Annotated in this window: 94 protein-coding genes, 1 riboswitch and 1 other annotated feature (1 of these 96 only partly in view); of the genes, 39 read left to right on the forward strand and 55 right to left on the reverse strand. The window is 57.9% G+C overall.

From position 1 onward, the window contains the following. The 19 genes from lpxC to ilvI all read right to left on the reverse strand — a co-directional run. Positions 1–289 carry the beginning of a UDP-3-O-acyl-N-acetylglucosamine deacetylase gene (gene lpxC / locus HFD92_RS14220; RefSeq protein ID WP_009092125.1) on the reverse strand. It extends 629 nt beyond the left edge of the window, so 289 of the gene's 918 nt are visible here — the first part of the coding sequence; it begins with the start codon at positions 287–289; its stop codon lies off the left edge, out of view. Between the two features lie 101 nt (positions 290–390). Then, entirely contained in the window at positions 391–1545 is a 1155-nt protein-coding gene (gene ftsZ, locus HFD92_RS14225) for a cell division protein FtsZ (protein WP_009092127.1), read from the reverse strand. A gap of 71 nt (positions 1546–1616) precedes the next feature. Further along, positions 1617–2873, reverse strand: a complete 1257-nt coding sequence (gene ftsA, locus HFD92_RS14230) for a cell division protein FtsA (RefSeq protein WP_009092129.1) — start codon at positions 2871–2873, stop codon at positions 1617–1619. After that, complete coding sequence (gene ftsQ / locus HFD92_RS14235) at positions 2870–3709, reverse strand: cell division protein FtsQ (protein ID WP_167429143.1); 840 nt, start codon at positions 3707–3709, stop codon at positions 2870–2872. Before ftsQ ends, ftsA begins: the two co-directional genes overlap by 4 nt. A gap of 1 nt (position 3710) precedes the next feature. Continuing rightward, positions 3711–4631 (reverse strand): D-alanine--D-alanine ligase, encoded by a 921-nt coding sequence (locus HFD92_RS14240; protein WP_167429144.1) that lies wholly within the window; start codon positions 4629–4631, stop codon positions 3711–3713. Next, positions 4621–6099, reverse strand: a complete 1479-nt coding sequence (gene murC, locus HFD92_RS14245) for a UDP-N-acetylmuramate--L-alanine ligase (protein WP_009092134.1) — start codon at positions 6097–6099, stop codon at positions 4621–4623. The genes HFD92_RS14240 and murC overlap by 11 nt, the downstream gene beginning before the upstream one ends. A 70-nt stretch (positions 6100–6169) precedes the next feature. Next, entirely contained in the window at positions 6170–7228 is a 1059-nt protein-coding gene (gene murG, locus HFD92_RS14250; RefSeq protein WP_009092136.1) for an undecaprenyldiphospho-muramoylpentapeptide beta-N-acetylglucosaminyltransferase, read from the reverse strand. Then, positions 7225–8439 carry a cell division protein FtsW gene (gene ftsW / locus HFD92_RS14255; protein WP_009092138.1) on the reverse strand — a complete coding sequence of 405 codons (1215 nt, stop codon included), beginning with the start codon at positions 8437–8439 and terminating at the stop codon, positions 7225–7227. The genes murG and ftsW overlap by 4 nt, the downstream gene beginning before the upstream one ends. Further along, entirely contained in the window at positions 8439–9755 is a 1317-nt protein-coding gene (gene murD, locus HFD92_RS14260) for a UDP-N-acetylmuramoyl-L-alanine--D-glutamate ligase (protein ID WP_140924237.1), read from the reverse strand. The genes ftsW and murD overlap by 1 nt, the downstream gene beginning before the upstream one ends. A 2-nt stretch (positions 9756–9757) precedes the next feature. Next, on the reverse strand, positions 9758–10840 hold the full coding sequence (gene mraY, locus HFD92_RS14265) for a phospho-N-acetylmuramoyl-pentapeptide-transferase (RefSeq protein WP_150028636.1): 1083 nt from the start codon (positions 10838–10840) through the stop codon (positions 9758–9760). Continuing rightward, positions 10834–12192, reverse strand: a complete 1359-nt coding sequence (murF, locus tag HFD92_RS14270) for a UDP-N-acetylmuramoyl-tripeptide--D-alanyl-D-alanine ligase (RefSeq protein WP_167429145.1) — start codon at positions 12190–12192, stop codon at positions 10834–10836. The genes mraY and murF overlap by 7 nt, the downstream gene beginning before the upstream one ends. Then, entirely contained in the window at positions 12189–13676 is a 1488-nt protein-coding gene (murE, locus tag HFD92_RS14275; RefSeq protein WP_046101208.1) for a UDP-N-acetylmuramoyl-L-alanyl-D-glutamate--2,6-diaminopimelate ligase, read from the reverse strand. Before murE ends, murF begins: the two co-directional genes overlap by 4 nt. Beyond that, a complete protein-coding gene (locus tag HFD92_RS14280) occupies positions 13663–15429 on the reverse strand; it encodes a peptidoglycan glycosyltransferase FtsI (RefSeq protein WP_009092146.1) in 1767 nt (588 codons plus the stop codon). The genes murE and HFD92_RS14280 overlap by 14 nt, the downstream gene beginning before the upstream one ends. A 16-nt stretch (positions 15430–15445) precedes the next feature. Continuing rightward, positions 15446–15766, reverse strand: a complete 321-nt coding sequence (gene ftsL / locus HFD92_RS14285; protein WP_003854764.1) for a cell division protein FtsL — start codon at positions 15764–15766, stop codon at positions 15446–15448. Beyond that, positions 15763–16704 (reverse strand): 16S rRNA (cytosine(1402)-N(4))-methyltransferase RsmH, encoded by a 942-nt coding sequence (rsmH, locus tag HFD92_RS14290; RefSeq protein WP_009092147.1) that lies wholly within the window; start codon positions 16702–16704, stop codon positions 15763–15765. Before rsmH ends, ftsL begins: the two co-directional genes overlap by 4 nt. Positions 16705–16706: 2 nt before the next feature. Further along, positions 16707–17165 (reverse strand): division/cell wall cluster transcriptional repressor MraZ, encoded by a 459-nt coding sequence (gene mraZ / locus HFD92_RS14295; protein WP_009092149.1) that lies wholly within the window; start codon positions 17163–17165, stop codon positions 16707–16709. Positions 17166–17660: 495 nt separating this feature from the next. Further along, positions 17661–18671: a catabolite repressor/activator gene (gene cra, locus HFD92_RS14300; protein ID WP_009092150.1), complete on the reverse strand. Its 1011-nt coding sequence runs from the start codon at positions 18669–18671 to the stop codon at positions 17661–17663. A 195-nt stretch (positions 18672–18866) separates the two neighbouring features. Next, positions 18867–19358 (reverse strand): acetolactate synthase small subunit, encoded by a 492-nt coding sequence (gene ilvN / locus HFD92_RS14305; RefSeq protein WP_009092152.1) that lies wholly within the window; start codon positions 19356–19358, stop codon positions 18867–18869. A gap of 2 nt (positions 19359–19360) precedes the next feature. Then, a complete protein-coding gene (gene ilvI, locus HFD92_RS14310) occupies positions 19361–21085 on the reverse strand; it encodes an acetolactate synthase 3 large subunit (protein WP_009092154.1) in 1725 nt (574 codons plus the stop codon). A 730-nt stretch (positions 21086–21815) separates the two neighbouring features. Here ilvI and leuL point away from each other — a divergent pair. The 5 genes from leuL (at position 21816) to leuD (ending at position 26665) form a co-directional block, all read left to right on the forward strand. Further along, positions 21816–21899, forward strand: a complete 84-nt coding sequence (gene leuL, locus HFD92_RS21910; protein ID WP_111208305.1) for a leu operon leader peptide — start codon at positions 21816–21818, stop codon at positions 21897–21899. Between the two features lie 89 nt (positions 21900–21988). Continuing rightward, a complete protein-coding gene (leuA, locus tag HFD92_RS14320) occupies positions 21989–23551 on the forward strand; it encodes a 2-isopropylmalate synthase (RefSeq protein ID WP_167429146.1) in 1563 nt (520 codons plus the stop codon). Positions 23552–23553: 2 nt separating this feature from the next. After that, positions 23554–24645, forward strand: a complete 1092-nt coding sequence (leuB, locus tag HFD92_RS14325; protein WP_167429147.1) for a 3-isopropylmalate dehydrogenase — start codon at positions 23554–23556, stop codon at positions 24643–24645. 4 nt (positions 24646–24649) lie between these two features. After that, a complete protein-coding gene (gene leuC / locus HFD92_RS14330) occupies positions 24650–26056 on the forward strand; it encodes a 3-isopropylmalate dehydratase large subunit (RefSeq protein ID WP_009092161.1) in 1407 nt (468 codons plus the stop codon). A 3-nt stretch (positions 26057–26059) separates the two neighbouring features. After that, positions 26060–26665 carry a 3-isopropylmalate dehydratase small subunit gene (gene leuD, locus HFD92_RS14335; RefSeq protein ID WP_009092163.1) on the forward strand — a complete coding sequence of 202 codons (606 nt, stop codon included), beginning with the start codon at positions 26060–26062 and terminating at the stop codon, positions 26663–26665. Between the two features lie 269 nt (positions 26666–26934). Here leuD and HFD92_RS14340 read toward each other — a convergent pair whose 3' ends face one another. Further along, positions 26935–28113 carry an MFS transporter gene (locus HFD92_RS14340; RefSeq protein ID WP_058958457.1) on the reverse strand — a complete coding sequence of 393 codons (1179 nt, stop codon included), beginning with the start codon at positions 28111–28113 and terminating at the stop codon, positions 26935–26937. Positions 28114–28368: 255 nt separating this feature from the next. Between HFD92_RS14340 and sgrR the strand changes: the two genes are divergently transcribed. From sgrR to thiQ, 4 genes are all read left to right on the forward strand, one after another. Continuing rightward, entirely contained in the window at positions 28369–30030 is a 1662-nt protein-coding gene (gene sgrR, locus HFD92_RS14345) for an HTH-type transcriptional regulator SgrR (RefSeq protein ID WP_167429148.1), read from the forward strand. A gap of 35 nt (positions 30031–30065) precedes the next feature. Beyond that, positions 30066–30168: riboswitch (TPP riboswitch) on the forward strand. A 46-nt stretch (positions 30169–30214) separates the two neighbouring features. Beyond that, the gene (thiB, locus tag HFD92_RS14350; RefSeq protein ID WP_167429149.1) at positions 30215–31201 is read left to right on the forward strand and encodes a thiamine ABC transporter substrate binding subunit; all 987 of its coding nucleotides are present in this window, start codon (positions 30215–30217) and stop codon (positions 31199–31201) included. Continuing rightward, the gene (thiP, locus tag HFD92_RS14355; RefSeq protein ID WP_167429150.1) at positions 31177–32784 is read left to right on the forward strand and encodes a thiamine/thiamine pyrophosphate ABC transporter permease ThiP; all 1608 of its coding nucleotides are present in this window, start codon (positions 31177–31179) and stop codon (positions 32782–32784) included. Before thiB ends, thiP begins: the two co-directional genes overlap by 25 nt. Beyond that, positions 32771–33472, forward strand: coding sequence for a thiamine ABC transporter ATP-binding protein ThiQ (gene thiQ, locus HFD92_RS14360; protein ID WP_009092175.1), 702 nt, complete (start codon positions 32771–32773; stop codon positions 33470–33472). The genes thiP and thiQ overlap by 14 nt, the downstream gene beginning before the upstream one ends. A gap of 5 nt (positions 33473–33477) precedes the next feature. On the opposite strand, the gene HFD92_RS14365 is transcribed toward thiQ, so the two are convergent. Then, positions 33478–34242 carry a DedA family protein gene (locus HFD92_RS14365; RefSeq protein WP_167429151.1) on the reverse strand — a complete coding sequence of 255 codons (765 nt, stop codon included), beginning with the start codon at positions 34240–34242 and terminating at the stop codon, positions 33478–33480. Between the two features lie 169 nt (positions 34243–34411). Here HFD92_RS14365 and polB point away from each other — a divergent pair, with 169 nt between their 5' ends. The 3 genes from polB (at position 34412) to rluA (ending at position 40524) form a co-directional block, all read left to right on the forward strand. Further along, on the forward strand, positions 34412–36772 hold the full coding sequence (polB, locus tag HFD92_RS14370; protein WP_167429170.1) for a DNA polymerase II: 2361 nt from the start codon (positions 34412–34414) through the stop codon (positions 36770–36772). Positions 36773–36924: 152 nt separating this feature from the next. Next, positions 36925–39831 carry an RNA polymerase-associated protein RapA gene (gene rapA / locus HFD92_RS14375; RefSeq protein ID WP_009092181.1) on the forward strand — a complete coding sequence of 969 codons (2907 nt, stop codon included), beginning with the start codon at positions 36925–36927 and terminating at the stop codon, positions 39829–39831. A 39-nt stretch (positions 39832–39870) separates the two neighbouring features. Next, on the forward strand, positions 39871–40524 hold the full coding sequence (gene rluA / locus HFD92_RS14380) for a bifunctional tRNA pseudouridine(32) synthase/23S rRNA pseudouridine(746) synthase RluA (protein WP_167429152.1): 654 nt from the start codon (positions 39871–39873) through the stop codon (positions 40522–40524). A 51-nt stretch (positions 40525–40575) separates the two neighbouring features. Here rluA and djlA read toward each other — a convergent pair whose 3' ends face one another. Continuing rightward, positions 40576–41388, reverse strand: coding sequence for a co-chaperone DjlA (djlA, locus tag HFD92_RS14385; protein WP_111208316.1), 813 nt, complete (start codon positions 41386–41388; stop codon positions 40576–40578). A gap of 182 nt (positions 41389–41570) precedes the next feature. On the opposite strand from djlA, the gene lptD reads away from it, so the two are divergent. The 6 genes from lptD to apaH are packed head-to-tail and all read left to right on the forward strand — an operon-like array spanning position 41571 to position 48381. After that, a complete protein-coding gene (gene lptD / locus HFD92_RS14390) occupies positions 41571–43943 on the forward strand; it encodes an LPS assembly protein LptD (protein ID WP_009092188.1) in 2373 nt (790 codons plus the stop codon). Between the two features lie 54 nt (positions 43944–43997). After that, positions 43998–45293 carry a peptidylprolyl isomerase SurA gene (gene surA / locus HFD92_RS14395; RefSeq protein ID WP_009092189.1) on the forward strand — a complete coding sequence of 432 codons (1296 nt, stop codon included), beginning with the start codon at positions 43998–44000 and terminating at the stop codon, positions 45291–45293. Beyond that, positions 45283–46275 carry a 4-hydroxythreonine-4-phosphate dehydrogenase PdxA gene (gene pdxA / locus HFD92_RS14400; RefSeq protein WP_009092191.1) on the forward strand — a complete coding sequence of 331 codons (993 nt, stop codon included), beginning with the start codon at positions 45283–45285 and terminating at the stop codon, positions 46273–46275. Before surA ends, pdxA begins: the two co-directional genes overlap by 11 nt. After that, the gene (gene rsmA / locus HFD92_RS14405) at positions 46268–47089 is read left to right on the forward strand and encodes a 16S rRNA (adenine(1518)-N(6)/adenine(1519)-N(6))-dimethyltransferase RsmA (protein WP_167429153.1); all 822 of its coding nucleotides are present in this window, start codon (positions 46268–46270) and stop codon (positions 47087–47089) included. The genes pdxA and rsmA overlap by 8 nt, the downstream gene beginning before the upstream one ends. Before the next feature lie 3 nt (positions 47090–47092). Beyond that, the gene (gene apaG / locus HFD92_RS14410; RefSeq protein WP_009092195.1) at positions 47093–47470 is read left to right on the forward strand and encodes a Co2+/Mg2+ efflux protein ApaG; all 378 of its coding nucleotides are present in this window, start codon (positions 47093–47095) and stop codon (positions 47468–47470) included. A 53-nt stretch (positions 47471–47523) separates the two neighbouring features. Beyond that, entirely contained in the window at positions 47524–48381 is an 858-nt protein-coding gene (gene apaH / locus HFD92_RS14415) for a bis(5'-nucleosyl)-tetraphosphatase (symmetrical) ApaH (RefSeq protein WP_009092197.1), read from the forward strand. A gap of 33 nt (positions 48382–48414) precedes the next feature. On the opposite strand, the gene HFD92_RS14420 is transcribed toward apaH, so the two are convergent. The 11 genes from HFD92_RS14420 to ribF all read right to left on the reverse strand — a co-directional run bounded on the left by HFD92_RS14420 (position 48415) and on the right by ribF (position 64313). Then, positions 48415–50298, reverse strand: a complete 1884-nt coding sequence (locus HFD92_RS14420; RefSeq protein ID WP_167429154.1) for a PhoX family phosphatase — start codon at positions 50296–50298, stop codon at positions 48415–48417. A gap of 90 nt (positions 50299–50388) precedes the next feature. Further along, positions 50389–50871: a type 3 dihydrofolate reductase gene (gene folA, locus HFD92_RS14425; protein WP_046101196.1), complete on the reverse strand. Its 483-nt coding sequence runs from the start codon at positions 50869–50871 to the stop codon at positions 50389–50391. Between the two features lie 234 nt (positions 50872–51105). Further along, positions 51106–52239, reverse strand: a complete 1134-nt coding sequence (locus HFD92_RS14430) for a porin (protein ID WP_369974601.1) — start codon at positions 52237–52239, stop codon at positions 51106–51108. Positions 52240–52724: 485 nt separating this feature from the next. Next, on the reverse strand, positions 52725–55952 hold the full coding sequence (gene carB, locus HFD92_RS14435) for a carbamoyl-phosphate synthase large subunit (protein ID WP_140924212.1): 3228 nt from the start codon (positions 55950–55952) through the stop codon (positions 52725–52727). Between the two features lie 14 nt (positions 55953–55966). Beyond that, positions 55967–57115: a glutamine-hydrolyzing carbamoyl-phosphate synthase small subunit gene (gene carA, locus HFD92_RS14440; protein WP_058957748.1), complete on the reverse strand. Its 1149-nt coding sequence runs from the start codon at positions 57113–57115 to the stop codon at positions 55967–55969. Positions 57116–57591: 476 nt separating this feature from the next. Beyond that, positions 57592–58398 carry a 4-hydroxy-tetrahydrodipicolinate reductase gene (dapB, locus tag HFD92_RS14445; protein ID WP_046101194.1) on the reverse strand — a complete coding sequence of 269 codons (807 nt, stop codon included), beginning with the start codon at positions 58396–58398 and terminating at the stop codon, positions 57592–57594. 222 nt (positions 58399–58620) lie between these two features. Continuing rightward, positions 58621–59574, reverse strand: a complete 954-nt coding sequence (ispH, locus tag HFD92_RS14450) for a 4-hydroxy-3-methylbut-2-enyl diphosphate reductase (RefSeq protein WP_046101193.1) — start codon at positions 59572–59574, stop codon at positions 58621–58623. Further along, entirely contained in the window at positions 59555–60025 is a 471-nt protein-coding gene (fkpB, locus tag HFD92_RS14455) for an FKBP-type peptidyl-prolyl cis-trans isomerase (protein ID WP_009092210.1), read from the reverse strand. The genes ispH and fkpB overlap by 20 nt, the downstream gene beginning before the upstream one ends. 3 nt (positions 60026–60028) lie before the next feature. Then, entirely contained in the window at positions 60029–60535 is a 507-nt protein-coding gene (lspA, locus tag HFD92_RS14460) for a signal peptidase II (RefSeq protein WP_009092212.1), read from the reverse strand. Beyond that, complete coding sequence (gene ileS, locus HFD92_RS14465; RefSeq protein WP_167429155.1) at positions 60535–63354, reverse strand: isoleucine--tRNA ligase; 2820 nt, start codon at positions 63352–63354, stop codon at positions 60535–60537. Before ileS ends, lspA begins: the two co-directional genes overlap by 1 nt. 29 nt (positions 63355–63383) lie before the next feature. Then, positions 63384–64313 carry a bifunctional riboflavin kinase/FAD synthetase gene (gene ribF, locus HFD92_RS14470; RefSeq protein WP_009092217.1) on the reverse strand — a complete coding sequence of 310 codons (930 nt, stop codon included), beginning with the start codon at positions 64311–64313 and terminating at the stop codon, positions 63384–63386. A 306-nt stretch (positions 64314–64619) separates the two neighbouring features. Here ribF and rpsT point away from each other — a divergent pair, with 306 nt between their 5' ends. Continuing rightward, the gene (gene rpsT, locus HFD92_RS14475) at positions 64620–64883 is read left to right on the forward strand and encodes a 30S ribosomal protein S20 (RefSeq protein WP_006117633.1); all 264 of its coding nucleotides are present in this window, start codon (positions 64620–64622) and stop codon (positions 64881–64883) included. 132 nt (positions 64884–65015) lie between these two features. Here rpsT and nhaA read toward each other — a convergent pair whose 3' ends face one another. The 3 genes from nhaA to dnaK form a co-directional block, all read right to left on the reverse strand. Next, complete coding sequence (gene nhaA / locus HFD92_RS14480; RefSeq protein ID WP_046101191.1) at positions 65016–66194, reverse strand: Na+/H+ antiporter NhaA; 1179 nt, start codon at positions 66192–66194, stop codon at positions 65016–65018. A gap of 204 nt (positions 66195–66398) precedes the next feature. Then, positions 66399–67544 carry a molecular chaperone DnaJ gene (dnaJ, locus tag HFD92_RS14485; protein ID WP_009092225.1) on the reverse strand — a complete coding sequence of 382 codons (1146 nt, stop codon included), beginning with the start codon at positions 67542–67544 and terminating at the stop codon, positions 66399–66401. Between the two features lie 104 nt (positions 67545–67648). Then, the gene (dnaK, locus tag HFD92_RS14490; RefSeq protein WP_167429156.1) at positions 67649–69559 is read right to left on the reverse strand and encodes a molecular chaperone DnaK; all 1911 of its coding nucleotides are present in this window, start codon (positions 69557–69559) and stop codon (positions 67649–67651) included. A gap of 296 nt (positions 69560–69855) precedes the next feature. Here dnaK and satP point away from each other — a divergent pair, with 296 nt between their 5' ends. Further along, complete coding sequence (satP, locus tag HFD92_RS14495; protein WP_167429157.1) at positions 69856–70431, forward strand: acetate uptake transporter; 576 nt, start codon at positions 69856–69858, stop codon at positions 70429–70431. A 32-nt stretch (positions 70432–70463) separates the two neighbouring features. Here the strand turns inward: satP and HFD92_RS14500 are convergent, their stop codons facing one another. From HFD92_RS14500 to tal, 3 genes are all read right to left on the reverse strand, one after another. After that, positions 70464–71771, reverse strand: a complete 1308-nt coding sequence (locus HFD92_RS14500; RefSeq protein ID WP_167429158.1) for an MFS transporter — start codon at positions 71769–71771, stop codon at positions 70464–70466. 104 nt (positions 71772–71875) lie between these two features. Further along, the gene (gene mog / locus HFD92_RS14505) at positions 71876–72463 is read right to left on the reverse strand and encodes a molybdopterin adenylyltransferase (RefSeq protein WP_009092232.1); all 588 of its coding nucleotides are present in this window, start codon (positions 72461–72463) and stop codon (positions 71876–71878) included. A gap of 125 nt (positions 72464–72588) precedes the next feature. Then, positions 72589–73542, reverse strand: a complete 954-nt coding sequence (gene tal / locus HFD92_RS14510) for a transaldolase (RefSeq protein WP_009092233.1) — start codon at positions 73540–73542, stop codon at positions 72589–72591. Positions 73543–73751: 209 nt separating this feature from the next. Here tal and yaaA point away from each other — a divergent pair, with 209 nt between their 5' ends. Next, positions 73752–74525, forward strand: coding sequence for a peroxide stress protein YaaA (gene yaaA / locus HFD92_RS14515; protein ID WP_046101187.1), 774 nt, complete (start codon positions 73752–73754; stop codon positions 74523–74525). Between the two features lie 36 nt (positions 74526–74561). Here yaaA and thrC read toward each other — a convergent pair whose 3' ends face one another. The 5 genes from thrC to HFD92_RS14540 form a co-directional block, all read right to left on the reverse strand. After that, positions 74562–75845: a threonine synthase gene (gene thrC / locus HFD92_RS14520; RefSeq protein WP_009092235.1), complete on the reverse strand. Its 1284-nt coding sequence runs from the start codon at positions 75843–75845 to the stop codon at positions 74562–74564. A gap of 3 nt (positions 75846–75848) precedes the next feature. Continuing rightward, complete coding sequence (thrB, locus tag HFD92_RS14525; protein WP_046101185.1) at positions 75849–76778, reverse strand: homoserine kinase; 930 nt, start codon at positions 76776–76778, stop codon at positions 75849–75851. A 2-nt stretch (positions 76779–76780) separates the two neighbouring features. Then, the gene (thrA, locus tag HFD92_RS14530) at positions 76781–79243 is read right to left on the reverse strand and encodes a bifunctional aspartate kinase/homoserine dehydrogenase I (RefSeq protein ID WP_167429159.1); all 2463 of its coding nucleotides are present in this window, start codon (positions 79241–79243) and stop codon (positions 76781–76783) included. A gap of 26 nt (positions 79244–79269) precedes the next feature. Further along, positions 79270–79388: a sequence feature (Thr leader region), on the reverse strand. Beyond that, on the reverse strand, positions 79327–79395 hold the full coding sequence (gene thrL / locus HFD92_RS14535; protein ID WP_111209051.1) for a thr operon leader peptide: 69 nt from the start codon (positions 79393–79395) through the stop codon (positions 79327–79329). Its footprint overlaps the feature before it by 62 nt. 205 nt (positions 79396–79600) lie before the next feature. Continuing rightward, positions 79601–80287, reverse strand: a complete 687-nt coding sequence (locus HFD92_RS14540; protein WP_167429160.1) for a tRNA/rRNA methyltransferase — start codon at positions 80285–80287, stop codon at positions 79601–79603. Between the two features lie 609 nt (positions 80288–80896). Between HFD92_RS14540 and arcA the strand changes: the two genes are divergently transcribed. Then, on the forward strand, positions 80897–81613 hold the full coding sequence (arcA, locus tag HFD92_RS14545; protein WP_009092239.1) for a two-component system response regulator ArcA: 717 nt from the start codon (positions 80897–80899) through the stop codon (positions 81611–81613). Between the two features lie 49 nt (positions 81614–81662). Here arcA and creA read toward each other — a convergent pair whose 3' ends face one another. After that, positions 81663–82136 (reverse strand): protein CreA, encoded by a 474-nt coding sequence (gene creA, locus HFD92_RS14550; protein ID WP_009092240.1) that lies wholly within the window; start codon positions 82134–82136, stop codon positions 81663–81665. 192 nt (positions 82137–82328) lie between these two features. On the opposite strand from creA, the gene robA reads away from it, so the two are divergent. Further along, positions 82329–83210, forward strand: a complete 882-nt coding sequence (robA, locus tag HFD92_RS14555; protein WP_150028649.1) for an MDR efflux pump AcrAB transcriptional activator RobA — start codon at positions 82329–82331, stop codon at positions 83208–83210. Between the two features lie 40 nt (positions 83211–83250). On the opposite strand, the gene gpmB is transcribed toward robA, so the two are convergent. Then, the gene (gpmB, locus tag HFD92_RS14560; RefSeq protein ID WP_111209049.1) at positions 83251–83898 is read right to left on the reverse strand and encodes a 2,3-diphosphoglycerate-dependent phosphoglycerate mutase GpmB; all 648 of its coding nucleotides are present in this window, start codon (positions 83896–83898) and stop codon (positions 83251–83253) included. Positions 83899–83991: 93 nt separating this feature from the next. Between gpmB and yjjX the strand changes: the two genes are divergently transcribed. Beyond that, entirely contained in the window at positions 83992–84510 is a 519-nt protein-coding gene (gene yjjX, locus HFD92_RS14565; protein ID WP_009092243.1) for an inosine/xanthosine triphosphatase, read from the forward strand. Here yjjX and trpR read toward each other — a convergent pair whose 3' ends face one another. Then, entirely contained in the window at positions 84511–84831 is a 321-nt protein-coding gene (trpR, locus tag HFD92_RS14570) for a trp operon repressor (RefSeq protein ID WP_058957753.1), read from the reverse strand. It abuts the gene before it with no gap. Positions 84832–84876: 45 nt separating this feature from the next. Continuing rightward, entirely contained in the window at positions 84877–86796 is a 1920-nt protein-coding gene (gene sltY, locus HFD92_RS14575; protein ID WP_167429161.1) for a murein transglycosylase, read from the reverse strand. Between the two features lie 270 nt (positions 86797–87066). Here sltY and atzF point away from each other — a divergent pair, with 270 nt between their 5' ends. The 12 genes from atzF (at position 87067) to HFD92_RS14635 (ending at position 102281) form a co-directional block, all read left to right on the forward strand. Continuing rightward, complete coding sequence (gene atzF, locus HFD92_RS14580) at positions 87067–88860, forward strand: allophanate hydrolase (RefSeq protein ID WP_167429162.1); 1794 nt, start codon at positions 87067–87069, stop codon at positions 88858–88860. A gap of 2 nt (positions 88861–88862) precedes the next feature. Further along, entirely contained in the window at positions 88863–92480 is a 3618-nt protein-coding gene (gene uca, locus HFD92_RS14585; RefSeq protein WP_167429163.1) for an urea carboxylase, read from the forward strand. 9 nt (positions 92481–92489) lie between these two features. After that, positions 92490–93191: a GntR family transcriptional regulator gene (locus HFD92_RS14590; protein ID WP_154928474.1), complete on the forward strand. Its 702-nt coding sequence runs from the start codon at positions 92490–92492 to the stop codon at positions 93189–93191. Positions 93192–93218: 27 nt separating this feature from the next. Beyond that, positions 93219–94487, forward strand: a complete 1269-nt coding sequence (urtA, locus tag HFD92_RS14595; RefSeq protein WP_046101286.1) for an urea ABC transporter substrate-binding protein — start codon at positions 93219–93221, stop codon at positions 94485–94487. Positions 94488–94578: 91 nt separating this feature from the next. Further along, positions 94579–96144 (forward strand): urea ABC transporter permease subunit UrtB, encoded by a 1566-nt coding sequence (gene urtB, locus HFD92_RS14600; protein ID WP_167429164.1) that lies wholly within the window; start codon positions 94579–94581, stop codon positions 96142–96144. Continuing rightward, positions 96144–97217 carry an urea ABC transporter permease subunit UrtC gene (gene urtC, locus HFD92_RS14605; protein WP_167429165.1) on the forward strand — a complete coding sequence of 358 codons (1074 nt, stop codon included), beginning with the start codon at positions 96144–96146 and terminating at the stop codon, positions 97215–97217. Before urtB ends, urtC begins: the two co-directional genes overlap by 1 nt. After that, positions 97214–98005 (forward strand): urea ABC transporter ATP-binding protein UrtD, encoded by a 792-nt coding sequence (urtD, locus tag HFD92_RS14610; protein ID WP_009092253.1) that lies wholly within the window; start codon positions 97214–97216, stop codon positions 98003–98005. The genes urtC and urtD overlap by 4 nt, the downstream gene beginning before the upstream one ends. 1 nt (position 98006) lies before the next feature. Then, positions 98007–98705: an urea ABC transporter ATP-binding subunit UrtE gene (gene urtE, locus HFD92_RS14615; RefSeq protein ID WP_167429166.1), complete on the forward strand. Its 699-nt coding sequence runs from the start codon at positions 98007–98009 to the stop codon at positions 98703–98705. Between the two features lie 210 nt (positions 98706–98915). Further along, positions 98916–99680 carry a DNA-binding transcriptional repressor DeoR gene (gene deoR, locus HFD92_RS14620; RefSeq protein ID WP_009092255.1) on the forward strand — a complete coding sequence of 255 codons (765 nt, stop codon included), beginning with the start codon at positions 98916–98918 and terminating at the stop codon, positions 99678–99680. Between the two features lie 189 nt (positions 99681–99869). Then, positions 99870–101537 carry an energy-dependent translational throttle protein EttA gene (gene ettA, locus HFD92_RS14625; protein WP_072215507.1) on the forward strand — a complete coding sequence of 556 codons (1668 nt, stop codon included), beginning with the start codon at positions 99870–99872 and terminating at the stop codon, positions 101535–101537. Positions 101538–101597: 60 nt separating this feature from the next. Beyond that, the gene (locus HFD92_RS14630) at positions 101598–101762 is read left to right on the forward strand and encodes a YhfG family protein (protein ID WP_140028835.1); all 165 of its coding nucleotides are present in this window, start codon (positions 101598–101600) and stop codon (positions 101760–101762) included. 12 nt (positions 101763–101774) lie between these two features. After that, the gene (locus HFD92_RS14635; protein WP_167429167.1) at positions 101775–102281 is read left to right on the forward strand and encodes a Fic family protein; all 507 of its coding nucleotides are present in this window, start codon (positions 101775–101777) and stop codon (positions 102279–102281) included. A 76-nt stretch (positions 102282–102357) separates the two neighbouring features. Here the strand turns inward: HFD92_RS14635 and HFD92_RS14640 are convergent, their stop codons facing one another. Continuing rightward, positions 102358–103254 (reverse strand): LysR family transcriptional regulator, encoded by an 897-nt coding sequence (locus tag HFD92_RS14640; RefSeq protein ID WP_058957759.1) that lies wholly within the window; start codon positions 103252–103254, stop codon positions 102358–102360. Between the two features lie 218 nt (positions 103255–103472). On the opposite strand from HFD92_RS14640, the gene HFD92_RS14645 reads away from it, so the two are divergent. Beyond that, entirely contained in the window at positions 103473–104474 is a 1002-nt protein-coding gene (locus tag HFD92_RS14645; protein ID WP_009092259.1) for a zinc-binding alcohol dehydrogenase family protein, read from the forward strand. A gap of 94 nt (positions 104475–104568) precedes the next feature. Here the strand turns inward: HFD92_RS14645 and nadR are convergent, their stop codons facing one another. From nadR to serB, 3 genes are all read right to left on the reverse strand, one after another. Next, a complete protein-coding gene (nadR, locus tag HFD92_RS14650; protein ID WP_009092260.1) occupies positions 104569–105810 on the reverse strand; it encodes a multifunctional transcriptional regulator/nicotinamide-nucleotide adenylyltransferase/ribosylnicotinamide kinase NadR in 1242 nt (413 codons plus the stop codon). A 75-nt stretch (positions 105811–105885) separates the two neighbouring features. Next, positions 105886–107268: a DNA repair protein RadA gene (gene radA / locus HFD92_RS14655; RefSeq protein ID WP_009092261.1), complete on the reverse strand. Its 1383-nt coding sequence runs from the start codon at positions 107266–107268 to the stop codon at positions 105886–105888. Between the two features lie 13 nt (positions 107269–107281). Then, positions 107282–108259, reverse strand: a complete 978-nt coding sequence (gene serB, locus HFD92_RS14660) for a phosphoserine phosphatase (protein WP_046101170.1) — start codon at positions 108257–108259, stop codon at positions 107282–107284. Positions 108260–108366: 107 nt separating this feature from the next. Between serB and HFD92_RS14665 the strand changes: the two genes are divergently transcribed. Further along, positions 108367–109017, forward strand: a complete 651-nt coding sequence (locus HFD92_RS14665; protein WP_009092263.1) for a YtjB family periplasmic protein — start codon at positions 108367–108369, stop codon at positions 109015–109017. Between the two features lie 90 nt (positions 109018–109107). Here the strand turns inward: HFD92_RS14665 and yjjG are convergent, their stop codons facing one another. From yjjG to HFD92_RS14680, 3 genes are read right to left on the reverse strand one after another with little or no spacing between them, the layout of a single operon-like run. Beyond that, positions 109108–109788, reverse strand: a complete 681-nt coding sequence (gene yjjG, locus HFD92_RS14670; RefSeq protein WP_009092264.1) for a pyrimidine 5'-nucleotidase — start codon at positions 109786–109788, stop codon at positions 109108–109110. 18 nt (positions 109789–109806) lie between these two features. Next, a complete protein-coding gene (rimI, locus tag HFD92_RS14675) occupies positions 109807–110247 on the reverse strand; it encodes a ribosomal protein S18-alanine N-acetyltransferase (protein WP_009092266.1) in 441 nt (146 codons plus the stop codon). Then, positions 110219–110629: a DNA polymerase III subunit psi gene (locus tag HFD92_RS14680; RefSeq protein ID WP_033736409.1), complete on the reverse strand. Its 411-nt coding sequence runs from the start codon at positions 110627–110629 to the stop codon at positions 110219–110221. Before HFD92_RS14680 ends, rimI begins: the two co-directional genes overlap by 29 nt. 105 nt (positions 110630–110734) lie before the next feature. Here HFD92_RS14680 and rsmC point away from each other — a divergent pair, with 105 nt between their 5' ends. Further along, positions 110735–111766 carry a 16S rRNA (guanine(1207)-N(2))-methyltransferase RsmC gene (rsmC, locus tag HFD92_RS14685; RefSeq protein ID WP_058957763.1) on the forward strand — a complete coding sequence of 344 codons (1032 nt, stop codon included), beginning with the start codon at positions 110735–110737 and terminating at the stop codon, positions 111764–111766. Positions 111767–111993: the final 227 nt, after the last annotated feature.

Below are 111993 nucleotides of genomic sequence, written 5' to 3' on the forward strand. Positions count from 1 at the left end.
CGACTTCAACAATAATGTTATCGATACCCAGACCGGCCAGGGCGGCATTGAGGTGTTCGACCGTTGAAATACGCACGCCGTCATCATTCACCAGGCAGGTACTCAGCATGGTGTCGCGCACGTATTTTGCATCAGCCGGAAAATCTACCGGTGGATTCAAGTCGGTGCGACGATAGATGACCCCGGTGTTAGCCGACGCAGGGCGTAATGTCAGGGTGACTTTTTTGCCGGTATGCAAACCGACACCCGTCGCCTGAACAATACGTTTTAATGTCCTTTGTTTGATCATCGCATTATCTCGCAATATTACCTTTCCGACCGCCAGTATACTTTACCAGCGGGCAGACACTTTAGCACAAAGAGCGGAGAACCCCAATTATAGGGTTAATCCTAATCGGCCTGCTTGCGTAAAAAGGCCGGAATATCAAGATAGTCGGGCTCTTTGTTCGACTGCGCAGCCTGGTCGTTAACCACTTTAGCAGCGGGTTTCTGCTCCTGCGGCAGCGGTGACATACCGTGCTGCTGATAGCGATGATCCATCACAGGCTGGCTGGCTGGCTTGTTAGTGACCAGCGTGATTTCCGGACGCTTGTCCATGCCGATACCGGTTGCCACCACGGTGACGCGCAGTTCGTCGTTCATTTCCGGATCCAGCGAGGTGCCGATAACCACGGTTGCGTTGTCAGAGGCGAAGGCGCGGATGGTGTTACCCACGGTTTCGAACTCATCCAGACGCAGATCGAAGCCTGCCGTAATGTTGACCAGCACGCCACGTGCACCAGACAGGTCGATATCTTCCAGCAGTGGGCTGGAGATCGCCATTTCAGCCGCTTCTTCCGCGCGATCTTCACCGCACGCAACGCCTGAACCCATCATCGCATAACCCATTTCAGACATGACGGTACGCACGTCAGCAAAGTCGACGTTCATCAGGCCCGGACGGGTGATCAGCTCGGCAATACCCTGGACTGCACCTTTCAGCACGTCGTTGGCTGCGCCAAACGCATCCAGCAGGGAGATTCCGCGACCCAGCACTTTCAGCAGCTTGTCGTTAGGAATGGTGATCAGTGAATCGACATGCTTAGAGAGTTCAGCGATCCCCTGCTCGGCAAACGCCATGCGTTTTTTGCCTTCGAAGTTGAACGGCTTGGTGACCACGGCCACCGTCAGGATGCCTAAATCCTTTGCCACTTCAGCCACGACAGGCGCTGCACCGGTACCGGTACCGCCGCCCATGCCGGCTGCGATGAACACCATGTCTGCCCCTTCCAGCGCAGAACGCAGTGCTTCGCGATCTTCTTCTGCAGAGTTACGGCCCACTTCCGGATTCGCACCCGCACCCAGACCTTTGGTAATGTTGTTACCGATCTGGATCGTCTGGCCGACCGCTGTTTTACGCAGCGCCTGAGCGTCGGTATTCACAGCAAAGAATTCCACACCTTCGATACGCTCGCGTACCATGTGCTCTACGGCGTTACCGCCGCCGCCACCGACGCCGATGACTTTAATCACCGCGTCGTTGGTTAATTCCATAGGTTCAAACATGATTTCTCTCCGTTATGTGCCTGTCGCCTGGAGATCACTAAAGAAAACAGCATGATCTCCTTTCACAAAAATTAAAACTCTTTTTTTAACCAACTGTTAAAACGCTTGAACCAGTTACCTACTGAGACACGCTTTTCGGTCTCTGCATCACCGTTCATGTGCGACTCTTTGCCGTAGTGCAGCAGTCCCACCGCGGTGGAGTAGTACGATTCCTGCGCATAATCAGTCAGGCCAGTAATATTCAGCGGCTGTCCGATACGCACCTGCGTATGGAATACGCGTTGCGCACAGGCCGCCAGTCCTTCAATTTGCGCGGCGCCACCGGTCAGGACAATGCCTGCGGCTAAGTGGTGCTTCACGCCCTGCTGACGCAGTTGTTCCTGTAACTGCAGAATCTCGTCGTTGACCAGATTCAAAAGTTCGGTATAACGCGGCTCAATCACCTCTGCCAGCGTCTGACGCTGCAGGCTGCGCGGTGGACGTCCGCCCACGCTTGGCACTTCAACGTTCTCATCTTTGCCGACAATCGATCCCAGCGCACAGCCATGACGCACTTTAATCGCCTCCGCATCGGTTGGCGGTGTGCCAAACGCATAGGCGATATCGCTGGTGACGACGTTGCCCGCATACGGAATAACCTTAGTGTGCCGTAAAGCGCCGCCGGTATATACGGCAATGTCCATTGTACCGCCACCAATGTCGACAACACACACGCCCAGCTCACGTTCGTCTTCCGTTAAAACGGCAAAACTGGAGGCGAGACCGGCAAAAATCAGCTGATCGACTTTCAGCCCGCACCGCTCAACGGCTTTCACGATGTTCTTCGCCATGTCGTTGTGACAGGTGATCAGGTGCACTTTCGCCTGCATACGCACGCCGGAAAGGCCGACCGGGTTCTTAATCCCTTCCTGATAGTCGATGGCATATTCCTGAGGAATCACGTGCAGGATGCGATGCTCATCACGCACACGCACCGATTTGGCGGTATGCACGACGTTCTCCACATCATCCTGAGTCACTTCCTCTTCCGAAATCGGAACCATCCCGATTTCGTTCTGACAACTGATATGTTTGCCCGATAAAGCAAGGTAGACAGAGGAGATCTGGCAATCTGCCATCAGCTCAGCCTGGTCGATGGCACGCTGAACGCATTTCACCACCGACTCAAGGTCGTTTACGCCACCTTTATCCATACCGCGGGAGGGACAGCTGCCCACCCCAATAATGTTGACCATACCATCGGGCAGAATTTCCCCAACCAGGGCGGCGACCTTCGCAGTGCCGATTTCGAGTCCAACTACCAGTTTTCTGTCCGTTGCCTTGATCATTGTTGTTTAGCCTGTGCCTGGTTCTGTTGCTGATTACTGTCCTGTGGCTCCATCACAACCGGTGTCCAGCCAACAGAAGCGCCCGAGTCGTATCGCAAATCCACGTAGCTGATACGTTTGCTCTCGTTCTGACCTTGCTGTTCCAGCACCGGGTAGAGCTCAATAAAGCGATTCAGTCGTTTCATGGTGTCGCTGCGGCCCAGCTCGATACGAACATCATCGCTGGTGACCAGCTGCCATGAACGCCGGGCCGTCATCGACGCCACCTTCAGAGTAAACTTCCGGGCTTTCAGCACATCATCCATGCTGTGATAGCCCGCCAGGACCTCTTTCTCACTCCCTTCAGGTCCATACAGCATTGGCAACGTCTCTTTACCAATGTGGCTGGCAGGCACACTGAAGGAAACCCCATCAGCATCCACCATATGCACATCGTTCCAGCGCGCCACTGGCGTGTACTCCACCAGATGAATCTTTAGCTCGTCCGGCCACTGTTTACGCACGCTGACCTGCTTAATCCACGGCAGCCGCTCGATCTGCTGCTGCAGGATGTCGACATTCTGCGACATAAAGGTGCCCGGTGGGCCAAGCGACAGGATCGCCTGGCGGATATCATCGTGCGTGGTGTAGTGCGTCTGCCCCGTTACCACCAGTCTGGATAACGGCAACCGGGACGCATCATTCATCCACTTCAGCACCACCAGCCCGCCGGAAATCATAATCCCGATGACAATCATCAGGAAAACAATACCGAACAGTCGGGCTCCGTTACTGCGCCCGGTGCGAGTACGCTCCTGCGGTTCACGGTTTCGAACTCTCATCGCCGCCTGTGACATATCAGTCGGCCAGCTCCAGAATATGGGCAACCAGCTGCGGGAAACGCATACCCGCCTGTTTCGCCGCCATCGGAACCAGACTGTGGCTGGTCATGCCCGGTGAGGTGTTGGCTTCCAGCAGCTGAAAGTTCCCCTCTCCGTCGGTCATCACATCAACCCGTCCCCAGCCACGGCATCCCAGCGCACGCCAGGCTGCCAGCACCAGCTGCTGCAATTCTGCTTCCCGTTCGGCACTTAAATCGGCCGGACAGAGATACTGAGTATCGTCAGAAATGTATTTAGCTTCATAGTCATAGAACTCACTGGCGCTCTTAATTTCAATGGCGGGCAGAATACGATCGCCCACAATCGCGACGGTATACTCCGCGCCGCTGAGAAACGCCTCGACCAGCACGTCATTGTCGTGCTTAAACGCCAGTTCCAGTGCAGCAGGCAGCGCGCTCAGATCGTTGACCCGGCTGATGCCCACGCTGGAGCCTTCACAGGCTGGCTTAACAAACAGTGGCAGACCAAGCGCCGCAATCGCCGCGTCGCTCTCTGCATCCAGCCCGGCATCAAACTGCTGACGCGTCAGCCAGACAAAGCGTCCTGAAGGTAAGCCGCGCCCCTGCCACAGCAGTTTGGTGCGCAGCTTGTCCATGGTGACGGCTGAGGCCATCACGCCGCTGCCCGTGTAGGGCAGTTGAAGAAACTCCAGCACCGCCTGTAGCGAGCCATCTTCGCCACCCCGGCCATGCAGAGCGATAAAGGCTTTGGTAAAGCCCTGCTCTTTCAGCGTGAGAACCGAAACATCACGGGTATCGATGCCATGTGCATCAATGCCCATTTCCCGTAATCCGGCTAACACAGCCTGACCCGAGTTAAGCGACACCTCACGCTCTGCCGAGGTACCGCCCATTAATACGGCAACTTTATCCGCCATGACGATCCTCCGCTTTCTGCTCCGGCTGGAGCTTCGCGTCAGCCAGCTTGCGGGCAACCTTGCCGACGTTACCGGCTCCCTGCACCAGAATCAGATCGTTGCCTGACAGCAGCGGTGCCAGCATCTCCGGCAGCGCGTCATGTTCCGGCACCAGAATCGGATCCACTTTGCCCCGATTGCGAATCGCACGGCAGAGCGAACGGCTGTCTGCGCCCGGAATGGCCGTCTCACCGGCAGAGTAGACATCCAGCATCAGCAGGACATCGACATGTGACAGCACGTTGGCGAAATCATCGAAGAGATCGCGGGTTCGGCTGAAACGGTGCGGCTGAAATACCATGACCAGTTTTTTGTCCGGCCAGCCTGCACGCGCCGCTTTGATCGTCGCCTCAACTTCAGTCGGGTGATGACCATAGTCATCCACCAGCATTGCGCTGCCCGGCTGCCCGTTTACCGGTTCGGTCGGGAACTCACCCAGCAGATCAAAGCGACGGCCCGTGCCCTGGAAGCTCTCCAGCGCGGCCAGAATGGCGTTGTCTTCAATGCCCTCTTCACTGGCGACGGCAACCGCGGCGGCCGCATTCAGTGCGTTGTGGCGGCCCGGTGCGTTCAGCGTAATCTGCAGCGGCGCTTTATCCTGACGAATCAGGGTGAAATGTCCCTGCGCACCACTCTGCTCATAATTCTCAATGCGCAGGTCAGCGTCATCACTGAAACCGTAGGTGGTAATGTGCCGTCCTACACGTGGGATCAGATCGCGGATCACCGCATCATCCACGCACATCACTGCGCGACCGTAAAACGGCAGGTTGTGCAGGAAGTTAATAAAGGTCTGCTTCAGGTTCTCAAAATCGCCCTGATAGGTGTCCATGTGGTCCGCTTCAATGTTGGTCACAATCGCCACCATCGGCTGCAGATGCAGGAACGACGCGTCACTCTCATCCGCTTCGGCAATCAGATAGCGGCTGTTGCCCAGACGGGCATGGGTGCCTGCTGCTTTGACCAGTCCGCCGTTTACAAAGGTCGGATCCAGCCCGGCTTCCGCATAAATGCTTGAGACCATCGCCGTGGTGGTGGTTTTGCCATGAGTGCCCGCAACGGCGATGCCGTGACGGAATCGCATCAGCTCCGCCAGCATCTCCGCGCGACGGATGACCGGAATGCGCTGTTCACGCGCCGCCACCAGTTCAGGGTTGTCCTGCGAGACCGCGCTGGAAACCACCACCACGCTGGCATCGTTCACGTTTTCAGGGCGATGGTTAAAATAGATGGTTGCACCCAGCGCTATCAGGTTCTGCGTCACCGGATTAGGGGCCAGATCTGAACCGCTGATATGGTAGCCTTCATTTGCTAACACTTCGGCAATACCGCCCATGCCAGCACCACCGATGCCGACAAAGTGGATGTGCCGGACGCGACGCATCTCGGGCACGATAGAACGCAGTTTTGCCAATTGTTGTGTATTCATCGCTCTCAATTACCTGCTCTTTCAGTTTGTACCCGGCCCGGGTACAGGTCAGACACGCTGACCGGAATGATTACTTTGCGGCGCGAGCCACTTCCTGTGCGACCCGATCGGTCGCATCGGGGATCGCCACCTGACGGGCCTGCTCAGCCATCGTCAACAGGGTTGCGCGATCCCAGTGGCGTAGCAGATCCGCTACGGCTTCCGCAGTAAACTGCGGCTGCTCAAAAATTCTGGCGGCGCCCGCTTTTTCCAGCGGCAGCGCGTTCCAGTACTGCTGGCGATCCTTGTGCTGAAACGGCACGAAAATCGCCGGTAAACCAGCGGCAGCGACTTCACTCACGGTTAACGCTCCGGAGCGGCAGACCACCACATCGGCCCAGGCATAGGCCGCCGCCATATCATCGATAAACTCGGTGACCCTGTGCTGCGTCTGACCCGCCTGCTGATAGGCTTTCTCCGTTTCGGGCAGCGCCCCTTTACCGGTCTGATGCCACAGGGTGATCTCATCACCCACCAGCGCCGCAATCTGCGGCAGCGTCTGGTTCAGTATCCGCGCGCCCTGACTGCCGCCAATCACCAGCACCCGTATCGGGCCCGACCGGTCGGCCAGTCGTTGTGCCGGCAGAGGCAGCGCCAGCACATCCGTACGCACCGGATTGCCCACTACATCGGCAGCAGGAAAAGCCCCCGGAAACGCCTGCAGCACTTTGGTGGCGATTTTCGCCAGCCATTTGTTGGTCAGTCCGGCAATCCCGTTCTGCTCATGCAGTACCACCGGAATGCCGCAACTCCAGGCCGCCAGACCACCGGGACCGGAAACGTAGCCGCCCATGCCCAGCACAACATCGGGCTGCCAGGCTTTCATAATGCGGCGCGCCTGACGCCATGCATTGAAGATGCGCATGGGCGCCAGCAGCAGCGCTTTCAGGCCTTTACCACGCAGTCCGCTGATGCGGATAAAGTCGATCTCAATGCCGTGCTTCGGCACCAGATCGGCCTCCATGCGGTCGGCGGTGCCTAACCAGCGAACCTGCCAGCCCTGTTCCATCAGATGATGGGCGACAGCCAGACCGGGAAAAACATGTCCGCCGGTTCCGCCTGCCATCACCATCAATCGCTTACCGCTCATCGACCACCTCGGGTAAACGCCTGCGCTTTCGCCAGGCGCGTTTCATAATCTATGCGTAATAAAAAGACGATGGCGGTCGACATAATGATCAGACTCGAACCACCGTAACTGATCAGCGGTAAGGTCAGGCCTTTAGTCGGTAACATACCGGCTGCAGCCCCGACGTTAACCAGCGCCTGGAAGCTGAACCAGACGCCAATTGAACAGGCTAAAAAGCCGGAAAAACGCTGATCCAGCTCCAGCGCACGTCGGCCAATCGACATCGCACGAAAAGCGACGAAGAATACCATTAAAAGTGCCAATACCACACCGATGTAACCGAGTTCTTCCCCTATGATGGCGAAAATAAAGTCGGTGTGTGCTTCCGGCAGATATTCCAGCTTTTGCACGGAGTTACCGAGTCCCTGCCCCCAGAACTCACCGCGGCCAAAGGCCATCAGCGACTGGGTCAGCTGGTAGCCACTCCCAAACGGATCTTCCCAGGGATTCCAGAACGACGTCACGCGGCGCATACGGTAGGGTTCTGCAATGATAAGCAGGATCACCGCAAAGATACCGGAGCCGATAATCGCCATGAACTGCCACAGCTTGGCCCCCGCCAGGAAGAGCATCGCCAGCGTCGTAACAAACAGTACCACCACCGTTCCCAGGTCGGGCTGCGCCAGCAGTAACACCGCCAGCACGACCATGACGCCCATCGGTTTACAGAACCCCCAGAAGTTATTACGCACCTCTTCCACTTTGCGCACCAGGTAACTGGCGAGATAGCAGAACAGGGAGAGCTTCGACAGCTCCGCAGGCTGGATACGCAGCGGCCCCAGCGCAATCCAGCGCGATGCACCGTTAACCGAGCTGCCGACCACCAGAACAATCAGCAGCATGACGATCGTGACCATCAGCATCACGTTGCTGTAGCGCTGCCAGAAATCCATCGGCACCCGCAGCGTGACCAGCGCCATGCCCAGCGCCAGCGCAATGTAGAAGGCGTCACGCTTGGCAAAGTAAAAGAGATCGTCATTCAGACGCTGACCGACCGGCATAGAGGCCGAGGTCACCATCACAAAACCAATCACTGCCAGACCGAGCGTCAGCCATAACAGCGTGCGGTCATAGAGCACCAGTGAAGTGTCATCACTTTCACGCGCTCCCATGACCCAATCTTTCAGGCGTCCTGAGAAATAGTGAGCCAGTCCGGCGCCAGGAATACGCATCAGCTCAGCTCCTTCGCCAGCTGCGCAAACTGATCGCCGCGCTGCTCAAAGTTACGGAACTGGTCAAGGCTGGCACAGGCGGGCGACAGCAGAACCATATCGCCGGATTTAACCTGAGGCGCGATCTGCTCCATTGCCTGACGCATCGTCTCCGTGCGTACGGCGATCTCAGGACGCAGCGCCGCCAGCGCATCACCGTCGCGGCCAAAACAGTAGAGACGCACATTGTCACCCTGCAGCCAGGGGACCAGCGGCGTAAAGTCGGCTGATTTGCCATCCCCGCCCATCAGCAGCCATAACGTGCCGTTCACCTGCAGACCATTCAGTGCCGCTTCGGTGCTGCCAACATTGGTGGCTTTAGAGTCGTTAATCCAGCGTACGCCCTGATGCTCATGCACCAGCTGGAAGCGATGTGCCAGACCGTTAAAATGCGTTAAAGCGGCCAGGCTGGAGGCGCGTGGCAACCCTACGGCATCAGCCAGGGCCAGTGCCGCCAGTGCATTGGTGTAGTTGTGCTGGCCGGTCATTTTCATTTCAGCGGTGTTGAGCACCTTCTCACCCTTCACCCGCAGCCAGATACTGCCCTGCTGCTTGTTAAGGTGATAGTCACCGAAATCGATGCCAAAGCTGACACAACGGGTGTCCGCCCCGCGAACCGGCATCGTCAGGGCGTCATCGGCGTTAACGATGCAGGTCTGCGCATTCTCGTAAACCCGCAGTTTGGCGGCACGATACTGCTGCATCCCCAGCGGATAGCGATCCATATGATCTTCGCTGACGTTCAGCACGGTTGCCGCCGCGGCTTTCAGGCTGTGCGTAGTCTCAAGCTGAAAACTGGAGAGCTCCAGCACGTAGAGCTGCGCCGGAGACTGCAGCAGGCTCAGTGCGGGCAGACCGATGTTGCCGCCCACACCCACCTGCCAGCCTGCGGCTTTGGCCATCTCGCCCACCAGCGTCGTCACCGTGCTTTTGCCGTTGGAACCGGTAATCGCCACGACAGGTGCCTGCGCCTCGCGGCAAAACAGCTCGATGTCGCCGACGATTTCGATGCCGGCATCTGCTGCTTCGCTGAGAAGCGGATGCGCCAGCGCGATGCCCGGACTGGCAACAATCAGATCGGAGGTCAGCAGCCAGTCGCCGTTAAGACCGCCCAGATGGCGTTCAACCTGCCCGGGCAATTTATCCAGCCCCGGCGGCGAGACACGGGTATCCATCACGCGAGGCGTTACGCCCTGCGCCAGAAAGAAATCAACACAGGAGAGCCCGGTCAGGCCCAGCCCGATGATGACGACTTTTCTACCCCGATAGTCAGCCATGATTAACGCACCTTCAGCGTGGCCAGGCCAATCAGCACCAGCATTAGCGAAATAATCCAGAAGCGCACAATCACGCGCGGTTCCGGCCAGCCTTTCAGTTCATAGTGGTGATGGATCGGCGCCATGCGGAAAATACGCTGACCGCGCAGCTTGAACGATCCCACCTGCAGGATCACCGACAGCGTTTCAACCACAAACACGCCGCCCATGATCACCAGTAAAAATTCCTGACGCAGTAACACCGCGATGGTTCCCAGCGCGCCGCCCAGTGCCAGCGAGCCCACGTCCCCCATAAAGACCTGTGCCGGGTAGGTGTTGAACCACAGAAAGCCCAGCCCTGCCCCGACGATAGCGGTGCAGACAATCACCAGTTCACCGGCATGACGCAGGTAAGGAATGTGCAGATATTCTGCGAATTTCACGTTACCCGTTGCCCAGGCAACCAGCGCGAAGCCGGCCGCTACAAAGACGGTCGGCATAATCGCCAGACCATCCAGGCCATCGGTCAGGTTGACCGCATTACCCGTTCCGACAATCACAAAGTAGGCCAGCAGCACATAAAAGAGGCCGAGCTGCGGCATGATGTCTTTGAAAAATGGCACCACCAGCTGGGTCGCCGGCGTATCTTTGCCTGCCACATACAGCGCGAACGCCACGCCCAGCGAAATCACCGACATCCAGAAATATTTCCAGCGGGCGATGAGTCCCTTGGTGTCTTTACGTACGACTTTGCGGTAGTCGTCGACAAAGCCGATGATGCCAAAGCCGATTAACACCACCAGCACACACCAGACATACGGATTCGACGGATAGGCCCACATCAGCACCGAAATGGTGATGGAGGTCAGGATCATGATGCCGCCCATGGTCGGCGTGCCGCGCTTGCTGAAGTGAGACTCCGGGCCGTCATTGCGGACAACCTGACCGATCTGTAACTTCTGCAGCCAGGCGATCAGGCGCGGGCCCATCCAGAGCGAGATAAATAACGCGGTCAGCAGGCTGACAATGGCGCGAAACGTCAGATAGGAAAAGACGTTAAAACCGGAATATAAAGCGACCAGATGCTCGGCCAGCCAAACTAACATGTTCCTTTCTCCTGTAAGCTCTGTACTACCTGCTCCATGGCGGCACTACGCGAACCTTTTATCAAGACAGTAATTTCTGAGTGTTCGGACAACAGCTGGCGTAAACGTTCAGTCAGCGCCGTCTTATCGCTGAAATGTTCGCCAGCTTTGCTGCTTTCGCTGATGAAATGGCTGAATCTGCCGGTCGTCAGCACGCGATCAATGCCTGCGTCACGTGCCGCCTCGCCGACTTCGCGGTGACACTGTTCGGTCTCGTCGCCCAGCTCGGCCATATCCCCCGCCACCAGCACCCGATAGCCCGGCATCTCGGACAGAACCTGAACCGCTGCGGTCATTGAACCGACGTTAGCGTTGTAGCTGTCATCCAGCAGCAGCTGCTGCGCAGAAAGGCGCACCGGGAACAGACGGCCAGGCACCGACTGCAGGCTTTTCAGCCCCTGCTGAACGGCGCTCAGCGGCGCGTCCACTGACAGGGCCAGGGCCGCAGCGGCCAGGGCATTAGCGATGTTATGGCGACCCGGCAGCGGCAGAACGATCTCCACTTCGCCACGCGGAGTCACCATGACAAAATGGGTACCGTCCTGAGCAATGCGGATATCGCGGGCGGAGAAGTCGCACCCTGCCGCCTGCGGTGCAAAGCGCCACACGGTTTTATCCTGCAGATTCGCCTGCCACTTTGGCCAGTCATTGCTCTCGGCATTCAGAATCGCAATGCCGTGCGGCGGTAAGCCCTGAAAAATTTCGCCTTTGGCTTTGGCAACGCCCGCCAGTGAACCAAAGCCTTCCAGATGTGCTGCCGCCAGGTTGTTAACCAGCGCACTCTCCGGCCGAACCAGATCGGTGGTATAGGCGATTTCGCCCTGATGATTCGCGCCCAGCTCGATCACCGCATACTGATGTTCAGGTGCCAGGCGCAGCAGCGTCATCGGGACGCCATAGTCGTTATTGAGATTACCGGCGGTATAGAGCGTTTCACCACACTGACGCAGAATCGCCGCGGTCATCTCTTTCACCGAGGTTTTCCCGGAAGAGCCCGTCAGCGCCACGACGCGAGCGGTCGACTGCTGGCGAACCCAGGCCCCCAGTCTGCCAAAGGCGAGACGGGTATCCTCAACGACCACCTGCGGTACAGCGACAGATAAATGCTGACTGACCAGCAGCGCCTGTGCGCCATTCGCAATCGCATCGCCGACAAAGTCATGCGCATCAAAACGCTCACCCACCAGTGCGACAAACAGGCTGCCAGCCGTCACCTTGCGGGTATCTGTGGTGACCTCGTTCAGAGTGAGGTCGCTGCCGTAAAGCGTGCCGCCGGTGATCTGTGCCAGGGTCTGTAATGAAACCGGAATCATGCTGTGCCTCCCAGCAGAGCCGCGACCGTTGCACGGTCGGAGTAATCAAGCCGGTGTGTACCGATAATCTGATAATCTTCGTGGCCCTTGCCCGCGACCAGCACGATGTCGTCAGGCTGCGCCTGCATAATGGTGTTAGTCACCGCCTGCGCACGACCGGAGACCACACGGGCGCGGCCCGGGTCCAGCAAACCGGTCAGAATATCGTTGACGATGGCCTGCGGATCTTCGCTGCGCGGGTTGTCATCGGTAATCACCACCACATCGGCAAACTGCTCGGCAATCGCCCCCATTAACGGGCGTTTCCCTTTATCACGATCGCCACCGCAGCCAAACAGGCACCACAGTTTTCCTGTGCAGTGCAGGCGTGCCGCTTCCAGCGCTTTTTCCAGCGCGTCTGGCGTGTGAGCGTAATCGACCACGACCGTGGGTTTACCTGCGGCACTGAACACTTCCATACGCCCGTTGACCGGCTGTAACCGGGGGGCGGCGTCGATCAGCGTCGCCAGCGGATAGTCGAGCGCCAGCAGGGTCGCCAGCGCCAGCATCAGATTGCTGACATTGAATGCGCCCATCAGCGGGCTGGCAATGTCGCCATTGCCCCAGCTGGAGCTGAAACGGATATGGGCGCCGTTGTCGTGGTACTCCACCGCGTCGGCTTTCAGCCAGCGGCCATGGCAACCCGGCTGGAGGTTATTCTCCATGGTGACTGCGACCGCATCCGGTAAGCGCGCGAGCCAGCGACGCCCCACTTCATCATCCGCGTTAAGGATCGCCTGACCGACCTGATGCTCGGAGAAAAGCAGCCATTTGGCGGACTCGTAGCTCTCCATGTCACCGTGATAGTCGAGGTGGTCGCGGCTGAGATTAGTGAAGACCGCAGCGGCAAACGGCAGCGCCGCGACGCGATGCTGAACCAGCCCGTGTGAAGAAACTTCCATAGCGGTCAGGGTCGCCCCTTTTTCAGCCAGATCGTGCAGCAGATGCTGTACGTCTACCGCAGAGCCGGTGGTATTTTCGGCGGCGGCCAGCTGGCCTACCAGGCCGTTGCCGACCGTGCCCATAACCGCGCTGGTTTCACCCAGCAGCATTGCCCACTGCGCCAGTAATTGCGTGGTGGTGGTTTTGCCGTTAGTGCCGGTCACGCCGATCAGCTTCTGTTTTTCACCTGGCTGCTGGTAAAAGCGTCCGGCTAATGCCGAAAGACGCTGATGCAGCTGCGCCAGATAGATAACCGGCACGCCGTGCATCTCACGGATTTCACCGTCGGCGGCTTCGCCTTCGGCTTCAGCCACAACCGCAGCGACGCCCTGCGCAATCGCCTGCGGGATAAAGCGGCGTCCATCAACCTGATGGCCTGAAACAGCGACAAACAGATCGCCAGAAGCCGCAAGGCGGCTGTCCAGGGTCATGTCACGCAGTGGGCGCGCCGGCGCGCCTGGCACCCAGGGGCCGAGTAAGTCGCGCAGGTTACGATCTGTCACTTGATTCCTCACTTCTGTTAGTCACCAGCTCGTTTCTGTCATTGGTCGGTAACGCATCCGGTTCGATGTTCATGGTGCGCAGTACGCCGCCCATGATGGCACCAAACACCGGAGCAGAAACCGCACCACCATAATATTTGCCGGCCTGGGGATCGTTGATCACCACCACCAGCGCGAACCGAGGATGACTGGCAGGTGCAACACCTGCGGTATAGGCGATGTATTTGTTGACGTAGCGACCATCCGGCCCGACTTTTTTCGCCGTACCGGTTTTTATCGCAATGCGATAGCCCTTGATGGCCGCTTTGACACCGCCGCCACCGGGCAGCGCCACGCTTTCCATCATATGCATCACGGTTTTCACCAGCGACTCATCGAAAACGCGCTCCCCCGCGACGGGCGGGTCGACTTTGGTAATCGACAGCGGGCGATTAATGCCATAGCTGCCAATGGTTGCGTAGACTCGCGCTAACTGTAACGGCGTCACCATTAGCCCGTAGCCGAAAGAGAAGGTGGCCCTCTCTATGTCAGACCACCGTTGTTTTTTAGGGTATAAGCCACTGCTTTCCCCGACCAGCCCCAAATTGGTCGGTTTGCCCAGTCCAAAACGCGAGTAAGTTTCTACCAGCGCTGAGGAGGGCATCGCTAACGCCAGACGTGAAACCCCGACGTTACTCGACTTCTGCAGAACCCCTGTCAGGGTCAATTCGTTGTAGCGCGCCACATCTTTGATCTCATGACCATTGACGCGGTACGGCACGGTATTCAGAACGCTGTTCTCTCTGACCACGCCGCGTTGCAGCGCCGTCATCACCACCATCGGCTTCACGGTTGAGCCAGGCTCGAAAATGTCGGTGATGGCGCGGTTGCGCATCAGATCTTTGGAGGTATTACTGAGATTGTTCGGGTTGTAAGCCGGGCTGTTAGCCATCGCCAGCACTTCACCGGTGTTCACATCCACCAGCACCGCCGTGCCCGACTCCGCTTTGTTGAACGCCACGGCGTTATTCAGTTCGCGGTAAACCAGCGCCTGCAGACGTTCATCAATGCTCAGTGTCAGGTTGTGGGCCGCCCGGCTGTCGACGGAAGAGATATCTTCGATGACCCGACCGTAACGGTCTTTACGCACCGTTCGTTCGCCCGGCGCACCGGTCAGCCACTTATCAAAGCTCTTCTCGATACCTTCAATACCCTGTCCGTCGATATTGGTAAAACCAATCAGATGGGAGGTGACCTGCCCGGCAGGATAGTAGCGGCGCGACTCTTCGCGCAGATGAATACCGGGAAGTTTGAGTTTTTTAACGTACTCGCCGATAGCCGGATTGACCTGGCGCGCCAGATAGACGAAGCGGCCTTTCGGGTTGGCGTTAACACGCGCCGCCAGCTGATCCAGCGGAATCGAAAGCGCATCGGAGAGCGCCTTCCAGCGGCTGTCCAGTGTGACGCCGCCGCCGGCGTGGAGCTCTTTGGGATCGGCCCAGATGGCATTTACCGGGACACTGACGGCGAGCGGGCGTCCGGCTCGATCGCTGATCATCCCGCGCGACGTCGGCACCGCCTGCACGCGTAGCGAGCGAAGATCGCCCTCTTTGACCAGCTTGCCTGGATTGATCACCTGCAGCCAGGCAACGCGTGACAGCAGTCCCCCCAGCGCCAGCAAAATACAGCCGCACAGCAACGCAAAACGCCAGCTTACAAAGCTGGCCTTATCTTCCGGTTTCTTTAACTTCAGCGTTCTGCCTGTACCGCTCATTCGCTATCTGAGGTCCTTATTTCTGCACCACGATATTTTCTTGTGAAGGATCAACGTGCTGCAGCTGCAGCTTCTCGGTGGCGATGCGTTCGACACGACTGTGATCGCCCAGCGCATTCTCTTCCAGAATCAGGTTGCGCCATTCGATATCCAGCGCGTCGCGCTCCAGTACCAGCTGTTCACGCTGTGCGGTTAACAGTCGGGTTTTATGGGTGGTGGTGACCACCAGCACGGCAGAAACCACCACAGCGATCAGCAACAGTACCGGGATCTTGCCCTTTCGCAGCAGATCCCCGCCGATGACGGCGGGCAGACTGTGACGCTCATTACCGATCATGCGTCGGTTTTCTCCGCAATACGTAATACCGAACTGCGCGCGCGCGGGTTCTCAGAAACTTCGGCATCGCCCGGCGACATTTTGCCGAGTAATTTCAGTTCACGACCGCCCAGGGCACGCAGCTGATGTTCCGTCATTGGCAGCCCGGCTGGGACCTGCGGCCCGCGACTCTGATCGCGCATAAAGCGTTTCACCAGCCGATCTTCCAGCGAGTGGAAGCTGATAACCGAAAGGCGCCCTTGTGGTGCCAGCACCTCAACTGCCCCTTTCAGCGCAATATCGATCTCTTCCAGTTCACTGTTAATCCAGATACGGATCGCCTGGAAACTGCGCGTCGCCGGATGCTTGAACTTATCTTTAACCGGCGTGGCAACGGCGATCACCTCAGCCAGCTCCCGTGTCCGGGTCATCGGCGCTTCGCGATTGCGCTCAACAATGGCGCGGGCGATACGTTTGGCGAACCGCTCTTCACCGTAGGTTTTCAGCACGAAAGCGATGTCTGCCTCTTCCGCCTGCAGCAACCACTCGGCGGCGGAGTGACCGCGCGAAGGATCCATACGCATATCCAGCGGTCCGTCACGCATAAACGAGAAGCCGCGCTCTGCGTCATCCAGCTGCGGTGAGGAAACCCCCAGATCCAGCAGGATGCCGTCAATTTTTCCGACCAAATCCCGCTCAGAGACATACTCTGCCAGGGCGGAAAAAGGGCCATGAATAATAGAGAAGCGGGGATCGGTAATCTCAGCGGCAGCGGCGATAGCTTGAGGGTCGCGATCGATGGCGATCAGTTGTCCCTTCTCTCCCAGTTGCGAAAGAATCAGACGTGAATGACCACCACGACCAAACGTGCCATCGATGTAGATACCGTCTTCCCTGATATTGAGGCCGTTAACCGCCTCATCCAACAGCACGGTGGTATGTTTGAAATTTTCCTGCATAGCTATAGCGACAAGTCCTGCAACCGCTCAGATAAAGGCTCCTGAGCTGACTGTTCTGCGTCAATATCGTCCCTGACCTGTTGATACCAGGTCTGTTCATCCCACAGCTCAAACTTGTTGAACTGTCCGACCAGCATCACTTCTTTGGTTAATTTTGCGTGCTGCCGAAGCGTATTCGCCAGCAGCAGGCGTCCTGCATTATCCATCTGACATTCACTGGCATGTCCCAGCAACAGACGCTGCACACGGCGCTCAAGTGGATTCATACTGGATAAGCGGGCGAGCTTTTTTTCAATGATTTCCCATTCGGGCAGGGTATAAAGCAACAGGCATGGCTGGTGGAGGTCGATGGTACAGACCATCTGCCCCTGAGATTCCCCGATCAGCAAATCGCGATATCGCGTGGGTACGGCAAGCCGCCCTTTACTGTCGAGATTGACTAACGTTGCTCCGCGGAACATGCCAGTCTCTCCCCCTGGTCACCCGTTTGCACCACTTTATCCCACTTTTTACCACGAAACGAGTTTAAGGATTCGATGAAATCCTTGTCAAGCCGGAGCGGCAGTTGAATATCACTATTTACAGAGCGCCGAATTAATGGCTGCCGACGCCCTGATCGAATAAAAAGAGAAAGAAAAAATTAAACCAATGAATACCTGAATAAAAAAAGCGGGCGCGGAAAAAACGATTAAAAATGAAACAGCATCACACGCTGAATATTTCTCGTGGTTTCTGAGACAGCGGCGGCATTTTAGGGGATTTCCGAAAGAAAGCCCAGCGGCTCAGGCCGGACAGGAAAGCGGCATTTGTTGAAGTTGTAAGCAGATAATAAAAATAACCCTTTCTGCTTTGTTAGAATTGATGAGCAGAATTTACGCTTTTTTACGTCGACCTGTTTATTTAATCAGTAATTCGGAAAAAATAAACGTGGCGGGCAGCGTAATACTGCCCTTCCCTCATTTAACTCTTCGGCTTAATTGTCCGCGACGATATAAATTACGGCGGATACGGGTTAAACCGGGTTTAGGTTTTCTTGGCTCATCCAGCGAGGCTAAAACTAATTCCAGTACCCGTTCGGCGACGTCACGATGGCGCTGTCCTACGGCCAGCACCGGGCACTCAAGAAAGTCCAGTAATTCGTGGTCGCCAAAGGTGGCAATCGCCAGCTCGGTAGGCAGCCGGCCGTCTCGTTTCAGCGTGACATCCATGACGCCCTGCAGCAGCCCGAAAGAGGTGGTAAAAAGCGCCTCCGGCATCGGATGCTCTTCAAGATAACGCTCAAACAGCGCGGCGGCAGCGGTGCGTTCGAAGCTGTTGCAGTAGATGTAATCTATCGGCCGCGGATCATCTTTCCACGCATCACGGAATCCCATCTCACGCAGGAAGCTCACTGACAGCTCAGGCAGGGCGCCGAGGAACAGCACGTTTTTGACCTCAAGCTGACGCAGTTCAGCCGCCAGCGTATGGGCATCGTCCTGGTCGGCACCCACGACGCTGGTGAAATGTTCACGATCCAGCGCACGGTCTAACGCAATGATCGGCAGCGGATCGTTGACCCAGCGCTGATAAAAGGGATGCTCAGGCGGTAACGAGGTGGAGACGATGATCGCGTCGACCTGACGCTGGAGCAGGTGTTCAATGCAGCGCATCTCGTTATCAGGCTGATCTTCTGAGCAGGCGATCAGCAGCTGATAGCCTCGCTGACGCGCCTGTCGTTCAAGATAGTTTGCAATACGGGTGTAACTGGTATTCTCCAGATCGGGAATCACCAGTCCAATAGAGCGCGTTCGCCCGGCGCGCAGCCCGGCGGCCACCGCATTGGGGTGATAATTATGTTCACGCACGACCGCCATCACTTTCTCAACGGTTTTGTCGCTGACACGATACTGCCGCGCTTTACCATTGATCACATAACTGGCCGTGGTGCGCGACACACCTGCCAAACGCGCAATTTCATCCAGCTTCACGATAACCCCACCATCAAATCCGCTTTTACGGCAGAAATAGCCGCAGTTAAGCTATGGATAACTCATGGCTATCATCTAACAGCAGAAAAGTGCGCGGAGCAACCGCTTTTCTGAATGTAACCAGCCTGGCGCATAAAAAATAAAAAACCCGGCATTTCGCCGGGTTAGGTGAGGTTCGATGGTGACGCAGCGTGATTAACGCATGATGCGATCGCCGCGTGATACGCCCACAATACCGGAGCGGGCCACTTCAACGATTTCGGCAACCTCACGCACGGAATTGAGAAACGCGTCCAGTTTGTCACTGGTGCCTGCCAGCTGAACCGTGTACAGCGTAGGCGTTACATCAATAATCTGACCGCGGAAGATCTCAGCATTGCGCTTCACCTCTTCGCGGCCATAGCCACTCGCCTGGATCTTCACCAGCATGATCTCACGCTCAACGTAGGCACCCTGCCCCAGTTCGGTCACGCGCAGCACATCCACCAGCTTGTGCAGCTGCTTTTCGATCTGCTCCAGCACCTTCTGGTCGCCTACCGTCTGAATGGTCATCCGCGACAGGGTGGGATCGTCGGTAGGCGCAACGGTCAGGCTTTCGATATTGTAGCCGCGCTGCGAAAAGAGACCGACGACACGGGATAATGCGCCAGATTCGTTCTCCAGCAGAACTGATAAAATGCGACGCATAGTTATGTCCTCTCCGTTTTGCTTAACCACATCTCATCCATGCTGCCGCCGCGAATCTGCATCGGGTAAACATGCTCGCTACCGTCCACGGCGACATCTACAAACACCAGACGCCCCTGTGCCAGTTTCTCCAGCGCCAGCGTCAGCTTCTCTTCCAGTTCAGCCGGATGCTCAATGGCAATCCCGACGTGGCCGTAGGCTTCAGCCAGACGCACGAAGTCAGGCAGTGATTCCATATAGGACTGCGAGTGGCGGCCGGAGTAGATCATATCCTGCCACTGTTTCACCATGCCCAGAACCCGGTTATTCAGGCTCAGTACCAGCACCGGCAGATTGTACTGCAGTGCGGTAGAGAGCTCCTGAATGTTCATCTGAATACTGCCATCGCCCGTCACGCAGATAACGGTTTCGTCCGGCAGCGCCATCTTGACACCCAGCGCAGCGGGCAGGCCAAAGCCCATCGTGCCCAGCCCACCGGAGTTGATCCAGCGACGCGGTTTATCGAACGGATAATAGAGCGCAGCAAACATCTGATGCTGGCCCACATCGGACGTGACGTAGGCGTCGCCATGGGTCAGACGGCTGATGGTTTCAATGACGGCCTGCGGCTTGATCTTGTCGCTGGTCCGATCGAACTCCAGGCACTGACGACTGCGCCAGCCCTCAATCGCGCTCCACCACGCCTGCAGACTCTCAGAGCGCGGCTCACTGTCGTTTTGCGCCAGCAGCTCCAGCATCTGCTGCAGTACCTGCTTCGCATCACCCACGATCGGGATATCCGCCGCCACCGTCTTGGAGATAGAGGTCGGGTCGATATCAATGTGCATGATGGTGGCGTTGGGGCAATACTTCGCCAGATTATTGGTGGTGCGGTCGTCAAAGCGAACGCCGATACCAAAAATCAGATCGGTGTTATGCATCGTCATGTTGGCTTCATAGGTGCCGTGCATGCCGAGCATCCCGACGCACTGACGATGCGTGCCAGGAAACGCGCCAAGCCCCATCAGCGACGTAGTGACCGGAATGTTCAGGCTTTCGGCCAGCTGTAACAGTTCCGCTTCACAGCCCGCGGTGATGGCTCCGCCACCGGCATAAATCACCGGCTGTTTTGCGGCCAGCAGTGTCGTCAGCGCACGCTTAATCTGACCTTTATGGCCCTGGATGGTCGGATTGTAGGAGCGCATGCTGACAGCGTCCGGCCAGTGATAAGGGAGCTTATTGGCCGGGTTGAGAATATCTTTCGGCAGATCGATAACCACCGGTCCCGGACGTCCGCTGGCGGCGAGCCAGAACGCCTTTTTCAGCACGGTGGGGATCTCTTCGGTGCTTTTCACCAGAAAACTATGCTTCACCACCGGCCGTGAAATGCCGACCATGTCGCACTCCTGAAAGGCATCATAGCCAATCAGCGAGGTAGGCACCTGGCCCGACAGAATCACCAGCGGAATAGAGTCCATATAGGCGGTGGCGATCCCGGTGATCGCATTGGTCGCTCCGGGGCCTGAAGTGACCAGCACGACCCCGACTTCACCCGTGGCGCGTGCGAGGCCGTCAGCCATATGCACCGCAGCCTGCTCGTGGCGTACCAGAATGTGATCGATACCCCCGACGGTTTGCAGCGCATCATAGATATCTAATACCGCGCCACCCGGATAACCGAATACCTGCTTAACGCCCTGATCGATTAACGAACGGACGACCATTTCGGCTCCTGACAACATCTCCATCTTCTGCCTCCAGGCTTCAGGACCGGGCGCCATGAATAGGGCCTTTTGCACATATCGCGTCGCGCCGGTGCCTGCTCTGCCAATCAAAATCTTATGTTTATGCACGACAGCGGAAACCTGTGCCGCTGTCCGGTTACAGAGAAATCTGTCGAGTTCATTGTTCTGAGAGTAGGTCGATTACCATAACCGCACTTCAGCGGGCAGGCAAACCGCAAAGCCGTGTAAATTAAATGGCAGGGACGTAAAGGCTCTGCCCGATAAGAATTGGCTGCGCGGATTAAACTAATTACGCCGCAGAACCGCAGAGGAAAATGCTGACTAAGAAATTATTTTTAGCGTGATCTAAGAAATAACGAAAACTTATTGTGACCTGCCCCAGCCCACAATCGCCCCACCGTTTTATTTTCCGGGTTAATTAACCAGAAAATCGCTAAAGCGCATACGATTATGCTAAGCAGGCGGACATAAATTCTGCGTCACGCCTGAGAAGCATAAAAATAAAATTATTATTTTTCAAATAGATAAAACAGAAACCACCCTGCAGAAGCGTACTTATCCTGCCTGACCGGCGCGGCACTCACTTCTGCGCTATTCATTACGCTGTCAGGCCGTAAAATAACAGACGATCTTCCTTTTACTCGCTGGAGAATAACCCTGTACAGAAGGTTGACATCCCTGAGTGATTGCAGTACCAATATAGGCAGCACAACAATTTATAAGGTTTGAATCCATGTTTCGTTTTGCTCGCCTTCTCGGTCTACTACTAAACGCATACAGCTTGCGCGGTAGACTTGTGGGCGGAATCAAACACTGATTCAAACCTGCTGAAAGTTAAAAACCCGCGCCTGTCGCGGGTTTTTTTATGCTCGTTGCCAGGCCAGAAAATGCATAAGGATGAATACGATGAGTCAGCAAGTCATTATTTTCGATACCACTCTGCGCGACGGTGAGCAGGCATTACAGGCCAGCCTGAGTGTGAAAGAAAAATTGCAGATTGCATTAGCGCTGGAGCGTATGGGCGTGGATGTCATGGAAGTGGGTTTCCCGGTCTCCTCACCTGGCGATTTTGAATCCGTACAGACCATCGCGCGCACCATTAAAAACAGCCGGGTCTGCGGTCTGGCCCGCTGTGTTGAGAAGGATATTGATGCGGCGTACGAATCACTGCGCGTTGCCGAAGCCTTCCGTATTCATACCTTTATCGCCACCTCACCGATGCACATCGCCACCAAACTGCGCAGCACGCTGCCCGAGGTGATTGAGCGCGCGGTACACATGGTGAAACGTGCCCGCAACTACACCAATGACGTTGAATTCTCCTGCGAAGATGGCGGCCGTACCCCGATTGATGACCTGTGCCGGATGGTTGAAGCCGCAATTAATGCCGGTGCCAACACCATCAATATCCCGGACACCGTGGGTTACACCCTGCCAGGCGAATATGCTCACATCATCAGCCAGCTGATCAACCGCGTGCCTAACATCGACAAAGCGATTCTCTCCGTCCATACCCACGATGACCTGGGTATGGCAACCGGAAACGCCCTGGCGGCTGTCCAGGCGGGTGCACGTCAGGTTGAAGGCACGCTGAATGGTCTGGGTGAGCGTGCCGGTAACTGTGCGCTGGAAGAGGTGATCATGGCGATCAAAACCCGCCAGCAGATCATGAATGTGCACACCAACATCAATCATCAGGAGATCTACCGCACCAGCCAGATGGTGAGCCAGATCTGCAATATGCCTATCCCGGCAAACAAGGCGGTGGTCGGCTCCAATGCCTTCGCCCACTCCTCCGGTATTCATCAGGATGGCGTGCTGAAGAATCGCGAAAACTATGAAATCCTGACGCCGGAGTCGATCGGCTTACACAAGATTCAGCTGAACCTGACCTCACGTTCTGGCCGCGCGGCGGTAAAACATCGTATGGAAGAGATGGGCTATGCAGAGCAGGATTACAATCTGGATGCCCTGTATGACGCCTTCCTGAAGCTGGCTGACAAAAAAGGTCAGGTGTTCGACTACGACCTGGAAGCGCTGGCCTTCATCAATAAACGGAATGAAGAGCCGGAGCATTTTCAGCTGCATGAATTTAACGTTCAGACCGGTTCCGGCATCACCGCCACCGCCTCTGTCAAGCTGGGCTGCGGCGATGATGCCAAAGCGGATGCGGCCACCGGCAACGGCCCGGTTGACGCGGTCTATCAGGCCATTAACCGTATTACTCAGTTCGACGCGGAGCTGGTTAACTACAAACTGACCGCCAAAGGCCACGGCGAAAACGCGCTGGGTCAGGTCGACATTGTGGTGAGCTACAACGGCCGTAAGTTCCACGGCGTCGGTCTGGCGACCGATATCGTGGAATCGTCCGCCAAAGCGATGGTGAATGCGCTGAACAATATCTGGCGTGCCCGCCAGGTTGAACAGGAATTGCAACGCAAATTTAAAGATCAGAAGGAAACCGTATAACTATGTCCAGCTCTTCTCATATCGCAGTTTTACCCGGTGACGGCATTGGCCCGGAAGTGATGGCACAGGCAATGAAAGTGCTGGACGCCATTCGTCAGCGCTTTGATATGCAGATTACCACTCAGGAATATGCGGTCGGCGGCATCGCTATCGATCAGCACGGCGAACCCCTGCCTCCTGCGACCGTGGCGGGCTGCGAGCAGGCGGATGCGATCCTGTTTGGTTCGGTTGGCGGACCGAAGTGGGAACATTTGCCACCGGCCTCGCAGCCGGAACGCGGTGCCCTGCTGCCCCTGCGCAAACACTTCAGACTGTTCAGTAACCTGCGCCCGGCGGCACTCTACATCGGTCTGGAAGCTTTCTGCCCGCTGCGCGCCGACATCGCGGCGAAAGGCTTCGATATCCTGTGCGTGCGTGAACTGACCGGCGGCATCTATTTTGGTCAGCCTAAAGGACGCGAAGGCAGCGGCCCGGAAGAGCGGGCATTCGATACGGAGGTTTACCACCGCTTCGAGATCGAGCGCATCGCCCGTATCGCGTTTGAGTCTGCGCGTAAACGCCGCAATAAAGTGACCTCAGTAGATAAAGCCAACGTCCTGCAGACCTCAGTCATGTGGCGTGAAATCGTTAACGAGGTCGCTAAAGAGTATCCGGACGTACAGCTGAGCCACATCTATATCGACAATGCCACCATGCAGTTGATCAAAGATCCGTCACAGTTTGACGTGCTGCTCTGCTCCAACCTGTTCGGCGACATTCTCTCTGATGAGTGCGCCATGATCACCGGTTCGATGGGGATGCTGCCTTCCGCCAGCCTGAATGAAGCGGGCTTTGGCCTGTTTGAACCGGCAGGCGGCTCCGCACCGGATATCGCCGGACAGAATATTGCTAACCCGGTCGCGCAGATCCTGTCGCTGTCTCTGCTGTTACGCTACAGCCTGAATGCCGATGAGGCTGCCGACAGTATCGAACGCGCCATCAGTCGTGCGCTGGAACAGGGCTACCGCACTAAAGATTTAGCCGGTGATGGCCCAGCGGTCAGCACAGATGAGATGGGCAGCATCATTGCCCGCTTTATCGCCGAGGAAAAATAAAAAAATGAAAACCTTATACCAGAAGTTATTTGATGCACATGTCGTCCACGAAGCGCCGAACGAAACGCCGTTACTCTATATCGATCGCCACCTGATCCATGAAGTCACCTCGCCTCAGGCTTTTGATGGTCTGCGCGCGCACGGACGCAAGGTGCGTCAGCCGGGCAAAACCTTTGCCACCATGGACCACAACGTCTCTACTCAGACCAAAGACATCAATGCCTCGGGCGAGATGGCGCGGATTCAGATGCAGGAGCTGATGAAGAACTGCGCTGAATTTGGTGTACAGCTCTATGACCTGAACCACCCGTATCAGGGGATCGTGCACGTTATCGGCCCTGAGCAGGGCATGACGCTGCCAGGCATGACCATCGTGTGCGGTGACTCGCACACGGCGACGCACGGTGCCTTCGGCTCACTGGCCTTTGGTATCGGCACCTCCGAAGTAGAGCATGTGTTTGCCACCCAGACCCTGAAACAGGGCCGGGCGAAAACCATGAAAATTGAGGTACTGGGCCAGGCCTCAACCGGCATTACGGCAAAAGATATTGTCCTGGCGATCATCGGCAAAACCGGCAGCGCAGGCGGAACCGGCTATGTGGTTGAGTTCTGCGGTCCGGCCATTCAGGCGCTGAGCATGGAAGGTCGTATGACGCTGTGCAACATGGCGATTGAAATGGGCGCGAAAGCGGGCCTGGTGGCACCGGACGAGACCACCTTCAGCTACCTGAAAGGCCGCCAGTTCTCCCCACAGGGTGAGAAGTGGGAGCAGGCTGTAGAGTACTGGCGCACACTGAAGTCAGATGAAGGCGCGACCTATGATGCGGTGGTCACACTGCATGCAGAAGAGATTGCGCCACAGGTCACCTGGGGCACCAACCCGGGTCAGGTGATCGCCGTTGATCAGGTGATCCCGAACCCGGCCTCATTCGCCGATCCGGTAGAGCGCGCCTCAGCGGAAAAAGCGCTGGCGTATATGAATCTGCAGCCGGGCATCCGACTGACCGATGTCGCGATTGATAAAGTCTTTATCGGCTCCTGCACCAACTCGCGCATTGAGGATCTGCGTGCCGCCGCCGCTATCGCCAAAGGCCGCAAAGTTGCGCCGGGTGTGGTTGCGATGGTGGTGCCCGGTTCCGGTCCGGTAAAAGCACAGGCGGAAGCGGAAGGTCTGGATAAAATCTTCCTGGAAGCGGGCTTTGAGTGGCGTCTGCCAGGCTGCTCCATGTGTCTGGCGATGAACAATGACCGCCTCAACCCCGGCGAGCGTTGCGCGTCAACCAGCAACCGTAACTTTGAAGGTCGTCAGGGCCGCGGTGGACGAACCCATCTGGTCAGCCCGGCAATGGCCGCAGCGGCAGCCGTCACCGGCCACTTTGCCGACATCCGTGAACTGACGACAGGAGCATAAGTCATGGCGAATAAATTTACTCAGCACACCGGCATCGTCGCGCCGCTGGACGCCGCAAACGTCGATACCGACGCGATCATCCCTAAGCAGTTTTTGCAGAAGGTGACCCGCACCGGTTTTGGTCAGCACCTGTTCCATGACTGGCGCTTTGAAGATGACGCCGGCACGGTCCCTACCCCCAGCTTTGTGCTGAACAAGCCAGAGTTTAAAGGCACCAGCATTCTGCTGGCGCGCGAGAACTTTGGCTGTGGTTCCTCTCGTGAGCATGCGCCCTGGGCGCTGACCGATTTCGGTTTTCACGTGGTGATTGCGCCAAGCTTCGCCGATATCTTCTACGGCAACAGCTTCAACAATCAGCTGCTGCCGGTGAAGTTAAGCGAAGAGGAAGTGGATGAGCTGTTCCGGCTGGTTGCGGCTCAGCCAGGCATCAGCTTTACGGTCGATCTGGAAGCGCAGACGGTGACCGCAGGCGATAAAGTCTACCCGTTCGAACTCGACAGCTTCCGTCGCCACTGCATGATCAACGGCCTCGACAGCATCGGTCTGACCCTGCAGCATGAAGCGTCAATTTCGCAGTATGAGCAGAATCAGCCCGCCTTCCTGCGCTGATTGCGTTAAGACAGGGCAACATCCCATCGCCTGAGGTTGCTGGCAACCTCAGTTCTGGCCTGCTATGAGATCGAGCCTGCGAAGGCAACACGGTCAGATCGGAAAGTCGCTTAAACCTTCCCTGGCCGCTCGGCCCGCGCCGTCCATGGCGCGGGACGCTTTCCTCCTCTGCCCGTGTTGCCTTCGTGTAAAGCGTGTTGTTGCGGTCAGACTCACTCGAATCTGAGTTTGTCAGAAATCCAGGGGCGACATCCTGTCGCCCTTCTTCTTTATACGTCGCGCACCCGTGCCGACATCACCAGCGCCACAATCGCCAGCCCGAATGCCAGCCAGTAGACCGCCTCATGTCCCAGCCGCTCGCTCAGCGTACCCTGAATCACCCCGGCCAGAATCATGCCGGTAGAGATGGAGTTGGTGAACAGGGTGGTTGCGGCGCCAGGCCGTCCCGGCATCAGATCCTGGAACCATAACATCCCAATCCCGGCAATAATCCCGACAAACACCGCATTAAACAGCTGCAATACCATCAGTGACGTGCGGGAGTTAAACAGCACCAGCCCCAGATAAAACAGGACTCCGGCGGCCACCGCCACCAGCATTAACCGGCGCTTGCCCATGCGGCGGGCGTAATGCCCGGCCAGCAGCATCACCGGGATCTCCAGCCCGGCGGCCGTGCCCATCAGCAGACCCGCCAGCTTTTCCGGCAGGCCAAGCGTCGTACTGATATAGAGCGGCATATCAATGATATACATGGTATTGCAGGTCCACATCACCACCGAGGCAATAAACAGCAGGCGCACATCCCGGTCGCGCCAGCCGCTTAGCGGCAGACCGCCGCTTTGCAGCAGCGGCTGCGCACGGGGCACTGACGGCAGGGTAAACCAGACCAGCAGGATACAGATCAGAAACAGCGCGGCGGCCACCATAAACAGCGTGACAAAACCATAGTTCAGCGCCAGCGCAAATGAGAGCGGTGGCCCGATGACCCACGCCAGCGACAGCTGCGCACGCATCACCGAACTGAACATGACCGCTTCACGCGCCGACTGATCGGCATATTCCCGGGCCAGCGCAAAGAGCTGAGGCATCGAGACGCTGGCGAGCGCCGACAGCAGCACACCCAGCGTAATCAGCGTCAGGTAGTGGCGGCTGAAGGCAAACAGCAGCGCATTGACCAGCGCCATCAGGCAGCAGAACAGAATGATATTACGGCGGTCCCCCACGCTGTCCGAACGCTTCGCCACCAGCATGCTCACCAGGATACCGGCCACCGCATTGATGGTAAAAAACAGTCCGACCCAGAAAGGGCGGGCCTGCACTTCGCGCGTCAGAAACAGGCTCAGCGTCGGTGCCTGCAATGCGCCCGCCACGCCCAGCATGAACGAGGCGACCATAAAGGCGAGGTAAACCGGATTGATGCGGCGCTGCCGCGTTAACAGCGATTTCATAGCGAAATCCCTTAGAGGATAATCAGAGAGGAAAAAAAGAAGGGTAGACCATACCGCGCACGATGAAAAAAGCCAGCAGAGATCCTCTGCTGGCGGTGTAAATGCACCCTACTCAGAAAAGCACTCCGCTGAACAGCGAAGTCAGGGTTGAACGCCATTCCAGACTGAATGCCTCCCGCTCTTCCCATAGCGCAAAGTTTGCTCTTAAAATGAGGCAGAAAAAACAGAGCGCTTTTCAGCAGGAGTTCCTCTTTTATGTCCTCGTCACGTCTGAAGCAGCAATTCATTCGCCTGTGGCAGAGCTGCCAAGGCCAGTCGCAGGCCATTACCCTCAGCGAACTGGCTGACCTGCTGTACTGCTCGCGCCGCCACATGCGCAATCTGCTCAACCGGATGCAGGCGGCAGGCTGGCTGGTCTGGCAGGCAGAAGCGGGACGCGGCAGGCGGTCACATCTGACGTTCTGCTATACCGGGCTGGCTTTACAGCAGCAGCGTGCCGAAGATCTGCTGGAGCAGGATCGCATCGATCAGCTGGTCCAGCTGGTGGGCGATAAGGATCAGGTGCGGCAGATGATCAGTGCGCATCTCGGCCGCAGTTTCCGGCAGGGCAAGCATATCCTGCGGGTGCTCTACTATCGTCCCCTGCTCAATCTGCTGCCTGGCTCGCCGCTGCGGCGCTCTGAAACGCACATCGCCCGGCAGATTTTTAATGGCCTGACGCGGATAAATGAGGAAAACGGGGAAATCGAGCCCGATATCGCGCATCACTGGCAGCAGACCTCCCCGCTTCACTGGCGATTCTTTCTGCGTCCGGCTATTCGTTTTCATCACGGTCGGGAGCTGGAGATGGCGGATGTCATCGCCACCCTGGAGCGTCAGCGCCCTCATCCGCTCTTTTCCCACATTGCGGAGATCTCCTCGCCCGCCCCCTGGACGCTGGATGTGCATCTGAGCCAGCCCGACGACGGCCTGCCCTGGCTGCTGGGCAGCGTCAGCGCGATGATCCTGCCGCGCGAGTGGCCGACGATTCAGGATTTTGCCCGCCAGCCAGTCGGCACCGGCCCCTACCGGGTGATCCGCAATCATGAGAGCCAGCTGAAGATTGAAGCCTTTGATGATTACTTCGGTTTTCGTGCCCTGATCGACGATGTCTCTATCTGGGTGCTGCCCGACATCAGCGATGAGCTGGTCTATGCCGGTGTGCGCCTGCAGGGGGACGCTGCGGATGAGATTCAGGAGGAGAGCCGCCTTGAGGAGGGCTGCTACTATCTGCTGTTTGACCAGCGTTCAGAGCAGGGTCGCTGCGAGGCAGTCAGGCGCTGGGTCAGTTATCTCTTCAACCCTATCGCCCTGCTCAACCACGCGGGCGTCGGCTATCAGCGATACTGGTTTCCGGCTTATGGCCTGCTGCCGCGCTGGCACCACCGCCGGGACCTGACCCCGGTCGAAAAGCCGCCCGGCCTGACCCATCTGACGCTGACCTGGTACAGTCAGCACGTGGAGCATGAGGGCATCGCCAATGCGCTGCGTCCCCTGCTGGCCCAACAGGGCGTCACCCTGGAAACCCGTGAGATCAGTTATGAAAGCTGGTATCAGGGCGACGCGGAGAGTGATATCTGGCTCGGCAGCGTCAACTTTACCCTGCCGCTGAACTGGTCGCTGTTCGCCCAGCTGTATGAGATCCCGCTGCTGCATCACTGCCTGCCGATTGACTGGCACAGTGACGCGGCCCGCTGGCGCGAGAAAACGCTGCCGCTGGCCGAGTGGAGCAAACAGCTGGTTGAAGAGGCGGGTCTGCATCCGCTGTTTCATCACTGGCTGCTGCTGGAGGGCCAGCGCAGCATGCGTGGCGTCCGGATGAATACCCTGGGCTGGTTTGATTTTAAATCGGCCTGGTTTGCGCCGCCGGCACTGTGACGCTTTCGCCACGGCGCTGAAATGACTAGAATGTGACGTTCTCAACGGGGTGCCGCCTGCCACCAGCAAGCAGCTGAGAGAGACCCGTCGAACCTGATTCGGTTAATACCGACGTAGGGATTTGAGAGGCCGCTGTGCTCAGATCCTTTGCGACTCATCCCCTATTCTCCTGAAGGAGCGCAAAGTGTTAAACAAAGTTCTGCCGGTATTGCTGTTACTCTCCGCCCCCGTTCTGGCGGCTAAGCCGGTCCTCACGGTCTACACCTACGACTCCTTCTCTGCCGACTGGGGCCCTGGCCCGGCGGTAAAAAAAGCCTTTGAGGCGCAGTGTAACTGTGAGCTGAAATTCGTCACGCTGGAAGATGGCGTCTCGCTGCTGAACCGCGTGCGGATGGAAGGCAAAAACAGCAAAGCGGATCTGGTGCTGGGGCTGGATAACAATCTGGTGCAGGCGGCGCAGAAAACCGGTCTGTTTGCTGAAAGTCAGGTCGACACCGCAAAACTTACCCTGCCTGGCGGCTGGCACAACACCACCTTTGTGCCGTTTGACTATGGCTACTTCGCCTTTGTCTATGACAAAACCCGGCTGAAAAACCCGCCCAGGAGCCTGAAAGAGCTGGTCGACAGCCCGGAAAAGTGGCGGGTGATCTACGAAGATCCCCGCACCAGTACCCCCGGCTTAGGCCTGCTGCTGTGGATGCAGAAGGTCTACGGCGACCAGGCTCCGCAGGCGTGGCAGAAGCTGGCGCAGAAAACCGTAACGGTGACCAAAGGCTGGAGCGAAGCCTATGGCCTGTTCCTGAAGGGCGAAGGCGATCTGGTGCTGAGTTACACCACCTCTCCGGCTTACCACATCATCGAAGAGAAAAAAGAGAACTACGCCGCCGCCCCGTTTGCCAAAGGACACTATCTGCAGGTGGAAGTGGCCGCACAGTTAGCCAGCAGCAAACAGCCTGCGCTGGCACAGCAGTTCATGCAGTTTATGGTCTCGCCTGCGTTCCAGCGCACCATTCCCACCGGCAACTGGATGTACCCGGTGATCGATACGCCGCTGCCTGCCGGTTTTGCCAGCCTGACGGTGCCGTCCACCGCCCTGCAGTTCTCGCCTGAAGAGGTGGCCACACAGCGTTCAGGCTGGATCAGCCAGTGGCAACGCGCCGTCAGCCGCTGATGCCGCGCTGGCTGATCCCCGGCTCGCTCGCCACGCTGCTGCTAACCGGCGTGGCGCTGCTGGCCTTTGGCGCACTCTGGATGGCCGCGCCAGGCCTGGAGTGGCGCAGCGTGCTGCAGGATGCGTATCTGCGGCACGTAATCGGCTTCTCTTTCGGTCAGGCGCTGCTCTCCGCCCTGCTCTCCCTGCTGCCTGCGGTGCCGCTGGCGCGTGCGCTCTATCGGCGCCGTTTTCCCGGCCGCCAGCTGCTGCTGCGTCTCTGTGCCATGACCCTGGTCCTGCCGGTACTGGTGGCGGTGTTTGGTCTGTTAACCGTCTTTGGCCGCGTTGGCTGGCTGGCCCAGCTCTGTCAGCTGCTGGGCATCGGTTATCACTTCTCACCCTATGGTCTGCCGGGCATTTTGCTGGCGCACGTCTTCTTTAATCTGCCGCTGGCGACGCGTCTGATGCTGCAGGCGCTGGAGAGCATTCCGGCCGAGCAGCGTCAGCTCGCGGCGCAGCTCGACCTGCGCGGCTGGCACCATTTTCGCCTGCTGGAGTGGCCGTGGCTGCGGCGTCAGTTGCTGCCGACCGGTGCGCTGATCTTTATGCTCTGCTTTGCCAGCTTTGCCACCGTGCTGTCACTGGGGGGCGGGCCGCAGGCTACCACGCTCGAACTGGCGATTTTCCAGGCGCTGAGTTATGACTACGATCCGGGCCGTGCCGCGCTGCTGGCGCTGATTCAGCTCGGCTGCTGCCTGACGCTGGTGCTGCTCAGCCAGCGCTTCAGTAAGGCGATCCCCGCCGGCACCCGTCAGCTGAAGGGCTGGCGCGATCCGCAGGATTCATGGGGCGCACAGCTCAGCGATGCGCTGCTCATCCTGCTGGCGCTGCTCCTGCTGCTGCCTCCGCTGGCGGCGGTGATTGTGGAGGGCCTGCATGGCGGCGTGCGCGGTGCGCTGGCTCAGCCTGCTCTCTGGCGGGCAACCCTGACCTCATTACGCATCGCCACCGGGGCCGGATTGATCTGCGTGGTGCTGACCATGATGCTGCTCTGGAGCAGCCGCGAGCTGCGTCTGCGCCAGCATCCGGCGGCGGCCACGCTTATCGACACCAGCGGAATGCTGATTCTGGCGATGCCGGGCATTGTGCTCGCCACCGGCTTTTTCCTGCTGTTCAACGCCACCATTGGCCTCCCCGACTCCGCTGAAGGGCTGGTGATGTTTACCAATGCGCTGATCGCCATTCCCTATGCGCTGAAAGTGCTGGAAAACCCAATGCGCGACACCGCAGAGCGTTACGGCAGACTCTGCGATTCACTGGATATTCAGGGCTGGAACCGGCTGCGGCTGATCGAGTTGCGGGCGCTGAAACGTCCGCTGGCCCAGGCGCTGGCCTTTGCCTGCGTGCTGTCGATTGGTGATTTTGGCGTGGTGGCGCTGTTTGGCAGCGCCGACTTCCGCACGCTGCCGTTCTACCTCTATCAGCAGATAGGTGCCTATCGTGGCGCTGATGGTGCGGTTACCGCCCTGCTGCTGCTGCTGCTCTGCTTATTGCTGTTCACGCTAATGGAAAAATTACCAGGCCGCCATGCTGACTCTTGATAACCTTACCTATCTCTACCAGCATCTGCCGATGCGCTTCAGCTTCAGGGCCACACGCGGTGAACGCATCGCAATTCTCGGCCCCAGCGGCGCGGGTAAAAGCACCCTGCTGAGCCTGATTGCCGGTTTTCTGCCGGTGAATCAGGGCACCCTGCTGATTGACGGTCAGGAGCACACCCACACTGTCCCGGCCCGACGACCGGTTTCCATGCTGTTTCAGGAGAACAACCTGTTTCCGCACCTCAGCGTGCAGCAGAACATGGCGCTGGGGCTGCACCCGGGGCTACGACTCAGCGCGGAACAGCAGCGGCAGCTGACTGCGCTGGCTGAACAGGTGGGATTAGGCGATCTGCTGTCACGCCTGCCAGGCGAACTGTCGGGCGGCCAGCGCCAGCGCGTGGCGCTGGCCCGTTGCCTGTTGCGTGACCGTCCGGTACTGCTGCTGGATGAGCCTTTTTCCGCGCTGGACCCCGCCCTGCGCGGCGAGATGCTTCAGCTAGTGCGTTCGGTGTGTGAGGCGCGCAGCATCACGCTGCTGATGGTGTCACACAGTCTGGAAGATGCGCAGCAGATCGCGCCGCGCAGCGTGGTAATTGTGGATGGCCGGGTTTACTGGGATGGCGAAACCCGACAGCTGCTGTCGGGCGACACGCGGGAGGCCGATGTACTCGGCATCCCGCGTCGTTAAGCGGCTCAGGCGATGAAAACCTGCCACAGCAGATGGCGGAAAACCGGCATCATCGGATGGAACTGGATCGCGACAAACGCCGCCACGGCGATCGCCAGCCCCAGCGGGCCAGCCCAGCGCAGACGCGTCGGGGGCAGCCAGGCGGTGGCCCAGTCACGGCTCTTGCCACTGCGCCACCAGCGCCAGCCTAACCAGCCGCCAAGCCAGATCAGCAGCGCTGCCCCGAGTAACAGCCATTTAAAGCTGCCGCCCTGCGCCGCTTTTGGCACGTCAATCGCCACCCCGGCCAGAATGCCGGGTAGCAGATAGATCGGCGGCCAGAGAATACAGCCGATAAGATTAGGCGGCAGAAATTTACGTACCGGCAGCTCCAGCATACCCGCCGCCAGCGGGATTAGCGGCCGCGTGGGGCCGACAAAACGTCCGACCAGGATGGTAAACATACTGTGCTGATGCAGGGCATGCTCGGTTTTATCCAGCAGGCCTTTGTACTTTTGCAGATACTTCCAGCGGTGCAGCGGCCCCTGGAATTTCCAGCCGATACCGTAGGAAACCCAGTCACCGATCAGGCAGCCCGCAAAGCCCGCCGCCCAGGCAGGATAAAGACCAAGCTCGCCACTGCCGACCAGCGCGCCCAGGCTGGCCATCATCACCGTACCTGGCAGCAACAGCCCGACCAGCGCCAGCGACTCCAGAAACGTCACCAGCGCAACGGCAAACAGCGCCCACTCCAGGGACTGCGTAATCAGTTGTTGAATCCAGGCTTCCATAGTGGTCCTTAGTCAAAGCAGAAGGCTGGATTGTCCAGAGCCAGCCACACAGCGTCAAGGCAAGAATTGTAGGACAATGTTGACAAATCGTGGCGACAGGAACTGTATAAATATCCATGATATACTCAGGTTGTTTACTTATCCCTGAAACACGGCATCCGGAGAACATCTGACTATGCCCCGCGCAGGTTTTCTGCTCACCCGCCACTGGCGCGACAGCCCGAATGGCACCGAAATTATCCTCTGGCTCGCCACCGATGCGGGCGCGCAGCGCGTGGTGCTGCCTGTGCAGGAGTCTGTCGCTTTTGTGCCTGCAGAATATCAGGCGCAGATCAGCGAGCTGCAGAGAGAGGAACGCCAGCTGCGTATCCAGCCGCTGGCGCTGAAAGATTTTCGTCACCGTCCGGTGCTGGGCCTCTACTGCCAGCAGCATCGTCAGCTGCAGCGCATCGAAAAACGGCTGCGCGAACAGGGGATTCCGATCTACGAGGCGGATATCCGCCCGCCGGAACGCTATCTGATGGAGCGCTTTATTACCGCCCCCGTCTGGTTTGATGGCGAGCAGCAGGGCGACACGCTGGTCAACGCGCGGCTTAAGCCCCACCCCGACTATCGTCCGCCGCTGAAATGGGTCTCGCTGGATATTGAAACCACCCAGCATGGCGAGCTCTACTGCATCGGACTGGAGGGCTGCGGTCAGCGCCAGGTCTATATGCTCGGCCCCGCTAACGGCGATGCCAGCACGCTGGATTTCGACCTGATCTATCTCGACAGCCGGCCACAGCTGCTGGAAGCCCTGAACCAGTGGTTTGCAGAGCATGACCCGGATGTCCTGATTGGCTGGAACGTGGTGCAGTTTGACCTGCGGGTGCTGCAGAAACATGCCGACCGCTACGGCATTCCGCTGCGTCTTGGCCGCCAGCAGACGGCGCTGGAGTGGCGGGAACATGGCTTCAAGCCAGGCGTTTTTTTCGCGCAGGCCAGCGGCCGCCTGATCATTGATGGCATCGACGCACTGAAGTCGGCGTTCTGGGATTTTCCGTCGTTCAGCCTGGAGTCGGTGTCGCAGCAGCTGCTGGGAGAAGGCAAAGCGATCGACAATCCCTGGCACCGCATGGAGGAGATAAACTGGCGGTTTGCCAACGATAAACCGGCGCTGGCGCGCTACAACCTGAAAGATTGCGAACTGGTGACGCGCATCTTCCACAAAACGGCGATCATGCCGTTTCTGCTGGAGCGCGCGGCGGTCAATGGTCTGGCCGTGGACCGCCATGGCGGTTCGGTGGCGGCGTTCAGTCACCTCTATATTCCACGCATGCACCGTGTCGGGTTTGTCGCGCCCAATATGGGTGAAGTGGCCCCGGAAGCGAGCCCGGGCGGTTATGTCATGGATTCGCGTCCCGGTCTCTACGACTCGGTGCTGGTACTGGATTACAAAAGCCTCTATCCGTCGATTATCCGCACCTTCCTGATCGACCCGGTGGGCATGGTGGAGGGTCTGGCCCATCCTGATGATGCGGATTCGGTTGCCGGTTTCCGGGAAGCGCGCTTCTCTCGCCACACCCACTGCCTGCCGGCGATGGTTGAACAGATCTGGCTGGGGCGCGAAGCGGCGAAAAAACAGAACAATCAGCCGCTGTCACAGGCACTGAAGATCATCATGAACGCCTTTTACGGAGTGCTGGGCACCAGCGCCTGCCGCTTCTTTGATCCGCGACTCGCCTCCTCAATTACCCTGCGCGGTCACGCCATCATGCAGCAGACCCGCGCGCTGATCGAAGCGGAAGGCTACGACGTCATCTATGGTGACACCGACTCCACCTTTGTCTGGCTGAAGTCGGCCCACGATGAGAAGCAGGCCGCCTCCATTGGTCATCAGCTGGTGCAGAAAGTGAATGCCTGGTGGCGCGATCACCTGCAGCAGACGCTGGGACTGACCAGCGCACTGGAACTGGAGTATGAAAACCACTTCTGCCGTTTTCTGATGCCGACCATTCGCGGCGCGGAACAGGGCAGCAAGAAACGCTACGCCGGACTGATTCGTGACGCCGACGGTGCGCGCATGGTCTTTAAGGGGCTGGAGTCGGTGCGAACCGACTGGACGCCGCTGGCCAAAACATTTCAGCAGCAGCTCTACCACCGTATTTTCCACCGCGAGCCGTGGCAGGATTACATCCGGGAGACCGTGGCGCAGCTTCTGGCGGGCGAGCTGGACGATCAGCTGATTTACAAAAAGCGCCTGCGGCGTCCGCTGAAGGAGTATGAACGAAATGTGCCCCCGCACGTGCGCGCCGCCCGGCTGGCTGATGAGCAGAATCGCAAACTGAACCGGCCACTGCAGTATCAGAACGGCGGCCGGATTCGTTACGTCATGGCTACGGCTGGGCCCGAACCGCTGGAGGCGCGCAGTACGCCGCTCGACTATGACCACTATGTGACGAAGCAGCTGCAGCCGGTGGCAGAGGGGATCCTGCCCTTTGTCGGAGGAGATTTTGCTACACTGATTACGGGGCAGCTGGGGCTTTTTTGACAGGTGACGAATGCCCTGCCATCCAGTACCATAGCGCCCTTCCTGAAACTCACCGCTCTTATGCACGCTCCAGACCTTGTTGTCTGGCGGTAACGCTATTGCCTGAGATTCGGGAACACCTCTAAAAACGTTAAAATTCGAGCTAAAAATATATGGTTTTTACATTAGGTCAGCGCTGGATTAGTGATACGGAAAGTGAACTGGGACTGGGCACCGTGGTGGCGATCGATACCCGCATGATCACCCTGCTGTTTCCGGCCACGGGGGAAAACCGCCTCTACGCCCGCAACGATTCGCCGGTTACCCGCGTCATCTTTAACCCGGGTGATACCATCACCAGTCACGAAGGCTGGCAGATGCGCGTCGATGAAGTCCGCAACGAAAATGACCTGATGACCTATATCGGTACCCGACTGGATACTGAAGAAAGCGATGTGATCCTGCGTGAAGTGATGCTCGACAGCAAGCTGGTGTTCAGTAAGCCGCAGGATCGTCTGTTTGCCGGTCAGCTCGACCGCATGGACCGCTTTGCCCTGCGCTTCCGCGCACGCAAATACCAGAGTGAGCAATACCGTCTGCCGATCAGCGGGTTACGCGGCATGCGCACCAACCTGATCCCTCATCAGCTGCATATCGCACACGATGTGGGTCGCCGCCACGCGCCACGCGTACTGCTGGCCGATGAAGTGGGCCTGGGTAAAACCATTGAAGCCGGGATGATCATTCAGCAGCAGCTGCTGGCGGGTCGTGCCGAGCGGGTACTCATCGTGGTGCCTGAAACCTTACAGCATCAGTGGCTGGTCGAGATGCTGCGCCGCTTTAACCTGCGTTTCGCCCTGTTTGATGATGACCGCTACACCGAAGCGCAGCACGACAGCGATAACCCGTTTGAAACGGAACAGCTGATCATCTGTTCGCTCGACTTTGTTCGCCGTAACAAACAGCGCCTTGAACTGCTGGCCGATGCCGAATGGGATCTGCTGGTGGTGGATGAAGCGCACCACCTGGCATGGTCCGAAGGCGAACCCAGCCGTGAATATCTGGTCATCGAAAAACTGGCTGAGAAAACGGCCGGGGTGCTGCTGCTGACGGCGACGCCGGAACAGCTCGGCATGGAGAGTCACTTTGCCCGTCTGCGTCTGCTCGATCCGGACCGTTTCCACGATTTTGCTGCCTTTGTTGAAGAGCAGCAGCATTTCCGTCCGATTGCCGATGCGGTAACAGCGCTCCTGGCTGACCAGGCGATCTCCCAGGAAGAGATGAACCGGATCAACGATCTGGTGGGCGAAGAGGATATCGAGCCGCTGCTGCAGGTCGCCAACAGCGATCGTGAGGGCAAGCTGGAGGCGCGTCAGGAGCTGATCGCCATGCTGATGGATCGCCACGGCACCAGCCGCGTCCTGTTCCGCAACACCCGTAACGGTGTAAAAGGTTTCCCGAAACGCGAACTGCATCAGATCCGTCTGCCGCTGCCTGCGCAGTATCAGACGGCCATCAAAGTCTCCGGCATTATGGGCACGCGCAAAAGCGCCGAGGAGCGGGCGCGTGACCTGCTCTACCCGGAGCAGATTTATCAGGAATTTGAAGGCGACAGCGGCACCTGGTGGAACTTCGATCCGCGCGTGGAATGGCTGATGGGCTATCTCACCAGCAACCGTAAAGAGAAAGTGCTGGTCATCTGCGCCAAAGCGGCCACGGCGCTGCAGCTGGAGCAGGTGCTGCGCGAGCGCGAAGGCATACGGGCGGCGGTGTTCCACGAAGGCCTGTCGATCATTGAGCGTGACCGTGCTGCCGCATGGTTTGCCTCGGAAGAGAATGGCGCGCAGGTGCTGCTCTGCTCTGAAATCGGTTCTGAAGGCCGTAACTTCCAGTTTGCCAGCCGCCTGGTGATGTTCGACCTGCCCTTTAACCCGGATCTGCTGGAGCAGCGTATCGGCCGTCTGGACCGTATTGGTCAGGCGCACGATATTCAGATTCTGGTGCCGTGGCTGGAGCAGACCGCTCAGGCGGTGCTGCTGCGCTGGTATCATGAAGGTCTGGACGCGTTCGAGCACACCTGCCCGACGGGTCGTACCATCTACGACAGCGTGCATCAGCAGCTGATCGGCTATTTAGCCGCGCCGGAAAACAGTGAAGGCTTTGACAGCTTTATCGCGGAGTGCCGTAAACAGCACGAGGCGCTGAAATCGCAGCTGGAACAGGGCCGCGATCGTCTGCTGGAGCTGAACTCTAACGGCGGCGAATCGGCTCAGCTGCTGGCGAACGCCATCAGCGAGCAGGATAACGACACCGGTCTGGTGAACTTCGCGCTGAACCTGTTTGATATTGTTGGTATCAATCAGGAAGACCGCAGCGATAACCTGATTGTGCTGACCCCTTCCGACCACATGCTGGTGCCCGATTTCCCTGGCCTGCCGGAAGATGGCTGCACCATCACGTTCAACCGCGATCAGGCGCTCTCCCGTGAGGATACCCAGTTCATCACCTGGGAACATCCGCTGATCCGTAACGGCCTGGATCTGATCCTGTCGGGTGACACCGGCAGCTCCGCGCTGTCACTGCTGAAGAACAAGGCGCTGCCGGTGGGCACGCTGCTGGTTGAGCTGATCTACGTGGTGGAAGCGCAGGCACCGAAGCATCTGCAGCTGACCCGCTTCCTGCCACCGACGCCTGTCCGTCTGCTGCTCGATCGCAACGGCACCAACCTGGCCGGGAAAGTGGAGTTCGAAAGCTTTAACCGCCAGCTGAATGCGGTTAACCGCCACACCGCCAGCAAACTGGTCAATGCGGTGCAGCAGGATGTGCATGCGATCCTCACCCAGGGTGAAGAGAGCGTGGTCAGCGAAGCACGTGCGGTGATTGAAGCGGCGCGGGCCGAGGCGAATGAAAAGCTGGGTGCAGAGCTTTCCCGTCTCAACGCGCTGAAAGCGGTGAACCCGAACATCCGTGAAGATGAGATCGAGGCGCTGGAAAGCAACCGTGAACAGGTGCTGGAAAGCCTGGATCAGGCCAACTGGCGTCTCGACGCGCTGCGCCTGATTGTGGTGACTCACCAGTAAGCTCAGGGGCCTTCCGGCCCCTTATTTTTGGAAAGCCCTATGGAACCTTACAATCCACCGCGTGAACCCTGGCTGCACATCCTTTATCAGGATGCGCATATCATGGTGGTGAATAAACCCAGCGGTCTGCTCTCGGTACCCGGTCGGCTGGATGAACACAAAGATAGCGTGATGACGCGGATACAACGTGATTTTCCGCAGGCGGAATCGGTTCACCGGCTGGATATGGCGACCAGTGGTGTGATGGTCGTCGCCCTGACCAAGGCGGCTGAGCGTGAGCTGAAACGGCAGTTTCGCGAGCGGGAACCCGCCAAGGCCTACGTGGCCTGCATCTGGGGTCATCCGGAGAAGGAGGAGGGAGTGGTTGATCTGCCGCTGATTTGCGACTGGCCCAATCGTCCGAAGCAGATGGTCTGCTTCGAAAACGGCAAAGCCGCGCAGACGGAGTATCAGGTGCTGGAATATCGTGCGGATAACAGTGCGCGCGTTTCGCTGAAGCCGATTACCGGCCGCTCGCACCAGCTGCGGGTGCATATGCTGGCCCTGGGCCATCCGATTCTGGGCGACAACTTCTATGCCCATCCGGACGCCAGGGCGATGGCACCGCGCCTGCTGCTGCACGCGGAGTCACTGACCATCACCCATCCGGCATTCGGTAATGCCATGACGTTTCGTCAGCCCGCCGATTTTTAAGGGGGGCGGTACGCCTGGCCGCCTCCTTCTGAGAGGCGGAGAGAGGCGCGATTACTTAAAGCCTTTTTCTTTGCGAATCAGATCGTACGCCGCCTGAATTTCCTGCGCCTTCTGCTTCGCCATCTCCATCATCTCTGGCGGCAGCCCCTTCGCCACCAGCTTGTCGGGATGATGCTCGCTCATCAGCTTGCGGTATGCGCGCTTGATGGTGGTGGCGTCATCGCTGCTCTTCACACCCAGCACGCTGCAGGCATCTTCCAGCGTTGGTCCACGTTGCGCCTGCTGAAAGCCACCACTGCCACTGCGCTGTCCGCCGCCGAACTGCTGGCCGCCTTCCATCATGCGCAGGAACTGATCGAACTGAACGCGTGAAATGCCCAGTTCCTCGGCGATGACATAGAGCACCTGCCGCTCATTGGGATGCAGGGAACCGTCGGCAAAGGCAGCCTGAATCTGAATTTCCAGGAACATGCGAATCAGATCGAACCGGCCAAAACAGGCGCTGCGCAGTTCCCGCAGTTTGCTGCGTAACGGGTAATCTGCCTGCTTGCCTTCGCGAAATGCGCGCTGGGCGGCGGTGCGCGAGTCACCGTGCAGCTGCATCCGCTCCATGAGCAGTGATGCAATCTGAATATCCGCTTCGGTAACGCGCCCTTTTGACTTGGTCAGATGGCCCATGACCTGAAAGGTGGTGCTGAAAAACAGCGTCTGTCGGGTCTGATTATTTGAGAAGTAAGCCTTGCCTTGCGCGCCGCGCACTTTGTCAAACATATGGCCAATGATCAAACCGATCACAATACCCCAGAAGCCTGCACCGGAAAGTAATCCCAGCGCCAGACCCACAACTTTTCCCCAGTAGCGCATAAACTCCTCAATTCGCCATGCTTGCGGCTGAAAATTGCATTATCATACCTGTCATTTATCTCAGCGCCTAACGGCAACGCTGACTGACCAGGATTAACACTGGCGCAACGCCGGGCAGTAAGTTAGTCTCTGACCCGATTGTCGGCATGATGCCAGTTTTCATGGAATTCTCGATACCGCGTATGAAAAAACATATACCTACCCTGCTGGCCACACTGATCGGCGCAGCCATTAGCCAGCAAGCCGTTGCCGACGATCTGATGTCGCAGTGTATGTTAGGCGTGCCGAGTTACAACCGCCCGCTGGTGAATGGCGATACCAATCAGTTGCCTGTCACCATTCACTCCGACGCTGCCAAAGGGAACTATCCCGATGATGCGGTCTTCACAGGCAATGTGAATATTGAGCAGGGCAACAGCCGTATGCAGGCCGATGAAGTTCAGCTTCATCAGCGTCAGCAGGAGGGCCAGACCACGCCGGTTCGTACCGTCGATGCCCTGGGTAATGTGCATTACGATGATAACCAGGTCATCCTGAAAGGTCCGAAAGCCTGGTCTAATCTGAACAGTAAAGATACCAACGTCTGGAACGGTCAGTACCAGATGGTGGATCGTCAGGGTCGCGGCACCGCCGATCAGATGAAACTGCGCGGTGATAACCGCTACACCATTCTGGAAAATGGCACCTTTACCTCCTGTCTGCCCGGCTCCAATAGCTGGAGCGTGGTCGGTTCTGAAGTGATTCAGGATCGCGAAGAGGAAGTGGCCGAGATCTGGAACGCACGCTTTAAACTCGGTTCCGTTCCGGTGTTCTACAGTCCCTATCTGCAGTTACCGATTGGCGACCGTCGTCGCTCCGGCTTCCTGATCCCGAATGCCAAATATGGCAGCAACAACGGCTTTGAGTTCATCCTGCCCTACTACTGGAACATCGCGCCGCAGGCCGATGCCACCATTACGCCGCACTACATCAGCAAGCGCGGCATGAAGTTTGAGAATGAATTCCGTTATCTGACAGAGCTGGGCGCAGGTCTGATGGAGTTCGACTACCTCGGCTCAGACAAGCAGTACGACAAAGACAAAGCGCTGCGCGGCATCGCCGAAGATGACAGCTCCGATCGCTGGCTGTTCTACTGGCGTCATGCAGGTGTCTACGATAAACACTGGCGTTTCAGCGCGGACTACACCAAGGTCAGCGATAGCTACTACTTCAACGACCTCGACTCGAAGTACTACAGCTCGACTGACAACTACGCCACGCAGAAATTCAGTATTGGCTACGCGGACACCAACTGGGATGCGACGCTCTCCAGCAAAGATTTCCAGGTATTTGGTAACACCAGTAATAGCAACGTTTACCGCGCCATGCCGCAGCTGGACGTCAATCTCTATCAGAACGATATCGGTCCGTTTGATGGCCGGATCTATGCGCAGGCGGTGAAATTCACTAACGTCAGCGATCGCTATCCTGAAGCGACCCGTTTGCACGTAGAGCCAACGCTGAACCTGCCGCTGTCAAACGGCTGGGCGAGCCTGGATACCGAAGCGAAATTCCTGGCTACCCACTACCAGCAGACCAATGTTGATTACTACAACAACAACTTTGCGAACCGCAACGGCAAAAGTGGCGATCTGGATGAGTCGGTAAACCGCACCCTGCCGCAGTTTAAAGTCGATGGCCGTCTGGTCTTTGACCGCGATATGGACTCCGCGGCGGGCTACACCCAGACGCTGGAGCCGCGGGTGCAGTACCTCTATATCCCGTACCGCAATCAGAGCAACATCTATCCATACGACTCAACGTTGCTGCAGACCGACTACACCGGCCTGTTCCGCGACCGCACGTATAGCGGCCTGGATCGTATCGCGTCGGCTAACGAAGTGGCCACCGGTGTCACCACACGCATTTATGATGCCGATCTGGTTGAACGTTTTAACGTTTCTGTAGGTCAAATCTACTCGTTTACCCCTTCTCGTACTGGTGTGAATCAAACCAGTAAAGAAGATGATACCGGCAGCCTGATCTGGGCTGGCGATACATACTGGAAAATCAGCGATCGCTGGGGCGTCCGGGGTGGGTTGCAGTATGACACCAAACTCGACAACGTTTCCCAGGGCAATACCGTACTGGAATATCGTCGTGATGCCGATCGCATGGTGCAGCTGAGCTACCGTTACAGCAGCCCGGAATATGTCGCAACCGCGCTGAACGACAGCAGCCTGGTGACCAATCCTATCTTCAAAAATGGGATTTCACAGGTGGGCACCACGGCCAGCTGGCCGATTGCGGATGCATGGTCTGTGGTAGGCGCGTACTACTACGATACCCGCAACAGCCGTCCGGCTTCGCAGCTGGTAGGCCTGCAATACAGCTCATGCTGTTATGCCATTCGGGTCGGTTACGAACGCAAAATTAACGGTTGGGAAAACGACGACAGTAAATATGACAACCAAATCTCATTCAACATTGAGCTGCGTGGTCTGAGCTCCAACTATGGCTTAGGCACCAACGATATGCTGCGTCAGGGGATTATCCCTTACCAGCCCGCTTTCTGATGTTGTGATGTTTGACAGGCAATCCCGCAGTGCGGAACCAACAATGGATAAAGTATGAAGAACTGGAGAATGCTGATTCTTGGTGTGGCAATCAGTGCCAACACCGCGTTCGCAGCACCACAAGTCGTTGATAAAGTTGCCGCCGTGGTCAATAACGGCGTGGTTCTTGAGAGTGACGTGGACGGCATGATGGGCACGGTGAAATCTCAGGCCCGGCAGGCAGGTCAGCAGTTGCCAGATGATAAAACGCTGCGCCACCAGATTCTGGAACGCCAGATCATGGACAACATTATTCTGCAGATGGGTGAAAAAGCGGGGATCCAGATCAGCGATGAGCAGCTGGACCAGGCGATTAAGAACATCGCCGCACAGAACCGCATGACGCTGGATCAGCTGCGCAGTCGTCTGGCTTATGACGGCATGAACTATGGCGTCTATCGCTCACAGATCCGCAAAGAGATGATGATTGCCGAAGTCCGCAACAATGAAGTGCGTCGTCGCGTGACCATCCTGCCGCAGGAAGTGGATACGCTTTCAACCCAGATTGCCGCCCAGAACAGCCAGGGAACCGAGCTGAACATCAGCCACATTCTGCTGCCGCTGCCGGAAAACCCGACGCAACAGCAGGTCGATGAGCAGGAAACGCTGGCGAAACAGCTGGTTGGCGAACTGAAAAATGGTGCGGATTTCGGCAAAATGGCCGTAACCTACTCCGCCGACTCGCAGGCGCTGAAAGGCGGCAACATGGGCTGGGGTAAAATCGAAGAGTTACCGACCCTGTTTGCCCAGGCGCTGGCAACGGCGAAAAAAGGGGACATCGTCGGGCCGGTGCGTTCAGGTGTGGGCTTCCATATCCTGAAGGTGAACGACCTGCGTGGCGAAAGTAAGAACGTCTCAGTCACTGAGGTGCACGCTCGTCATATTCTGCTGAAACCATCGCCGATTCTTACTGACGATCAGGCCAGGGCGCAGCTGGAACAGATCGCGGCCGATATCCGCAGCGGAAAAACCACCTTTGCCGCCGCGGCCAAACAGTACTCTGATGACCCGGGATCGGCGAATCAGGGTGGCGATCTCGGCTGGACCTCTCCGGAAGTCTTTGATCCCGCCTTCCGCGATGCGCTGCTGCGTCTGCAGAAAGGCCAGACCAGTCAGCCGGTGCACTCCTCTTTCGGCTGGCATCTGATTCAGCTGCTGGATACCCGCCAGGTGGACAAAACCGACGCGGCCCAGAAAGAGCGCGCTTATCGCATGCTGTTTAACCGTAAATTTGCTGAAGAAGCGCAGACCTGGATGCAGGAACAGCGCGCCAGTGCTTATGTGAAGATTCTGGATGGCAATGCACAGTAACCAGCGTGTGGTGATCACTCCCGGCGAGCCCGCCGGGATTGGTCCCGATCTCACCGTTCAGCTGGCTCAGCACGCCTGGCCGGTGGAACTCGTCGTCTGCGCCTCCCCTGCCCTGTTGCAGCAGCGGGCAGCGCAGCTCGGTCTGCCGCTGACCCTGCGTCACTACCAGCCTGAGGCGGACCCCGTGCCGCAGCAGGCGGGGACGCTGACCATTCTGCCGATTGAGACGGCACAGCCGGTCACACCAGGCGAACTCTGTGTCGCTAACGGTGATTATGTGCTGGCCACGCTGGCCCGCGCCTGTGACGGCTGTCTGCAGGGTGAATTTGCGGCGCTGATTACCGGTCCGGTGCACAAAGGCGTGATTAACGATGCCGGTATCGCCTTTACCGGCCATACCGAATTCTTCGCCGACCGCGCAGGCGGTCATCGCGTGGTGATGATGCTGGCAACCGAAGCGCTGCGTGTGGCACTGGCCACCACGCATCTGCCGCTGAAAGAGGTGCCTGCGGCGGTCACCCGCGAATGCCTGCATGAAGTGATCACCATTCTTCATCGTGATCTGCAGCAGAAGTTCGCCATTGCCGAGCCGCATATCTATGTCTGTGGTCTTAACCCCCACGCCGGTGAAGGCGGCCACATGGGACGGGAAGAGATCGAGACGATTACGCCGGCCCTCAATGAACTGCGTCAGCAGGGCATTAAACTGACCGGCCCGCTGCCTGCGGATACACTGTTCCAGCCCAAATATCTGCAAAACGCCGATGCGGTGCTGGCGATGTATCACGACCAGGGCCTGCCGGTACTGAAGTTTCAGGGGTTTGGCCGCGCGGTAAATATTACCCTGGGCCTGCCCTTTATCCGGACCTCCGTTGACCACGGCACCGCGCTTGAACTCGCCGGGCTGGGTCAGGCGGAACCGGGCAGCTTTATCACGGCGCTTAACCTCGCCATCACTATGATCAAGAGCAGTAATGAATAATCGCGTCCATCAGGGGCACTACGCCCGTAAACGTTTCGGGCAGAACTTCCTGAACGATCAGTACATTATCGACAGCATTGTTTCCGCCATTCATCCCCAGCGCGACGAAGCGCTGGTGGAGATCGGCCCTGGCCTCGGCGCCTTAACCGAGCCGGTGGGCGAACGCCTCGATAGCTTAACGGTGGTGGAGCTGGACCGCGATCTCGCGGCGCGTCTGCAAACGCATCCGTTCCTTGGCCCGAAACTGACCATCTTCCAGCAGGATGCCATGACCTTCGACTTTGCCGCGCTGGCACAGGAGAGAGGCCAGCCGCTGCGGGTATTTGGTAACCTGCCTTACAATATTTCGACCCCGCTGATGTTCCACCTTTTCAGCTATACTGGTTCGATCAAAGATATGCACTTCATGCTGCAGAAAGAGGTGGTTAACCGTCTGGTTGCGGGCCCAGGTAGCAAAGCGTATGGTCGCCTGACGGTGATGGCGCAATATTACTGCCAGGTTATTCCGGTGCTGGAAGTGCCGCCACACGCCTTCACGCCGCCACCGAAAGTGGACTCGGCTGTCGTGCGTCTGGTGCCGTTTGCCGAGCCACCGCATCCGGTCAGCGACGTGCGTATCCTGAGCCGTATCACAACAGAAGCCTTTGGTCAGCGCCGTAAAACATTGCGCAACAGCCTGAACCACATGGTGGCGGCGGGTGCGCTGGAAGAGTTATCCATTGATCCTGGTCTGCGTGCTGAAAACGTCTCGGTCGCGCAATATTGTCAGCTGGCTAACTGGCTGGGGACACATCAGGGAAAATCGCAGGAGTAAGTCATGAGTGAAACGGCCCGCGTCTCCGTTCATGTGCAAAGCCAGTACGTCGCCTCCCAGTCCTCGCCGGATGAGGATCGCTACGTCTTCGCCTATACCATTACGATACGCAATCTGGGCCGTTCCGCCGTGCAGCTGCTGGGGCGTTACTGGCTGATTACCAATGGTAACGGCCGCGAAACAGAAGTTCAGGGCGAAGGCGTGGTCGGTGAGCAGCCGCTTATCCCGCCGGGCAACGAATTCCAGTACACCAGTGGTGCTGTTATCGAAACGCCGATGGGCACCATGCAGGGACACTACGTGATGGTTGACGATCAGGGCGACACCTTTCACGTTGAAATCCCGGTGTTCCGCCTCGCCATCCAGACGCACATTCACTGATTTTCACGCCTTTTGCCCGATAAGTCGGGCACATTCCCGATGGATAAAACGTTATGAGCACATACCTGATTGGCGACGTCCATGGTTGCTACGATGAATTACGTGCCTTGCTGCAGCAGGTCGATTTCAATCCCGAGCATGACACGCTGTGGCTGACCGGTGACCTGGTGGCGCGCGGTCCTGGCTCACTGGAGGTCCTGCGCTATGTGAAGTCACTGGGCGACGCCGTGCGCCTGGTGCTGGGCAACCACGATTTACATCTGCTGGCGGTCTATGCCGGAATCAGCCGTAACAAGCCGAAAGATCGCCTCACCACCCTGCTGGAAGCGGACGATGCTGATGAGCTGATCAACTGGCTGCGCCGGCAGCCGCTGCTGCAGGTGGATGAAGAGAAAAAGCTGGTCATGGGACACGCCGGTATCACGCCTCAGTGGGATATCGACACCGCGAAAAAATGTGCGCGGGAAGTGGAAGCGGTGCTCGCCAGCGACAGTTATCCGCTGTTCCTGGATGCGATGTATGGCGATATGCCAAATAACTGGAGCGAAGATCTGACCGGTCTGGCCCGACTGCGCTTCAGCACCAATGCCTTTACCCGTATGCGCTACTGCTTCCCCAATGGTCAGCTGGACATGATCTGCAAAGATGCCCCTGAATCGGCGCTGCCACCGCTGAAGCCCTGGTTCAACATCGACGGACCGGTCGCCCGGGACTACACCATCGTTTTCGGTCACTGGGCTTCACTGGAAGGCAAAGGCACGCCAGAGGGAATTATCGGCCTGGATACCGGCTGCTGCTGGGGCGGCGCGCTGACCCTGCTGCACTGGGAAGAGCAGCGCTATGTGGTTCAGCCCTCTAACCGCGAGAAAGCGCTCGACTCTAGCGAAAGTCTGGCGCCTCCGGCGCTATAACCCTGAGGCTGGCCTGGCGGCCAGCCTGCTGTTTTATGCGCCGATAATGCCGCCATCCTCCCGGGTGATCATGATCACCGACGAGCGCGGGCGCGGACTGTTGTCAGGAAAATGTGAATCCCCCTCTTCGCCAGGGTGCTGCACGTTCACGAACAGCGTTCTGTAGTCAGGCGTGAAGGTAATGCCGGTCAGCTCGCAGGATTTAGGGCCGACCATAAACCGGCGAATCTCGCCGCTGTCCGGGTCTCCTGCCAGCATCTGATTATTCCCCTGCCCCTGATAATCCTCTTTGTTGCTATATTTGCCATCGGTAAGGATCCAGAGCCGTCCCTGCGCATCAAACCCCAGGCCATCCGGACTGTTAAAGGTGTTTTCAGCAGTGATGTTCGGTGTGCCACGATAGATGCCTTCGGGATGGGCAATCGGATTGCCGCATAACGCGTAGATGTCCCAGGCAAACGACGTGGCCGTGGCATCGCCCTTCTCATCCCAGCGGATAATCTGGCCATAGATATTTTTAGGGCGCGGGTTGGCGGCATTAACCGGCATCCCCTCATTGCCGCGCTTGTTGTTATTGGTCAGCGTACAGTAGGCGCGGCCATCATGCGGGTTAACGGCGATCCATTCCGGCCGATCCATCCGCGTGGCGTTAACCACATCGGCAGCAGCACGCGCATTGATCAGGACATCGGCCTGGCTATGAAATCCCTTCTCAGCAGTGAGTCCATTTTCCCCCCACTTCAGTGCCAGCCAGCGGCCGCTGCCTTTCAGGGGGGTGCCCTGTTCATCGCCGTTAAACTGCGCCACATAGAGCGTGCCCCGATCGAGCAGTCCGTGATTCGCTTTCGCATCGTCCGGGTTAACCTTGTCGTCCGAGACATATTTATAAATGTACTCGCCACGCTCATCGTCGCCCATGTAGACCACCAGCTGGCCGGTTTTAGCAACCGTCACCGCAGCATTCTCATGCTTGAAACGTCCCAGCGCGGTTCGTTTGACCGGCACCGATTGGGGATCGAAGGGATCGATTTCGACTATCCAGCCGTGGCGGTTAAATTCGTTAGGATTTTTTGCGATATCGAAGCGGGGATCAAAATCGGACCAGTTTCGCTCCGGCTCGGCGGCGTTCAGGGTGTAGCGCTTCTGCTGGGCGGTCGGCGTAAAATCCGCGTCATGCGTGCCAAAGTAGGTGTCGTAATTCTCTTCGCAGGTCAGATAAGTGCCCCAGGGCGTTTTACCGTTGGCGCAGTTACCAAAGGTGCCGAGAACCTGCAGGCCCTGAGGATCGGCGGCGGTCTGCAGCGCTTTGTCGCCTGCGGCCGGACCGGAAAAACGCATCGGGGTATTGGCGGTAATGCGGCGGTTGTAATCTGAAGGACGGACAACCTGCCAGCGATTGCCTTCGCCGCGTTTAATCTCAACGACAGAAACGCCGTGCGCCGCCTGTGATTTCTTCACATCCTCCAGGCTGGTCGCTTTGCTGCCGCCATGGGCGAACAGCGTCGGCTCATTTACATACTCATTGTTGATTGCCATTAGGCCACGATGCTCATCAATGGCGAAGAAGCTCATCCCATCATTGTTGTCACCGAACTGCTTTTCCTGATCCTCCGCGCTGTTGTTGCCATGGGGATCGAACTCAGCCGCGCCATTAACCAGCGGATCGCCCCAGGAGATCAGCACTTCAGCGCGATAGCCTGGCGCCACGACAATCTCATCCGCGGTCGAAGCGGCAATCGCCTGAAAGCCCAACAGCGGGCTGCCGGCGGGTTTTTCCTGCGCCAGTGCGCCGGATGAGAAAGTCAGGCCGCCGCTGAGAAAGCCGGTCAGCCCGAGTGCGCCGGAACCGGCAAGGAACTTACGTCGCTGCGAATCGGGCAGGCGGTCTGTGCTTAACGCGGAGAGTTCGATCTTCATCAGTGATTGCTTCCTTTGTGTCGGTCCCGGAAAAGAAGCAATGCTAATGAATAAAGATGACAGCCAGGTTACAGGCGGGTGGGCAAGGAATCAGCGACGGCGATCCAGGATCTCAAAGCAGTAGCTGTGGGAGTTATGCTCATCAGCGTCGTGGAACTCGCTGAACGTTGACTGCCACTCATCCGGCTCGTAATCCGGGAACTGCGTGTCGCCTTCTACTTCTGCATCGATGTGAGTCAGATAGAGACGATCGGCACGCTTCAGCATCTGCTCATAAACGCGTCCGCCACCGATCACCATGATCTCTTCGGCTTCACCGGCAGCCTGAAGCGCCTCATCCAGCGAAGTGACCCAGGTGACGCCTTCGGCGGTGCCGGGCTGGCTGCTGACCACGATATTCAGTCGGCCAGGCAGAGGGCGACCAATGGATTCAAAGGTCAGCCGGCCCATAATCACCGGTTTTTTCAGGGTGTTACGCTTGAACCACGCCAGATCTGCAGGCAGGTCCCACGGCATGGCGTTCTCCATTCCAATAATGCGATCTGCTGCTAATGCCGCGATAAGACTAATCATGTTAACTACTCACAGGAAAAAAATTGGCGCCATGATACGAGAAGGTGAAACTTTCGTCGATAGGGGGGAAGGTCTAATTGCGTAAAGCTTTTTATGATGTCGCATTTCACTGCCTGCGCAGCGTTTTTCACCGCGAAATCGCGTCTGTTAACCGCAGCTCGCCAGTAATCTGACGCCGGCTGGCACAAAACCGGGCGAATAAGAAAACGGCTCCCGCAGGAGCCGTCGGGGTTATCAGAAGTCGTAGCGCAGACGCACCAGATTCATATCACCCAGGTTATCGGTACTGGAGGTAAAGACATGTTCGTAATCGACACGGAAACCGTAATCGAGGAAGAGCGTCACACCCAGACCGTTGTCGATGCGCTGATAATCTCGGCCGGTCGCATATTCGATGCGATCGCCCATAACATACGGCTGCACCGCTTTCAGGCCATACTGCGCCACCGGGATTTTATAACCGGCAAAGTATTCCACGCCCCATGCATCGCCAGCAAAGTAGTCATGCACATCTTTGCGTTTGGTGGTCATGAAGTTCTGATACCAGCCGCCGCCCGCTGACAGCGTCCAGTTGCCCGGGGTCCAGCTCAGCGCGGTGCCATAAATGTTCTGATCGTAATCGCCGCTGTCGCCGTTGTTCGGGTTACGCATCGCCGCGCGGGTGTAGTTCCACGCCGTGCCCCAGCTCAGATCGTCGGTAATGTGATAATCCACACCCAGCGAACCGCCGCCTTTGCGCTTGTAGCGCAGGCCGTTGCCTGGCAGGAACTCATTATCGTCGAACAGATAAGAGGCGTAGAGATCCAGATCGCCGAAGGTGTTTTTATACTTCAGCTGCTTACGCGAACGGTAAGAGCCATCGTAGTCGCCATTGATCCCGTTGCCTGGTGCCTGACCGATCATGTCGTAGTCCCAGATATCGGTCTTGGCCCCTACAGTGTCGTAGTAAACGCTGTTCTGCTGACCAAAGGTCAGCTGGCCCCAGGTCTTGCTTTTCAGACCGGTGTAGAGCTGGCGGCGCGTGGTGTTATTCGCACCGTCTGCATAGTGACGATCCCAGCTGAATACCGCCGGAATATTCACGCCCAGCTCGTAGTAGCTGATCCAGCTGACATCATCAAACAGGTAATAATCCGCGCCGAAACGGAAACGGGTGCCGCCATCGAATCCGTCACGCTTGTACGATTTGTCATCCACGCCGGTCTGGTGATTGACCTGAGCACGGATGCTGCCGCCAAAAGTAAAGGTGAGGCGGCTAAGCGGATCGCCAGCCTGTGGATCCTGTTTTAACAGGGTGATTTCCGCCTGGCTGGCGAAAGGAAGAATAGCCATCAGTGCAGCCACTGCACTCAGAGAAAAAGTACGCATTTTCATTTTTATAGGTGTCCTTGCACGCTCCGGTGATGAGCGGCAGGCATATTACTGGCGAAAAATCCGGACAGGAAGTGTTTATCTTATAAATTTGTGCGAACGGGGCCGATTCGCACCTATAGCTAAAAAACTAAGTCAAATCAGTGACTTTAAGGCAAATCCCTTGCTTTACGCGAGCCTGATTTTCAGATTATTGCCAGGTGAGAGGCAAAAAAAACGACTCCCGCACGAGCCCTTCAGACAGCTGACAAATTCAAATTCTGGGGGTACCGCAACGTATCAGCACAACGCGCAGGGAGCACGGACAGAGGAGGAAAGCGTCCCGCGCCATGGACGGCGCGGGCCGGGCGGCCAGGGATTGGCTTGAGCGACTTTCCGATCTGCCCGTGTTCCCTTCGCAGGCGCGATCTCACCGCTGATGTGGCCAGAATTTAACCAAAAAAAACGGCTCCCGCAGGAGCCGCTTTTCACACTACCTCGACTTACATCGCCTTAATCTGCGCGTGCATCTCCTGAACGGAGATGACCTGCTCCGTCGGGTCAGCATTCAGCGCCATCGCAGTGGCGAAACCGCCATTCAGCGTGGTGTCATAGTGCACTTTATACTGCAGAGCACTGCGGCGAATCAGCTTCGAATCTTCAATCGCCTGACGTCCTGCCGTGGTATTGACGATATAGCTATATTCGCCATTCTTCAGACGGTCCTGAATGTGCGGACGACCTTCATGCACCTTGTTCACCAGACGTGGGTTAATTCCCGCCTCGCCCAGCACAACCGCCGTGCCGTGTGTCGCATCCAGCTCGAAACCAAACTTCTGCAGCTTGGCCGCCAGGTCGACGATACGTTTCTTGTCGCCTTCACGCACCGACAGCAGTGCACGGCCCGACTTCTTCATGTTGCTCTGTGCGCCCAGCATCGCTTTAGAGAAGGCCTCAGCAAAGGTGCGGCCCACGCCCATGACTTCACCGGTCGAACGCATTTCCGGTCCAAGAATCGGGTCAACGCCCTGGAACTTGTTGAATGGCAGTACGACCTCTTTCACGGAGTAGTAAGGTGGAATCACCTCTTCGGTAACGCCCTGCTCTGCCAGCGTTTTGCCTGCCATCACGCGTGCGGCCACTTTCGCCAGCGGCACACCGGTCGCTTTCGAGACGAACGGCACGGTACGCGCGGCACGCGGGTTAACTTCGATCAGGTAGACTTCGTTGTCTTTGACCGCGAACTGGACGTTCATCAGGCCGCGGACGTTCAGCTCGAACGCCAGCTTCTCAACCTGCTGACGCATCACATTCTGAATCTCCTGATTCAGGGTGTAGGCCGGCAGTGAACAGGCGGAGTCACCGGAGTGAACGCCAGCCTGCTCGATATGTTCCATGATGCCGCCAATCAGCACCCGCTCACCGTCGCAGATCGCATCCACATCGACTTCGACCGCATCATCCAGGAAGCGATCCAGCAGCACCGGCGCATCGTTAGAGACGGAGACCGCTGTCTGGAAGTAGCGCTTGAGGTCGGTTTCGTCGTAGACGATCTCCATGGCGCGACCGCCCAGTACATAAGAAGGACGTACCACCAGCGGATAGCCCAGGCCAGCGGCTTTCTCAACGGCCTGCTCCAGCGTGGCGACCGTGGCATTGGCTGGCTGTTTCAGGCTCAGACGATCGACAGCCTGCTGGAAACGTTCACGGTCTTCAGCACGGTCAATAGAGTCCGGGCTGGTGCCGATAACCGGCACACCTGCCGCTTCCAGCGCACGCGCCAGCTTCAGCGGGGTCTGACCGCCATACTGCACGATTACGCCTTTAGGCTGCTCGATACGGACGATTTCCAGCACATCTTCCAGCGTCACCGGCTCAAAGTAGAGACGGTCAGAGGTGTCATAATCGGTCGACACCGTTTCCGGGTTACAGTTGACCATAATGGTCTGGTAACCATCTTCACGCAGCGCCAGCGCGGCGTGAACGCAGCAGTAGTCGAACTCAATACCCTGACCGATACGGTTTGGCCCACCGCCCAGAATCATGATCTTATCGCGATCCATCGCCGGATTGGCTTCGCACTCCTCTTCATAGGTGGAGTACATGTAAGCGGTATCGGTGGCGAACTCGGCGGCGCAGGTATCCACACGCTTATAGACCGGGTGCAGGTTAAACTGCTGACGCAGCTTGCGAATTTCGCTCTCAGCCACGCCTGCCAGCGCCGCCAGCCTGGCGTCGGCAAAGCCTTTACGCTTCAGCGCACGCAGGAAGGTCGCATCCAGGCTGTTTACCCCTTCACGGGCCACCTGGTCTTCCAGCCGGATCAGCTCTTCAATCTGCACCAGGAACCAGCGGTCAATGTTGGTGAGATTGAAGACGCCATCGACCGACATCCCGGCGCGGAACGCGTCAGCGATATACCAGATACGGTCTGAACCGGCATCTTTCAGCTCGCGGCGGATGCGGGTCAGGGCTTCCGGGTCGTCCAGATGCACTTTCGGGTCGAAGCCGTGCGCGCCCACTTCCAGGCCGCGCAGCGCTTTCTGTACGGACTCCTGGAATGTGCGGCCAATCGCCATCACCTCACCGACCGATTTCATCTGGGTGGTCAGGCGGTCGTTGGCACCGGCAAATTTTTCGAAGTTGAAGCGTGGAATTTTGGTGACCACGTAGTCAATCGACGGCTCAAATGAGGCGGGCGTTAAACCACCAGTGATGTCATTCATCAGCTCATCGAGAGTAAAGCCGACCGCCAGCTTGGCCGCAACTTTCGCAATCGGGAAGCCGGTCGCTTTTGAAGCCAGCGCAGAGGAGCGAGAGACGCGCGGGTTCATCTCGATAACAATCAGGCGACCATCTTTCGGATTCACCGAGAACTGGACGTTAGAGCCACCGGTTTCCACACCGATTTCACGCAGGACCGCCAGCGAGGCGTTACGCATGATCTGATACTCTTTATCCGTCAGCGTCTGAGCGGGAGCGACCGTGATGGAGTCACCGGTGTGAATCCCCATTGCATCGAAGTTTTCAATCGAGCAGACGATGATGCAGTTGTCGTTTTTATCGCGAACCACTTCCATCTCATACTCTTTCCAGCCAATCAGCGACTCATCAATCAGCAGCTCATTGGTTGGTGAAAGGTCGAGGCCCCGTTCACAAATCTCTTCAAACTCTTCGCGGTTATAGGCGATGCCGCCACCGGTGCCGCCCATGGTAAAGGAGGGACGGATGATGCAGGGGAAACCGACATCTTCCGCCACGGCCAGCGCTTCTTCCATGGTGTGTGCGATACCGGAACGGGCGGTGTCCAGCCCGATGCTTTTCATCGCGACGTCAAAGCGACGACGATCTTCTGCTTTATCAATGGCATCTGCAGTCGCACCAATCATGGTCACGCCAAACTCTTCCAGCACGCCCTGACGCTCAAGCTCCAGTGCGCAGTTCAGCGCAGTCTGGCCGCCCATGGTCGGCAGTACGGCATCCGGACGCTCTTTTTCGATGATTTTGCGCACTACTTCCCAGTGAATGGGCTCGATATAGGTGGCATCGGCCATCTCAGGGTCGGTCATGATGGTCGCCGGGTTGGAGTTCACCAGGATGACCCGGTAACCCTCTTCACGCAGCGCTTTACACGCCTGCGCACCGGAATAGTCAAATTCACAGGCCTGACCGATCACAATCGGACCGGCACCAAGAATCAGGATTGATTTTATGTCTGTACGTTTTGGCATGAATTAGCTCCTGATTACTTCGCTTGCAGACGGAAGGCGTCAATCAATTCAATAAAGTGGTCAAACAGCGGCGCAGCATCACCCGGTCCCGGGCTGGCTTCCGGGTGTCCCTGGAAGCTGAAGGCTGGCTTGTCAGTGCGGTGAATGCCCTGCACCGTTTTATCGAACAGCGAAATGTGGGTGACACGCAGGTTCGCGGGCAGATCGTTCTCATCGACGGCAAAACCGTGGTTCTGGGCGGTGATCATCACGCGATTATTGTCGAGATCCTTCACCGGATGGTTGCCGCCATGATGGCCAAGCTTCATCTTCACGGTCCGGGCTCCGCTGGCCAGCGCCAGCAGCTGATGACCCAGGCAGATACCGAACACCGGAATCTCGGTTTTCAGGAAGGCCTGAATCGCGCTGATGGCGTAGTCACATGGCTCCGGGTCACCCGGGCCGTTGGAGAGGAAAATGCCATCCGGATTCATCTTCAGCACCTCTTCCGCCGGTGTCTGAGCCGGTACAACGGTCAGACGGCAGCCGCGGTCAACCAGCATACGCAGAATGTTGCGCTTGGCACCGTAATCGTAAGCCACGACATGATAAGGCAGGGATTCCGCTGAGGATTGTTCCGGCAGGCCACTGCCCAGCGTCCAGCTGCCCTGCTGCCAGCTGTAGGTTTCCGTTGTGCAGACCTCTTTCGCCAGATCCATCCCTTTCAGCCCGGGGAACGCCTGGGCTTTCTGCAGCGCCAGCGCGGCGTCCGGATTATCACCGGCGATAATGCAGCCATTCTGAGCGCCTTTCTCACGCAGCAGACGCGTCAGCTTGCGGGTATCGATATCGGCAATGGCCACAATGTTGTTGCGCTGCAGGTAAGCGGAGAGTCCCTCTTCGCTTCGGAAGTTGCTGGCAATCAACGGCAGATCGCGGATGACCAGGCCCTGAGCATGAATCTGGCTTGATTCTTCATCAGCGGCGTTGGCACCGACATTACCGATATGGGGATAAGTGAGAGTAACGATTTGGCGGGAATAGGAAGGATCAGTGAGGATTTCTTGATAACCGGTCATTGAGGTGTTGAAAACGACTTCCCCCACTGCCGACCCCGTTGCCCCGATGGCCCGACCGTGGAATTGGGTTCCGTCTTCCAGAACCAGGATTGCTGACTTAATCAAAACATCCTCCAGGGAATAAACAGTCATAATATCTGCATATTAATTCAAAATAGCCGCCTGAATCAATGCAAAAACCGCCTGAATTGTCGATTTTTGGCAAATTGCGCGCATTCTAATGATCACCCTGGGGCTTGTCTACCCTGAGGCCCGTTTTTTTCATCTTTATCTGACTTATGAGGCCAGAAACGGGCTTAAGCGGTAAAAACAGGAGAAAACCCGGCCGAATAATCGTTTGCCAGGCAGTAAAAATAAGAACCCGAGGCTGTCAGGCTGATTTTTTTGACCAAATGGTCAAAAATGGCATCTTAACGGAGATAAAACGCGCGAAAAGTGATAAAAACAGATGTCTTAATCTTTTTTGACATCAGGGCGAGTATTTCAGACAAAATTAAGGGCAATAAAAATATTGCCCTTTTCCAATCAATTGCTTAACGATTGAAATAACCACATCACGATGGTTCACAACACGCACAACATCACAGATCCAGCACATCCCGCATATCAAACAGGCCTGATTTCTTCTCTTTCAGCCACAACGCCGACTTAACCGCACCTTTTGCGAAGGTCATACGGCTTGAGGCCTTGTGGGTTATCTCAACCCGTTCGCCAATATCCGCAAACATTGCCGTATGCTCACCGACGATGTCCCCGGCGCGCACCGTGGCAAAACCGATTGTCTGAGGCTGACGTTCGCCGGTGTGCCCTTCACGCGTATAGACCGCGTGCTCATCCAGTTTCCACTGCATCGCATCGGCAATCGCTTCACCCATCGCCAGTGCGGTGCCCGATGGCGCATCCACTTTGTGGCGATGGTGCGCTTCAGTAATCTCAATATCCGCATACTCCCCCATCACACTGGCGGCTTTCTCCAGCAGCTTCAGCACCAGGTTAACGCCCACACTGAAGTTTGCGGCGAACACAATGGCGATATCTTCTGAGGCGGCGCGAATGGCTGCTTTGCCTGCGTCATCGAATCCTGTGGTGCCGATCACCATCGCTTTGCCGTGCTCACGGCAGATCGCCATATACTCCAGCGTGCCTTCCGGACGGGTAAAGTCGATCAGCACATCGAAGTCATCAATCACTGCACGTAAATCGTCAGCAATCAGGATGCCGTTTCTGCCGATGCCCGCTAACTCTCCGGCGTCGCTGCCGGTCAGCGATGAACCCGGACGGGCGAGCGCAGCACCCAGCTCCACGCCTTCAGCCTGCTGTGTTGCCTCAATCAGATTACGGCCCATACGGCCCGGCGCGCCCACAACGGCAATGCGGATATTCTTCATATTTATTCATTCCTAAAACAAAACTATGCATCCAAAGCGTCATCAGGTTAACGACGAGTTAACAGTCACGCCACTATTAATCAGGGATAATAAGAATTTTATGCCAGCCGCCTGCGATTATCAGTAAAAGCAATCGCCATGGCAAAAGGTGGGCTTTTCATCGGCCGATAAAAACAAAAAAGGCCGAACAGAGTCGGCCTTTTTATCAGAATTAACGTGCGGTTACTGCACGTTGCGCACCTCGACGCGCAGCTCTTTTGGCACTTCAAAGACGATGTTCTCTTCACGGCCAATCAGCTCGATCGCGGCTTCGCCGCCCAGCTCACGCAGTCGCTCAATCACCTGCTGCACCAGAATATCGGGCGCTGAGGCACCGGCGGTGACACCGATACAGGCCACGCCTTTGACCCACTCTTCCTGAATATCATCAGCAGAGTCGATCAGCTTCGCCAGCTTACCGGCGCGCTGCGCCAGTTCAGCCAGACGGTTCGAGTTGGAGGAGTTCTTCGACCCCACCACCAGCACCACCTCGGCATCTTTCGCCAGGGTGCGAACCGCTTCCTGGCGGTTGGTTGTGGCATAGCAGATATCATCTTTACGCGGCCCGATAATCGCCGGGAAGCGCTGACGCAGAGCATCGATGATGTCTGACGTATCATCCACTGACAGCGTGGTCTGCGTCATGAAGCTCAGGTTGTTTTCATCCTTTACCGTCAGCCGGAAAACATCTTCCGGTGACTCGACCAGATACATCCCGCCATTGGGGTTGTTGTACTGCCCCATGGTGCCTTCCACTTCCGGATGACCCGCATGACCGATCAGTATTGCCTCAACGCCTTTACGGCTGGCGCGTGCCACTTCCATATGCACTTTTGTCACCAGCGGACAGGTTGCATCAAACAGCATGGTCAGATTGCGCGCTTTGGCTTCTGCACGCACCGCCTGCGAAACACCGTGCGCGGAGAAGATCAGAATCGCGTTATCCGGCACTTCACTAATCTCTTCAATGAAGATCGCCCCGCGCTCACGCAGGCTGTTGACCACGTAACGGTTATGCACCACTTCGTGACGCACGTAGATGGGCGCGCCATACATCTCCAGCGCGCGCTCAACGATACTGATGGCGCGATCAACGCCGGCGCAGAAACCGCGCGGATTAGCTAACAGGATTTGCATCGTTCGCCTCCAGTGCCGGATCGATCTCCAGCACCTCTACATCAAACTGAATACGATGACCTGCCAGCGGATGGTTAAAATCCACGGTGATCGAGTCACCGGAGACTTCACGGATCACGCCTGGCATTTCACTGCCGCCCATGCCGCTGAACAGCATGATTGCCCCCACTTCCGGTTCACCGGCATCGATAAAGTCACGACGCGAGAAATACTGGATCAGGTCAGGGCTGACGCCACCAAATGCCTCTTCCGGCGCCAGAGTGAACTGTTTAGTTTCACCCGCTTTCAGCCCCAGCAGTGCCTCCTCCAGTGCCGCAGAGAGGCTGCCATCACCGAGACGGAACAGCGCAGGCTTACCGTTTGCACGGGTCGATTCCGCCGTCGAGCCATCTTCCAGCTTCAGCGTAAAATGCACCAACACCGCGCTGTCGCGCTGTACGGACTCAGTCATCACTTACCCTTTCTGTTTAGCCTGTTTGCCGTTCGGGCTGAAGAAGCCCTCCAGCACCACCAATGCGGCACCAATACAGATGCCGCAGTCAGCGATATTAAATGTAGCGAAGTGCCAGTTACCGACATAAAAATCGATAAAATCGACCACAAAGCCATGCCAGGAGCGATCAAATAAATTGCCTATCGCACCGCCGATAATCAGGGCATACGCGATGTTTGAAATCTTCTGGCTGGCCTGATTGCGATACATCATCAGCACCAGTGAAACCACAATCGCCAGCGCAATACCGGCAAAGAACCAGCGCTGCCAGCCGCCTTTGTCCGCCAGGAAACTGAACGCCGCGCCATAGTTATGCGCATAGAACAGGTTCAGATAAGGCATCAGCGGCTGCGTTTCATGCAGCATCATGTTGTTCATCACCCACTGCTTACTGGCGAAGTCGACAACGATGACCACCAGCACCAGCCACAGCCAGCGCAATCCGGTTGAGAGAATAGGTTTACGCATCAGGCAAATTCACGCTGTTCACCGTCACCGGCTACGTTAGTGTAACAACGACCACAGACCGCAGCGTGCTCCGGATTCTGGCCGACGTCGGTAGTGTAATGCCAGCAGCGCTGACATTTCTCGCCTTCCGCCTTGTGCAGGGCAATTTTCAGACCTTTCAGCAGTTCGCTCTGCTGCGCTTCATCGTTTGCCAGCGCATAATCGGCCACCTGGGCACCCGAGGTCAGCAGCACAAAGCGCAGCTCGTTGCCCAGCGCCTGCAGCTTAGCGGCCAGCTCCGCATCGGCATAGAGCGTCACGGTGGCTTCCAGTGCGCCACCGATACGTTTGTCGGCACGCGCCTGCTCGATGACCTTGTTAACTTCGCCACGCACTTTCAGCAGCTCAGCCCAGTAGGCATCGTTCAGGGCTTCATCTTCCGCCAGGCCAAACAGACCCTGATACCACTCTTCGGTGAAGACATACTGCGCGCGTTCGCCAGGCAGATAGCCCCAGATCTCATCCGCGGTAAAGGACATGATTGGCGCCATCCAGCGCACCAGTGCTTCAACGATGTGCCACAGCGCGGTCTGACAGCTACGACGCGCCAGGCTGTCGCCCTTCGCGGTGTACTGGCGATCTTTGATGATGTCGAGATAGAAGCTGCCCATCTCAACAGAACAGAACTGCATCAGGCGCTGGATCACTTCATGGAAATCGTAGTTCTCATAAGAGGCGACGATATCGGCCTGCGCCGCCTGCGCACGTCCCACGGCCCAGCGATCCACCACGACCATCTCTTCCGGTTTCACCAGGTCGGTGGCCGGATTGAAGCCGTTAAGGTTCGCCAGCAGGAAGCGGGCGGTGTTACGGATACGGCGATAGGCATCGGCGGAACGCTTCAGGATCTCATCGGAGACCGCCATTTCACCCGAATAGTCGGTTGATGCCACCCACAGGCGCAGAATGTCAGCACCCAGCTTGTTCATCACATCCTGCGGCGACACGGTGTTGCCGATCGATTTCGACATTTTGCGGCCCTGACCATCCACAGTGAAACCGTGTGTCAGTACCTGACGATAAGGCGCTTTGCCTTTCATCGCGGTGCCGATCATCAGCGAGGACATAAACCAGCCGCGATGCTGATCGGACCCTTCCAGATAGAGGTCCGGCGCCTGTCCTTCGAATTCCGGACGGGCATCCACGACGGAATAGCTGGTTGACCCGGAGTCGAACCAGACATCCAGGGTATCCGGAACCTTGACGTAATGATCGGCGTCATCGCCCATCAGCTCGCGCGGATCGAGATCCCACCAGGCCTGAATGCCATCCTGCTCAACACGCTCTGCCACTTTCTCCATCAGTGCCAGAGTGTCCGGGTGCAGCTCTTCGCTCTCTTTATGAACGAACAGCGCCATCGGCACGCCCCAGGTACGCTGACGAGAGATACACCAGTCCGGGCGGTTCGCCACCATCGATTCAATACGCGCCTGACCCCAGTCCGGGATCCACTGCACGCCTTTGATCTCTTTCAGCGACTGCGCACGCAGGCCTTTCTGATCCATGCTGATGAACCACTGTGGCGTGGCACGGAAGATGATAGGCGTTTTGTGACGCCAGCAGTGCGGATAGCTGTGCAGCAGTTTTTCAACGTGCAGCAGCGCCTGCTTCTCTTTCAGCAGCTCAACGATCATATCGTTGGCTTTAAAGACGTTAACCCCATCCAGCGTCGGGTAAGTGCCTGGCAGATACGCGCCATCTGGCCCGACCGGGTTAGCGGTTTCGATGCCATATTTCTGGCCGATCACATAGTCATCCGGGCCGTGGCCGGGTGCCGTATGGACCGCACCGGTACCGGCGTCCAGCGTGACGTGTTCGCCCAGCACCACTTTCGACTGAATCTGCTCAAGGAACGGATGCTGGAACAGCTGCAGCTCCAGCGCGGCACCTTTGCATTCGCCCAGCACCTGCCATTCGCTGACACCGGCACGCTTCATGACGCTTTCCACCAGCTCTTTTGCCAGGATCAGGGCACGGCCCTCGATCTGGATCAGCTGATAGTCAAATTCCGGGTGCAGGGAGATAGCGCGGTTAGCGGGCAGCGTCCACGGGGTGGTGGTCCAGATAACCAGTGAAATCGGGCCGTTAACCTTGGTGACGCCGAACGCCTGACGCACAGCGTCGGCATCGACGGCGTTGAACATCACATCAATCGACGGTGAGGTCTTGTCGTAATATTCCACTTCCGCTTCGGCCAGGGCAGAACGGCAATCCAGGCACCAGTGCACCGGCTTCGCGCCCTTGTGCAGGTGACCGTTGCCGATGATTTTACCCAGCGCACGGATGATGTTGGCTTCCGTGTTGAAGTCCATGGTCAGGTAAGGACGATCCCAGTCGCCCAGTACGCCCAGACGGATAAAGTCCGCTTTCTGGCCTTCAACCTGTTCTGCCGCATATTTGCGGCACGCTTCGCGGAATTCTGCCGCCGTGACTTTCTCGCCCGGCTTGCCGATCATCTGCTCAACTTTATGCTCGATAGGCAGACCGTGACAGTCCCAGCCCGGCACATAGGGCGCGTCATAGCCCGCCATGCCTTTCGACTTAACGATAATGTCTTTCAGAATCTTGTTAACTGAGTGACCGATATGAATGCTGCCGTTCGCATAAGGAGGGCCATCATGCAGGATAAAGGTTTTTTTCCCCTTTTTGGCTTCGCGGATAACGCCATACAGGTTGTCGGCATACCAGCGTTGCAACATTCCCGGTTCGCGTTTGGCCAGATCGCCACGCATCGGGAATCCCGTTTCCGGCAAATTCAGGGTAGATTTATAGTCACTCATCAGATTCTCGATTCCGTTTTTCGCTCAGGTTAAAGCAGCCCAAAGAACTGCCGGGCCGTTACCACATCATTCGCAATTTGTTCTTTCAACGCCTCCAGTGAGGCAAAGCGCTGCTCGTTTCGTATTTTCTGTTTCAGCACCACATCAATGTGACGACCATAAAGATTGATATTGATGTCGAGCAGGTGAACTTCAAGCTGCTGGCGTAAACCTTTTACCGTCGGACGGGTGCCGATGTTCGCCACGCCCGGCAGCGGCTCCGGCGTCAGCCCTTCCACTTCCACCGCATAGACCCCTTTCACCGGCGACACGCTGCGGCGTAAAGGCAGGTTGGCGGTGGGGAAGCCCAGCGTGCGTCCCAGTGCATCACCGTGCACGACGCGGCCGGAAATCGTGAAAGGATGGCCTAACAACGACTGCGCCAGCGCTAAATCATCGGCGGCCAGCGCCTGACGCACGGCGGTGCTGCTGATGCGCTTTCCGCCCTCACAGAAAGTTTCGGTGCTGATAACCTCGAAGCCATACTCCACACCGGCTTTCTGCAATAACCGGAAATCCCCCTGGCGACCGGCGCCAAAGCGGAAATCATCGCCAACCGCAAGGTATCTGACGTCGAGCTTTTCAACCAGCAGGTCGCTGATAAAACGCTGGGCGGATAACGCCGCAAAGCGACGGTCAAACCGCACGCAGAGCACTTTATCGACGCCGGCTTCAGCCAGGTAGCGCAGTTTTTCACGCAGGCGCGTCAGGCGAGCCGGGGCTTTATCGCCAGCAAACAGCTCCAGCGGCTGTGGTTCAAAGACCATGACCACCACCGGCAGATTACGTTTGCGTCCCTCTTCACACAGCCGGGCCATCAGTGCCTGATGCCCGCGGTGTACGCCATCGAAATTACCAATGGTCAGAACGCAGCCGCGATGCTGCTCGTTAAGATTATGAATACCGCGGATAAACTTCATGGCTGACCCAAACCGGTGGAAATCGGCGGATTATACCCTTGAAACCGGTTCAGGTTAACCCGTCAGCACGCCTTTCATGCTTAACGCGCTGCATTTCCTGTTACAGAAGCACGTGTTGAGAATTTTGTCGCGAAATACTGTATTCAGGAAGGCGAAGCTGGTAGAATCTTGCGCCATCAAATACGTAACCGAGTGCTGCTCATAGAGCGACGCTTATTTGCACAAATCCATTGACAAAATCAGGTTGGAAGGGCATAGTCCTCGGCCTTTGATTTGTCTCTATAGAACACATTTGGGAGTTGGACCTTGGCTAATATCAAATCAGCTAAGAAACGCGCCGTAACATCTGAGAAACGCCGTAAGCATAACGCTAGCCGCCGCTCTATGATGCGTACCTTCGTTAAGAAAGTATACGCGGCGATCGCTTCAGGCGACAAAGCTGCTGCGCAGAACGCATTCAATGAAATGCAACCAATCGTGGACCGTCAGGCTGCTAAAGGTCTGATCCACAAAAACAAAGCTGCACGTTATAAAGCAAACCTGACTGCACAGATCAACAAACTGGCTTAATCGCCTGTTGTTTATCGCTTTGTTGAAAGAACCGGCGCTTACGCCGGTTTTTTTTCGCCTGTCATTTGCCGCACCGCCACTCCTCGTGAGGGTAATGCAACGCGAAAAAAGGAGGCTTTCGCCTCCCCTCTCTTAACGCAGCCTGACCCGTAACAGGCTATATCCCAACACGGCGGAGAGCAGAGAACCGGTCAGAATCCCCAGCTTAGAGAACGTCACCAGCTGCTCATGGGCGGCATCAAAGGCCAGTGAACTGATAAATATCGACATCGTGAAGCCGATACCGCACAGCACGCCGATCGCCATGATATCGCGGATGGTGGTGCCGCCAGGCAATACCGCCAGCCGCAATCTGACGGCCAGCCAGCAGAAGAGCGTAATGCCCAGGGGTTTGCCGATTAACAGGCCAAAGATGATGCCTGCCGGTTCCGGTGACAGGATATCGCCCAGCGTAATACCGGCGAGTGAAATACCGGCATTGGCAAAGGCAAACAGCGGCAGAATCAGCCAGTTCACCCACGGCATCAGGCCGTGCGCCAGATGCTCTGCTGGCGAGTGCCCCTCTCTCTTCTCCAGCGGCACAAAGAAGCCCACGATAACGCCTGCCAGCGTTGCATGAACACCCGATTTAAGGACGGCGGTCCAGAGCACAATGCCCACCAGAATGTAGATCGAGATTTTGCGGACGTTGAAGTAATTCAGCAGGGCCAGCACCACAATCGCCGCTGCCGCCACGCCCAGAGAGAGCACCGACAGACCGCTGGTATAGAACAGGGCGATAATCACAATCGCCCCCAGGTCATCGATAATCGCCAGCGCCATCAGAAAAACTTTCAGCGCAGCAGGAACCCGGCTGCCGAGCAGGGCCAGCACCCCCAGTGCAAACGCGATATCCGTTGCCGTGGGAATCGCCCAGCCGTTGCGGGCAATCTCATCACCGTGGTTGAAAGCCAGAAAGATCAGGGCGGGCAGCGCCATGCCTCCCAGGGCTGCGATAACCGGAAAGATTGCCTTCTCCCGGCTTGCGAGTTCACCGACCCTCAGCTCGCGCTTCACCTCCAGCCCAATCAGCAGGAAAAACAGCGCCATCAGCGCATCGTTTATCCATAACAGCAGATTTTTGCTGATATCCAGCGCACCAAAGCGGATCTGGACAGGCTCATTCAGTAACGCCTGATAGCCTTCGGCCGTCGCAGCGGTATTGGCGAGGATCATGGCCGCCACGGCTGCCAGGATTAATATCATGCCGTTACTGGCATCACTTTCAATGAAGCTCCTGAGGAGGTTTCTGAGTTTCCGAGGCTTATTCAACGTTTATCTTCCTGATCGGCGAATGAAAGTGAATAAGTGTAACGACTCATATCGCCCGTTAACAGCAGCTTGTGCCCGGCGTTGTCGCTCGCATTGACCGGATCATCCGCAGGCCCGTCTACGCTGCGGGGCAGTCTGTGTACAGCATCCCTGATCGGAGGCCAAAAAAAACGGAGCCCAGGGCTCCGTTTTATCTTTCCCGGTTTATCGGGTCAGGTCGTCAAAGAATTTTTTCACACCGTCGAAAAAGCTCTTGGAGCGCGGGCTGTTGTGCTCGCCGCTCGGACCGCCAAAACTCTCTTCCAGTTCACGCAGCAGCGATTTCTGTTTCTCGTTCAGGCTGACCGGTGTTTCCACCACGACGCGACACAACAGGTCACCAACCGCACCACCACGGACAGATTTCACGCCGCGTCCGCGCATGCGGAACAGCTTGCCGGTCTGAGTCTCTGACGGCACTTTCAGCTTCACGCGTCCATCCAGCGTCGGCACTTCAATCTCGCCGCCCAGCGCCGCCATCGCAAAGTTAATCGGCACTTCGCAGTAGAGGTTATTCTCTTCACGTTCGAAAATCGGGTGTTTCTTCACCGAGACCTGAACATAGAGATCGCCCGCTGGTGCGCCCTGCTCGCCCGCTTCGCCTTCTCCGCTCAGACGGATACGATCGCCGGTGTCGACCCCGGCCGGAATTTTCACTGACAGCGTTTTCGACTTCTCAACGCGACCGTGACCGTGACAGGCGTTGCACGGATCTTTGATCACCGAGCCGCGACCGTGACAGGTCGGACAGGCCTGCTGAACGGTGAAGAAGCCCTGGCGCATCTGCACCTGGCCTGCACCGTGACAGGTCGAACAGGTTTGTGGCTGCGTGCCCGGTTTCGCGCCGCTGCCGTGGCAGACATCACACTCTTCCAGCGTTGGAATGCGGATCTCTTTGGTCACGCCGCGTACCGCTTCTTCCAGCGTCAGCTCCATGTTGTAGCGTAAATCGGCGCCGCGGGATGCGCGCTGACGGCGTCCACCACCAAAGATGTCACCGAATACGTCGCCAAAGATATCGCTGAAGTCTGCACCGCCGCCGCCAAAGCCGCCGCCGCCGAATCCACCGCCACCCATGCCGCCCTGTTCAAAGGCTGCATGACCATATTGATCGTAGGCCGCACGCTTCTGCGCATCGGTCAGGATTTCGTACGCTTCTTTAGCCTCTTTGAATTTGGCTTCGGCTTCTTTATCTCCGGGATTACGATCCGGGTGAAATTTCATTGCCAGGCGTTTGTACGCCTTTTTGATTTCACGCTCGTCCGCGGATTTGGCGACGCCTAAAATCTCGTAGTAATCACTCTTCGCCATGTTTATTTAGCCCTTAACATGATCGCACGGGCGTGGAGAGATCTCCGACGCCCGTGCTGGTTTCAACGGCTGTCAGGCCAGCCGTCGCGCCCGGTCAGGGGCAATTATTTCTTGTTGTCTTTTACTTCTTCGAATTCAGCATCGACAACGTCGTCATCTTTCTTCGCTGACGCATCACCGGCATCGGCTGCACTTGCCTGAGACTGCTGTGCGGCTTCCATCAGTTTGCCGGACACTTCCATCAGCGCCTGCATTTTGGCGTCGATTTCCGCTTTGTCTTCGCCTTTCAGCGCAGTTTCCAGCGCGGCCAGTGCGGCTTCGATTGGCGCTTTGTCATCTGCTGACAGTTTATCGCCGGCTTCTTCCAGCTGCTTACGCGTGCTGTGGGCAATCTGATCGCCCTGGTTGCGCGTCTGTACCAGCTCTTCGAACTTACGGTCAGCTTCTGCGTTCGCTTCCGCATCACGCACCATTTTTTCGATCTCTTCGTCGTTCAGACCGGAAGAGGCTTTGATGGTGATTTTCTGCTCTTTACCGCTGTTCTTATCTTTCGCCGACACGTGCAGGATACCATCCGCATCGATGTCGAAGGTGACTTCGATCTGCGGCATACCGCGAGGCGCAGCCTGGATACCGTCGAGGTTGAACTGGCCCAGTGACTTGTTGTCATTGGCGCGCTTACGCTCACCCTGCAGCACGTGAATGGTCACGGCTGACTGGTTATCTTCAGCAGTCGAGAAGACCTGGCTGTGCTTGGTCGGGATAGTGGTGTTTTTGCTGATCAGCGACGTCATCACGCCACCCATGGTTTCGATACCCAGTGACAGCGGGGTTACGTCCAGCAGCAGCACGTCTTTCACGTCGCCACCCAGTACACCACCCTGAACCGCAGCACCGACAGCAACGGCTTCGTCCGGGTTCACATCTTTACGTGGCTCTTTACCAAAGAACTCGGTGACTTTCGCCTGAACCAGTGGCATACGGGTCTGACCACCGACCAGGATAACGTCGTTGATGTCAGAAACCGACAGGCCCGCATCCTGCAGCGCAACTTTCAGTGGCGCGATTGAGCGTGCAACCAGATCTTCAACCAGTGACTCCAGCTTAGAGCGGGTCACTTTGATGTTCAGGTGCTTAGGACCGGTCGCATCTGCAGTGATGTACGGCAGGTTAACGTCGGTCTGCTGAGCAGAAGAGAGCTCGATTTTCGCTTTCTCTGCGGCTTCTTTCAGACGCTGCATCGCCAGAGGATCGTTGTGCAGATCGATGCCCTGATCTTTCTTAAATTCAGCTACCAGATAGTTAATCAGACGGCTGTCGAAGTCTTCACCACCCAGGTGGGTATCACCGTTGGTTGCCAGAACTTCAAAGGTTTTTTCGCCATCAACTTCGTCGATCTCGATGATGGAGATATCGAAGGTACCGCCACCCAGGTCATACACGGCGATGGTGCGGTTACCCTGACCTTTGTCCAGGCCATAGGCCAGTGCAGCAGCGGTTGGTTCGTTAATGATACGCTTAACTTCCAGACCCGCGATGCGGCCTGCATCTTTGGTCGCCTGGCGCTGTGCATCGTTAAAGTATGCCGGAACGGTGATCACCGCTTCGGTCACTGGCTCACCGAGGTAATCTTCGGCGGTCTTTTTCATTTTCTTCAGCACTTCAGCTGAAATCTGCGGCGGTGCCATTTTCTGGCCTTTCACTTCCAGCCAGGCGTCGCCGTTGTCAGCGCTGGCGATTTTGTACGGCATGATTTTAATATCACGCTGAACTTCTTCGTCCTGGAAGCGACGACCGATCAGCCGCTTAATTGCGAACAGGGTATTCTGCGGGTTGGTCACTGCCTGACGTTTAGCCGGTTGACCGACCAGAATTTCGCCATCCTGTGTGTACGCAATAATTGAAGGCGTGGTGCGATCGCCCTCGGCATTTTCCAGCACGCGTGCTTTGGTGCCATCCATGATCGCAACACAAGAGTTGGTTGTACCCAGGTCAATACCAATAATCTTACCCATCTAAACATCTCCCACTTAAATTCGTTGCCAATTTGGGTTGTGAACCTTTTATGTGGGCGGGTTGTTTGCATTCAACCTGCCAGCACAAGCTTTTTTTCCAACGTTCACAACGCTCGATGAGAAGTAAATGGGGCCGCTTCGATGCGCATCAAGGGTTAAACCAAAAAAAATTTTCACCTCTGGCCCGGTCGGGATCAAAGAACCCTGGCAGAACGCTGAATATGATGCGCCGCTCCGCTCGATGGAGTGAAGCGGAGCGCTTTTTATCATCAACGTTTACTGACCGCCGAGGAACTATGGCAAATTCAACACTGGCCAACCCTGCCCCGCTGGGATTAATGGGATTTGGCATGACAACGGTTTTACTTAACCTGCACAACGCGGGCCTGTTCACGATGGACGTCGCGATTCTGGCCATGGGGATTTTTTATGGTGGGATTGCGCAGGTGCTGGCAGGCCTGCTGGAGTTTAAAAAGAATAACACCTTTGGGCTGACGGCCTTTACCTCTTACGGGATGTTCTGGTTAAGCTTTGTGGCAATTCTGCTGCTGCCGGAAATGGGCCTCGCGAACGCCCCCGACGAACGTTTTCTGGGGGCCTGGCTGCTTCTGTGGGGCATCTTCACGCTGTTTATGTTTGTCGGCACGCTGAAAAGTGCGCGGATGCTGCAGTTTGTTTTCACCACGCTCACGCTGCTGTTTCTGCTGCTGGCCGTGGCGCATCTGATGCATCTGCCTGCGCTGGTCACTACGGCAGGCTGGGTTGGCCTTCTCTGCGGCGCCAGCGCCTGCTATCTGGCCATGGGGGAAGTGCTGAACGAAACCTTTGGCCGTACCGTTCTGCCGATTGGCGAGAAGCCCCATCACGCATAATAAGACGCGGAGTCAGGCTCCGCGTCCTCTCACTACAGCGAATTAACCCCCTGATGCAGTTCTGGCTCGTGGCTGATATCACGCCGCAGCCAGATCCCCGTCACCAGTCCCACCAGCGCCAGTGCCATCACATACCAGCATGGGGCCATCACCGACACATTCATCAGCAGCGACACAAAAATCGGTGTCAGGCCGCCGAAAATCGCATAGGCGAGATTGTAGGAGAAGGAGATACCGGTAAAACGGACTTCCGCCGGAAAGGCACGCACCATCACGAACGGGACGGCGCCCACGGCGCCAACACTGAGGCCGGCCAGTCCATACAGCAGGAAGAGCTGCTGCGGATAGAGTGCAGTCAGATGATAAAACTGCCAGCAGCAGATCGCCAGCAGCAGGCTGCCGACACACAGCGTGCGGCTGGCACCGAAGCGATCGGCCGCCAGGCCGGCAATAATACAGCCGAAGCAGAGCATGACGGTGGCCAGGCTGTTGGCCTGCAGCGTCAACGCAGGCGCAATGCCCAGCTGTTTTTGCAGCCAGACCGGGGACATCAGGATCACCACCACGATGCAGGCGGAGAGCAGCCAGGTCAGCAGCATGGAAATGACGACCGATTTTTTATGTTCAGCCAGCACTGTTTTGAGCGGCAGCTTACTGGAGAGCGCTTTACGCTGCTGCATCTCCACAAACACCGGCGTCTCATGCAGCCAGCGGCGCAGCACCATCGCGCCCAGCCCGAACAGGCCGCCGAGGAAGAACGGGATGCGCCAGCCGCCATCATGAATTGCCTGGGGTGAGAGTGAGGTATTGATCAGCGTTGCCACCAGCGACCCCAGTAAAATCCCGATGGTCAGCCCGGCCGTCAGTGTGCCGCAGGCGATACCGATGCGTTTATAGGGCACATGCTCAGCGACAAACACCCAGGCTCCCGGCACCTCGCCACCAATCGCCGCCCCCTGCAGCATCCGCATCAGCAGCATCAGTAACGGTGCGGCAACGCCGATGGTCTGCCAGGTGGGAAGCGCGCCCATCATCAATGTCGGCAGCGCCATCAGCATAATGCTCAGGCTGAACATCTTCTTACGCCCGACTTTATCGCCAAAGTGGGCCATCACGATGCCGCCCAGCGGACGTGCCAGATAGCCGGCGGCAAAAATGGCAATGGTCTGCAGCTGGCGCAGCCACTCGGGAATATCGGCGGGGAAAAAGAGTTCGCCAATGACGGTGGCGAAGAAGACAAAAATGATGAAGTCGTAAAATTCCAGCGCGCCGCCCAGTGCGGCCAGCGCCAGGGTTCTGTAATCCTTACCGGTCAGACGCTGCGTAGAGGTCAGGTTCATAATAGTCCAGAGGCAAAAGATCGGGTTGTAACGATCTAATTACTATACCGTCAATCTTTTGCCACACCAGCCGGGCTATAGCTTATGCCTGAAATGGACAATATTTAGTTGTTTATCTCACGTATCGCGCTTTTAGGCCGAAATGCTGCTACCACGTCGCGATGGGTTTCGACATACGGTCCTTCCAGCAGCTGTAAACAATAAGGTACAGAGGCAAAAATGCCGTGGACTTTGACGTTGCCCTGCTCATCTTTCAGCCCCTCTAGTGTCTCCCTGATCGACTTTGGCTGACCAGGCAGATTGAGGATCAGTGACTGCTTACGGATCACGCCAACCTGACGCGACAGAATCGCGGTCGGCACAAACTGCAGGCTGATCTGGCGCATCTGCTCACCGAATCCGGGCATCTCCCGATCGGCGACGGCTAAGGTGGCGTCGGGAGTGACGTCGCGCCGGGCCGGGCCGGTGCCGCCAGTGGTCAGCACCAGATGGCAAAAGCGTTCATCGACCAGCTCGCAAATCGCCTGCTCAATCATCGGCTGCTCGTCCGGCACCAGTCGGGACTCCATTTCGAACGGGCTGCTGATGGCCGTGCTGAGCCAGCTCTCCAGCGCGGGAATCCCCTGATCCTGATAGATGCCGTTCGCGGCGCGATCGGAAACCGAGATCAGGCCAATGCGTAATGTATTCATGGTTAGCTTCGCTGTGAATGACCGCGGTGCGGTGGAGTAAAAGGGGAATAGCCGAAAGGATAATACAAAGTGAAAGGGTCGGAAAAGGGAAAACCGTGACGGCCTGCGCCGTCACGATCGGAGGATTACAGCAGTTCTGCCAGCATCTTCTCAAGTTTGCCCTGATCAACGGCAAAGTTACGGATGCCTTCTGCCAGCTTCGCCACCGCCATCGGATCCTGGTTGTGCTGCCACAGGAACTCAGACTCGGTCATGCGGGCCGGACGTGCTTTCACTTCACCGCTGTAGCTCAGTTTACGCTCCAGGGTTCCTTCGCTCTCGGCCAGCTCTTTCAGCAGCGCAGGCGAAATGGTCAGACGGTCACAGCCAGCCAGCTCGATGATTTCACCGGTGTTACGGAAGCTGGCGCCCATCACGACGGTTTCATAGCCGTGCTGCTTGTAGTAGTTGTAGATTTCAGAAACAGAAACCACGCCGGGATCTTCGTGTGCTGCGTACTCTTTTTTGTCGGTGTTGGCTTTGTACCAGTCCAGAATACGACCCACAAACGGAGAGATCAGGAAAACGCCCGCTTCGGCACAGGCACGCGCCTGAGCGAAGGAGAACAGCAGCGTCAGGTTACAGTTGATGCCCTCTTTTTCCAGCTGCTCCGCGGCGCGGATACCCTGCCAGGTTGAGGCCAGTTTGATCAGGATGCGGTCATTGCTGATACCGGCATCGTTGTAGAGTTTGATCAGACTACGGGCTTTATTGATGCTGCCTTCGGTGTCGTAAGAGAGACGCGCATCCACTTCGGTCGAAATACGGCCCGGGATCAGTTTGAGAATTTCCAGACCAATGTTTACGGCCAGCTTGTCAGAAACCAGCTGCAGCTGCTCATCTTTATCGCTGCTCTGCTCACGCGCCCAGCCGATCGCTTCATCGATCAGTTTACGGTATTCAGGGATTTGTGCGGCGTTAAGAATCAGAGAAGGGTTAGTCGTGGCATCCTGCGGCTGATACAGCTTCATGGCTGCGATATCACCGGTGTCGGCAACGACGGTGGTGAGCTGACGCAGGGAGGTAAGTTTGTCCGTCATGTTCTTTTCTCTTAGTTAACTGTCAGTGTGAAAAAAGGCTGTTGCGATAATATCACGCGCCAACGGCGGCGCAAGGTCAGGGAATGCCGTTTACGATAGCGCGAACAAATAGGTGTGATTCGTCATTCTTTGCGGCTTTTTTGCTACACTGCGGAGCCTGATAAGCCGCCAATATCCTGTTAAAGCAGGCATTAAACGAGGAAGCAACTATGTTGATGGTGATCTCTCCCGCCAAGACGCTGGATTATGACAGCCCGCTGGCGACAACCCGCTATACCCAGCCTGCGCTGTTAGAAAAGTCACAACAGCTGATTGAGATTGCGCGTGACCTGTCACCGGCCAGCATCGCCTCGTTAATGGGCATCAGCGACAAACTGGCGCACCTGAATGCCGAGCGGTTTAACAGCTGGCAGCCCGACTTCTCGCCGCAGAATGCCCGTCAGGCAATTCTGGCGTTTAAAGGCGATGTTTATACCGGTTTGCAGGCGGAGACGTTCAGCGATCAGGATTTCGATTTTGCCCAGCAGCACCTGCGCATGCTGTCTGGCCTGTATGGCGTGCTGCGTCCACTCGATCTCATGCAGCCTTACCGGCTGGAGATGGGCATTCGGCTGGCGAATCCGGCAGGTAAAGACCTCTATACCTTCTGGGGTGATCTCATCACCGAAACGCTGAACGCCGCGCTGGCGGAACAGGGCGACAACGTCCTGATCAACCTCGCCTCGGATGAATATTTCCGGGCGGTCAGACCGAAAGCGTTACAGGCGCAGATGATTAAGCCGGTGTTCCTGGATGAGAAAAATGGCAGCTACAAAGTCATCAGCTTCTACGCCAAAAAGGCGCGCGGCCTGATGAGTCGCTATGTGATTCAGGAGCGCCTGACAAAGCCGGAGCAGCTTAAGGCGTTTGATCTGGAAGGCTACCGTTTTGATGCAGCCAGCAGCAGCGAAAGCGAGCTGGTGTTTAAGCGCGCGGAGCAGTAGCCCCGCGCGTCTTCTCTTTCCCGCAGCCGGGAAAGATTATTTCAGCAGAAATGCCCGCAGCGCGGCAAAGTCCGCCTGCATCTGGTGTGACAGCAGCGGGAGTTCCGCACGCTCCGCCAGCTCCGGCGGCAGCGTCAGGGTCTGCTCAAGGATCGCTTCCACGCTTTCACGGAATTTGGCCGGATGGGCGGTGCCGAGGAACAGGCCATACTCGCCCTCCTGCAGCTGATCGCGCAGCAGACGCCAGGCGATGGCGGCGTGGGGCTCAGAAATGTAGCCAATCTCAGCCAGTTCACGCATGGCGGCACGGGTGGTTTCGTCAGAGACCGCACCGCAGGCCAGGTCGGTCAGCCGCCAGGTTTTACGGCGGAACAGCTCTTCCACACGCGGCCAGTTGTTCGGCTGGCTGACATCCATCGCATTCGACAGGGTCGCGACCGTCTGGTTAGGCTGCCACTCGCCGTTTCCGAGGAAGCGCGGCACCGTGTCATTGGCGTTAGTGGCGGCGATAAAGCGCTTGATCGGCAGCCCCAGTGATTTCGCCAGCAGACCCGCCGTTAAATCCCCGAAGTTGCCGCTTGGTACGGAAACCACCAGCTGATTGCGTTTTTCCTGCGGCAGCTGCGCCACCGCTTCAAAGTAGTAGCAGATCTGTGCCAGCAGGCGGCTGATGTTGATGGAGTTAGCTGAGTTCAGGCCAATCGTCTTTTTCAGCACTTCATCATCGAACGCCTGCTTGACCAGCGCCTGACAGGCATCGAAATCGCCGTCGATGGCGATAGTTTCGATGTTGCCGCCCAGCGTACAGAAGAGTTTCTCCTGCAGCGGGCTGATCTTGCCCTGTGGATAGAGGATCACCACACGCACATTCTCCATGCCGTAGAAGGCGTGGGCCACGGCCGCACCGGTATCACCGGAGGTCGCGGTCAGAATCGTGATCTGCTCGTCTGAACCGGAAACATAGGAGAGCATCTGCGCCATAAAACGGCCGCCGAAATCTTTAAACGCCAGCGTCGGGCCGTGGAACAGCTCCAGACAGGCCACATCTTCACTGACCGCTTTGACCGGTGCCGGAAACGCAAACGCGGCTTTAACACGCTCATGCAGCTGTTCGGCCGGGATCTCATCACCAATATAAGCCGACAGAATTTTGCTGCTGCGGCTGACAAAATCCATCTCCAGCATCGCGTCGATGTCTGTCAGTTCAAACTCCGGCAGTTCCAGCGGAAAGAACAGACCCTGCTGCGATCCCAGACCCTGTTTCACCGCCTGGGCGAAGCTGACCTGCTCGTTGTGATCCTTAAGATTGTAGAGTTTCATGCGTTATCCCAATTGTCGTGCGCCAGCCGTGTCGAGACGGCAGATATGGACGAAGCCTTCATCGTTCTGCAGATAGTGCTGGCTCAGCCAGTCAGCCATCCGCTGTGCCGTTTCCATCTGATTGCAAACGGCGAAAAGTGTCGGACCAGAGCCTGAGATACCGCACGCCAGTGCGCCGATATCGTTGGCCGCCTGTCGCGCCTCGGCGAAGCCCGGCAGCAGTCTGGTGCGATAAGGTTCAGCAATGACATCCTGCATAAGTTTAGCGGCCAGCAGCGGCTGACGCGTATGGCAGGCGTGAATGAAGCCCGCCAGCAGGCGGCCATGCCTGATGCACTCCTCTTTGCGGTACTGCGCCGGTAAAATCGCACGCGCTTCGGCGGTCGAGACTTTAATGCCCGGATAGGCCATGACCCACAGCCAGTCATCAAAGCCGGGCACGGCCTGGCTGATAATCTCATTCTCCTGCAGCATCAGCTGAATGCCCCCAAGGAAGCAGGGCGCGACGTTATCATAATGAACGCTGCCGGAGATGCGCCCTTCCAGCTCGCCCATCAGCGTCAGCAGGGTGCTGTCATCGAGGGGCTTACCGCAGAATTCATTCATCGCGACCAGACCGGCCACCACCGAGCAGGCGCTGGAGCCCAGCCCGGAGCCGATGGGCATGTTCTTCTCCAGCGTCATCGCCACCGGGATCTCTTTGCCCACCGCCTCGCAGAAGCGCTGCCAGCACTGATAAACGATATTCTCTTTAGGATCGGCGGGCAGCTTACTGACAAAACGTCCGGCGTTGGTCAGTGAAAAGTGCTCTGCCGCCTCCACGGAGACGCAGTCACCCAGCAGGGAACCGTCCACCGGCGAAACCGCCGCGCCCAGCACATCGAAGCCGACGCTGACGTTACCAATCGAGGCCGGTGCGTAAATTTTTACCATTTTTAAACTCCCAACTTCCATGACAGCGTGCGCAGCAGGTCGGCAAAGACACCGGCCGCTGTCACATCATTTCCTGCACCGTACCCGCGCAGCACCATCGGGATCGGCTGATAGTAGCGGCTGTAAAATGCCAGCGCATTCTCGCCATTTTTCACCTTAAAGAGCGGATCGTTGCTGTCTACGGCGTCAATTCTGACTTTGCAGACGCCGCCCTCTTCGATCACGCCGACATAGCGCAACACTTTACCCGCATCACGCGCCTGCGCAACCCGCGCGGCAAAGGCGTTGTCCAGCTCAGGCAGGCGCTGCATAAACTGCTCAACGTCTGCAATGTCGGTCAGGCTGGCGGGCAGCAGCGGCTCAATCTCAATATCCGTCAGCTCCAGCTGATGACCCGCTTCGCGCGCCAGGATCAGCAGCTTACGCGCCACGTCTGTGCCGGCGAGATCGTCACGCGGATCGGGTTCGGTAAAGCCCATCTCCCGCGCCATCTGAGTCGCCTGAGACAGGGAGACGCCTTCATCCAGCTTGCCGAAGATAAAGGAGAGCGAGCCAGACAGGATGCCGGAGAAGCGCAGCAGCTCATCACCCGCGTTCATCAGGTTCTGCAGGTTTTCGATCACCGGCAGACCGGCACCGACGTTAGTATCATAAAGGAATTTGCGGCGCGATTTGGCCGCGGCGGCACGCATCTCCTGGTAGTAGTTCCAGGATGAGGTGTTAGCCTTTTTGTTCGGCGTCACCACGTGGAAACCTTCGCTGAGAAAATCGGCATACTGATCGGCGACCGCCTGGCTGGAGGTACAGTCCACAATCACCGGATTAAGCAGATGATACTCTTTGACCAGCCGGGTCAGGCGCGCCAGATTGAAAGGCTCTTTGGCTTCGCTTAATGCCGCTTCCCAGTGGCTCAGATCGATGCCGTGAACATTCGTTAACAGCGCATGCGAGTTGGCGATGCCGCAGACCCGCAGGTCGATATGCTTCTGCTTCAGCCACGCCTGCTGGCGATGTAACTGATCCAGCAGCGCACCGCCGACGCCGCCGACGCCCACCACAAAGACTTCGATAACCTGATCGGTGGCGAACAGCATCTGATGCACCACGCGCACCCCGGTGATCACTTCATCGTTGTTAACCACGACGGAGATGGAACGTTCAGAGGAGCCCTGCGCAATCGCCACGATATTGATGTTGGCGCGCGCCAGCGCCGAGAAGAATTTGGCTGAGATGCCGCGCAGGGTGCGCATGCCATCGCCCACCACCGAGATCACCGCCAGATTTTCAATGATATCCAGCGGGTCCAGCAGGCCATCTTTCAGCTCCAGATAGAACTCCTCTTCCAGCACCTGACGCGCCCGCGCCAGCTCGCTCTGCGGCACGCAGAAACTGATGCTGTATTCAGACGAGGATTGGGTGATCAGCACCACGGAAATGCCGGTGCGCGACATCGCCGCAAACACCCTGGCCGCCATTCCGACCATCCCTTTCATGCCGGGACCGGAGACGTTAACCATCGCCATGTTATTCAGGTTGGTGATGCCTTTCACCGGATTCTCATCCTGCTCGCCTTCTGCCCCAATCAGGGTGCCGGGCGCCTGCGGATTGGCGGTGTTTTTGATCAGGCACGGGATCTGGAACTGCGCGATGGGCGCAATGGTGCGGGGATGCAGCACCTTGGCGCCGAAATAGGAGAGCTCCATCGCTTCCTGATAGGACATCGATTTCAGCAGGCGGGCATCCGGCACCTGACGCGGATCGCAGGTATAGACGCCATCGACATCGGTCCAGATTTCACAGCAGTCGGCGCGCAGACAGGCGGCCAGCACGGCCGCCGAGTAGTCTGAGCCATTACGGCCCAGCACCACCAGCTCACCGCGCTCGTTGCCGGCGGTAAAGCCCGCCATCAGGATCATATTCTGCGGCGGGATCTGGCTGGCTTCGATGCGACGGGTCGATTCGGCGATGTCGACGGTGGACTCCAGGTAGTGACCGACAGCGAGCAGCTTCTCTACCGGATCGATCACGCTGACCTCATGACCGCGTGCCTGCAGCAGCGCTTCCATAATGGCAATCGAAAGTTTTTCACCGCGGCAGATGATCGCCGCATTGACGCTGTCCGGGCACTGCCCCAGCAGGCTGATGCCGTGCAGCACCTGCTTCAGCTGCGCAAACTCCAGGTCCACGCGGGTTTTCAGCCGCTCATATTCAAAGCCAGGCTGTGACTCAGCGAGCCCCTGCAGCAGCTCGCTGAAGATACGCTCAGCGTCGCTGATATTCGGCAAAGCGTCCTGACCACTGATGGTTTTTTCAATCATCGCCACCAGGTGGTTAGTGATCTTTGCTGGCGCAGAGAGCACGGTTGCAACCTGTCCTTGTTGCGCATTACTTTCCAGAATGTCAGCGACGCGAATAAACCGTTCCGCATTCGCTACCGAGGTCCCGCCGAATTTCAGCACTCGCATGATATAAACTCTCCTGAATTTAAGCCGAAAAAAAAGCCCGCACTGGTTAGGTGCGGGCTTTTTTTCTGTTTTTCCTGTATGCGTCAGCCCGCACCGTTACCTGTGGTAATGGTGATGGTAATAATTGTGGTGTTCAGGCTGATTTTACGCATTGAGATTTTTTTCTGTCTGTCTTTATCTGTCCGTCTGGCATCCAGAAGTAAAGCAAAGCGCACATTAAGTCAACCCGATTTGTCCGGCAGGCCCGTTTCCCTGACTGCGCAGAGCCACCGGCGAAATCGTAAAACGCTCTTTGATCGTTTGCGATGCTGAACTTCTCTGCGATCTGTTACTGCAAAATCAGATTTTCGCCGAGGATTAATCTGCGAGTTTTTTTTCAATATCGTGCAGCAGACGATGCAGCATCGCCGTGTCGCGCTGTTCCAGCAGCCCCAACCGCTGATCGATCCAGTCAGAGAGTTTCTCATCATCACTCACCTCCAGCTGTGCCAGCAGCTGATGCAAACGCTGCCGCAGCGCCTGCAACTGCTGCCCGTCTGCGGCGGCGGTAAGCGGCGCCTCAACCTGATTCAGCTTCGACAGCTGATAGCAGTAGACCATCACCGCCTGGCCGAGATTGAGTGATGGATAGTCATTCGCCATCGGGATACCGGTCAGCAGATCGACCTGCTCCAGCTCCTCATTGGTCAGCCCGCTGTCTTCGCGACCAAATACCAGCGCCATACTCTTTACCCACTGACGCTTCTCCAGCAGCTGTGTTTCAACCTGCTCTGGCGTGGCGTAGTAGCGAAACTTTGCCCGGCTACGCGCAGTGGTGGCGACGGAGAAGTCGATGTCAGCTAATGCGTCAGCCAGCGTTGCAAACGTCTGGACGTTATCGAGGATCTCACCCGCGCCATGCGCGACCCGGCGCGCGGCCGGGTCCTGCCAGGCGTCGCTGTCCACAATGCGCAGCTGGCTGAAGCCCATGGTTTTCATGGCGCGCGCCGCAGCGCCGATATTTTCTGGCCGCGCGGGCGAGACGAGAATCAGGGGGAAGAGCATATTTATTCCATTGGTCCATTTACATAACGCCATATTAACATGACTGTTCAGGATTCAGCGGGCGGAAGCGAATAAGAAAAGCGGTGATTAACATTGTTAAAACCGGTTAAAAAAAGCGGTCCGAATCTTTTTACCGGCGAAGCGGCCTTTATTAAAGAAACCACTATTAATACATTTAAGTTCAACAGGATAGAATGTGATTACCAGTGGGTTTCATTTTGGAACCGAAGCGTGAAAAATGTAATGAAAATGATGCTTTTTGTGAGCTAAACGGGCAATCTACGAGAAGTTTTTCACAAAAGTGTTAACGTGCTACAATTGCATTTGATATAAGTCAACGAAGCGTTGTTTTTATGCTTATCGGTTGTAGTTGGTGCTGTTAGGTTGCTGTTAATGCAGTTAGGATATGCGCCATTATCATTCTCGCCTGGGGCATGCAATTTTCATCCTGACTGGCTGAGCTAATACTGTTGTTGACGTTGATAGATGGCTTATCAAAATATGATTTCGTACAACGGTTCAGCGCGGCCCGCTGCTCTCGATGATGGAGAACGCCATACCGCTGTACGCCCTGTTTTCAATTTGTTGGCAAATTTTAGGTAGCTAAACATGCAGACCCCGCACATTCTTATCGTTGAAGACGAACTGGTCACGCGTAACACCCTCAAGAGCATCTTCGAGGCAGAAGGTTATGTGGTGTATGAGGCGACTGATGGTGCAGAAATGCATCAGGTGCTGACCGACAATGACGTTAACCTGGTGATCATGGACATCAACCTGCCGGGTAAAAACGGCCTGCTGCTGGCCCGTGAACTGCGCGAACAGGCCAATGTCGCCCTGATGTTCCTGACCGGCCGTGACAACGAAGTTGATAAAATTCTCGGTCTGGAAATTGGCGCTGACGACTACATCACCAAACCGTTCAATCCGCGTGAGCTGACGATTCGTGCCCGTAATCTGCTGTCGCGCACCATGAATCTCGCCATGCCGGGCGAAGAGCGCCGTCAGGTTGAGAGTTACAAATTCAATGGCTGGGAGCTGGATATCAACAGCCGCTCACTGATCAACCCGAACGGCGAGCACTATAAACTGCCACGCAGTGAGTTCCGTGCCATGCTGCACTTCTGCGAAAATCCGGGCAAGATTCAGACCCGTGCCGATCTGCTGAAAAAAATGACCGGCCGTGACCTTAAGCCGCACGACCGCACCGTGGATGTGACCATCCGTCGTATTCGTAAGCATTTCGAATCGACGCCGGACACACCTGAAATCATCGCCACCATCCATGGCGAAGGTTACCGCTTCTGCGGCGACCTGCATGAGTAAGCTGCGGTAAGCCTGAAAAAAAACGCCCCTGCGGGCGTTTTTTTTATGCTCAGTGCCACGGCATAATCGGCACGGCGCTGATCGCATTCTTCGGTGAACCATCGACGACTTTATCGGAGTAGGTCAGATAGACCAGGGCGTTACGCTTTTTATCGAAGAAGCGCACCACCTGCAGCTTTTTGAAGATCAGCGAGGTACGCTGGCGGAAGACCACCTCCCCCTCCGCTTTGCCCTGCGCGATTTTCTCACTCAGCTCCACTGGCCCAATCTGCTGGCACGAAATCGCCGCATCGGAGGTATCCTCAGCCAGCCCCAGCCCGCCTTTAATCCCACCGGTCTTCGCCCGGCTGATATAGCAGGTTACATTTTTAACATCCGGATCGTCGAAGGCTTCAACGACAATCTTGTGGTCAGGCCCGAATATCTTAAACACCGTGTCGACAGAGCCGATCTGTTCGGCGAGCAGCGGGCTGGAAAAGGTCAGTGCGGTCAGCGCAGCGAGGATAAGACGAGGTCTTGTCATGGGGTTACCATTGCAAATTGAATAGATGAACATGTAATGTACTGTCAATCGATATAATGACAAAACCAAAACGGGTTATGCCCGCACTGATTTAGCACAATCTTCCCCGGAAAACGGCCCACGTCTTTTGAGCAATGAGTGCTAATATTCTTCGATGCATTTAGCTGCACCACCAGAGTATGAGGATGTTTTATGGACCAAGCCGGTATCATTCGCGATTTGCTTGTCTGGCTGGAGAGCCATCTGGATCAACCCCTTTCACTGGACAACGTTGCCCAGAAAGCCGGTTACTCTAAATGGCACTTACAAAGGATGTTTAAAGACGTGACCGGACATGCGATCGGCGCCTATATCCGGGCGCGTCGCCTGTCTAAAGCGGCGGTGGCGCTGCGCCTGACCAGCCGTCCGATTCTGGACATCGCACTGCAGTATCGTTTTGATTCACAACAGACTTTTACCCGCGCCTTCAAGAAGCAGTTTGCGCAGACGCCGGCCTGGTATCGTCGCGCTTCCGACTGGAATTCCTTCGGTATTCGTCCCCCTATCCGTCTGGACAATGAGACGCAGCCGGAACCGACCTTCGTCACCCTGCCGGAAACGGTGCTGGTGGGTCAGACCCAGAACTACACCTGTATTCTGGAGCAGATTTCCAGCTACCGTGACGAGATGCGGATTCACTTCTGGAAGCAGTTCCTGCTGGAAACGGATACTGTGCCGCCGGTGCTGTATGGCCTGCATCAGGTGCGCGCCAGCCAGGAAAAAGATGACGAGCAGGAGATCCTCTACACCACAGCGGTGCCGGCTGACAGCGCGGGCAGCCTGCACTCCGGTCAGAATGTCATTCTGGAAGCGGGCGATTATGTGCAGTTCACCTACACCGGCCCGCGCGTCAACCTGCAGGAGTTCATCCTGCTGCTCTACGGCACCTGCATGCCGACGCTGGGGCTGACCCGCCGTCAGGGGCAGGATATTGAACGCTTCTATACCCACGGCGGTAAAAAGCGTGCCGAGCCGCCGACAGAGATCCGTTGCGAATATCTGATTCCGATTCGCCGTCAGACCCCGATCAGCTGATATTCAGGCTGCCGTCCTCACGACGGCGGCCTGCACACCTTCAGCGCTGCAGCTCGTCGAGTGCGGGCGCATCCAGATGAGAGATATCGCCCGCCATCTCCACAATCCACCCTTCGGCCAGCCAGGCGCTCTGCTGATAATCGACCCGCGAGAGCGAGCAGTTTCGCAGACGCAGCCGGCGTTCCGCCCAGGCAGGCAGTCCGAGAATGGTGCTGACCAGCGATCCCAGCGCCATACCGTGACTGACCAGCAGCGGACGGCTCCCGGCCGGCAGGTCGAGACAGGCATTCAGCGCGGCGTGCATGCGCGCTGCCAGTTCGGACATGGACTCCCCTTCCGGGATGCGCCCGCCTTCGGTGCCGTTCACCAGTGTGGCACGCCACTGCTCTTCTGCGGCGGTTAAGCCATCCAGCGGACGCTTCTCCAGCACGCCCATACTGAGCTCCCGCAGGCGCGGATCGAGCGTCACCGTGCAACCACAGGCATCCGCGATAATCTCTGCGGTGCGGCGCGTACGGCCCAGATCGCTGGTGATAACGTGGGTAATACCCAGATGTTTTACGCGTTCACTCACCTGATGCGCCTGCTGTTCACCTTTTTCCGTCAGCGGACTGTCGGACTGCCCCTGAATGCGACGTTCCGCATTCCAAACCGTTTCACCGTGACGAACAAGATAGACCTGTAACATAGTAGTTTCCGTTATACTGCGACCAGAATCGCCTTAGAGCCTGTCTGTAGCCTGATGGGCCAGGCGCTTAACCATCTGAGGGTTCAATTAATTATGTACCATGTTGTCGCAGCCACCACCAATCCAGCGAAGATTCACGCGATTGCGCAGGCATTCAACGACGTTTTCGGCGAAGGATCCTGCCATATTGAAGGGGTCGGGGTCGATAGTGGTGTTGCCGCCCAGCCGCTGAGCCACCTCGAAACGCGAACGGGCGCACGTCAGCGCGTAATGAATGCCCGTCAGGTACGGCCTGAAGCGACATTCTGGGTGGCGATTGAGGCGGGGATCGAAGAGGACAGCGCCTTTGCCTGTATCGTGATAGAGAATCAGAAGCAGCGTGGCGAATCGCGGTCAGCCAGCTTTACGCTGCCACCGGCGGTGCTGGCGGGTCTGCGCGAAGGGCGGGAGCTGGGAGAAGAGATGGCGCGGTTAACCGGCATTGAAAATATCAAACATCAGGGCGGGGCTATCGGGGCGTTCACGCACGGCCTGCTCAGCCGCGCCAGCGTCTATCATCAGGCCCTGATTCTGGCGCTCTGCCCGTTTGTTCATCCGCTCTATCAGTCGTAATTACTCGCCGTCCAGATGCGCCTGCAGCCAGCGTTTCAGCTCCGGCGGCGCCTCTTTCAGACTGTTAGAGCCACGGGTGATGGTGGCGATACCCACGCCAAGTTCGTTTTTCAGCTCGCGCTGGCTCATCTCCCCCTTCATCAACTCTTCGATAATCCGCAGTCGTGTACCAAACGCTTCCCGCTCATCCGCCGTCATCATCAGTTGCATCAGCGGCAGCGCGTGACCATCGGCAAAGGCCTGCTGCATCAGCCTGACAAAGCGCTGCCAGCTATCGTCGGCCGGAGGAGTTTCGGCAGAGGGGGAATGAGAATGGGTCATGAAGAGGCTTCCGTACTCGCTAAAGAGTACGGAAGCTTAGCACAGCTAGTAACGGCGATTCCACTCACCATCTGACAGGATTTTGTCAGGCTTGCCCATGAAGTGACGATAGTAGGCGTCATAGGCCAGCACGTTCTTCACGTAACCGCGCGTTTCAGAGAACGGAATGGTCTCGATAAACGCCACGGCGTCGAGATTACCTGCACTGGTTTTCAGCCAGCTTCGCACCCGGCCCGGACCGGCATTGTAAGCCGCTGAGGCGAAAATCCGGTTCTGATCAAACTGCTGGTAGACATACTCCAGATACTGGGTACCAATCTGAATATTGGTTTCCGGATCGAGCAGCTGACTGCTGTTGCTGTAGCCGGGGATGTCATACATCTTCACGGTGTGCGCCGCGGTGGCAGGCATGATCTGCATCAGACCACTCGCCCCGACCGGGGAACGCGCTTTCGGGTTCCAGGCGCTCTCCTGACGCGAAATCGCCATCGCATAGCTTGGCGGGATCTGCTTCACCTGGGTGTTGCGCTCGTAAACGCTCTGCCACGCCAGCGGGAACCGCTCTTTCAGACTGTCCCACATTTTGGCCGTGATCGTGGCCTGCACGCTGAGATCCCACCAGTCCTGCTCATTGGCGTAGCGCGCCAGCATCTGCTGCTGCGTATGTGTGCGGCTGCCGATCAGATTGCTCCACTCGCTGCGCGCCAGGTTATCCAGCCCCCAGTACATCAGTTCACGGACGCGCGCCAGCTCGGGGCCCTGCACCGTAGCACTGTCAGGCTTGGGTGCTTCATCAATCTGCAGCGGATAATCCACCCCCAGACGCTGAGCGGCCACCATCGGATAGAAGCCACGCGCCTGCATCAGTTTGCGCAGGATCTCTTCCGCTTCCTCTTTGCGATCTTTCTCAAACAGCAGGTCAGCCTGCCAGTACTGCCACTCATCCTTCTCTTTGGCCTCCACCGGCAGACGGGCGATCCAGGTGTTCAGGCCGCGCCGATCGTGCTGCGACAGTGCCAGCCGCACCCGGCGTTCCACCAGCGCGGTGGACTCACTGTTCATTACCACCGCATCGCGCCAGCGTGCCTGTTCAGCGGTCAGATCGCTGCCCATCATGCGCCAGACCACGATCTCTTTCAGCGCCTGCTCATCTTCCGGCCCCATTTTCTGCACCCGGACCAGAATCGGGATCAGGCTGCGGGCGTTTTCCATATCCTGCCGCGCCACGCGGGTAAAGGCGTAAATCGTCGCCTGGCGGGTAAAGTCGGTGGGTCCGACGGCGCTGCCGAAGGTGCTGACCGTCAGCGGGTTCTGCTGCAGCGCCTGCACCGCGTCAGACATGGTCTGATAATCTGCCGGCAGGGTTTTCGCCAGATAGCTCACCAGGCTGTCGTTACCCGCCTTCATCGCCAGACGGATACGCTCCAGGATTGTGATCGGTGAAAGCTGACCCGATGACTGCCAGACCGAAAAGAGCTTGTCGCAGTCGGCAGGCAGCGCAGTGCCGCGCAGCCAGATCTGCTTCGCGCCATCAAACGCGGCCTGCTGCTGACCCGTGGCCCATTTGGCGTAGTACCAGTTGCAGCGCGCCTGCACCGGTTTCGGTTCGGTCGGGCTGAAATTCAGCACGCCCTGCCAGTCCTGCCGGTAAGCCAGCACATTGATAAAGCGGGTGCTGAGCGAGCGCGCAGGCGGCAGCGTGGGATACTGGCGAATAAAATTCTGTACGGCCAGGGCGGTCTCCTGATCGAGATCCTGTGCCAGCAGGCGATATTGCAGATAAGGATAGAGCGGATAATCCTGAAGCGTGGGCAACAGCTGCTCCACGGTGGCCATCTGATTGCTGTCCCACGCCTGTTTAATTTGTTGATAACGTTGCCGTTGTTGATCCAGCGAATCGGCCCATGCGCTGCTGGCCGTTCCGACCAGGCAGATCCCTATCATCCAGTTACGCCACTTCACCACGTAAATCTCCTCTGTTGCTGGGCGCCGGCGAGTTGCCAGGCAGTCTTCATGCTAACCAGGGCATCAGACTCTTGCCATGTTCTTCACAATATTTACGCACGCGGCGGTTAAACGCACCGTCATCGTTCAGCCTGCGCGCCGTCATTGTGCAAATAATCATCAGAAAAACTTATCACCTCTCGTTTTAAGGCGTTGAATCATCAGCTTAAAAAAGTGGCACACCCTTTGCTCTGTTGAATTCCATCTTGTATACCAGCTGGAATCCTTCTTATGACTTCGACCACTGGCCTGACACTGCACGCCTGGCAACAACGCTACCAGCAGGCGCCACATCAGATTAGCGCACTGCTGAGCGCTCACCTTGCCGCCCTGGATCCCCAGGATAATGCCTGGATCATGCTGGCGACCCCGGATCAGCTGGCGGCTCAGATTGAACCGCTGCTGGCTCACTATCAGCGCGATCCCGCATCGCTGCCTCTGTTCGGCGTGCCGTTCGCGGTCAAGGACAATATCGATGTGGCGGGCTGGCCCACCAGCGCCGCCTGCCCCGCCTTTACCTATACCGCCAGCGAGGACGCGGTAGCGGTAGCCAGACTCAAAGCGGCCGGGGCCGTGGTCATCGGTAAAACCAACCTCGATCAGTTTGCCACCGGTCTGGTCGGCACCCGCTCACCTTTTGGCGCGGTCAGTAACACCTTTGACCCCGATTATGTCAGCGGCGGCTCCAGCTCCGGCTCGGCGTCGGTGCTGGCGCGCGGACTGGTCGCCTTTTCCCTGGGCACCGATACCGCCGGTTCGGGCCGCGTCCCGGCCGGTTTCAACAATATCGTTGGCCTGAAGCCGACCAAAGGCTGGTTCTCTGCGCGCGGCGTCGTGCCCGCCTGCCGCCTCAATGACACGATTTCCGTGTTCGCCCTGACGGCAGAAGATGCCTGGAGCGTCGCCAGCGTGATCGGGGGCTACGATGCCGGGGACGCCTATTCGCGCGTGAATCCGCACACCGCCCCCGCCAGCCTGCCGGTTCGCCCCCGCTTTGCCGTTCCTGACACGCCGGAGTTTTTCGATGATGCCGCCGCTGAAGCCGCCTGGGATCGGGCGCTGGAGGCCCTGCAGGCGAGTGGCGCGACGCTGCACCCCATCGACTTCACCCCGTTCCGGCAGCTGGCAGAGCAGCTCTACTACGGTGCCTGGGTTGCTGAGCGCACCGTGGCGGTAGGCGGGATGCTCGATCGCCCCACCGATATGGACCCGGTGGTGCATGAGATCGTCGCCAGCGGCCTGAAATACAGCGCCGTCGATGCCTACAAAGCGGAGTATCTGCGGGCCGGGCTGACGCGCCAGATTCAGCAGACCCTGGCGCAGTTCGACGCGCTGGTGGTGCCGACCTCGCCCACCATTCATACCCTCGCAGAGATGAAGCAGGAGCCGATTCACTACAACTCACAGTTTGGCACCTACACCAACTTTACCAACCTCGCTGACCTCGCCGCGCTGGCGCTGCCTGCGCCGTTCCGCAATGACGATCTCCCGGCGGGTATCACGCTGATTGCGCCCGCCTGGCACGACCGGGCGCTGGCTGAATTTGGCATCCGCTGGCAGCGCCAGCTGGCGCTGCCGCTGGGGGCGACTGGCCTGCCCTGCCCGCCGCCCGTCGCTCTCCCCGTCTCCCCCGATCATGTCCGGCTGGCGGTGGTGGGGGCACACCTCACCGGCATGCCGCTGAATTTCCAGCTCACCGAGCGCAGGGCGGTATGGGTGGAAGAGACAAAGACCGCCCCTCACTACCGCCTGTTCGCCCTGCTGGACGGGGCGATTAAAAAGCCCGGCCTGATGCGGGACGAACAGGGTGCCGCCATCACGGTGGAGCTGTGGGACATTCCGCTGGCACGCTTCGGCGAATTTGTGGCGGAGATCCCCGCCCCGCTGGGTATCGGCAGCCTGACGCTGGCGGATGGGCGGATCGTCAAAGGCTTTATCTGCGAAGGCGCTGCGCTGAACAGCGCACTGGAAATCACCGAATCGGGCGGCTGGCGTAACTGGCTGACCTCACAGGGGAGTCACTGATCATGTTCACCACCGTACTGATTGCCAACAGGGGCGAGATTGCCTGCCGCGCCATTCGCACCCTCAAGCGTTTGGGCGTCAAAAGTGTCGCGGTCTACTCTGACGCGGATCGCAACGCGCAGCACGTTAAGCAGGCGGACAGCGCGATCGCCCTCGGCGGCGACAAAGCCAGTGACTCCTACCTGCGCATCGACAAAATCCTGGCGGCGGCGCAGCAGAGCGGCGCTCAGGCGATCTGGCCAGGCTACGGTTTTCTGTCGGAAAGCCAGGCCTTTGCCGAAGCCTGTGAGGCGGCGGGCATCGCCTTTGTCGGCCCGACCGCGCAGCAGATTGGCGAGTTCGGCCTGAAGCACCGCGCGCGTGAGCTGGCGGCCAGTGCAGGCGTACCGATGACGCCAGGCACCCCGCTGCTCGCCTCGCTGGAGGAGGCGATTCAGGCTGCCGATGAGATTGGCTACCCGGTGATGCTGAAAAGCACCGCCGGTGGGGGTGGCATTGGCCTGACGCGCTGCGCCGACGCCGACGCACTCGCCAGCGCCTGGGAGAGCGTGCGCCGCCTTGGTGAGCAGTTCTTCAGTGATGCAGGCGTGTTTCTGGAGCGCTGCATCGATCGCGCCCGCCATATTGAGGTGCAGATTTTTGGTGACGGTAACGGCACCGTCGTCGCACTGGGTGAACGCGACTGCTCCCTGCAGCGCCGCAATCAGAAGGTGGTGGAAGAGACACCCGCGCCCGGCCTTTCGCAGGAGACGCGCGATGCCCTGCTCGCCTCAGCGGTGCGGCTGGGCGAACAGGTGAACTACCGCAGCGCAGGCACCGTGGAGTACATCTACGACGTCAGCCAGCAGGCGTTCTATTTCCTTGAAGTGAACACCCGCCTGCAGGTTGAACATCCGGTCACCGAATGCGTCACCGGGCTCGACCTGGTGGCGTGCATGCTGCAGGTGGCGGCGGGTGATCCGGTGGAGTGGTCACGCCTGCAGCAGCCGCCTCAGGGCGCGGCGATCGAAGTGCGGCTTTATGCGGAAGATCCCCTGAAAAACTTCCAGCCCAGCCCTGGCCTGTTAACCGCGGTCAGCTTTCCTGACGGCGTGCGTGTCGACAGCGGCGTCGAAACCGGCAGTGAAGTCTCCAGCTTTTATGACCCGATGATCGCCAAGCTGATTGTGCATGCCGACAACCGTGAAGCGGCGCTGGAAAAACTGCATCACGCGCTGGATGCGACCCAGCTGCACGGTATCGCCACCAACCTCGACTATCTGCGCCAGATTACCACCAGCGAGGCGTTTCGCAGCGGCAACGTCTGGACGCGCTATCTCGACAGCGTGGTGCCTGCCGCCACCGTGGTGGAGGTGCTGCAGCCCGGCACCTTCAGTTCGGTCCAGGACTACCCCGGCCGCCTCGGCTACTGGGACATCGGGGTGCCGCCTTCCGGCCCGATGGATGACTTTGCGTTCCGGCTGGCTAACCGCATCGTCGGAAACCATGAGGCGGCGGCGGGGCTGGAGTTCACCCTGCAGGGCCCCACCCTGCGCTTCCACTGCGATGCGATTGTGGCGCTGACCGGCGCAGAGTGTGACGCGCAGCTTGATGGCGAAGCGGTCAGTTACTGGCAGCCGCTGACAATAAAAGCGGGACAGACGCTGACGATGGGACGCGCCCGCCAGGGCTGCCGCAGCTATCTGGCGGTGCGCAACGGCTTTGACGTGCCGGAATATCTGGGCAGCCGCAGCACCTTTTCGCTGGGCCAGTTTGGCGGTCACGCCGGACGCACCCTGCGCGTCGCCGACATGCTGCCAGTCTCACAGCCTGCGCGCGCCGCCTGCACCACACCGGCCCCGACTGGCGCGCCGCAGCCGCTTGATGCGTCGCTGATTCCGCACTACGGCACTGAATGGCGCATCGGTGTGCTCTACGGTCCGCACGGCGCACCGGACTTTTTCACCCAGGCCGCCATCGACGAGTTCTTTGCCAGCGACTGGCAGGTGCACTACAACTCTAACCGCCTCGGCGTGCGGCTGGTCGGCCCGAAACCGACCTGGACCCGCGCCAACGGCGGTGAGGCGGGCCTGCATCCCTCCAACGTTCACGACTGTGAATATGCCATCGGTGCGGTCAACTTCACCGGCGACTTCCCGGTGATCCTGACGCACGACGGCCCGAGCCTCGGCGGCTTTGTCTGTCCGGTAACCATCGCCAGAGCCGAGTTGTGGAAAGTGGGCCAGGTCAAACCCGGCGACACCATCCGCTTCCATCCAATCAGCGCGGAGGAGGCGCTGGCGCGGGAAAACGCGCAGCGTCATCTGATTGAGACGCTGCGCCCGGAACATCCCCCGGCCTTTGCCGTGCCGTCGCTGGCTGAAACCGCTCACGGCTCCGCCACGATCCTCGCCGCCCTCGACGCCACCGACACCACCCCGAAAGTGGTCTATCGCCAGGCGGGCGACAAATATGTGCTGATTGAATATGGCGACAACGTGCTGGATCTGGCGCTGCGTCTGCGCGTGCATCTGCTGATGAATGCGCTGACGGCGCAGGCAGAACCCGGCGTCGAGGAGCTGTCGCCGGGCGTGCGCTCGCTGCAGGTGCGCTACGACAGCCGCATCATCAATCAGTCCGCCCTGATGACGCTGCTGCTGGCGCTGGAGGCGACGCTGGGCGATGTCAGCACGCTGAAGGTGCCCTCCCGCGTGGTGTGGATGCCGATGGCCTTTGAAGACAGTGCCACGCTCGGTGCCGTCAGCCGCTATCAGGAGACGGTTCGCGCCAGCGCCCCCTGGCTGCCGAACAACGTGGACTTTATCCAGCGTATTAATGGCTTAAGCAGCCGGGAGGAGGTGCGCGCGACCCTGTTTGACGCCAGCTATCTGGTGCTGGGGCTGGGTGACGTCTATCTTGGCGCGCCCTGCGCTGTGCCGGTCGATCCACGCCATCGTCTGCTGAGTTCCAAATACAGTCCGGCGCGCACCTTTACCGCCGAAGGCACCGTCGGCATCGGCGGCATGTACATGTGTATCTACGGTATGGACTCGCCTGGCGGCTATCAGCTGGTGGGCCGGACGCTGCCGATCTGGAACACCTTCCTGAAAAATCCGCAGTTCGCGCCCGACGCGCCGTGGCTGCTGCGCTTCTTCGATCAGGTGCGCTTTTATCCCGTCAGTGAAGAGGAGCTGACCCGGCTGCGCGAAGATTTTCGCGAAGGTCGTGGCAGCCTGCGCATCGAAGAGACGCAGTTCGATTTTGCCGCCCACCAGCAGTTCCTCACCGATCACGCCGCTGAGATCGCGGCGTTTCGCCAGCGCCAGGCCGCCGCTTTTGAACAGGAGGTGCAGTTATGGGCGCAGGAAGAGCAGAGCGCGCCGCAGGCTGAGGAGGCGCTGGCCAGCGTCAGCGACGAGCAGGAGCACGGCGTGGCGGTGCAGGCTGACCTCAACGGCAATATCTGGAAAGTGCTGGTGCAGCCGGGCGACGCGGTCAGCGCCGGTCAGACCCTGATCATCGTGGAAGCGATGAAGATGGAGCTGGCGATTGTCGCCCCGCAGGCCGGTCGGGTCACGCGTATCGCCTGCCAGGCGGGCCGCCCGGTCAGCCCGGGCGATAACCTGCTGTGGCTGGAATAAGGAGCAGCAATGACAAGGCAACCTCAATCCCCAAAAGCGCGCCCGGAGGCGCTGGCAGAGCGGGTCTATCAGGCGCTCAAGGCCGATATCTTCGCCTTTCGCCTGATGCCGGGGGACCGCTTCAGTGAAAGCGAAATCGCCGGACGGCTGGCGGTAAGCCGCACACCGGTGCGTCAGGCGTTGTTCCGGCTGGAGCGCGAAGGCTTTGTGGAAGTGTGGTTCCGCAGCGGCTGGCAGATCCGAAACTTCGATTTCGCCTGGTTTGAATCGCTCTATGACCTGCGCACCGTGCTGGAGTGCGAGGCGGTAAAACGCCTCTGCGCCCTGCCCGCCCCGCAGTGTACAGCCCTGTTAGCGGAGCTGAACCAGTTCTGGTGTGAGGCAGAGGCGCTCACCGAGGGGCTGGTGGTTTCGCAGCACGATGAGGCGTTTCACATGACGCTGGTGGCAGCGGCGGGCAACCCGGAGATGGCCCGCATCCATGCCGAACTCACGGAGAAGATCCGCATTATCCGGCGGCTCGACTTCACCCGCGACGACCGTATCTGCGCGACCTATCAGGAACATGCAGAGATTTTACAGGCGATTTTTCAGCAACAGACCACCGACGCGCAACGCATGCTGACCGACCATATCGCCGTCAGCAAGGCGGAAGTCAGGAAGATCACGTTGCATCGCCTGCAGCAGGCCCGGCTCCAGACCATCGAATAACACAACAACCACTCAGGGGTTCAGATGATGAAAAGACGTTCGTTGATCAAAGCTTTTGCGCTCTCCGCCACCGTTGTCAGCATGGGATTTGCCTGGAGTGCGCAGGCGGCTGACACCATCAAAGTGGGGATCATGCATTCCCTCTCCGGCACCATGGCGATTTCTGAAACGCCGCTGAAAGATGTGGCGCTGATGACCATTGATGAGATCAATGCCAAAGGGGGCGTGCTGGGGAAAAAGCTGGAGCCGGTGGTGGTAGACCCCGCCTCTAACTGGCCGCTGTTTGCCGAGAAGGCACGGCAGCTGCTGACGCAGGACAAAGCGGCGGTGGTGTTTGGCTGCTGGACCTCAGTGTCACGTAAATCGGTGCTGCCGGTATTTGAAGAGCTGAACGGCCTGCTCTTCTATCCGGTGCAGTATGAAGGCGAAGAGATGTCGCCTAACGTCTTCTACACCGGTGCGGCACCAAACCAGCAGGCAATCCCGGCGGTGGAGTATCTGATGAGCGAAGATGGCGGCAGTGCTAAACGCTTCTTCCTGCTGGGCACCGACTATGTCTATCCACGCACCACCAACAAGATCCTGCGCGCCTTCCTGCACAGCAAAGGCGTGGCGGACAAGGATATCGAAGAGGTCTATACGCCGTTTGGTTACAGCGACTACCAGACCATCGTGTCGAATATCAAAAAGTTTGCGGCTGGCGGCAAAACCGCGGTCGTCTCGACCATCAACGGCGACTCCAACGTGCCGTTCTACAAAGAGCTGGCCAACCAGGGGATCAAAGCCACCGACATTCCTGTGGTCGCCTTCTCGGTGGGTGAAGAGGAGCTGCGCGGCATTGATACCAAACCGCTGGTCGGCCAGTTAGCCGCCTGGAACTACTTCGAGTCGATCGACAACCCGACCAACGCGAAGTTTGTCGCGGACTACCGCGCCTACGCCAAAGCGCACAATCTGCCGAACGCCGCCACCGTGGTCACCAACGACCCGATGGAAGCGACCTATGTGGGCATCCATATGTGGGCCCAGGCGGTGGAAAAAGCGGGCACCACCGATGTCGACAAAGTGCGGGCCGCGATGGCCGGTCAGACCTTTAACGCACCGGATGGCTTTACCCTGACTATGGACAAAACCAATCACCATCTGCATAAGCCGGTGATGATTGGCGAAGTGGAAGAGAACGGCCAGTTCAGCGTGGTGTGGCAGACCGACAAGCCGGTGCGCGCACAGCCGTGGAGCCCGTACATTGCCGGTAACGACAAAAAGCCCGATTACCCGGTAAAAACCGCGCAGTAAGCGCGAGGCAGACAGGCAGCGTCAATCGCTGCGAAGCGGCAGCACGGCTGTGTAATCCGCCGTGCTACCTCCCCCTGACGAGGCTCTCTTTATGACTCTATGCCGCTGCTTATTCAGCCTGCTGCTGCTGATGCCGCTGCTGGCCAGCGCCGGACCGGCGGCTGACTTTGCCGCCGCCAGCCGCAGCCAGCAGGCCACCCTGCTGCAGCAATGGGCCGCCGCGCCGGACAGCCAGCGCCTGCCGCTGCTGGAAGCGCTGCACGCCGAAACGGTCGTCATCGACCAGAACAAACAGCCCTTCAGCCAGCAGGGTACACAGCTGACACCGCTGGAGGGTGCGGCCCGGCCCGCCGGTAACCTGAAAAAACTTTTTATGAACAACCGGCTGCGCGTGCTGGTCAACAATGCGCTGGCCGCCCACCAGCTGGTGAGCAGTGATGCCGCGCTGCGCCTGCGTGCCGCGCAGCAGCTGCAGAATGGAGGGGTTGCCGACCAGCTGCCGCTGCTGACGCAGCGCCTCGCCGCCGAGCAGGATAGCCGGGTTCATGCCGCCTTAACGCTGGCGCTGGCCAGCCTGCAACTGGCAGACAGCAATCCGATGGTACGCCTGCGTGCGGTCAATCTGCTGGGCGAGTCCAGCGATCCCGACACCCAGGCCAGCCTGCAACGCCTGACTCAGCCCGCGAATGAACCGGATGCTACGGTGCGGGCCGCGGCGGCGGAAAGCCTGCAACAGATTCAGCAGCGGCTGAGATGGGGCGATCTGCTGGGCCAGGCCTTCAGCGGCCTGTCGCTGGGATCGATCCTGCTGCTGGCCGCGCTGGGCCTGGCGATCACCTATGGCCTGCTCGGGGTGATCAATATGGCACACGGCGAAATGCTGATGCTCGGCGCGTACGCCACCTGGTGGGTACAGAGCCTGTTTCAGCAGTTTGCGCCGCACTACCTGGCCTGGTATCCGCTGCTAGCGCTGCCGGTCGCCTTCCTGGTCACCGCCGCCGTCGGTATGGCGCTGGAGCGCACGGTGATCCGCCATCTCTATGGCCGCCCCCTGGAGACGCTGCTCGCCACCTGGGGGATCAGCCTGATGCTGATTCAGCTGGTGCGGGTGCTGTTCGGGGCGCAAAACCTGGAGGTGGCGAACCCGTCGTGGCTGTCAGGAGGATTACAGGTACTGCCTAATCTGGTGCTGCCGTGGAACCGCATCGCGGTGATCCTGTTCGTGGTATTTGTGCTGGCGCTCACCTGGCTGCTGCTGAACCGCACCCGCCTGGGCATGAACGTGCGCGCCGTGACACAGAATCGCGCCATGGCGGAGTGCTGCGGCGTGCCGACCGGCCGCGTCGATATGCTGGCGTTCGGGCTCGGCTCCGGCATTGCCGGGCTGGGCGGCGTGGCACTGTCGCAGCTGGGCAACGTCGGCCCGGAACTGGGTCAGGGCTATATCATCGACTCGTTTCTGGTGGTGGTGCTGGGTGGCGTCGGCCAGCTGGCGGGCACCGTGGTCGCCGCCTTCAGTCTGGGCATTCTGAACAAAGTGCTGGAGCCGCAGATTGGCGCGGTCCTGGGCAAGATCCTGATTCTGGTGCTCATCGTGCTGTTCATTCAGAAACGTCCGCAGGGGCTGTTTGCGGTGAAAGGAAGGGTGACTGACTGATGACGCAACCTATCACGCTTCGCGTGGCGCGCACCGCCCCACGCGTGACCTTTACCCTTGGCCTGGTCATCACCCTGGCGCTGCTGGTGATGCCGTTTCTGGCGCTGCTGCCCGCCACACATCCGCTGGCGATCTCCACCTACACCCTGACGCTGGTCGGCAAAATCCTCTGCTATGCGGTGGTCGCCGTGGCGCTGGATCTGGTGTGGGGCTACGCCGGCCTGCTGTCGCTGGGCCACGGCCTCTTCTTTGCCCTGGGCGGCTACGCCATGGGTATGTACCTGATGCGCCAGGCCGCCGGGGAAGGCTTACCCGCCTTTATGTCCTTTCTCTCCTGGCGTGAGCTGCCCTGGTTCTGGGCTGGCACCGACTCCTTCGCGTGGGCGCTCTGTCTCAGCATGCTGGTGCCGGGCCTGCTGGCGCTGCTGTTTGGCTTCTTCGCCTTTCGCTCAAAAATCAAAGGCGTCTACTTTTCAATTATGACGCAGGCGCTGACCTACGCGGGCATGCTGCTCTTCTTCCGTAACGAAACCGGTTTTGGCGGCAATAATGGCTTTACCGGCTTTACTACCCTGCTCGGCTTTTCGGTCACGGCGACCCCGACCCGTATCGGACTGTTTGTCGCCACGGTGCTGCTGCTGCTGCTGAGCCTGGCGATCGGCTTCGCCCTGGCGCGCAGCAAATTTGGCCGGGTGCTGACCGCCGTGCGGGATGCGGAGAACCGCCTGACCTTCTGCGGTTACGATCCGCGCGGCTTCAAGCTGTTTGTCTGGACGCTCTCCGCGGTGCTGTGCGGTCTGGCCGGGGCGCTCTATGTGCCGCAGGTCGGCATCATCAACCCTGGCGAGATGTCCCCCGCCAACTCGATCGAAGCGGCGATCTGGGTGGCGCTGGGCGGACGCGGCACGCTGATTGGTCCGCTGCTGGGCGCAGCGATCGTTAACGGCGCACGCAGCTTCTTTACCGTCGCCTTCCCGGAATACTGGCTCTTTTTCCTGGGCCTGATGTTTATCCTGGTCACGCTGTTTCTGCCGCACGGCGTGATTGGCCTGCTGCGCCGGAGAAAAAAATGAGTGATGCCCTGTTTACCCAACCCCAGTTAGCGGATCGCCACCGGGTGCAGCGCGATCCGGTGCTGCAGCTCGATAAGATCAGCGTCTCCTTTGAAGGCTTCCGGGCGCTGACCGATCTCTCGCTGCAGATCGGCGTCGGTGAGCTGCGCTGCGTGATCGGCCCCAACGGCGCGGGCAAAACCACACTGATGGATGTGATCACCGGCAAAACCCGGCCGGATGCAGGCCGGGTGATCTACGATCAGGACAGCGATCTGACCCGTCTGTCACCGGTGGCGATCGCCCGCGCCGGGATTGGCCGTAAGTTTCAGAAACCCACGGTTTTTGAAGCGCTGACCGTGTTCGAGAATCTTGAGATCGCCCTCAGGGCCGACAAATCGGTCTGGGCCTGCCTGCGCGCCCGCCTCAATAGCGAGCAGCGCGACCGGATTGATGAGGTGCTGAAGCTGCTGCGGCTGGGCGGCGAGCGCCAGCGCCGGGCGGGCCTGCTGTCGCACGGCCAGAAGCAGTTTCTGGAGATTGGCATGCTGCTGGTGCAGGAGCCGCATCTGCTGCTGCTGGATGAACCGGCGGCGGGTATGACCGATGCGGAAACGGCCTACACCGCCGAGCTGTTTCGCAGCCTGGCGGGGAAACATTCGCTGATGGTGGTAGAGCACGACATGGGCTTTGTGGAGACCATCGCCGACCACGTTACGGTGCTGCATCAGGGACAGGTGCTGGCGGAGGGATCGCTGCGCGAGGTGCAGGCCAACGAGCAGGTTATCGACGTTTATCTGGGGCGCTGAGATGTTACAGATTACTGAACTGAATCAATATTATGGCGGCAGTCACATCCTGCGCGGCCTCTCGTTTGAGGTCAGGATTGGCGAAATCACCTGCCTGCTGGGGCGCAACGGCGTGGGAAAAACCACGCTGCTGAAGTGCCTGATGGGCCTGATCCCGGCGAAGTCGGGGGAGATTCACTGGCAGCAGCAGCGGATGAATGGCCGCAAACCGCATCAGCGGGTGCAGGCTGGCATCGCCTATGTGCCGCAGGGGCGGGAAATTTTTCCGCGCCTGACGGTGGAGGAGAATCTGCTGATGGGCCTGTCACGCTTTCCGGCGGCAGAGGCACGGGCCGTCCCGGAGGAGATCTATCAGCTCTTCCCGGTGCTGCAGGCGATGAAGTCACGCCGGGGCGGCGACCTCTCTGGCGGCCAGCAGCAGCAGCTGGCGATCGGCCGGGCGCTGGCCTGTCGGCCGCAGCTGCTGATCCTGGATGAGCCGACCGAAGGGATCCAGCCATCGGTGATCAAAGAGATCGGCGCGGTGATCCGCCAGCTGGCGCAGCGAGGCGATATGGCGATCCTGCTGGTTGAGCAGTTTTATGATTTCGCGGCCGAACTGGCGGACAGCTATCTGGTGATGTCCCGCGGTGAAATTGTGCAGCGAGGCCGCGGCGACGCCATGGAGGCAGAAGGCGTGCGCAGCCTGGTGGCGATTTAACGCCCGGCTTACAGTAAGCCGGTCTCCACTGAGAGTGGCGCGATTCCCCCGCGCGCCAGAGGTTTGCGGCCCTCACAGATTGCAGGTAAGATTGAGTGCCAGCCTGGCGGATGAGACGCAACTCATTCAAATCTGTGAGGTTTGTCGCGTATCGACGCCGATTCCGGCGTCCTTCCTCCGCACTGCAGGATAGGGAACAGAGAGATGACCATGGAAACCCGGCGCGATGAACGCATCCAGAAACTGACGCAGGCGCTCAAACGCACCGACAAACTCCATCTGAAAGATGCGGCCCGGCTGCTGGGCGTCTCTGAGATGACGGTTCGCCGCGATCTGACCGAGCCGGGCTCCAGCGTAGTGCTGCTGGGCGGTTATATCGTCAGCGATCCCAAAAGTCATGCCGGTCACTATTTTGTCAGCGACCAGCACGGGCAGAACGCCGCCAGAAAGCAGCGGCTGGCTCAGGTGGCCGCCAGCCTGGTCAGCGAGAACGACACGGTCTTTTTTGACTGTGGCACCACCCTGCCCTATATCATTGATGCCCTCCCCGACACGCTCTCTTTTACCGCCATCTGCTGCGCCATGAACACGTTTCTGGCTCTGAAAGAGAAACCGGCCTGTCACGTGATCCTGAGCGGCGGGGAGTTTCATGCCGACAATGCGCTCTTTACGCCGGTGGGTGTGCACACCCTTCTGGACGATCTCTGCCCGACGCTCGCCTTTATCTCTGCGGCCGGGATCGACAAAGATCAGGGCGCAACCTGCTACAACACCAACGAGCTGACGATGAAACATCACGCCATGCTGCGCGCCCGGCAGTCGGTGCTGGTGGCGGACAGCAGCAAATATGGCAAAGTGCTGCCCGCCCGCATCGGCGACCTGCAGCGCTTTGATCTGCTGGTCAGCGACAGTGCCCCCGATCAGGCCCTGCAGACCTGGCTGACGCAGCAGGCTATTCCCCTGCGTCTGCCCTGAGGCCGGAGGCCAGCCGGTCTCTGCCCGCCTTTTCATATGGCTCGCCGGTGAGCCGGACAAATCAGCGTCTTATGCCTGACCGCCCCCGGCCCGCGAATATTCGCCGCCCCCCGGCTGGGATTAAGGGGTGAAAAAGGCTAAACTTCGACATCATTCCAACGACCAACAGACCCAGAGGCTCAAACCAACGTGGCTCAATTCGTCTATAGCATGCATCGCGTCGGCAAAGTGGTTCCGCCGAAGCGACATATCCTGAAGAACATCTCGCTCAGCTTCTTCCCTGGCGCCAAAATCGGCGTACTCGGCCTGAATGGCGCGGGTAAATCGACCCTGCTGCGCATCATGGCCGGCATCGATAAAGATATCGAAGGGGAAGCGCGTCCGCAGCCGGGCATCAAGATTGGCTACCTGCCGCAGGAGCCGCAGCTCAACCCTGAACACACCGTGCGTGAGTCGATTGAAGAAGCGCTGTCGGAAGTGGTTGGCGCACTGAAACGCCTTGATGAAGTTTACGCGCTCTATGCTGAAGAGGATGCTGATTTCGACAAGCTGGCCGCTGAACAGGGTCGTCTGGAAGAGATTATCCAGGCGCACGACGGCCACAACCTGAATACCCAGCTGGAACGTGCAGCCGATGCGCTGCGTCTGCCAGACTGGGATGCGAAAGTCGCGACCCTTTCCGGTGGTGAACGTCGCCGTGTTGCCCTCTGCCGCCTGCTGCTGGAAAAACCAGACATGCTGCTGCTGGACGAACCGACTAACCACCTGGATGCGGAATCTGTCGCCTGGCTGGAACGCTTCCTGCACGACTTCGAAGGCACAGTCGTCGCCATTACGCATGACCGTTACTTCCTGGATAACGTGGCAGGCTGGATCCTGGAGCTGGACCGTGGCGAAGGCATTCCATGGGAAGGCAACTACTCCTCCTGGCTGGAGCAGAAAGATGCGCGTCTGGCGCAGGAAGCCTCTTCTGAAGCTGCCCGTCGCAAGTCGATTGAGAAAGAGCTGGAGTGGGTTCGCAAAGGACCAAAAGGCCAGCAGTCTAAGGGCAAAGCCCGTCTGGCACGCTTTGAAGAGCTGAACAATACCGACTACCAGAAGCGTAACGAAACCAACGAACTGTTCATTCCGCCAGGTGCCCGTCTGGGTGACAAAGTGCTGGAAGTCAGCAACCTGCGTAAGTCCTATGGCGACCGTGTGCTGATTGACGATCTCTCCTTCTCCGTGCCGAAAGGCGCGATTGTCGGGATTATCGGTCCGAACGGCGCGGGTAAATCGACGCTGTTCCGCATGATGTCCGGTCAGGAACAGCCTGATTCCGGCAGCATCGTGCTGGGCGACACCGTCAAGCTGGCCGCCGTGGATCAGTTCCGCGACAGCATGGACAACTCGAAAACCGTGTGGGAAGAAGTTTCCGGCGGTCAGGATATTATGCGCATCGGTAACACCGAGATGCCAAGCCGCGCCTATGTCGGACGCTTTAACTTTAAAGGCGTCGATCAGGGCAAACGCGTGGGCGAACTCTCAGGCGGTGAGCGTGGTCGTCTGCACCTTGCGAAGCTGCTGCAGGTTGGCGGCAACATGCTGCTGCTCGATGAACCGACGAACGACCTGGATATCGAAACCCTGCGCGCACTGGAAAACGCCCTGCTGGAGTTCCCGGGCTGTGCCATGGTGATCTCGCATGACCGCTGGTTCCTGGACCGTATCGCCACCCATATTCTGGATTACCAGGATGAGGGCAAAATTGAATTCTTCGAAGGTAACTTTACCGAATACGAAGAGTACAAGAAGCGTACCCTCGGCGCAGATGCGCTGGAGCCGAAGCGCATCAAGTACAAACGTATGACGAAGTAAAGGTAAACCGGGGGGCAAGCCCAGCTTCCCCCCATTTTTAACTGTAAAGGTCTCAGCCCGATGAAAAAAGCCGGTGATCGTTCAGTCGCAAAAAAAGCGGAAGTCATTTATGAAGCGACCAAAGTCGCTAATTTTGCCGCAAGTTCGCTACTTGAAGGCATCCGTATTTTATCTGTCCCTGAGTTACAAACCCTTGAACAGGTCCGACGCCGCTACAAGCAGTAGCAGGAGACGACGGTGAATCGCTATCGTGTCTGGCGGGATCACTACTGTTATCCCGATTCAGATGTGCTGATTAATCGCTACGACATCCGGGATCAGACCCTGCTCGATCAGGCCGAGCGTGATGTGACAGCGCTAACCATTCACACCATCCGGCTCTCCCACCCTCCCTTCACATTAAATACTCTTTGCCATATTCACTATTGTCTGTTCAGCGAGTTGTACAGCTGGGCAGGACAGGTACGCGATATTTCTATCAGCAAGGGACAGACCCGGTTTTGCCAGCCTGCGTTTATCATCAGTGAGGCGAACAGATTATTTGCAAAGCTGGCCGGGGAGAGATGGAACGAACAGCCTGACCATAATGCTCTGTGTCATCAGGTTGCCTGGTATTATTGCGAGTTCAATGTCCTGCACCCCTTTCGTGAAGGAAATGGCCGCGCACTCCGTATCCTGTTTGAACATATTCTTCTTCATGCGGGTTATCAGGTCAGCTGGCGAGGTCTGAAGGCCAGCGACTAGTTAGCAGCCAATATCGCAGGTTATCAGTCCGGCCCGGAAAAAATGGCGGCACTTTTTCTGCACCACATTATCCCGATCAGCGATAAAAATCCCTGAACACCGGGGATTGCAGCGCGAACTCGATAAAGCGAGCCAGCGCCGGAGAGTGCAGTTTGCGCCCCGGATAGACCAGCCAGAGTTCATTCCCTTCAATCTCCCATTCCGGCAGAACGGGTACCAGACGCGGGTCCGCCATCGCGCCATCGGTCAGAAAGTGCGGCAGCAGCGTGATACCGGCATCACCCAGCGCGCATTCACGCGCGTAGAGCAGATTATCGGTGAGGTGGCCTGGCGGCAGCAGCCAGCGATAGAACTCATCATCGCGCTGCAATACCCACTCATTCCAGGCGCGATGGGCAATACAGCGGTGCGCAGAGAGTTGCTGCGGATGAACCAGCGGCGGATGCTGATCGAGATAGCCCTGCGAGGCGACCAGCAATCGCGGGCAGTTACCGATCCGGCGGCCAATCAGCGACGACTCGTGCGGCTGACCGGTGCGCAGCGCCACATCGAAGCCCTCCTGCACCAGATCGCGCATCTCGTCGGAGATCGACACATCCAGCGTCACATCGGGGTAGAGGCGTAAAAATGCCGCGTTACAACGTGCCAGCAGCGTCGCGCCGATCCCTGCCGGGCTGGTGATGCGCAGACGACCGCTGGGATTTTCACGCAGGCTGGCGATCGCCTGATCCGCGCGTTCACTCGCCTGCATCATCTCCTGACAATGCAGCAGATAGCGCTCACCGGCAAAGGTCAGATTGAGCTGGCGGGTTGTGCGGTTCAGCAACCGAATCCCTACCCGCTGCTCCAGCTGGCTGATGCGCTGACTAACGCTCGATTTCGGCAGTCCCGCCCGCTCTGCCGCGCCGGTAAAGCTGCCGCACTCCGCCACCAGCGCAAAGAGCGCCATATCCTGCCACTGCCGGAAGGCCATTGTTCACCTCAGACGAACACTCTATGAAAGATTGTCCATCTTATCACCGCTAAAACCAGGTTCTACACTTAAAGCCTGTTCCAGATCGTGACGCCAGTCTGCCACGGACAGCGCATCACCCGCCGGGCGGCCTCTTCACCGGCTGGCGTGCACTACCCAGGGCCAGAATGGCAACTGACACTCTCCAGGCTTTGAGCCTGACTTAACAGGAAAATGCTATGTCTATTCGCGCTATCGCTATTAATCCGGAAAGTCCTGAAAACTTCACAGAAATCTTCCCTGAAACCCCGACGCCCGGTGAGTATGACCTGCGGGTCAGCGTCAAAGCCGCCTCGGTCAACCCGGTCGACACCAAAGTCCACAAAGGGGCGATCAAAAATGGCTTACAGGTGCCGCGTGTTCTCGGCTGGGATGCCAGCGGCGTCGTGCTGGAAGTCGGCAGCAAAGTCAGCAACTTTAAACCTGGCGATGAGGTCTTTTACGCTGGCGACCTGACCCGTCCTGGCAGTAACAGCACCGAGCAGCTGGTGGATGCGCGCATTACCGGCCACAAGCCCGAAAGCCTGGACTGGGCGCAGTCGGCGGCCATTCCCCTGACGGCGCTGACCGCCTGGGAAGGCCTGTTTGAGAGGCTGAACCTGGAGACGGCAACCGAGGATCAGACACTGCTGATCGTCGGCGGCGCTGGCGGTGTCGGATCGCTGGCGATCCCGCTGGCGAAGCTGCGCAGCAAAGTTCAGATCATCGCCACCGCCTCCCGCGAGGACTCCGCGCAGTGGTGCCGCGATCGGGGCGCTGACAAGGTGATCAACTACAAAGATATGATCGGTGAGCTGGAGAAAGAGGGCATTAAACAGGTGGACTACATCTTCTGCCTGAATGATACCGACGGTCACTGGGAGACGATGGCAAAACTGATCGCCCCGCAGGGCCATATCTGCACCATCGTGGAAAATGAGCATCCGCTGTCGATGGATCAGCTGAAGCTGAAGAGTGCCGCTCTGCACTTCGAGCTGATGTACACCCGCAGCATGTTTAAAACGCCCGATATGGCGCGCCAGGGCGAGATTCTGGATGCCGTTTCGGCACTACTGGATGAAGGTAAACTGCAGACCACACTGAGCGAGACGCTGCACGGCTTAAGCGTTGAGACCTTAACCGCTGCCCATCAGCGTGTGCTGGAAGGTCACATGCGCGGCAAAGTGGTTATGGTCTATTAATCCGGCTGTTCTGCGGCGGCGGTGAAAAGCAACAGCCGCCGCGCTGAGGATGTATGTATGAAGTAGCCCGGTGCAGACCGGGCTATGACAGATCTTACGGCTGAACGTTCTTCTCGCCCAGCACCCCTTTGACCAGTTCAATACAGCGCAGGAAACGGGTGTCGTAGTCATCTTCCTGGACATGGACGAAGTCGATGTTGTTTTCCCGCAGCATCGTGACCAGCATGGACTGAAACTCCCGCCGATCCACCGAGCTGCCCAGGCTGCGTAAGCCATCCGCCACCCAGGGCACGTTGTTCTCCAGCAGAATCACCAGATCAAAGCGATACTCATCGATCAGCGCCTGCACAAACGGATGCTCACGCCCTTCATACTTCAGACAGAACGCCTGAGTCGTCACGAAGTCAGTGTCGATAAACGCCACTTTATTGGCATATTTCACCGCAAAATCGATGTACTGCGCCTGTCCCAGCGCGATCTTGTCATAATCAGAATATTGCAGCGCCATTTCGTCACCGCCCAGATGGGAAAAGACATAGTCGCGGCCATATTCCCAGGCACTGGTGGTGTTGAAGATGTTGGCGAGTTTGTTCACCAGCGTCGATTTACCGCTCGACTCGCCGCCGAGGATCGCCACGGTGCGTACAAAGAAAGGTTTAACTTCTGTCGGGATGTACTCCCAGAAGCGGAACGGATCCTGACGGATCTGCCCGCCGCTGATGCTCATAAAGGATCGGTTGGGATCGACCAGCACGGTCTGAATGCCCAGGTGCTGCTGATACATCTCCGCATCCGGCGCTTCGCTGGTGTAGATACAGTCCGCAGCAATGCCGTGCTCGCTGAGAAAAGCGCTGACGCCCTCACTCCAGACATCCCAGCCGTGCGGATAGGGTTCAATCCCCTCCTCGTTGAAGGCGTGAATGCGGATGTTTTTCTGGTACTTAAAGGTCTGCAGCAGCCAGCGCAGGCGATCGCTGACCGTCGGCTGCTGGGACATGGCGCTGTTCTCAAACAGCTCCCGATCGCGCGGCTCATCGTAGCCCATGATGATGTGCAGCTCATCCACCTGACTGCAGGCGCGCTGGATCAGATAGATATGGCCGGTGTGCAGCGGATAGAACTTACCGAATACCACGCCCACCCTTTTATCACGGCGCGGAAATTCCAGCCCCAGAAAGCGGTGCAGCGCTTCCAGCTTCTGCGCGCTGGGGCTTTTGATTTTGGCATTGAGCAACTGGCTCAGATAGCCTTTGGTCATGCCGCTGGCGTCAGCGACCTGTTGCAGCGTGTGCCCCTGCTGGCGAATGGCCGTTTTCAGATACTCAAACGACGACATGTCGTGCCTCCTGCATCAATGCGGTTAAGGTGGGTGCCGCCTGCCCGTGGTTTTTCCGGACAGGCGTCAGGCGCGTTACAGATCGTCCAGAATCGCCAGCGCATCGGCCAGCTTTTTCGCGCTGAAAACCTGCATCCCGGCAATCGGTTTTTTCGGCGCATTTCCTGCCGGAACGATGGCGCGTTTGAAGCCGTGCTTCGCCGCTTCCGAGATGCGCTCCTGACCGCTGGGCACCGGGCGGATCTCACCGGCCAGCCCCACTTCGCCGAAGATCACCAGATCCTGCGGCAGCGGACGATCGCGCAGGCTCGACACCATCGACAGCATCAGTGCCAGATCGGCGCTGGTTTCGGTGACTTTCACGCCGCCCACGACGTTGACGAACACATCCTGATCCGCCATCTGCAATCCGCCGTGACGGTGCAGCACCGCCAGCAGTATGGCCAGGCGGTTCTGCTCCAGCCCGACCGCGACGCGACGCGGGTTGCCCATCATCGAGTGATCGACCAGCGCCTGAATCTCCACCAGCAGCGGTCGCGTTCCCTCCCAGAGCACCATAACCGAGCTGCCTGAGGTTATCTCTTCACCGCGCGACAGGAAGATCGCTGACGGGTTGCTGACTTCGCGCATGCCCTGCTCAGTCATGGCAAACACCCCCAGCTCATTGACCGCACCGAAGCGGTTTTTATGACTGCGCAGGGTGCGGAAGCGGGAGTCGGCATCGCCATCCAGCAGCACCGAACAGTCGATGCAGTGCTCCAGCACTTTCGGACCGGCCAGCGAGCCATCTTTCGTGACGTGTCCCACCATGATGATCGCCACGCCGCGCGTTTTGGCGAAGCGTGTCAGGTAGGCGGCAGTTTCCCGCACCTGGGCGACGCTGCCCGGTGAGGACTGGATCTCCGCCATGTGCATCACCTGGATCGAGTCGATCACCATCAGCTGCGGCTGCTCCTGCTCGGCGATCAGGCAGATCTGCTCAATGCTGGTTTCCGACAGCATGTTCACATTTTCGGTGGGCAATCCCAGACGATGGGCGCGCATCGCCACCTGTTGCAGGGACTCTTCACCGGTGACGTACAGGGTTTTCATCCCTTCCGACAACCGGCACATCACCTGCAACAGCAGCGTGGATTTACCTGCGCCGGGGCTGCCGCCAATCAGAATCGCACTGCCCGGCACCACGCCGCCGCCCAGCACCCGATCAAACTCTTTAAAGGTGGTGGAGAAGCGCGGGAGTGCCTCCAGGCTGATTTCTGAGAGTTTCTGCACCCGGCTGGTGCCGGCGCTGCCGGCATAGCCGCTCAGGCGCTCGTTGCGCGCAGCCGCCGGTGAGGCGGCAATGCGCACCTCGGTGATGGTGTTCCAGGCGTGACAGGCGCTGCACTGCCCCTGCCAGCGTGGGTAATCTGCGCCGCATTCGTTACAGACAAATGCGCGTTTTGCCGCTTTGGCCAAATCAATTCCTCAGTTAACGCTCTTCGTGGATCAGGCTGCCGGTCAGGATGCAGAACACCCCCATGAGATCGGCATGGCGAATGGTGACCGCAGTCTGCTCATTCACCTTAGGTTTAGCATGGAACGCAATGCCCAGCGCGGAGGCTTTGATCATCAGCAGGTCATTGGCTCCGTCGCCGATCGCGACCGTCTGTTCCGGCGCGATATCAAAACGCTGCGCCAGCTTCTTCAGCGTATCGGCTTTATATTGTGCGTCGACAATCGGACCCAGCACGTTGCCGGTCAGTTTGCCGTCGCGGATTTCCAGTTCGTTGGCGACTACGGCCGACAGATGCAGCTTATCGCGCAGATATTCGGCGTAGTAGGTGAAGCCGCCGGAGGCGATAGCCACCTGCCAGCCCAGCGCCTGCAGCTTCTGCGTCAGGGTGGTTAAGCCCGGCATTAAAGGCAGCTCATCACGCACCTGTTTCAGAATATTGGCGTCTGCGCCCTGCAGGGTGGCGACGCGCTGACGCAGGCTGGCGCTGAAGTCGAGTTCACCGCGCATCGCGCGCTCTGTCACTTCTGCTACCTGCTCACCGCTGCCTGCCAGTTTAGCGATCTCGTCGATACATTCGATCTGAATCGCGGTGGAGTCCATATCCATCACCAGCAGACCGGGGGTCTTGAGGTAAGGGATTTTACCCAGCGGCGCCACGTCCAGCCCGGCATCGTGCGCCAGTTTAGTCGCAAACGGCGTCAGCGAGCCCGCCAGGCGGATCACCTGATACTCATCGACGTTCCAGGCGCTGACAATCACCATCGCTGCACCCAGCTGATGCTGATAATCGGTCAGCCGTTGCTTATCCAGCCCGCGGCCATACAGCAGCCAGCCGGTGCGGCCAGCGCGATAATCCAGCGGCATCACTTCATCACCGCTAAGAGAAAGGGGCAAACCCGGCCAGAGAGAGACATCGGCGGGAAGATCGCACCAGGTTAAACGATTTGGCATCAGAGCTCCTGTAGGGACAACAAAACCACGCAAGAGGCTACCCTGTCTGCGTCGCTTCTGGCAACATAATCTCCAGGCTTTCTGTTGTGACATGACCCGGATGAGTAATGGCTAAAACCGCGCTGAAATTTCGCTTACATCGTACCGTGATCGTTCTCATCTCGATGACGCTGCTAGTCGCCCTGATGCAGGGTGTCTCCTGGTTCAGTACCGGTCATCAGATGGCGCGTTCTGAACAGGTCGAAGAGCTGGCTCATACGCTGACCAGTCAGGTGGCGTTCAGCCTTAAGCCGTTGATGGACAACAGTGAAAACAATCGTAATCAGATAGAAGCGATTCTGAATCAGATGACGGCGAACAGCCGCATTCTGGATGCGTCGGTGTATGACGGTGATGGCAGCCTGGTGGCGCACAGCGGAGAAAACATCAACGTGCGCGACAGGCTCGCTCTCGACGGGCAGCGTGCGGGCAGCTATTTCAACCATCAGATTGTGCAGCCCCTGGCCGGAAACGATGGCCCGCTGGGCTTTCTGCGCGTGACGCTGGACACCCATGTGCTGGTCACCGACTCACATCAGGTCGACAACACCACCAATATTCTGCGCCTGATGATGCTGCTGGCGCTGGCCATCGGCATTATCCTCTCCCGTACCCTACTGCGCCACCGCCGTACCCGCTGGCAGCAGTCACCGTTCCTGCTCACCGCCAGCACGCCGGTGCAGGAGGATCGGGATGAAGATGACCCGAAGAAAGAGTAATGTCCGGCTCTGCTGAAAGGATAAAACGAGAAAGGCCCGCTCTGCGGGCCTTTTTTATGGGAATGTTGCGGATTTGCGAGATAGCTTCCCTTAGCCGATCAGCAGCGCTTCCAGCTCAGCCAGCGATTTGACCTGCCAGGTCGGTTTGATATGTTCCGGCAGCGGCCGGGTGCCATGATCGAGCCAGCAGGTTTTCACCCCGGCATTCATGCCGCCGAGAATATCGGATTCCGGCGTATCCCCGACCATCAGCACCCGCTGACGATCCGGATTGCCCATCAGGTTCAGCGCATAATCAAAAATCTCCACCGCCGGTTTTGGCACGCCGACCTGCTCAGAGATTACCAACGCCGAAAAGTAGTCGCGGAAACCGGTGCGCTCCAGGCGCGTCTGCTGCAGCGCGGTAAAGCCGTTGGTGATGATGCCCATCTTTACCCGACCGTGCAGCTGCTTCATCAGGCTCACCGCGCCTGGCAGCGGCGTACAGATCTCGCCCATTGCGGTCAGGAAGCCGCTGTTAAGGATCTCCGGCGCGACGCTGAGCTTTTCGCTCCAGTGATTGAAACGCTGGGTCTGTAACTGCAACGCGGTAATCGTGCCGTTCTGATAATCGACCCAGAGCGGCTTGTTAACCGCCTGATAGTCGCTGTAATCCTGGTCGGAGAACTGCACGTCATAACCGGCGAACAGCCGCTGCAACCCGGCATAAGCATCGAAATGAAAAAGGGTATCGTCCGCATCAAACAGGATGCAATCCCACTGTTCTGACATTAAAGCTCCTTAGCACCGCTACAGCGTCAGCGCCATCATCAGGGCATCTTCACGCCCGCTGGCGGTGGGATAGTAGTTGGAACGACGGCTCACCTGGTTGAATCCCATCTGCTCATAAAGCGCAATGGCGGGCAGATTGGACGCCCGGACTTCCAGCCACAGCGTCAGCACATCGCGTTTTATTAACTCGTCGATCAGATGCTGCAACAGCTGACGGCCAAATCCCCGGCGCTGCCAGGCGGGATCGACCGCGATGTTAAACAGCGACGCTTCATCCAGCACCACCTGGGTAATGGCAAAGGCGGCCATTTTTCCTTCGGCATCCAGCCGTAAATTGAGGAAGCGCTCGCCCTGATTGCTGGCAAACGTCTGTTCACTCCAGGGAAACGCGTGACTGCGACGCTCGATGGCAAAGGCCTCGGCCCGATCGTCAGGGGTGAGTAAAGAGATGGCTGTCATGGTTACACATCTGTTGCCAGAGCGCGCGTCTGGCGACGCCGCTGCTGATCAGTTCATTGAAAGCGGCGCTGGTCAGTGCCACGCCATTAAAAGTCTGTGCACTCTCAACCCCAAGCAGCCAGCCGGCGCAGTTCAGCGTTTCCGGCAGCATCTGGAGTTGATCCGGCGTCACGGTCATCACCTGGGCGGGTTGAAGATTGAGCGTCTGCAGCACGTCGCGCATCAGCGGTTCATCCAGCCCGGGGGGCACGTCAGCGACAATGATTAACTGCGTGTCCGGCGCCAGCGTGACGGCAATTTCGCCCTGAAGCACGCGCGGGCGGCGCAGTTGATACTGCGTAATTCCCATTTGCTGTAAAAGCCAGTCGCGCCTGGACGTCATGGTGTTACCTGTTGGCTGCCTGAATGCGACGCTATGCTAGCAAACCCATCGAACATGCGCCAACAAACCACTATAATCCCCGCTCAGATCTTACAGGAGCTCTACATGTCTGCTTTTACCCCGGCCAGCGAAGTCATTCTGCGCCACAGTGATGAATTTACCGCCCGCCACGTTTTATTTGCTGGCGATTTGCAGGATGACCTGCCCGCTCAGCTGGAAACCGCCTCGTCGCGCGTGCACACCCAGCAATATCATCACTGGCAAAACCTGAGCCGCCGTATGGGCGAACAGGCGCGTTATGGACTGGTTGCGCAGGCGGAAGATGTGCAGGGCTGCGATACGCTGGTCTACTTCTGGACCAAAAATAAGCCGGAAGTGCAGTTCCAGCTGCAGAATCTGCTGTCGCTGCTGCCGGTGGGCTGCGACGTGTTCGTGGTCGGTGAAAACCGCAGCGGCGTTCGCAGTGCAGAAGGCATGCTGGAGTCCTGGGTAACGCTGGAGAAGATCGACAGCGCGCGCCGCTGTGGTCTCTATCACGGTCGCCTCGACGCACAGCCTGACTTTGATGCCGGCGCCTTTGGTCATCAGTATCAGATGGATGACCTGACGATTCACACCCTGCCTGGCGTCTTCAGCCGCGATGGTCTGGACAGCGGCAGTGCCCTGCTGCTCTCCACCTTTACGCCACACACTAAAGGAAAAGTGCTGGATATGGGTTGTGGCGCAGGCGTCATTGCCGCCTCACTGCACGCCCGTTCGCCTAAAGTACGCCTGTGGCTGTGTGACGTTCACGCGGCGGCGATTGAAGCGAGTAAGGCGACGCTGGCCGCCAACGGCATTGAGGGCGAGGTCTTCCCCAGCAACGTCTTCTCTGACGTCACCGGACGTTTCGACATGATTATCTCTAACCCGCCGTTCCATGAAGGCACGCAGACCAGCCTCGATGCGGCACAGGCATTAATCCGTGGCGCGGTGAAGCATCTGAACACCGGCGGCGAACTGCGTATCGTTGCCAATGCCTTCCTGCCCTATCCACAGGCGCTGGATGAGGCGTTCGGCAGCCATGAAGTGATCGCACAGACTGGCCGCTTTAAGGTTTACCGTGCCGTCTATGGTCGCGGTGCGAAAACCCGTTAATCCTTTTTCCGCTGCTGACCATGTTGCCGGGCTGAAAATGTTGCTTTTTAGAGCGATCGTTTCAGCCCGACGAAATAGTTGTTGACGCAAAGAGTAAAATCTCTAGAATGCGCCTCCGTGGTTGTAACATTCTCAGGGTGTTACGGGTATGCGAAGGTGGCGGAATTGGTAGACGCGCTAGCTTCAGGTGTTAGTGTCTTAACGGACGTGAGGGTTCAAGTCCCTCT

The sequence above is a fragment of the Pantoea sp. EKM101V genome (assembly GCF_011800325.1).
In the GTDB taxonomy this organism is placed as follows: domain Bacteria; phylum Pseudomonadota; class Gammaproteobacteria; order Enterobacterales; family Enterobacteriaceae; genus Pantoea; species Pantoea anthophila.

What these genes read in the sequence shown, in the direction of transcription:
- yjjG (WP_009092264.1), bottom strand. Translation starts at nt 109,788, where the DNA reads ATGTCAGAACAGTGGGATTGCATCCTGTTTGATGCGGACGATACCCTT.
- dapB (WP_046101194.1), bottom strand. Translation starts at nt 58,398, where the DNA reads ATGAAGAATATCCGCATTGCCGTTGTGGGCGCGCCGGGCCGTATGGGC.
- murC (WP_009092134.1), bottom strand. Translation starts at nt 6,099, where the DNA reads ATGAATACACAACAATTGGCAAAACTGCGTTCTATCGTGCCCGAGATG.
- murG (WP_009092136.1), bottom strand. Translation starts at nt 7,228, where the DNA reads ATGAGCGGTAAGCGATTGATGGTGATGGCAGGCGGAACCGGCGGACAT.
- apaH (WP_009092197.1), top strand. Translation starts at nt 47,524, where the DNA reads ATGAGCACATACCTGATTGGCGACGTCCATGGTTGCTACGATGAATTA.
- uca (WP_167429163.1), top strand. Translation starts at nt 88,863, where the DNA reads ATGTTCACCACCGTACTGATTGCCAACAGGGGCGAGATTGCCTGCCGC.
- HFD92_RS14500 (WP_167429158.1), bottom strand. Translation starts at nt 71,771, where the DNA reads ATGAACCTGACCTCTACGCAGCGTCTGACCGGTAAGGATTACAGAACC.
- rsmH (WP_009092147.1), bottom strand. Translation starts at nt 16,704, where the DNA reads ATGCAGGAAAATTTCAAACATACCACCGTGCTGTTGGATGAGGCGGTT.
- lptD (WP_009092188.1), top strand. Translation starts at nt 41,571, where the DNA reads ATGAAAAAACATATACCTACCCTGCTGGCCACACTGATCGGCGCAGCC.
- thrC (WP_009092235.1), bottom strand. Translation starts at nt 75,845, where the DNA reads ATGAAACTCTACAATCTTAAGGATCACAACGAGCAGGTCAGCTTCGCC.
- thrA (WP_167429159.1), bottom strand. Translation starts at nt 79,243, where the DNA reads ATGCGAGTGCTGAAATTCGGCGGGACCTCGGTAGCGAATGCGGAACGG.
- HFD92_RS14240 (WP_167429144.1), bottom strand. Translation starts at nt 4,631, where the DNA reads ATGGCGGATAAAGTTGCCGTATTAATGGGCGGTACCTCGGCAGAGCGT.
- ftsA (WP_009092129.1), bottom strand. Translation starts at nt 2,873, where the DNA reads ATGATCAAGGCAACGGACAGAAAACTGGTAGTTGGACTCGAAATCGGC.
- HFD92_RS14640 (WP_058957759.1), bottom strand. Translation starts at nt 103,254, where the DNA reads ATGGCCTTCCGGCAGTGGCAGGATATGGCGCTCTTTGCGCTGGTGGCG.
- urtB (WP_167429164.1), top strand. Translation starts at nt 94,579, where the DNA reads ATGACTCTATGCCGCTGCTTATTCAGCCTGCTGCTGCTGATGCCGCTG.
- rsmA (WP_167429153.1), top strand. Translation starts at nt 46,268, where the DNA reads ATGAATAATCGCGTCCATCAGGGGCACTACGCCCGTAAACGTTTCGGG.
- creA (WP_009092240.1), bottom strand. Translation starts at nt 82,136, where the DNA reads ATGACAAGACCTCGTCTTATCCTCGCTGCGCTGACCGCACTGACCTTT.
- gpmB (WP_111209049.1), bottom strand. Translation starts at nt 83,898, where the DNA reads ATGTTACAGGTCTATCTTGTTCGTCACGGTGAAACGGTTTGGAATGCG.
- mog (WP_009092232.1), bottom strand. Translation starts at nt 72,463, where the DNA reads ATGAATACATTACGCATTGGCCTGATCTCGGTTTCCGATCGCGCCGCG.
- ftsL (WP_003854764.1), bottom strand. Translation starts at nt 15,766, where the DNA reads ATGATCGGTAATGAGCGTCACAGTCTGCCCGCCGTCATCGGCGGGGAT.
- dnaJ (WP_009092225.1), bottom strand. Translation starts at nt 67,544, where the DNA reads ATGGCGAAGAGTGATTACTACGAGATTTTAGGCGTCGCCAAATCCGCG.
- ilvN (WP_009092152.1), bottom strand. Translation starts at nt 19,358, where the DNA reads ATGCGTCGCATTTTATCAGTTCTGCTGGAGAACGAATCTGGCGCATTA.
- mraZ (WP_009092149.1), bottom strand. Translation starts at nt 17,165, where the DNA reads ATGTTCCGCGGAGCAACGTTAGTCAATCTCGACAGTAAAGGGCGGCTT.
- HFD92_RS14665 (WP_009092263.1), top strand. Translation starts at nt 108,367, where the DNA reads ATGGCTAAAACCGCGCTGAAATTTCGCTTACATCGTACCGTGATCGTT.
- carB (WP_140924212.1), bottom strand. Translation starts at nt 55,952, where the DNA reads ATGCCAAAACGTACAGACATAAAATCAATCCTGATTCTTGGTGCCGGT.
- yaaA (WP_046101187.1), top strand. Translation starts at nt 73,752, where the DNA reads ATGTTGATGGTGATCTCTCCCGCCAAGACGCTGGATTATGACAGCCCG.
- folA (WP_046101196.1), bottom strand. Translation starts at nt 50,871, where the DNA reads ATGATTAGTCTTATCGCGGCATTAGCAGCAGATCGCATTATTGGAATG.
- arcA (WP_009092239.1), top strand. Translation starts at nt 80,897, where the DNA reads ATGCAGACCCCGCACATTCTTATCGTTGAAGACGAACTGGTCACGCGT.
- urtE (WP_167429166.1), top strand. Translation starts at nt 98,007, where the DNA reads ATGTTACAGATTACTGAACTGAATCAATATTATGGCGGCAGTCACATC.
- serB (WP_046101170.1), bottom strand. Translation starts at nt 108,259, where the DNA reads ATGCCAAATCGTTTAACCTGGTGCGATCTTCCCGCCGATGTCTCTCTC.
- satP (WP_167429157.1), top strand. Translation starts at nt 69,856, where the DNA reads ATGGCAAATTCAACACTGGCCAACCCTGCCCCGCTGGGATTAATGGGA.
- HFD92_RS14420 (WP_167429154.1), bottom strand. Translation starts at nt 50,298, where the DNA reads ATGAAGATCGAACTCTCCGCGTTAAGCACAGACCGCCTGCCCGATTCG.
- leuD (WP_009092163.1), top strand. Translation starts at nt 26,060, where the DNA reads ATGGCGAATAAATTTACTCAGCACACCGGCATCGTCGCGCCGCTGGAC.
- urtA (WP_046101286.1), top strand. Translation starts at nt 93,219, where the DNA reads ATGAAAAGACGTTCGTTGATCAAAGCTTTTGCGCTCTCCGCCACCGTT.
- leuC (WP_009092161.1), top strand. Translation starts at nt 24,650, where the DNA reads ATGAAAACCTTATACCAGAAGTTATTTGATGCACATGTCGTCCACGAA.
- leuA (WP_167429146.1), top strand. Translation starts at nt 21,989, where the DNA reads ATGAGTCAGCAAGTCATTATTTTCGATACCACTCTGCGCGACGGTGAG.
- ftsQ (WP_167429143.1), bottom strand. Translation starts at nt 3,709, where the DNA reads ATGTCACAGGCGGCGATGAGAGTTCGAAACCGTGAACCGCAGGAGCGT.
- rsmC (WP_058957763.1), top strand. Translation starts at nt 110,735, where the DNA reads ATGTCTGCTTTTACCCCGGCCAGCGAAGTCATTCTGCGCCACAGTGAT.
- urtD (WP_009092253.1), top strand. Translation starts at nt 97,214, where the DNA reads ATGAGTGATGCCCTGTTTACCCAACCCCAGTTAGCGGATCGCCACCGG.
- ispH (WP_046101193.1), bottom strand. Translation starts at nt 59,574, where the DNA reads ATGCAAATCCTGTTAGCTAATCCGCGCGGTTTCTGCGCCGGCGTTGAT.
- ileS (WP_167429155.1), bottom strand. Translation starts at nt 63,354, where the DNA reads ATGAGTGACTATAAATCTACCCTGAATTTGCCGGAAACGGGATTCCCG.
- HFD92_RS14280 (WP_009092146.1), bottom strand. Translation starts at nt 15,429, where the DNA reads ATGAGCGGTACAGGCAGAACGCTGAAGTTAAAGAAACCGGAAGATAAG.
- ftsZ (WP_009092127.1), bottom strand. Translation starts at nt 1,545, where the DNA reads ATGTTTGAACCTATGGAATTAACCAACGACGCGGTGATTAAAGTCATC.
- fkpB (WP_009092210.1), bottom strand. Translation starts at nt 60,025, where the DNA reads ATGACTGAGTCCGTACAGCGCGACAGCGCGGTGTTGGTGCATTTTACG.
- tal (WP_009092233.1), bottom strand. Translation starts at nt 73,542, where the DNA reads ATGACGGACAAACTTACCTCCCTGCGTCAGCTCACCACCGTCGTTGCC.
- deoR (WP_009092255.1), top strand. Translation starts at nt 98,916, where the DNA reads ATGGAAACCCGGCGCGATGAACGCATCCAGAAACTGACGCAGGCGCTC.
- murF (WP_167429145.1), bottom strand. Translation starts at nt 12,192, where the DNA reads ATGATTCCGGTTTCATTACAGACCCTGGCACAGATCACCGGCGGCACG.
- rimI (WP_009092266.1), bottom strand. Translation starts at nt 110,247, where the DNA reads ATGACAGCCATCTCTTTACTCACCCCTGACGATCGGGCCGAGGCCTTT.
- HFD92_RS14645 (WP_009092259.1), top strand. Translation starts at nt 103,473, where the DNA reads ATGTCTATTCGCGCTATCGCTATTAATCCGGAAAGTCCTGAAAACTTC.
- dnaK (WP_167429156.1), bottom strand. Translation starts at nt 69,559, where the DNA reads ATGGGTAAGATTATTGGTATTGACCTGGGTACAACCAACTCTTGTGTT.
- thrB (WP_046101185.1), bottom strand. Translation starts at nt 76,778, where the DNA reads ATGGTAAAAATTTACGCACCGGCCTCGATTGGTAACGTCAGCGTCGGC.
- sgrR (WP_167429148.1), top strand. Translation starts at nt 28,369, where the DNA reads ATGTCCTCGTCACGTCTGAAGCAGCAATTCATTCGCCTGTGGCAGAGC.
- ribF (WP_009092217.1), bottom strand. Translation starts at nt 64,313, where the DNA reads ATGAAGTTTATCCGCGGTATTCATAATCTTAACGAGCAGCATCGCGGC.
- HFD92_RS14590 (WP_154928474.1), top strand. Translation starts at nt 92,490, where the DNA reads ATGACAAGGCAACCTCAATCCCCAAAAGCGCGCCCGGAGGCGCTGGCA.
- HFD92_RS14680 (WP_033736409.1), bottom strand. Translation starts at nt 110,629, where the DNA reads ATGACGTCCAGGCGCGACTGGCTTTTACAGCAAATGGGAATTACGCAG.
- HFD92_RS14540 (WP_167429160.1), bottom strand. Translation starts at nt 80,287, where the DNA reads ATGCTCTTCCCCCTGATTCTCGTCTCGCCCGCGCGGCCAGAAAATATC.
- HFD92_RS14630 (WP_140028835.1), top strand. Translation starts at nt 101,598, where the DNA reads ATGAAAAAAGCCGGTGATCGTTCAGTCGCAAAAAAAGCGGAAGTCATT.
- lspA (WP_009092212.1), bottom strand. Translation starts at nt 60,535, where the DNA reads ATGCGTAAACCTATTCTCTCAACCGGATTGCGCTGGCTGTGGCTGGTG.
- urtC (WP_167429165.1), top strand. Translation starts at nt 96,144, where the DNA reads ATGACGCAACCTATCACGCTTCGCGTGGCGCGCACCGCCCCACGCGTG.
- trpR (WP_058957753.1), bottom strand. Translation starts at nt 84,831, where the DNA reads ATGACCCATTCTCATTCCCCCTCTGCCGAAACTCCTCCGGCCGACGAT.
- robA (WP_150028649.1), top strand. Translation starts at nt 82,329, where the DNA reads ATGGACCAAGCCGGTATCATTCGCGATTTGCTTGTCTGGCTGGAGAGC.
- pdxA (WP_009092191.1), top strand. Translation starts at nt 45,283, where the DNA reads ATGCACAGTAACCAGCGTGTGGTGATCACTCCCGGCGAGCCCGCCGGG.
- ilvI (WP_009092154.1), bottom strand. Translation starts at nt 21,085, where the DNA reads ATGGAGATGTTGTCAGGAGCCGAAATGGTCGTCCGTTCGTTAATCGAT.
- rluA (WP_167429152.1), top strand. Translation starts at nt 39,871, where the DNA reads ATGGAACCTTACAATCCACCGCGTGAACCCTGGCTGCACATCCTTTAT.
- leuL (WP_111208305.1), top strand. Translation starts at nt 21,816, where the DNA reads ATGTTTCGTTTTGCTCGCCTTCTCGGTCTACTACTAAACGCATACAGC.
- mraY (WP_150028636.1), bottom strand. Translation starts at nt 10,840, where the DNA reads ATGTTAGTTTGGCTGGCCGAGCATCTGGTCGCTTTATATTCCGGTTTT.
- HFD92_RS14430 (WP_369974601.1), bottom strand. Translation starts at nt 52,239, where the DNA reads ATGCGTACTTTTTCTCTGAGTGCAGTGGCTGCACTGATGGCTATTCTT.
- HFD92_RS14340 (WP_058958457.1), bottom strand. Translation starts at nt 28,113, where the DNA reads ATGAAATCGCTGTTAACGCGGCAGCGCCGCATCAATCCGGTTTACCTC.
- thiQ (WP_009092175.1), top strand. Translation starts at nt 32,771, where the DNA reads ATGCTGACTCTTGATAACCTTACCTATCTCTACCAGCATCTGCCGATG.
- yjjX (WP_009092243.1), top strand. Translation starts at nt 83,992, where the DNA reads ATGTACCATGTTGTCGCAGCCACCACCAATCCAGCGAAGATTCACGCG.
- leuB (WP_167429147.1), top strand. Translation starts at nt 23,554, where the DNA reads ATGTCCAGCTCTTCTCATATCGCAGTTTTACCCGGTGACGGCATTGGC.
- surA (WP_009092189.1), top strand. Translation starts at nt 43,998, where the DNA reads ATGAAGAACTGGAGAATGCTGATTCTTGGTGTGGCAATCAGTGCCAAC.
- HFD92_RS14365 (WP_167429151.1), bottom strand. Translation starts at nt 34,242, where the DNA reads ATGGAAGCCTGGATTCAACAACTGATTACGCAGTCCCTGGAGTGGGCG.
- djlA (WP_111208316.1), bottom strand. Translation starts at nt 41,388, where the DNA reads ATGCGCTACTGGGGAAAAGTTGTGGGTCTGGCGCTGGGATTACTTTCC.
- murD (WP_140924237.1), bottom strand. Translation starts at nt 9,755, where the DNA reads ATGGCTGACTATCGGGGTAGAAAAGTCGTCATCATCGGGCTGGGCCTG.
- nadR (WP_009092260.1), bottom strand. Translation starts at nt 105,810, where the DNA reads ATGTCGTCGTTTGAGTATCTGAAAACGGCCATTCGCCAGCAGGGGCAC.
- apaG (WP_009092195.1), top strand. Translation starts at nt 47,093, where the DNA reads ATGAGTGAAACGGCCCGCGTCTCCGTTCATGTGCAAAGCCAGTACGTC.
- atzF (WP_167429162.1), top strand. Translation starts at nt 87,067, where the DNA reads ATGACTTCGACCACTGGCCTGACACTGCACGCCTGGCAACAACGCTAC.
- ftsW (WP_009092138.1), bottom strand. Translation starts at nt 8,439, where the DNA reads ATGCGTATTCCTGGCGCCGGACTGGCTCACTATTTCTCAGGACGCCTG.
- rapA (WP_009092181.1), top strand. Translation starts at nt 36,925, where the DNA reads ATGGTTTTTACATTAGGTCAGCGCTGGATTAGTGATACGGAAAGTGAA.